The 93,652-nt window shown below is 62.5% G+C and carries 97 protein-coding genes and 3 pseudogenes; 46 read left to right on the top strand and 54 right to left on the bottom strand.

Annotated elements, in window-relative coordinates; genetic code table 11:
• Positions 1 to 63 precede the first annotated feature (63 nt).
• Both AC50YA_RS16715 and AC50YA_RS16710 read right to left on the bottom strand, forming a co-directional pair.
• Positions 64 to 540: a recombinase family protein gene (locus AC50YA_RS16715; RefSeq protein WP_494983353.1), complete on the bottom strand. Its 477-nt coding sequence runs from the start codon at positions 538 to 540 to the stop codon at positions 64 to 66.
• 446 nt (positions 541 to 986) lie between these two features.
• On the bottom strand, positions 987 to 1,382 hold the full coding sequence (locus AC50YA_RS16710; protein WP_494983352.1) for a hypothetical protein: 396 nt from the start codon (positions 1,380 to 1,382) through the stop codon (positions 987 to 989).
• 186 nt (positions 1,383 to 1,568) lie between these two features.
• On the opposite strand from AC50YA_RS16710, the gene AC50YA_RS16705 reads away from it, so the two are divergent.
• From AC50YA_RS16705 to AC50YA_RS16690, 4 genes are all read left to right on the top strand, one after another.
• Positions 1,569 to 1,751, top strand: a complete 183-nt coding sequence (locus AC50YA_RS16705; RefSeq protein ID WP_494983351.1) for a hypothetical protein — start codon at positions 1,569 to 1,571, stop codon at positions 1,749 to 1,751.
• 150 nt (positions 1,752 to 1,901) lie between these two features.
• Positions 1,902 to 2,267 carry an ArsR/SmtB family transcription factor gene (locus tag AC50YA_RS16700; protein ID WP_494983350.1) on the top strand — a complete coding sequence of 122 codons (366 nt, stop codon included), beginning with the start codon at positions 1,902 to 1,904 and terminating at the stop codon, positions 2,265 to 2,267.
• Entirely contained in the window at positions 2,264 to 3,334 is a 1,071-nt protein-coding gene (locus tag AC50YA_RS16695) for a cation diffusion facilitator family transporter (protein ID WP_494983349.1), read from the top strand. Before AC50YA_RS16700 ends, AC50YA_RS16695 begins: the two co-directional genes overlap by 4 nt.
• A gap of 565 nt (positions 3,335 to 3,899) precedes the next feature.
• Positions 3,900 to 4,418 (top strand): BBE domain-containing protein, encoded by a 519-nt coding sequence (locus AC50YA_RS16690; RefSeq protein WP_494983348.1) that lies wholly within the window; start codon positions 3,900 to 3,902, stop codon positions 4,416 to 4,418.
• Between the two features lie 117 nt (positions 4,419 to 4,535).
• Here AC50YA_RS16690 and AC50YA_RS16685 read toward each other — a convergent pair whose 3' ends face one another.
• Complete coding sequence (locus AC50YA_RS16685; protein WP_494983347.1) at positions 4,536 to 5,468, bottom strand: helix-turn-helix transcriptional regulator; 933 nt, start codon at positions 5,466 to 5,468, stop codon at positions 4,536 to 4,538.
• Between the two features lie 140 nt (positions 5,469 to 5,608).
• On the opposite strand from AC50YA_RS16685, the gene AC50YA_RS16680 reads away from it, so the two are divergent.
• From AC50YA_RS16680 to AC50YA_RS16665, 4 genes are all read left to right on the top strand, one after another.
• Positions 5,609 to 7,135, top strand: a complete 1,527-nt coding sequence (locus AC50YA_RS16680; protein ID WP_494983346.1) for an MFS transporter — start codon at positions 5,609 to 5,611, stop codon at positions 7,133 to 7,135.
• A gap of 727 nt (positions 7,136 to 7,862) precedes the next feature.
• Positions 7,863 to 8,213 (top strand): ArsR/SmtB family transcription factor, encoded by a 351-nt coding sequence (locus tag AC50YA_RS16675; RefSeq protein ID WP_494983345.1) that lies wholly within the window; start codon positions 7,863 to 7,865, stop codon positions 8,211 to 8,213.
• Positions 8,214 to 8,870 (top strand): cation diffusion facilitator family transporter, encoded by a 657-nt coding sequence (locus tag AC50YA_RS16670; RefSeq protein ID WP_494983344.1) that lies wholly within the window; start codon positions 8,214 to 8,216, stop codon positions 8,868 to 8,870.
• Positions 8,871 to 9,155: 285 nt separating this feature from the next.
• Complete coding sequence (locus AC50YA_RS16665; RefSeq protein ID WP_494983343.1) at positions 9,156 to 9,980, top strand: TSUP family transporter; 825 nt, start codon at positions 9,156 to 9,158, stop codon at positions 9,978 to 9,980.
• Positions 9,981 to 10,147: 167 nt separating this feature from the next.
• On the opposite strand, the gene AC50YA_RS16660 is transcribed toward AC50YA_RS16665, so the two are convergent.
• The 4 genes and pseudogenes from AC50YA_RS16660 to AC50YA_RS16645 form a co-directional block, all read right to left on the bottom strand.
• Positions 10,148 to 11,413 (bottom strand): MFS transporter, encoded by a 1,266-nt coding sequence (locus tag AC50YA_RS16660; RefSeq protein WP_494983342.1) that lies wholly within the window; start codon positions 11,411 to 11,413, stop codon positions 10,148 to 10,150.
• A gap of 35 nt (positions 11,414 to 11,448) precedes the next feature.
• Positions 11,449 to 11,886 (bottom strand): YkvA family protein, encoded by a 438-nt coding sequence (locus AC50YA_RS16655; RefSeq protein ID WP_494983341.1) that lies wholly within the window; start codon positions 11,884 to 11,886, stop codon positions 11,449 to 11,451.
• A 4-nt stretch (positions 11,887 to 11,890) separates the two neighbouring features.
• Positions 11,891 to 12,454 carry a Chromate resistance protein ChrB gene (locus tag AC50YA_RS16650; RefSeq protein WP_494983340.1) on the bottom strand — a complete coding sequence of 188 codons (564 nt, stop codon included), beginning with the start codon at positions 12,452 to 12,454 and terminating at the stop codon, positions 11,891 to 11,893.
• A gap of 77 nt (positions 12,455 to 12,531) precedes the next feature.
• Positions 12,532 to 12,633: pseudogene (locus AC50YA_RS16645) on the bottom strand (IS21-like element helper ATPase IstB); the annotation flags it as partial.
• A gap of 79 nt (positions 12,634 to 12,712) precedes the next feature.
• Between AC50YA_RS16645 and AC50YA_RS16640 the strand changes: the two are divergent.
• Together AC50YA_RS16640 and AC50YA_RS16635 are read left to right on the top strand one after the other, a co-directional pair.
• Complete coding sequence (locus AC50YA_RS16640; protein ID WP_494983339.1) at positions 12,713 to 12,892, top strand: peptidase dimerization domain-containing protein; 180 nt, start codon at positions 12,713 to 12,715, stop codon at positions 12,890 to 12,892.
• Positions 12,893 to 12,999: 107 nt separating this feature from the next.
• Complete coding sequence (locus AC50YA_RS16635) at positions 13,000 to 13,311, top strand: hypothetical protein (RefSeq protein ID WP_494983338.1); 312 nt, start codon at positions 13,000 to 13,002, stop codon at positions 13,309 to 13,311.
• A 509-nt stretch (positions 13,312 to 13,820) separates the two neighbouring features.
• Here the strand turns inward: AC50YA_RS16635 and AC50YA_RS16630 are convergent.
• From AC50YA_RS16630 to AC50YA_RS16610, 5 genes are all read right to left on the bottom strand, one after another.
• Positions 13,821 to 15,275, bottom strand: coding sequence for a dihydrolipoamide acetyltransferase family protein (locus tag AC50YA_RS16630; protein WP_494983337.1), 1,455 nt, complete (start codon positions 15,273 to 15,275; stop codon positions 13,821 to 13,823).
• Between the two features lie 2 nt (positions 15,276 to 15,277).
• Positions 15,278 to 16,390, bottom strand: a complete 1,113-nt coding sequence (locus AC50YA_RS16625) for an alpha-ketoacid dehydrogenase subunit beta (protein ID WP_494983336.1) — start codon at positions 16,388 to 16,390, stop codon at positions 15,278 to 15,280.
• Positions 16,387 to 17,604 (bottom strand): thiamine pyrophosphate-dependent dehydrogenase E1 component subunit alpha, encoded by a 1,218-nt coding sequence (locus AC50YA_RS16620; RefSeq protein WP_494983335.1) that lies wholly within the window; start codon positions 17,602 to 17,604, stop codon positions 16,387 to 16,389. Before AC50YA_RS16620 ends, AC50YA_RS16625 begins: the two co-directional genes overlap by 4 nt.
• A 238-nt stretch (positions 17,605 to 17,842) precedes the next feature.
• The gene (locus tag AC50YA_RS16615) at positions 17,843 to 18,367 is read right to left on the bottom strand and encodes a hypothetical protein (protein ID WP_494983334.1); all 525 of its coding nucleotides are present in this window, start codon (positions 18,365 to 18,367) and stop codon (positions 17,843 to 17,845) included.
• Positions 18,360 to 18,671, bottom strand: coding sequence for a helix-turn-helix domain-containing protein (locus AC50YA_RS16610; protein WP_494983333.1), 312 nt, complete (start codon positions 18,669 to 18,671; stop codon positions 18,360 to 18,362). The genes AC50YA_RS16615 and AC50YA_RS16610 overlap by 8 nt, the downstream gene beginning before the upstream one ends.
• 160 nt (positions 18,672 to 18,831) lie before the next feature.
• On the opposite strand from AC50YA_RS16610, the gene AC50YA_RS16605 reads away from it, so the two are divergent.
• The 3 genes from AC50YA_RS16605 to AC50YA_RS16595 all read left to right on the top strand — a co-directional run bounded on the left by AC50YA_RS16605 (position 18,832) and on the right by AC50YA_RS16595 (position 20,605).
• The gene (locus AC50YA_RS16605) at positions 18,832 to 19,416 is read left to right on the top strand and encodes a helix-turn-helix domain-containing protein (protein WP_494983332.1); all 585 of its coding nucleotides are present in this window, start codon (positions 18,832 to 18,834) and stop codon (positions 19,414 to 19,416) included.
• The gene (locus AC50YA_RS16600) at positions 19,416 to 20,045 is read left to right on the top strand and encodes an RES family NAD+ phosphorylase (protein ID WP_494983331.1); all 630 of its coding nucleotides are present in this window, start codon (positions 19,416 to 19,418) and stop codon (positions 20,043 to 20,045) included. The genes AC50YA_RS16605 and AC50YA_RS16600 overlap by 1 nt, the downstream gene beginning before the upstream one ends.
• A 95-nt stretch (positions 20,046 to 20,140) precedes the next feature.
• Positions 20,141 to 20,605, top strand: coding sequence for an Lrp/AsnC family transcriptional regulator (locus AC50YA_RS16595; RefSeq protein ID WP_494983330.1), 465 nt, complete (start codon positions 20,141 to 20,143; stop codon positions 20,603 to 20,605).
• A 42-nt stretch (positions 20,606 to 20,647) separates the two neighbouring features.
• Here AC50YA_RS16595 and AC50YA_RS16590 read toward each other — a convergent pair whose 3' ends face one another.
• The 3 genes from AC50YA_RS16590 to AC50YA_RS16580 all read right to left on the bottom strand — a co-directional run bounded on the left by AC50YA_RS16590 (position 20,648) and on the right by AC50YA_RS16580 (position 23,450).
• A complete protein-coding gene (locus AC50YA_RS16590) occupies positions 20,648 to 21,445 on the bottom strand; it encodes an SGNH/GDSL hydrolase family protein (RefSeq protein ID WP_494983329.1) in 798 nt (265 codons plus the stop codon).
• Between the two features lie 317 nt (positions 21,446 to 21,762).
• Positions 21,763 to 22,935, bottom strand: a complete 1,173-nt coding sequence (locus tag AC50YA_RS16585; RefSeq protein ID WP_494983328.1) for an acyltransferase family protein — start codon at positions 22,933 to 22,935, stop codon at positions 21,763 to 21,765.
• A 134-nt stretch (positions 22,936 to 23,069) separates the two neighbouring features.
• Entirely contained in the window at positions 23,070 to 23,450 is a 381-nt protein-coding gene (locus tag AC50YA_RS16580) for a hypothetical protein (RefSeq protein WP_494983327.1), read from the bottom strand.
• A gap of 709 nt (positions 23,451 to 24,159) precedes the next feature.
• On the opposite strand from AC50YA_RS16580, the gene AC50YA_RS16575 reads away from it, so the two are divergent.
• Positions 24,160 to 25,332, top strand: a complete 1,173-nt coding sequence (locus tag AC50YA_RS16575) for a hypothetical protein (protein WP_494983326.1) — start codon at positions 24,160 to 24,162, stop codon at positions 25,330 to 25,332.
• Positions 25,333 to 25,399: 67 nt separating this feature from the next.
• Here the strand turns inward: AC50YA_RS16575 and AC50YA_RS16570 are convergent, their stop codons facing one another.
• Complete coding sequence (locus tag AC50YA_RS16570; RefSeq protein WP_494983325.1) at positions 25,400 to 26,788, bottom strand: O-antigen ligase family protein; 1,389 nt, start codon at positions 26,786 to 26,788, stop codon at positions 25,400 to 25,402.
• A 162-nt stretch (positions 26,789 to 26,950) separates the two neighbouring features.
• Between AC50YA_RS16570 and AC50YA_RS16565 the strand changes: the two genes are divergently transcribed.
• From AC50YA_RS16565 to AC50YA_RS16545, 5 genes are all read left to right on the top strand, one after another.
• Positions 26,951 to 27,136, top strand: a complete 186-nt coding sequence (locus tag AC50YA_RS16565; protein WP_494983324.1) for a hypothetical protein — start codon at positions 26,951 to 26,953, stop codon at positions 27,134 to 27,136.
• 472 nt (positions 27,137 to 27,608) lie between these two features.
• Positions 27,609 to 28,400, top strand: a complete 792-nt coding sequence (locus tag AC50YA_RS16560; RefSeq protein WP_494983323.1) for a WecB/TagA/CpsF family glycosyltransferase — start codon at positions 27,609 to 27,611, stop codon at positions 28,398 to 28,400.
• Positions 28,391 to 29,488, top strand: coding sequence for a hypothetical protein (locus tag AC50YA_RS16555; protein WP_494983322.1), 1,098 nt, complete (start codon positions 28,391 to 28,393; stop codon positions 29,486 to 29,488). Before AC50YA_RS16560 ends, AC50YA_RS16555 begins: the two co-directional genes overlap by 10 nt.
• A complete protein-coding gene (locus AC50YA_RS16550; RefSeq protein ID WP_494983321.1) occupies positions 29,478 to 30,893 on the top strand; it encodes a lipopolysaccharide biosynthesis protein in 1,416 nt (471 codons plus the stop codon). The genes AC50YA_RS16555 and AC50YA_RS16550 overlap by 11 nt, the downstream gene beginning before the upstream one ends.
• Before the next feature lie 475 nt (positions 30,894 to 31,368).
• Positions 31,369 to 31,716, top strand: a complete 348-nt coding sequence (locus AC50YA_RS16545; protein ID WP_494983359.1) for a hypothetical protein — start codon at positions 31,369 to 31,371, stop codon at positions 31,714 to 31,716.
• 80 nt (positions 31,717 to 31,796) lie between these two features.
• Here AC50YA_RS16545 and AC50YA_RS16540 read toward each other — a convergent pair whose 3' ends face one another.
• Positions 31,797 to 32,552 (bottom strand): acylneuraminate cytidylyltransferase family protein, encoded by a 756-nt coding sequence (locus tag AC50YA_RS16540; protein WP_494983320.1) that lies wholly within the window; start codon positions 32,550 to 32,552, stop codon positions 31,797 to 31,799.
• Positions 32,553 to 33,052: 500 nt separating this feature from the next.
• On the opposite strand from AC50YA_RS16540, the gene AC50YA_RS16535 reads away from it, so the two are divergent.
• The 12 genes and pseudogenes from AC50YA_RS16535 to AC50YA_RS16480 all read left to right on the top strand — a co-directional run bounded on the left by AC50YA_RS16535 (position 33,053) and on the right by AC50YA_RS16480 (position 45,895).
• Positions 33,053 to 33,754 carry an acetyltransferase gene (locus tag AC50YA_RS16535; RefSeq protein ID WP_494983319.1) on the top strand — a complete coding sequence of 234 codons (702 nt, stop codon included), beginning with the start codon at positions 33,053 to 33,055 and terminating at the stop codon, positions 33,752 to 33,754.
• The gene (locus AC50YA_RS16530) at positions 33,751 to 34,803 is read left to right on the top strand and encodes an N-acetylneuraminate synthase family protein (protein ID WP_494983318.1); all 1,053 of its coding nucleotides are present in this window, start codon (positions 33,751 to 33,753) and stop codon (positions 34,801 to 34,803) included. The genes AC50YA_RS16535 and AC50YA_RS16530 overlap by 4 nt, the downstream gene beginning before the upstream one ends.
• Before the next feature lies 1 nt (position 34,804).
• Positions 34,805 to 35,977 carry a UDP-N-acetylglucosamine 2-epimerase gene (gene neuC / locus AC50YA_RS16525; protein WP_494983317.1) on the top strand — a complete coding sequence of 391 codons (1,173 nt, stop codon included), beginning with the start codon at positions 34,805 to 34,807 and terminating at the stop codon, positions 35,975 to 35,977.
• A complete protein-coding gene (locus tag AC50YA_RS16520) occupies positions 35,970 to 37,028 on the top strand; it encodes a sugar phosphate nucleotidyltransferase (protein ID WP_494983316.1) in 1,059 nt (352 codons plus the stop codon). The genes neuC and AC50YA_RS16520 overlap by 8 nt, the downstream gene beginning before the upstream one ends.
• Positions 37,025 to 38,041, top strand: a complete 1,017-nt coding sequence (locus tag AC50YA_RS16515) for an SDR family NAD(P)-dependent oxidoreductase (protein ID WP_494983315.1) — start codon at positions 37,025 to 37,027, stop codon at positions 38,039 to 38,041. Before AC50YA_RS16520 ends, AC50YA_RS16515 begins: the two co-directional genes overlap by 4 nt.
• A 24-nt stretch (positions 38,042 to 38,065) precedes the next feature.
• Positions 38,066 to 39,226: an aminotransferase class I/II-fold pyridoxal phosphate-dependent enzyme gene (locus tag AC50YA_RS16510; RefSeq protein ID WP_494983314.1), complete on the top strand. Its 1,161-nt coding sequence runs from the start codon at positions 38,066 to 38,068 to the stop codon at positions 39,224 to 39,226.
• Positions 39,227 to 39,412: 186 nt separating this feature from the next.
• Positions 39,413 to 39,664, top strand: a pseudogene (locus tag AC50YA_RS16505) (Wzz/FepE/Etk N-terminal domain-containing protein); the annotation flags it as partial.
• 441 nt (positions 39,665 to 40,105) lie between these two features.
• Positions 40,106 to 40,939 carry a CpsD/CapB family tyrosine-protein kinase gene (locus AC50YA_RS16500; protein WP_494983358.1) on the top strand — a complete coding sequence of 278 codons (834 nt, stop codon included), beginning with the start codon at positions 40,106 to 40,108 and terminating at the stop codon, positions 40,937 to 40,939.
• A gap of 110 nt (positions 40,940 to 41,049) precedes the next feature.
• Positions 41,050 to 42,495, top strand: a complete 1,446-nt coding sequence (locus AC50YA_RS16495) for a sugar transferase (RefSeq protein WP_494983313.1) — start codon at positions 41,050 to 41,052, stop codon at positions 42,493 to 42,495.
• A gap of 123 nt (positions 42,496 to 42,618) precedes the next feature.
• Positions 42,619 to 44,400 carry a DUF4012 domain-containing protein gene (locus tag AC50YA_RS16490; RefSeq protein WP_494983312.1) on the top strand — a complete coding sequence of 594 codons (1,782 nt, stop codon included), beginning with the start codon at positions 42,619 to 42,621 and terminating at the stop codon, positions 44,398 to 44,400.
• Positions 44,401 to 44,575: 175 nt separating this feature from the next.
• Positions 44,576 to 45,172 carry an LPXTG cell wall anchor domain-containing protein gene (locus AC50YA_RS16485; RefSeq protein WP_494983311.1) on the top strand — a complete coding sequence of 199 codons (597 nt, stop codon included), beginning with the start codon at positions 44,576 to 44,578 and terminating at the stop codon, positions 45,170 to 45,172.
• Positions 45,173 to 45,490: 318 nt separating this feature from the next.
• Positions 45,491 to 45,895 carry a VanZ family protein gene (locus AC50YA_RS16480; protein ID WP_494983357.1) on the top strand — a complete coding sequence of 135 codons (405 nt, stop codon included), beginning with the start codon at positions 45,491 to 45,493 and terminating at the stop codon, positions 45,893 to 45,895.
• A gap of 22 nt (positions 45,896 to 45,917) precedes the next feature.
• Here the strand turns inward: AC50YA_RS16480 and galU are convergent, their stop codons facing one another.
• The 8 genes from galU to AC50YA_RS16440 form a co-directional block, all read right to left on the bottom strand.
• Complete coding sequence (gene galU / locus AC50YA_RS16475) at positions 45,918 to 46,808, bottom strand: UTP--glucose-1-phosphate uridylyltransferase GalU (protein WP_494983310.1); 891 nt, start codon at positions 46,806 to 46,808, stop codon at positions 45,918 to 45,920.
• A gap of 60 nt (positions 46,809 to 46,868) precedes the next feature.
• Positions 46,869 to 47,657, bottom strand: coding sequence for an enoyl-CoA hydratase/isomerase family protein (locus AC50YA_RS16470; RefSeq protein ID WP_494983309.1), 789 nt, complete (start codon positions 47,655 to 47,657; stop codon positions 46,869 to 46,871).
• A gap of 7 nt (positions 47,658 to 47,664) precedes the next feature.
• Positions 47,665 to 48,906, bottom strand: coding sequence for a 1,2-phenylacetyl-CoA epoxidase subunit PaaE (gene paaE, locus AC50YA_RS16465; RefSeq protein WP_494983308.1), 1,242 nt, complete (start codon positions 48,904 to 48,906; stop codon positions 47,665 to 47,667).
• 9 nt (positions 48,907 to 48,915) lie between these two features.
• Positions 48,916 to 49,440 carry a 1,2-phenylacetyl-CoA epoxidase subunit PaaD gene (gene paaD, locus AC50YA_RS16460; RefSeq protein ID WP_494983307.1) on the bottom strand — a complete coding sequence of 175 codons (525 nt, stop codon included), beginning with the start codon at positions 49,438 to 49,440 and terminating at the stop codon, positions 48,916 to 48,918.
• Positions 49,437 to 50,288 (bottom strand): 1,2-phenylacetyl-CoA epoxidase subunit PaaC, encoded by an 852-nt coding sequence (paaC, locus tag AC50YA_RS16455; protein WP_494983306.1) that lies wholly within the window; start codon positions 50,286 to 50,288, stop codon positions 49,437 to 49,439. The genes paaD and paaC overlap by 4 nt, the downstream gene beginning before the upstream one ends.
• Positions 50,285 to 50,650: a 1,2-phenylacetyl-CoA epoxidase subunit PaaB gene (paaB, locus tag AC50YA_RS16450; RefSeq protein ID WP_494983305.1), complete on the bottom strand. Its 366-nt coding sequence runs from the start codon at positions 50,648 to 50,650 to the stop codon at positions 50,285 to 50,287. The genes paaC and paaB overlap by 4 nt, the downstream gene beginning before the upstream one ends.
• Positions 50,647 to 51,639 (bottom strand): 1,2-phenylacetyl-CoA epoxidase subunit PaaA, encoded by a 993-nt coding sequence (gene paaA, locus AC50YA_RS16445; protein WP_494983304.1) that lies wholly within the window; start codon positions 51,637 to 51,639, stop codon positions 50,647 to 50,649. The genes paaB and paaA overlap by 4 nt, the downstream gene beginning before the upstream one ends.
• A gap of 373 nt (positions 51,640 to 52,012) precedes the next feature.
• Complete coding sequence (locus AC50YA_RS16440) at positions 52,013 to 52,195, bottom strand: hypothetical protein (protein ID WP_494983303.1); 183 nt, start codon at positions 52,193 to 52,195, stop codon at positions 52,013 to 52,015.
• 302 nt (positions 52,196 to 52,497) lie between these two features.
• Between AC50YA_RS16440 and AC50YA_RS16435 the strand changes: the two genes are divergently transcribed.
• From AC50YA_RS16435 to AC50YA_RS16425, 3 genes are all read left to right on the top strand, one after another.
• Positions 52,498 to 53,106, top strand: a complete 609-nt coding sequence (locus tag AC50YA_RS16435; protein ID WP_494983302.1) for a hypothetical protein — start codon at positions 52,498 to 52,500, stop codon at positions 53,104 to 53,106.
• A gap of 41 nt (positions 53,107 to 53,147) precedes the next feature.
• Positions 53,148 to 55,610, top strand: a complete 2,463-nt coding sequence (locus AC50YA_RS16430) for a signal peptidase I (RefSeq protein ID WP_494983301.1) — start codon at positions 53,148 to 53,150, stop codon at positions 55,608 to 55,610.
• A 73-nt stretch (positions 55,611 to 55,683) separates the two neighbouring features.
• Complete coding sequence (locus tag AC50YA_RS16425; RefSeq protein ID WP_494983300.1) at positions 55,684 to 55,869, top strand: transcriptional regulator; 186 nt, start codon at positions 55,684 to 55,686, stop codon at positions 55,867 to 55,869.
• A 79-nt stretch (positions 55,870 to 55,948) separates the two neighbouring features.
• Here AC50YA_RS16425 and AC50YA_RS16420 read toward each other — a convergent pair whose 3' ends face one another.
• Positions 55,949 to 56,341: an Hpt domain-containing protein gene (locus tag AC50YA_RS16420; RefSeq protein WP_494983299.1), complete on the bottom strand. Its 393-nt coding sequence runs from the start codon at positions 56,339 to 56,341 to the stop codon at positions 55,949 to 55,951.
• Between the two features lie 263 nt (positions 56,342 to 56,604).
• Between AC50YA_RS16420 and AC50YA_RS16415 the strand changes: the two genes are divergently transcribed.
• A complete protein-coding gene (locus AC50YA_RS16415; protein ID WP_494983298.1) occupies positions 56,605 to 57,843 on the top strand; it encodes a glycosyl hydrolase in 1,239 nt (412 codons plus the stop codon).
• Between the two features lie 72 nt (positions 57,844 to 57,915).
• Here AC50YA_RS16415 and AC50YA_RS16410 read toward each other — a convergent pair whose 3' ends face one another.
• From AC50YA_RS16410 to AC50YA_RS16375, 8 genes are all read right to left on the bottom strand, one after another.
• Positions 57,916 to 58,077: an LPXTG cell wall anchor domain-containing protein gene (locus tag AC50YA_RS16410; protein WP_494983297.1), complete on the bottom strand. Its 162-nt coding sequence runs from the start codon at positions 58,075 to 58,077 to the stop codon at positions 57,916 to 57,918.
• 11 nt (positions 58,078 to 58,088) lie between these two features.
• Entirely contained in the window at positions 58,089 to 59,231 is a 1,143-nt protein-coding gene (locus tag AC50YA_RS16405) for a glycosyltransferase family 2 protein (protein WP_494983296.1), read from the bottom strand.
• Positions 59,232 to 60,415: 1,184 nt separating this feature from the next.
• Entirely contained in the window at positions 60,416 to 60,643 is a 228-nt protein-coding gene (locus tag AC50YA_RS16400) for a hypothetical protein (RefSeq protein ID WP_494983295.1), read from the bottom strand.
• 299 nt (positions 60,644 to 60,942) lie between these two features.
• The gene (locus AC50YA_RS16395; RefSeq protein ID WP_494983294.1) at positions 60,943 to 63,489 is read right to left on the bottom strand and encodes an AMP-binding protein; all 2,547 of its coding nucleotides are present in this window, start codon (positions 63,487 to 63,489) and stop codon (positions 60,943 to 60,945) included.
• Between the two features lie 128 nt (positions 63,490 to 63,617).
• Positions 63,618 to 64,058, bottom strand: a complete 441-nt coding sequence (locus tag AC50YA_RS16390) for a HepT-like ribonuclease domain-containing protein (RefSeq protein WP_494983293.1) — start codon at positions 64,056 to 64,058, stop codon at positions 63,618 to 63,620.
• Positions 64,055 to 64,501: a helix-turn-helix domain-containing protein gene (locus AC50YA_RS16385; protein WP_494983292.1), complete on the bottom strand. Its 447-nt coding sequence runs from the start codon at positions 64,499 to 64,501 to the stop codon at positions 64,055 to 64,057. Before AC50YA_RS16385 ends, AC50YA_RS16390 begins: the two co-directional genes overlap by 4 nt.
• 246 nt (positions 64,502 to 64,747) lie before the next feature.
• Positions 64,748 to 65,938: a type II toxin-antitoxin system HipA family toxin gene (locus tag AC50YA_RS16380; RefSeq protein WP_494983291.1), complete on the bottom strand. Its 1,191-nt coding sequence runs from the start codon at positions 65,936 to 65,938 to the stop codon at positions 64,748 to 64,750.
• Entirely contained in the window at positions 65,931 to 66,134 is a 204-nt protein-coding gene (locus tag AC50YA_RS16375) for a helix-turn-helix transcriptional regulator (RefSeq protein ID WP_252598615.1), read from the bottom strand. Before AC50YA_RS16375 ends, AC50YA_RS16380 begins: the two co-directional genes overlap by 8 nt.
• A 218-nt stretch (positions 66,135 to 66,352) precedes the next feature.
• On the opposite strand from AC50YA_RS16375, the gene AC50YA_RS16370 reads away from it, so the two are divergent.
• Positions 66,353 to 66,778: a helix-turn-helix transcriptional regulator gene (locus AC50YA_RS16370; RefSeq protein WP_494983290.1), complete on the top strand. Its 426-nt coding sequence runs from the start codon at positions 66,353 to 66,355 to the stop codon at positions 66,776 to 66,778.
• Positions 66,779 to 66,875: 97 nt separating this feature from the next.
• On the opposite strand, the gene AC50YA_RS16365 is transcribed toward AC50YA_RS16370, so the two are convergent.
• The 3 genes from AC50YA_RS16365 to AC50YA_RS16355 are packed head-to-tail and all read right to left on the bottom strand — an operon-like array spanning position 66,876 to position 68,081.
• The gene (locus AC50YA_RS16365; RefSeq protein ID WP_494983289.1) at positions 66,876 to 67,058 is read right to left on the bottom strand and encodes a hypothetical protein; all 183 of its coding nucleotides are present in this window, start codon (positions 67,056 to 67,058) and stop codon (positions 66,876 to 66,878) included.
• 5 nt (positions 67,059 to 67,063) lie between these two features.
• A complete protein-coding gene (locus AC50YA_RS16360) occupies positions 67,064 to 67,453 on the bottom strand; it encodes a PIN domain-containing protein (RefSeq protein ID WP_494983288.1) in 390 nt (129 codons plus the stop codon).
• A 13-nt stretch (positions 67,454 to 67,466) separates the two neighbouring features.
• Positions 67,467 to 68,081 carry a helix-turn-helix domain-containing protein gene (locus AC50YA_RS16355; RefSeq protein WP_494983287.1) on the bottom strand — a complete coding sequence of 205 codons (615 nt, stop codon included), beginning with the start codon at positions 68,079 to 68,081 and terminating at the stop codon, positions 67,467 to 67,469.
• 399 nt (positions 68,082 to 68,480) lie between these two features.
• On the opposite strand from AC50YA_RS16355, the gene AC50YA_RS16350 reads away from it, so the two are divergent.
• From AC50YA_RS16350 to AC50YA_RS16335, 4 genes are all read left to right on the top strand, one after another.
• Positions 68,481 to 68,882 (top strand): VOC family protein, encoded by a 402-nt coding sequence (locus AC50YA_RS16350; protein ID WP_494983286.1) that lies wholly within the window; start codon positions 68,481 to 68,483, stop codon positions 68,880 to 68,882.
• 127 nt (positions 68,883 to 69,009) lie between these two features.
• Positions 69,010 to 69,741: a helix-turn-helix domain-containing protein gene (locus AC50YA_RS16345; RefSeq protein WP_494983285.1), complete on the top strand. Its 732-nt coding sequence runs from the start codon at positions 69,010 to 69,012 to the stop codon at positions 69,739 to 69,741.
• Complete coding sequence (locus AC50YA_RS16340) at positions 69,734 to 70,585, top strand: Fic family protein (RefSeq protein WP_494983284.1); 852 nt, start codon at positions 69,734 to 69,736, stop codon at positions 70,583 to 70,585. Before AC50YA_RS16345 ends, AC50YA_RS16340 begins: the two co-directional genes overlap by 8 nt.
• Before the next feature lie 242 nt (positions 70,586 to 70,827).
• Complete coding sequence (locus AC50YA_RS16335; protein ID WP_494983283.1) at positions 70,828 to 71,184, top strand: type IV toxin-antitoxin system AbiEi family antitoxin domain-containing protein; 357 nt, start codon at positions 70,828 to 70,830, stop codon at positions 71,182 to 71,184.
• A gap of 169 nt (positions 71,185 to 71,353) precedes the next feature.
• Here the strand turns inward: AC50YA_RS16335 and AC50YA_RS16330 are convergent, their stop codons facing one another.
• The 5 genes from AC50YA_RS16330 to AC50YA_RS16310 form a co-directional block, all read right to left on the bottom strand.
• The gene (locus tag AC50YA_RS16330) at positions 71,354 to 72,763 is read right to left on the bottom strand and encodes an MBL fold metallo-hydrolase (RefSeq protein WP_494983282.1); all 1,410 of its coding nucleotides are present in this window, start codon (positions 72,761 to 72,763) and stop codon (positions 71,354 to 71,356) included.
• Between the two features lie 112 nt (positions 72,764 to 72,875).
• Positions 72,876 to 72,998: a hypothetical protein gene (locus AC50YA_RS16325; protein ID WP_494983281.1), complete on the bottom strand. Its 123-nt coding sequence runs from the start codon at positions 72,996 to 72,998 to the stop codon at positions 72,876 to 72,878.
• 33 nt (positions 72,999 to 73,031) lie between these two features.
• On the bottom strand, positions 73,032 to 73,373 hold the full coding sequence (locus tag AC50YA_RS16320; protein ID WP_494983356.1) for a rhodanese-like domain-containing protein: 342 nt from the start codon (positions 73,371 to 73,373) through the stop codon (positions 73,032 to 73,034).
• A gap of 42 nt (positions 73,374 to 73,415) precedes the next feature.
• Positions 73,416 to 74,174 (bottom strand): sulfite exporter TauE/SafE family protein, encoded by a 759-nt coding sequence (locus AC50YA_RS16315; protein ID WP_494983280.1) that lies wholly within the window; start codon positions 74,172 to 74,174, stop codon positions 73,416 to 73,418.
• A complete protein-coding gene (locus tag AC50YA_RS16310; RefSeq protein ID WP_494983279.1) occupies positions 74,171 to 74,788 on the bottom strand; it encodes a rhodanese-like domain-containing protein in 618 nt (205 codons plus the stop codon). The genes AC50YA_RS16315 and AC50YA_RS16310 overlap by 4 nt, the downstream gene beginning before the upstream one ends.
• Positions 74,789 to 74,912: 124 nt before the next feature.
• On the opposite strand from AC50YA_RS16310, the gene AC50YA_RS16305 reads away from it, so the two are divergent.
• Together AC50YA_RS16305 and AC50YA_RS16300 are read left to right on the top strand one after the other, a co-directional pair.
• The gene (locus tag AC50YA_RS16305; protein ID WP_463918619.1) at positions 74,913 to 75,170 is read left to right on the top strand and encodes a metal-sensitive transcriptional regulator; all 258 of its coding nucleotides are present in this window, start codon (positions 74,913 to 74,915) and stop codon (positions 75,168 to 75,170) included.
• Positions 75,167 to 75,481: pseudogene (locus AC50YA_RS16300) on the top strand (DUF302 domain-containing protein); the annotation flags it as partial. The gene AC50YA_RS16305 and the pseudogene AC50YA_RS16300, both read left to right, overlap by 4 nt.
• Positions 75,482 to 75,958: 477 nt before the next feature.
• Here the strand turns inward: AC50YA_RS16300 and ppsA are convergent.
• Both ppsA and AC50YA_RS16290 read right to left on the bottom strand, forming a co-directional pair.
• Positions 75,959 to 78,352 carry a phosphoenolpyruvate synthase gene (ppsA, locus tag AC50YA_RS16295; protein WP_494983278.1) on the bottom strand — a complete coding sequence of 798 codons (2,394 nt, stop codon included), beginning with the start codon at positions 78,350 to 78,352 and terminating at the stop codon, positions 75,959 to 75,961.
• 152 nt (positions 78,353 to 78,504) lie between these two features.
• Positions 78,505 to 79,323 (bottom strand): pyruvate, water dikinase regulatory protein, encoded by an 819-nt coding sequence (locus tag AC50YA_RS16290; RefSeq protein ID WP_494983277.1) that lies wholly within the window; start codon positions 79,321 to 79,323, stop codon positions 78,505 to 78,507.
• Positions 79,324 to 79,434: 111 nt separating this feature from the next.
• Here AC50YA_RS16290 and AC50YA_RS16285 point away from each other — a divergent pair, with 111 nt between their 5' ends.
• Positions 79,435 to 79,635: a hypothetical protein gene (locus tag AC50YA_RS16285; RefSeq protein ID WP_494983276.1), complete on the top strand. Its 201-nt coding sequence runs from the start codon at positions 79,435 to 79,437 to the stop codon at positions 79,633 to 79,635.
• 1 nt (position 79,636) lies between these two features.
• A complete protein-coding gene (locus tag AC50YA_RS16280) occupies positions 79,637 to 80,404 on the top strand; it encodes an alpha/beta fold hydrolase (protein WP_494983275.1) in 768 nt (255 codons plus the stop codon).
• Between the two features lie 41 nt (positions 80,405 to 80,445).
• On the opposite strand, the gene AC50YA_RS16275 is transcribed toward AC50YA_RS16280, so the two are convergent.
• Positions 80,446 to 81,591 (bottom strand): DUF8462 domain-containing protein, encoded by a 1,146-nt coding sequence (locus tag AC50YA_RS16275; RefSeq protein WP_494983355.1) that lies wholly within the window; start codon positions 81,589 to 81,591, stop codon positions 80,446 to 80,448.
• A gap of 169 nt (positions 81,592 to 81,760) precedes the next feature.
• On the opposite strand from AC50YA_RS16275, the gene AC50YA_RS16270 reads away from it, so the two are divergent.
• Positions 81,761 to 82,495: a GAF and ANTAR domain-containing protein gene (locus tag AC50YA_RS16270; RefSeq protein ID WP_494983274.1), complete on the top strand. Its 735-nt coding sequence runs from the start codon at positions 81,761 to 81,763 to the stop codon at positions 82,493 to 82,495.
• 100 nt (positions 82,496 to 82,595) lie between these two features.
• Entirely contained in the window at positions 82,596 to 83,333 is a 738-nt protein-coding gene (locus tag AC50YA_RS16265; RefSeq protein ID WP_494983273.1) for an ANTAR domain-containing protein, read from the top strand.
• Between the two features lie 164 nt (positions 83,334 to 83,497).
• Here AC50YA_RS16265 and purU read toward each other — a convergent pair whose 3' ends face one another.
• The 9 genes from purU to AC50YA_RS16220 form a co-directional block, all read right to left on the bottom strand.
• On the bottom strand, positions 83,498 to 84,352 hold the full coding sequence (gene purU, locus AC50YA_RS16260; RefSeq protein WP_494983272.1) for a formyltetrahydrofolate deformylase: 855 nt from the start codon (positions 84,350 to 84,352) through the stop codon (positions 83,498 to 83,500).
• Positions 84,353 to 85,834, bottom strand: coding sequence for a D-serine/D-alanine/glycine transporter (gene cycA, locus AC50YA_RS16255; protein ID WP_494983271.1), 1,482 nt, complete (start codon positions 85,832 to 85,834; stop codon positions 84,353 to 84,355). It abuts the gene before it with no gap.
• Positions 85,824 to 86,651, bottom strand: a complete 828-nt coding sequence (locus AC50YA_RS16250) for a methylenetetrahydrofolate reductase (protein WP_494983270.1) — start codon at positions 86,649 to 86,651, stop codon at positions 85,824 to 85,826. Before AC50YA_RS16250 ends, cycA begins: the two co-directional genes overlap by 11 nt.
• A 27-nt stretch (positions 86,652 to 86,678) precedes the next feature.
• A complete protein-coding gene (lipA, locus tag AC50YA_RS16245; protein ID WP_494983269.1) occupies positions 86,679 to 87,689 on the bottom strand; it encodes a lipoyl synthase in 1,011 nt (336 codons plus the stop codon).
• Between the two features lie 13 nt (positions 87,690 to 87,702).
• Positions 87,703 to 89,100: an L-serine ammonia-lyase gene (locus AC50YA_RS16240; protein ID WP_494983268.1), complete on the bottom strand. Its 1,398-nt coding sequence runs from the start codon at positions 89,098 to 89,100 to the stop codon at positions 87,703 to 87,705.
• A gap of 236 nt (positions 89,101 to 89,336) precedes the next feature.
• Entirely contained in the window at positions 89,337 to 90,653 is a 1,317-nt protein-coding gene (gene glyA, locus AC50YA_RS16235; protein WP_494983354.1) for a serine hydroxymethyltransferase, read from the bottom strand.
• 5 nt (positions 90,654 to 90,658) lie between these two features.
• Positions 90,659 to 91,042 (bottom strand): glycine cleavage system protein GcvH, encoded by a 384-nt coding sequence (gene gcvH, locus AC50YA_RS16230; RefSeq protein WP_494983267.1) that lies wholly within the window; start codon positions 91,040 to 91,042, stop codon positions 90,659 to 90,661.
• 267 nt (positions 91,043 to 91,309) lie between these two features.
• Complete coding sequence (gene gcvT / locus AC50YA_RS16225; protein ID WP_494983266.1) at positions 91,310 to 92,422, bottom strand: glycine cleavage system aminomethyltransferase GcvT; 1,113 nt, start codon at positions 92,420 to 92,422, stop codon at positions 91,310 to 91,312.
• A 22-nt stretch (positions 92,423 to 92,444) separates the two neighbouring features.
• Positions 92,445 to 93,652 (bottom strand): glycine dehydrogenase (locus tag AC50YA_RS16220; protein WP_494983265.1); only part of this gene is annotated, 1,208 nt, incomplete at its 5' end.

Below are 93,652 nucleotides of genomic sequence, written 5' to 3'. Positions count from 1 at the left end.
GGCCGGCGAAATTTTCGAGTCGGATAAGTCGACTACTTCTTAGCCTGCTTCGTACGCCGCGGTTTACTCTCTTCGTTGGCGATGGGGTTCACCGTGGGAACGGGTTTTTTCGCGAAGACCTACGCCCCACTTGGCCTCAGTCTCCTTGGCTGCGCGTTCGATCGCGTAGGTTCGTTCCATTTGGCCGAAGAGCGCGAGCATCACGACTGCCAGCTGCGACATGGGATCCTCCGGATTGGCCGAATCAACCCGAATCGGGTCGGCCAGGTTCCGGACTCCGACGCCGCGGCCTGCCAGGTCGTGAATGAGGTTCAGGGTGTCCCGGACGGTGCGGCCCAACCGATCCAAGGTGTGCACCACGATCACATCCCCCTCGCGGGCCTGGTCCAGGGCTTCATGAAGTCCGGGCCGGTTTGTAGTGGACCCGGACTTCTTGTCCACGTAGATGTGCCGGGCAGGGATGCCCTCGCCGCGCGGTGCGTCGATCTGCCGGTCGAGGTCCTGTTTCGCGGTCGAGACGCGGGCGTACCCAATTTCCATGGGGCCACTGTACCGATACTTATCCTGCACGCTCCGCACGGGACGTCCAAAAGAAGATAGTTGTGGAACGAAATCCCGTGGCGAGTCGCCACTCTTCGAAGGACCAGCCCCGGCCGTTCCACTTCCTAGGAAATGAACCGCCCTTTGAACGTTGTAGGAATTCAACAACGGCCCGGCCCAACAGCCCGTGACTGTCACTTCAGACTGGCGGTTTTTCAATGTTCAATCGGCGGTTCTATCTGATGCCGATGGCGAGGTTCAGCAGGCACTCCGCGGATTCCCGAATCGTGTCATGGTGAGGTGCCGAGGCCATTTGTGGGTGCGGCCAATGCGAAGGCGCGGGGCCCCTCCGTATAGTCCCCGGACGGCGAGGAGATCGGCATCGGACGTTTCCCGCCAGTGTGGCCGGACCTCCAGAGCCTCCTACCTGCCGCTGTCGGGAAGAATCAGGCCGGGACTTGGTGGACGATGTCGGGAGCAGACAGCCCCTCCAGCCATGCCACAGCCGCCGGACGCGACGTGAAAAACTCCTGGAGATTGTGCTGGCCGCGCCGCATCCAAGCGGCAACGACCCGGTCAAGATTCGTTGTCCCCACTATGGCGACGGAGGAAACGAAGCGGGTGTCCCGGTAGTCGTTGCAGGCTTCGACAGTCAGGTTGACGCCGATGATTTCGATCAGCAATGGCAGCTTCCGGCCAGCACTAAGAAGCTCCACGGCAAGCACAGATTCCGTGGCGTCTTCGGCCTGAAGAACGGAACCGGGCACCCAGATCAGATGAAGGGTCCCGCCGACATATAGGCTCAGCGTCCCTTTTCCACCTGCAAGCACGATCTCCGCCACGAATTCCCCTCTGCTACAGAGTAGCCGGGGAACGTGTGCCCCGGTAGGTGTCGGGCATGGCGGAGACCAAGAGCAGTGCAAGGCCGTGGGATCAACAGGCGATGAACAGCGGTATTGCTGATGCCGGCCCTCTCCTACGGCAACTGCTAGTGATCTTCCGCGACGACACGAGGTGAAGATTCGAGGATGACCGAAGCGGGCCTTCTGGAAGCCCAATGGGAGAACCCGGACATTGCCGAAAGCCAAGGCCGGCCTCGCCGCAGGCTGTACGGCATTACCAACAACGGCAGAAGCGCGTTGGCGATGGCTTCCCGGACTGCCTCAGTGGAGATCGTGGCTCTTCATGCTTTCAAGCCGGTGTGCGCATGACAGGGCAGGGAGACCACTCATCCTGCTGGAGCGCCAGGGCTGTCATGCGGTTGGGTAGTCATCTATACCAGCTCAGTCCGGACTGAAGCCACAGTCCGCGCGTTGTGCGACGAGGATAAGCCTTGAAGGTGCATATGCGATAATATTCGCATGGATGCAGATAAAGCCTGTGGGCGGAATGGTGACAGCGGATATGTCGAGCTGGCGGTGGAGATTTTTGCGATGCTCGCGGACGCGACGCGGGTGCGATTGATTTTGGCGCTGCGCGACGGCGAAATGTCGGTCAATGACCTCGCAGAGGCGGTGGGAAAGCCGCAGTCTGCGGTGTCGCAGCATCTAGCGAAGATGCGGTTGGCCCGAATGGTTTCCACGCGGCAGGAGGGCACCAGGGTATTTTACCGGCTCGAGAACGAACATGCCCGTCAGTTGGTCACCGATGCAATCTTCCAGGCGGAGCATTCTCTGGGCGGCACGCCGCGCCACCACCACTCGACAGCGGAGACCAGAAACCCATGAAACAGGCCGACAGCCACACCCATGACCACGACACCGCCGGGCATGACCACAGCGCCGACGAGGATAATCACCGGGCCGGGCACGGGCATGACCACGACCACGACCACGACCATGGACATGATCATGAGCACAACCATGAGCACCCCGGAGGGCTGACGGGCTTCCTCTACGGTCTATTCGTTCCTCACAGCCATGATGCCGCCGACTCGGTGGATGAGGCGATGGAGTCGTCGGTCAAGGGAATCAGGGCGCTAAAGATCTCCCTCGTCGTCTTGGCGGTCACCTCTTTGCTGCAGCTGGTCGTTTTCCTGTTCAGCGGCTCGGTGGCCCTGCTGGCGGACACGATCCATAACTTCTCCGATGCCCTGACTGCCGTTCCGTTGTGGGTGGCGTTCGTCCTGAGCCGCCGGGCGGCAACACGGACCTATACGTATGGTTTCGGCCGGGTCGAGGATCTGGCCGGACTGTTCATTGTCGCCATGGTGGCGCTTTCCGCGGTGGTGGCTGGTGTGGAATCGGTCATCCGCCTGTTCCAGCCACAGCCGCTGAATAACCTCGGTTGGGTTCTAGCGGCCGGCCTGATCGGTTTCGCCGGCAACGAGATCGTGGCGATCTACCGGATCCGGGTGGGCAAAGAGATCGGGTCCGCAGCACTGGTGGCGGACGGAGTTCACGCCAGGACCGACGGGTTCACGTCCCTGGCCGTCGTCGCGGGCGTCATCGGCGTCTGGCTTGGTTTCCCGCTGGCGGACCCTATTATCGGCATCCTGATCTCGGTCACCATTTTCGTCCTGCTGTGGGGGACTGCCCGGGACATCGGCCGCCGGCTCCTCGACGGCGTGGACCCGGACCTGCTGGAACGCACAGAAGCCGCCATCGCACCGGTAGCCCCTGCTGCCTCCACCGTCCGGTTGCGGTGGAGCGGCCACCGCCTCAACGTTGAAGTCACCGCCCCCATGGATCCTGCCCGGACCGTTGCAGAGCTCGCAGCCCTTAACAGGGCCGTTGAGGACGCCGTCCGCGCAAGCATCCGCAACGTCGGAACGGTCCTCACCATTGCCCGCTAACCCTCGACAACCCAAACCCGTGGATTACGCAGCCCTTGCAGAAGCTGGGACGGCGGGCCCACAACCTGGCTTGACCATGGCCGACATACCCGGACACGGCCATTTTTTCCTCACAGCCCCGGCCATGGAAATGGTGGCAGTGTTCGGAGGGACGTTGCATTGCTATCAGGGCGACGGCGGATGCCGGAAGCAGGGCCTATATTTCTCGCGGACCCCGCCGCGCAAACCGCTCTGGTGTGAGCTCAGCCACCGACCCACGAAACCCCCGGGAAACGACAACCGGGGAGCAGGAACATCACTGGCGATAAGTGTCAGCCATGATCTCGCACCGAAACTGGACCGCGCAGTCCTGGACTTTGGGACGTACACCAAGATGCAGCGCTTCGTGTGGCTGTCTCTGCCCGTGGCTAAAGGACCTCAATGCAGCTGCCTCCGCTCAACAGGAACCCCTGCCGGCAAACGCTCACCCTGCCTCGACGACGAAGGCGTTGGCCTGACGGATCTCTAACACCGGCCAGGTCCCTGGCAGCGCAAGGTCCCACACGAAGCCCAAAAACCAGAAGTCGTGCAGACGACTTCTGACACTTCGTGCAGGCGACTTCTGAAACTGACAGGCATCGTCATTTACTCCGCAGAGCACATCGAAACTGTTGCGAAGTTCTACCGCGACTACATGGACTCGGCTCCGGAGAACGATGGCGCCATCGGCGCGCACGCCGAATTCGGCGCAACGGTCACCAGCGTCAACACTTCCGTCCACGTCTACCCGATAGATGGCGCCGTCGCCCGCGTCGGGGCGGACGAGACTGCCTTCGCGAACCGGGGGATGAAGTTCTCGCCAGTCATCGCCGCACAATGGACGGATCCGGCCGACAACCAGGCCAACATCCGCTGGGTCAAGGACTACGCAGCGGCCTTGGCTCCGCACTCAGCGCCCGGCGGCTACATCAACTTCATGGACGGGGACGACCAATCCAGGATCTCGGAAAATTACGGCGGGAACTACGCGCGGCTAGCCTCGATCAAGGCCAAGTATGATCCGCAGAACCTTTTCCACGTGAACCAAAACATCAAGCCACAGTGACCGACGCAAAGGCACCGTGACCGGTCCCCAGCTTGGGCTCTCACGAAAATCAAGGTGGCCGGCGGATGGTGCGCGGGGGCGTAGGCGGGTACCTATCGGCCCACCCTTGGAACGGGGTCAGCCAGCTTGTGATGCGGGAATAGCTCTCCTAAAGCGGAACCCTGCCCCCATTGAGTGCCTCGGCGTCCGCCAGCGGCGCAGGGCAGGGGATGGTCGCTGCAGCCGGGCGAGGGCGGCGTCGGCTTCGCTGCTTGGTTCTGCCGTGTAGGTGAGGACGCGGTGGCCGGAGTCATCAGGCATGGTCAGGACCTCGAATCCGAGCTCCAGGGAACCGAGCTGGGGGTGGTTGAGTGTTTTGTGTCCTGACATGCAGTTTTCGACCGGGTGTTCTGCCCACATGGTAGCGAACTCGGGGCTTTTGAGGGTCAGTTCCCCGACGAGTGCGGCGAGTTCGGTGTCATCGGAGAACCGTCCGGAGAGCAGCCGCAGGGAAGCAACGGCGCGGCCGGCCTCGGAGCGCCAGTGCGGGTACAGGGCGCGAGTGTCCTCGTCCAGGAAGAGCATCCGGGTCATGTTCGGCCGCTGCGACGGTGTGTCCGGGGCGTCGAAATCCAGGTGGGAAGCGATCAGCCGGTGTCCGGCCTGGTTCCAGGCGAGGACTTCGGTACGTTTGCCCAGCACCACAGACGGAACACTGCCCATCGAATCAACCAAGCGCTTCGTCCCCGGCCGCACATGGTCGGGCCGGTTCCGGGAGGCTTTCGGGTTGCGGCGTTTGATGCCGGAGAGGTCGGAGAGGTGTTTCCTTTCGACCTCGGTCAGGGCAAGTGCCTGGGCGAGGGAGTCGATAACGGCGTCGGAGGCGTTGATGTGCTGGCCTTGTTCCAGTCTGGCGTAGTAGGTCACGCTCATACCGGCCAGCATGGCCACTTCCTCACGCCGCAGCCCCGGCACCCGGCGGGTCCCATAGTCCATCAAACCGACATCGGCAGGAGCCAGGGCAGCCCGTCGTTTGCGGAGGAAGTCGCCCATTGCGGCTGGTTGGTTCATACCTGTGAGTATTCACGAACATTCCCGAACGTGGGTAGCACTGCCAGTGCTACCCACAACACGGCGTGGCTGTTCCTGCCCGGCGTCGGCAGGGTGGAGAGCAAACCCGCCCACGCACTCAGTGATTGGATACCTCCGCGATGACAGCGCACCACACCGCACCCCTCCCCCAGCTCGCAGCACCACCAGCGGCGCCCACACCGCCAACTGAACAAGGTCCTGCCCGGATGACCGGGCGGCAGCGGCTGATCATGGTCCTGCTGCTGACCGCCAGCTTCACCCTCGCGGTGGACTTCTCCATCCTGAACGTCGCGCTGCCCCGGATCGGGGCCGACGTCGGATTCTCCCTGGAACACCTGCAATGGATCGCCACATCCTTCGCGCTGTGCGCCGCCGGATTCACGCTGTTCTTCGGCCGCGTCGCTGACCTGTTCGGCCGCAAACGCCTCTTCATCAGCGGAATGGCGCTGCTAGGGATCGGCTCGCTCGTCGGCGGCCTCGCCACCGACCCCGGCCTGCTGCTTGTCGCCCGCGTCGCCCAAGGTCTGGCCACCGCGGCCGTCACCCCGGCCGCCCTGTCGCTGCTCACGACGTCCTTCCCGGAAGGACCCCTGCGGGACAAGGCACTGGGCCTGAACGGGTCCCTCATGGCCGCCGGGTTCACCGCCGGCGCGATCCTCGGCGGGCTTTTGACCGACCTGCTGTCATGGCGATGGGCGTTCTTCATCAACATCCCCATCGCCATCTTCGTTCTCGTCCTCGCCCCGAAACTCCTGACCGAATCCGCCCGCAGAAATAGAACGAAGCTCGATGTGCCGGGTGCGGTCACCGTCACCCTCGCCCTGGTGCTGCTCGTCTTCGGCCTGACCACCGCTGGCGAAAAGGGCTGGAACGAACCGCTGGCCTGGGTACCACTGGCAGCCGGCGTGATCCTGTTCGTCGTGTTCTTCTTCATCGAGAAGAACACGGCTCACGCTCTCGTCCCTGTGACTATCCTGCGGCGGAACAACATCGCCTGGGGCAATATTGCCGGGATTCTGGCATTCGCGACCGAAACATCCCTGGTGTTCGTTTTGACCCTCTACCTCCAGCAGGTCCTCGGCTACACACCGCTCGGGGCCGGACTGGCCTTCGCCGTGCTCGGCATCGGGACCGTCGTCGGCGGGATCAGCGCCCCAAAACTCATCGGCAAACTTGGCAACAAGAACACCATCATCGCTGGCCTCACCGTCCAGTCCGCCGCCACCGGATCCCTGCTCTTCATCAACACCAGCCAGACCTCACTGATCATCGTGCTGATCGCCACGTTCATCGGCGGAGTCGCGAACCTCGCCGCAATCGTCGGGTTCATGGTCACCGCCACCACAGGGCTCCCGGACACCGAACAGGGCCTCGCCACCGGTCTGGCCACCATGAGCCAGCAAATCGGCATCACCATGGGCATCCCCGTCATGAGCACCATCATCGCCGCGTCCCTGCTCCAGCACGGCAGCGGCGGCGCCCCGGAACAGGTACTGCACGCGGTAATGCCGGCCATCGGAATCAATGCCGCCCTCTGCCTGGCTGCGGCACCACTGATAGCACTGTTCCTTCGCCGGCCCGCCTCCGTCGCAGCCCAACCCTCCCCCGCCAAAGCTCACGCGCCTTTCCAGCCGGGCGTCAGGTGATGCGGCTGGGGCACTAATCAGCTCGCTCGTTTGCTGCGCCGCCACCTCAGTGCACCAGCAATGCTGCAGTCGTAGCATGGACGAATTCATCTTGCGATGAGCTCCTTGACTGGCCCTTCGTGCAAGGCCAAGTAAACATCGTCTCGGATCTGATTTGCCTGGGCATCGGTCATCGTCCGTCCGAGAGGACGCAGGACCAGACGTATCAGCGCGTTGGCCTGTCCATCGCAAATGCGGAGCCGTTCCTGCGCTGCTGTGGGAAGCTCTCCATACGGAGTCAGGGCCAAGAGTTCAACTCTTTCCAGGTCTTCGGCTTGTTCGCCTAATGCTGTTCGTACCCCGTCTCCGAGCAACTCGGCATCCATATCCGCGGCAACGACAATGGAAAGGTCCCTGCGGACCTGTGAGCGTTGATCAATCAGAGCTTGAATCGGCCGGGATATGGGATGTCAGCTGCCTGGACAACTTGGTGGTCGAGAGTTTATTCGGGCGCCTGAAAGAGGAATTCATCCGTAGGCGCCACTTTCCAGACAGCGTCAGGGCTTTCCGCATGGAACTGGACGGGTATCAGGCCTTGCACAATCACCCGCCGGGTCAAGGACAGACTGGACGGGATGAGACCGGTCGAGGATCGGAACAAGCTCTCTTTGCAGCCCGACCCACTTCTCATGAGTTATGCCCGGCAGCCCCGCTACTATTGATCGTTGTTTAACGATATTATCGGCGTGTGACGATTCAAGAGTGCAAGCCCGACGTTTCCCCTGCTGTCGCATTGTTCCGTTCCCTGGCGGACCCTGCCCGGTTGGCGATTATCCAGCAGCTTGCCCAGGGCGAGCAGCGCGTCAGTGATCTGGTGGAACACCTCGCGCTGGCGCAGTCCACGGTTTCTGCCCATGTGGCGTGCCTGCGGGACTGCGGCTTGGTGGAGGGTCGTCCGGAAGGACGCCAGACCTTCTACGCGCTGAGCCGGCCGGAGCTGATCGATACCCTGGCCTCGGCAGAGAAACTGCTGGCCGCCACCGGATACAAGGTCGCGCTCTGCTCCAACTACGGCACTCCGGAAGCAGGAGGGAAGTAAGTGGACACGGCAGCAACCCTTACCGCCGAAGATACCGAACAGCTCACACGCAAAGGACTGTGCCTGGCCCAGTTCACAGTCGGCTACAACGTCGTTGAAGGCATCATCGCGGTCACTGCCGGCGCGCTGGCAGGCCTGGTATCCGTGGTCGGTTTCGGCATCGACTCGGGCATTGAATCCGTCGCCGCGGTCCTGGTGGGGATCCGGCTCGCGGCCCGCCTCCGTCACGGCCATGCTGACGAACGCAAGGAACGCCTGGCCCTGAGGCTGGTAGCCGTCAGCTTCTTCATCCTGGCCGCCTACGTCGTCTTCGAAGGCATCCGGTCTCTGGCGGGTGGGGAGGCCCCGGAAAGTTCACCCCTGGGCATCGGGATCTTGGTGGTGTCTCTGATCGTGATGCCGTTCCTTGCCGTAATGAAAAGGCGCGTCGGGACCAGGTTAAACGACAAGCTGATCCTTGCCGACGCGGCCGAAACGAAAATCTGCGTGCTCCTGAGCATCTCCACCCTGCTCGGTGTTGGAATCTTTATGCTCACCGGCGCCGCCTGGCTCGATCCCGTGGCCGGGTTCATCATCTCGACCTTCGCCATCCACGAAGGCAAAGAAGCCTGGGAGGGCGAACTCGTCGAAGACGACGATGACGATGACGATGACTGAACAAGGCTTCCCGCGGAGTTCACAGAGGGAGGAGGTGATCTCACATGGATGATTGCTGCCAGGACGGTAATTGCTCGCCGGAGGAATGCGGCAACGCGTGCTGCTGACGCCGCCCGGTTACGATAGCTGCGCTGAGGGCCCCGCTGAATTGGCGGGGCCCTCCTTTCGTACATCAAGCTGCTGGCAGGGTTGAGGCAGTTCTGCCAGGACAAAAGCTTCACGAATGTGTCAGCACCAAATCCGGGCGCCATGTCTAAAGGCATTTAAGCTGATAATTTTCTAGGCATGGGAAGCACTGCTTTGCCGCTGTTACCACCAAAGCCGGCACGACAACAGTCGTTGGCCCTGGTCTTCCTCGCCGGTGCCATCATCGGCGTCCTGGGCGGCATGATCGGCCTGGGCGGTGCCGAATTCCGGCTGCCCCTGCTCATTGGGGTCTTCGGCTTCGCCGCATTGCAGGCTGTGATCATGAACAAGGCTATGAGCCTGATCGTGGTCATCACGGCCCTGCCGGCCCGCCTCGTCGGCGTTCCCCTCGGCGAGCTCTCGCCCTACTGGTTCATCGTCCTGAACCTCCTGGCCGGAAGTCTTTTCGGTGCCTGGATCGGGGCGCACTGGGCCACCCGGCTCAAGACCAAAACGCTCTACCGCGTGATCGCGGTGTTGCTCGTGCTGATCGCGGCTCTGCTCTTCGCCACCCACTTCTTCGCGATAGACCCGCTCAACATTGCCCCGGCCCCCAGGACCGTGCTGGGCATCGCGGCCGGGATCATCATCGGCATCGTGGCGGCTCTGATGGGCGTCGCCGGCGGGGAGTTGCTCATCCCCACGATCGTCCTGCTCTATGGCACCGACATCAAGATCGCAGGAAGCCTGTCCCTGGCCGTTTCACTTCCCACGATGCTCGTAGCGTTCGCCCGCTTCAGCAGAGACAAAAGCTTCTCCGTCCTGGGGCAGAACAAGCCCTTCCTCGTTGCGATGACCCTGGGTTCGATCAGCGGGACAGTGGTCGGCGGTCTCCTGCTGGGAATTGTTCCCAGCCTGGTCCTCATTCCCCTCCTCGTCCTGCTCCTGCTGCTGTCCTCGATCAAAGTCTGGAACCACGGCTAGCAACATTTCCGCAGGCTGTCTCAAACGGGACTGAATCCCACCCGGACCACGAATGAGGATGCTCCGTCCTGCACCGGCCAGGACCCCCCTCTTCCAAGCCCTCGGGTAAATCCTTGATTTTGCTGCGACTCCAACTTGCGGGGTTCACTTCAGAACAAGGTCTTGGATTAGGCGCCGTATGCAGCCCGATGGGGCCTGACGGCGATGAATATGGCCAGGGCGGCGGCCTGGATGATGGTCAGGGTGACGGCGAGGGCGAAGACAGACTGCTCGTAGAGGACCCCGATGAGTACGCTTCCGGCCAGCCAGGCAATGCCGTAGCAGGCGGCGAAGATGCCGTAGGCGCTGCCTCGCCTTCCTGCCGGGGCCAGCTCGGCGACGGCGGCCCGCATGGTGCTTTCCTGAACGCCCATTGCGGCTCCCCAGAGCAGCACCCCCGTGACTGCCAGCGGCGTGCTGTTGCTGAAACCGAGCCACGGGACGGCCGCGGCGAGTACCGGAAGAGCAAGGAGTACCTTCAACCCGATCCGGTCATAGAGCCAGCCGGACGCCAGGGCCGCGACAGCATCCACTGCCATAGCCACTGCGTATAGGACGGGCACCAGCACGGGCGTTAGGAGCCCGGTGGCGACAAGGTGGAATGAAAGCAGGCCGAAGGTTGCGTAGCCGAACATCGTCAGGCTGCTGAATGCTGCGTACGTCCAGAATTGCCGTGGCATCGCGGACATCGTCGGGGGAGCCGCCGTTGCCGGGGCCAGCTCGGCTGATTCTGATGTTGTGGCGGGCTCGTCATGCGGCAGGGACACCTCATAGACGGAGGGGTCAGGGACTCGCTTCCGGAGCCAAAAGAGGAGGAGCATGGCTGCAAGCCCGGGAACAGCGAGCAAAAGGAACCCCGGGCCGTAGCTGCCGGAAAGTGACAGGGCCACGCCGATCAGAAGCGGGCCGAGGAAGGCGCCGACCTGGTCCAGTGCCTCGTGGAACGCAAACGCTTTTCCGCGGCCCAGCCCGGTGCCGGCCTCGGCGAGCATGGTGTCCTTGGCCGGACTCCGCACGGCCTTGCCCAGGCGCTCCGCCAGGACGAGCAAACACGCAACCCACAAGGCACTGGTCATCCCGAGAAGCGGCACCGACAGTGCGGTGAGGCCGTAGCCCGTAATCGCCAGTGCCCACCGCAGCCGGGGACGGTCCGCCAGGCGTCCGAAGACCAGGCGCAGAACGAGGGCGACCGCCTCACCCGCGCCCGTGATGACACTGATCAGGAGGGCGGAAGCGCCAAGTGCGCCCAGGAACGGTCCGGTGACGCTTCTGGCCCCTTCGTAAACCATGTCCATCAGGGCGCTGATAATGCCGAAGACAAGGATGAACCGGAATGCAGTCAGCGGTGGTCCCGCCATACTCCGGCTGGCGATTTTGTCGGTGGTGCTCTTCATGCTCGAAAGCCTTGTCTTCTCTGGTCGGGGGTCACTCATGACGGTGTTTTCTTGGCGTCCGATGAGCTGACTCCGGCGAGGCGTTCGATGATCAGCAGGCCGGCCGGGGTGCCGGGCCAGTGCCGGCGCAGGGGTTCAGGCCCCGCGGAGCGGATCACCGAACGCAGAACCACCGCGACGATGATCACGTCGTCGGCGTAGCCGATCACGGGAAGGAAGTCCGGGACGAGATCCAGCGGTGAGAGCAGGTAGCCCAGCAGTAGTATCAGCTTGACCCGCACTCCGGGCGAAACGGTTTTGTCGGTTGCGAGTCTCCGGATCAGCCGCAGCAGATCCGGCAGTAGACGCAAAGCATCCTTCATCCCGATCGTTTTCGGGTGGCGACGGGCATAAACCCACAGGCCCAGCAGCAGAACCAGGTACACGGCCACCACGCCGGCCAGGATTTCCAACAGCAGTTGCCACCAGTCCACCGTCCTACTCTCCGTTTCCTGGACGCAACTGACCGGTAGGGGCGTGCAGCGCGGAATAAACCCGCTCCGAGTAAGCGTCAAAGAGGGCCGCACACCGGCGCAGAAGCTCCGCAGCCGCATCGGTTTCGGGGAGTTCAAGAACGTCGCGGCTCTTCAGGTCTCGGAACCACCGGCGCAGCCGCTCCATGCTTTGCTCTTCCTCCTCCAGTTCGGCGAGGGTGAATTTCCCGTTCCGCGTCTCCTTGGCTAGTTCCTCCTCGAAGGCCATGCAGTCCCCGGTAAACTCCTGCCACTCGTCCAGGCGCTGGGCGCGGAAAGCAGAACGCAGCGGATCGGCTGCGGGGTCTTCAGCTTCAGGCGTGGGCAGCACCAGAACCTCCCCTAAACCACGGGCCGCCAGCTCCACGACCTTCTTAACAGCCGACGAAAAATACGGCGTTTCAGGCACTGTCCACACTCCAGAGGAGACCGGCGCAGCACCGAACCTGCGCAATTCCCGCCACACAGCAACCCTGGTCCGGGACGACCCGCCGGGCGGCAAACGCACAATCAAGAGCAACCAGTTCATGGGATAACCGTATCCGTAACGCCACTGAATGTAACACTTGTTACGGGCAAGCCTGCACTCAAGGCGAATGTTGTTGATTATGTGGTTCGTTGAAGCGTATGGGCCAGGCGGTAGGAATCAGTGCCAGTTTCGATGATGGCGCCGTTGAACGTGAGCCTGTCCACGATCGCGGCGCTCATTAGGTCCGGGATGTCGCTTAGGTGGGTACGTTCGGGCCGTCCTGGTGGGCTCCGATCAGACTGACATATTCACTCGATCGTGCTCAGGCTCCAGACTGTGGTCTCACGGGAGACGAAACCTGGGGACCTCGCGGTGGTCACCGTGGGGGCGCTAAACGCAGGAACGACGTCGAACATCATCCCGGACCGCGCCACCCTCCTGCTGAACATCCGCACGTACGACAACCAGGTCCGTGCCGGGGTGCTTGCCTCGATCTAACGCACGTCAGGGGCGAGTGTGTCACCGCCGACTCGCCGCAGGAACCTGAGTTCGAGTAGTACGACCAGTTCCCGCTCACCAGCAGCGACGCCGCCGTAACCGCCCAGGTGACCGCCGCCTTCACGGCCCACTTCGGGGCAGACGCCGTCCAGAAGGCCCAGCCGCAGACCGCCTCCGAGGACTTCAGCCGCATCCCGGACGCGTTCGGCATCCCCTACACGTTCTGGCTGATCGGCGGCGTGGACCCGGAAACGTACCGGGCCGCCGTCGCCAACGGGACGGGAGCCCAAGACATCCCGGCGAACGACTCCCCCTTCTTCGCGCCCGTCCTGAATCCGACGCTGGAAGTCGGCGTCCGGGCGCATGTGGTGGCCGCACTGTCCTACCTTGGCGGCTCCGTATACAGATCGACCGACTAAGTTCCCACGTGTTCGCGGTTCTGCGGTTCGACGGACTCTCCCTGCCCCGCCGAAGCGGAGCACTCGTCACAACGACCGACAAACTGGTGCGGGCAATTCATAAGTTCCAAGTCGTCCCCGGAAGTCACTCTGATTCGCATGGGATCCTGCGTTTTCTGTCCACGCCGCCATCGACGGGGCTTTAGTCGTTTCAATAATGGCGCCGGCGGCGACCTTTGTGGGCACCAACCCTAAATCCCGCCGACACAATAAGTAAACCGAATGTGCCGGTGCCGTGCACGAGTAGCCGGTACTCAGTTTTTTATCCACCACTACGGGCTAAGACATGGCGGGGGAGGTGGCTCAGCACGCTGGCGCCCAGGCCGGCCAACTGGAGGACTGTCGATCCAAGGTCCGTCCCCGCGAGGACTGACATTGGAATCAGCGACAGCGGCTAGGAGAAGCCTTCGAGCGCATATCTCGGTGACCAGCTCATTTCCATAGCCCAAGTAAGGTGTCGTGAGCCGTGGTCAGATATCGGCCAGGAGCGAGTTGGGCTTTTCGATGGCGTCCGCGACAAAGCGGAGGAATCCTGCTGCGGTGCCGCCGTCGCACACGCGGTGATCGAAGGTCAGCGTCAGTTCGGTGACCTTCCGGACGGCGAGTTCCCCCTCCACCACCCATGGCTTGTCGATGATGCGTCCCACCCCGAGGATGGCCACCTCGGGGTGGTTGATAATGGCTGCGGAACCGTCCACCCCGAAGACGCCGTAGTTGTTCAGCGTGAAGGTGCCGCTGCCCAGTTGCTCCGGCGTCGCCTTGCCCTCGCGTACGACGGCGGTGAGCCGGCGGATCTCCGCGTCCAGTTCGCGGGCACTGAGTTTGTCCGCGTTACGTATCGAGGGGACCATCAGTCCGCGGTCCGTCTGGGCCGCGAAGCCCAGGTTAATGCCGGCGAAGCCAACGATCTCCTGCGAGCCGTCGCCGGTGGTTTCGATGCGGGTGTTCAGGTCCGGGAATCTTTTTAACCCAGCAGTGACAAAACGCGCGATGAACGCAAGGAGCCCCGGCGTAGTGTGCGGATCAGACTTCTTAAGGCCTGCCCGGAGTTCCACCAGCGCCGTGGCATCCACGTCCACCCAGACCGTGGCCTCCGGGATCTCCGCACGGCTGCGGGACATGTTGGCGGCCACGGCTTTCCGGACACCCCTGACAGGTGTCCGCGAGGAAATGCCCAGCCCTGTGCGACTGTCGGTGGTTGAGCCTGGGGCCACGACCGCAGGGTTCCCTGACCGAGCTTGCGAGGTGAGGGGGCGGGTGGGGAGGATCACGGCCTCGACGTCCTTACGCATGATCAGGCCGCTGTTACCCGAGCCGCTAATTTCGCCGAGATCAACGCCGTGCTCCCTGGCCATGCGCCGGACGAGCGGTGAAATGACGGCTCCCAGCTTCCCGGGGACCCTCGTGCGGAGAAGCAGCAGGTCATCGGCCGCCTTCTGGGCATCAGGCTCAACCATCGGATCGTTGGTTGAGTTCGTCGAAACCGCTGTCCGGGGAGCCCTGGTTCGCCGGGCAGCGCCGCTGCCGCCAGGCGTCCCGTAACCGATCAGCACATTTCCGGACCCGGCCTTCTCTTCTTCGCGGTAAGTATCCGCTGCGCCGGTTTCGGCAGGATTGGTCTCGGCAGGCTCAACCACCGAGGCCTCGGTCTCGACAGGCCCGACCACCGGCACCGGCGCACCAATCGGCGCCACGGAAATCAGCGGCTTGCCCACGTCGAGGGTCTGGCCGGGCTCGCCGTGGAGCACCGTCACGGTGCCGGCATACGGCGACGGGACTTCCACCATGGACTTGGCCGTCTCCACCTCGGCGATGGGCTGGTCCACACGGATCACATCACCCACGGACACGAGCCAGTTGACCAGCTCGGCTTCGGTCAGGCCTTCGCCGAGGTCCGGGAGCAGGAATACTTTCGTTTCACTCATGGTCAGTTCTCCCACTGGAGGTCGTCAACGGCGTCGAGGATACGGTCCACGCCGGGCAGGTAGTAGTGCTCGAGCTTCGGTGCAGGGTATGGGACATCAAATCCCGTCACGCGGCGGATGGGAGCTGCGAGGTAGTGGAAGCAGCGTTCCTGGACCCGCGCCACGATCTCGGAGGACACGGACGCGAAGCCGTGCGCTTCGGCGATCACCACGGCCCGGCCGGTCTTCCGGACGGACGCGCACACGGTCTCATCGTCAAAGGGAACGATCGAGCGGACGTCGATGACTTCCAGCGAGCGCCCCTCCTCCGCAGCGGCAGCGGCCGCAGCCAACGCGGTGGGCACGGACGGTCCGTAGGCAATGAGCGTTGCGTCAGTCCCGGCACGGGCGACGGCGGCCCGGCCTTCCGAGGACCTGCCCGCCTCGACGTTAAGTGTGTGCTGCGCCCGGAGATCCTCAAGATCCACCAGGTCCTTTGACCAGTAGAGCTTCTTGGGCTCCATAAACATGACGGGGTCATCCGAATCGATGGCCTCCCGCAGCATGCGGTACGAGTCGGCCACGGTGGCGGGGGTGAACACCTTCAGGCCCGCAGTGTGGGCGTAGTACGACTCAGAGGAGTCGCAGTGGTGCTCCACTCCCCCGATGCCGCCGGCATAGGGAACCCGGATCACCATGGGCAGTTTCACGGTCCCCCGGGTGCGGTTGTGCATCTTGGCCACGTGGCTGACGATCTGCTGGAACGCCGGATACGCGAACGCATCGAACTGCATTTCCACCACCGGCCGCATCCCGTTCATGGCCATGCCCACGGCCATACCCACAATGCCGGACTCGGCCAGCGGGGTATCGAAACAGCGCTGCTCCCCGAACGTCTTGGTGAGTCCGTCCGTGATGCGGAAGACCCCGCCCAGAAGACCCACGTCCTCGCCGAAGACCAAGACGGACGGGTCGGCGTGCATCGCATCCGCCAAAGCCGTGTTGAGTGCCTTGGCCATGGTGACGGCCTGCGGTCCGGAAGACTCCGCGGTGGCCGCGGCGGAAGCAGCAGCCCGGGCAGTTGCTGCGCTGACGTTGCCGTTCGCCTCAGACGAGGTGGTGATGGTCGGACTCATTTCTGCGACTCCTCAGACGACGCTTCGCGGGCAAGTTCGTCGGCCAGCATGGCTGACTGTTCCTTCAGCTGTGGTGTTGGCACCGAGAACACGTGCCGGAAGAGTTCCTGGGGGTCCACCGGGACGTCCTCGCCCAGGCCGTCCCGCAACTGGGTGGCAACTGCTTCCGCCTTTTCCGCGATCCGCGCGGCGCCGTCGTCGTCCAGTAATCCGCGCCCGGTGAGGTACGTTTTCATCCGGCTGATCGGATCCTTGGCGAGCCACTCGGCAACCTCGCTGTCCTGGCGGTAGCGGGTGGCATCGTCGGCGTTGGTGTGTGCCTGCATCCGGTACGTGTGTGCCTCGACGAGGAGCGGCCCGGAACCTTCCCGTGCGAGCTTCACTGCCCGGTCCAGCACGGCGAGGAGGGCCACCACGTCGTTGCCGTCCACGCGTTCGCCGGCCATGCCGTAGCCCACTGCTTTGTGGGCGAGCGACGGCGCCACGGACTGGTGCGCCAGCGGAACCGAGATGGCGTACTTGTTGTTCTGGACGAAGAAGACAACGGGCAGGTGGAAGACAGCGGCGAAGTTCAAGGCCTCGTGGAAGTCACCTTCGCTGGTGGCGCCGTCCCCGCACATTGCCAGGACAACGGTGTCTTCCCCGCGGAGCTTTGCCGCGTGGGCCACACCCACTCCATGCAGCAGCTGGGTGGTGAGCGGCGTGCACTGGATGCCCACCTTGTGCCTGGCCGGATCGTAGCCGCTGTGCCAGTCGCCCCGGAAGATGGTCATGGTCTCCACGGGATCAACTCCCCGTGCCATGACCGCCACGGCGTCCCGGTACGTGGGGAACAGCCAGTCGCCCTCGGAGAGGCACAGTGCGGCCGCCACCTGGCAGGCTTCCTGGCCGTGGCTGGACGGGTACACCGCCATGCGGCCCTGCCGGACCAGGGCTGAGTTCTGGTCGTTGACGCGGCGTCCGACGACGAGCTGCTCGTAGGCCGCCATCAGTTCCTCATCGCCGGGCAACGGGTACTCGTGGCCGGGTTCGGTGCCCTGCTCGCTTTCTGCTTTGAGCCGTCCGTCCGGGTCCACCATCTGGATCTGGTGACGGGCGGGCAGCATGTAGTCCTCCACCGTGATGCCGAACTTCCGCACCGCTTCCGATACGGCATCTTCAGCCGGCAAACGCTGGGCCTGGTCCTGCGCAGAGTGGTCCGCGGAGATCGTCATTGGTCCGTCCTTCTGTAGCCACTAGTCACTCCCAGTATCGTCCTGATGGAACTTTCGTATCCAGTAGTTCGTCGGATCGTGGAAGGTTCCGCCTGATGGACCTAGTCTGGAAGACGAATTGGAATGTGAGCTGGATAACGAGCGGGAGCGGTAGACGAATTGGTGAGCCAGGTTCTTTAGAATCGCCCCAGGATGAAAAACACCCCCGACGTCGGGGCGACATTTTTCATCCGTCTTGCTAGTCGGAGCCCATACGGATTACGGCATCCGCGGGATCCAGTTCATCCACGCTGAACGTTCGCATTAGGGGCAGAATAATTGGGGTTACGTTGAGCTTGTTCGACATGGCGGTGACCGATTCGCGCACGTATGGATGCAGCGCCATGAGTCCAACCTGTTCTATGAATAAAGGTCGGATGGCTGCGGCAACGCTGATGGGGCCCGGGAAATCGAACATGATCCCAGCGTCGACGGTGAAGAGCGCGTCGTCGCTCACGATGTCAACGCGTTGCCTGACCTCGATCTGGGTTTGGTCTGCACTAATCCGGAAATAGACCTGGGCGTCGAAGCTGAGCCTGCCATTTTCTTCGTCTTCATCGTCGGCTTCGTGCCGTTCATCCGCGATGTAGTCGTCCAAGCCCGCGTCCCGCCGCACCGACCGGACCTCGTAGAAGACCAGGCCTGCGAGGCTCGCGTCACCACTGAGCGTTTGAAGGTCGTCGTAAGTGGTCACATCCTCCGGGCCAGTGATGTCCTCAGGCACCCTTAACAAGGCCTTCCTGCAATTGTTCCTTGGTCCAGGGCTCGAGTGTCGCTACAACATTTCGGCGGACGGCACCTCCGGTGTGCACCCTGAAGTCGGTCCACCCATCGGTCTGGTGGTAGCGACTGTTGCGGGTTTTAACCTGAACAATAAGCTCTGCATCCACGGAGCGGGCGTATCGCTGGAGCGTGAACAGCGTCGGATTGCCTCCGAGCCGTTCAAACTCGGAGACCGTCGACTGCGACGTTCCCATAATCTTGGCTAGCTGGCTCTGCTTTATTTTCAGGTGCTTCCGACGCTTCACCAGCTGAAGAATGGTTTCCGTCAGCGTGCGGGCGTCCTTCTTCGCGTGGACTACCTGAGGAGCAAGCGGCTAGAATTCCCTTTCCCACAATCATTAGCAATGGCATAGACTGTGGAGGTCGTTAGGAGACATCATCGCTGTCAAGGCCCGCCGCACCGGAATGAAAACCGACCACGGGGCCGGCACCCTCAAGGAATGGATCAACTCTGCCCGTCCCTCTTTTTCTGAAGAGGACCTGGTCTCAGCCCTGGAAGACATGACCCGCAGCACGACGGCAGCCGGCCTGTCCGCACGCGACCGGGACTTCTGGGACAAGAACTCGGGAATCGCAGCCGACGGTGCCGCCGTCGCTATAGCCTCCGCGGCGAACGCCGCCGCCCGGCTCGTTTTTGATGCTTCTGCCCTCACGGCCGCCGAGGTCGCCGAGCGCATGCAGATGTCCGCGTCCACCATCCGGCACTACAAGTCGGGACGGAAGCTCTACTCGTACCTGGTCAACGGCAAGCTAGCCTTCCCGCAATGGCAGTTCAACGATACGGGTGACAAATCGATCCCCTCTCTGGAGGACGTTCTGGGTGCGTTGCCCGACGACCTGCACCCGCAGGCGGTGGCCGGGTTCTTCCTGACGCCCCAACCCGACCTGGTCCTGAACGGTGAATTTGCCTCGGCCAAGTCATGGCTGGAGGCCGGCGGCAGCAAGAAGGTCGTCGTCGACCTTGCCGAGGGACTGGCGGTCGGCTACTGATGCCGGACCAGTACCCGCCGGACGCGGCTACCCTGCGGGCTCTGGGGTATGAAGCAAAGACGATACCGGCTGGCACCGTGCTGTGGCGGATCCACTTCACCGCCTCGGGCCATGTGGTGCCGTGGAACCGTCTGCGCACCTGGGGGCCCGTGCCGGGCTCACGCTGGGAACCTCACCCGCCGCCGCCAGATGATGCCGCGCCGCTGGGTGCCGCCTACCTCGGTGAGGATGTGCTGACGTGCGTGGCGGAGGTATTCCAGCTGACCCGTTTCGTCGACGTCGACCGCGACGACCCTTATGTCACTGCGTTTAGGACGACGCGTGACGTCGTACTGGCTGACCTTACGGGAGACTGGCTGCTGCCGGCCGGCGGTTCGGCGCAGATCGCCTTCGGAGAGAAAGAGCGAACCCGAGCCTGGGCGCGTGCCATCCATGAGACGTGGCCGGACCTTGATGGCGTGTACTCCCTCTCGGCCATAGCCCTGAGCCGCAAGGTGGTGACACTGTGGACCGAGGACGCCATCCCGGCCGCCCCAGAGTTCTCCTCGCCACTGAACGCTCCGGGCATCGTCTCCGATGTGATGGCAGCTGCTGCGAAGATCCGTTACACCAGTAATATCGTCCTCTGAACACTGGGATAGTCTTCTCCCGTTCCGCCGTGCGGACCTAGTCTGGTAGACGAATTGAAATGTGATCTGGACAACGAGCAGGAGCGGTGGACGAATTGGCACGATTTGAGGGAGATTCCGGGGAGGTGCCGCTGGACGACGTCGATCGCCGGATCATCGCCGAGCTCACCCGGGACGGGAGGATGTCCGTGACCCAGGTGGCCGAGAACGTCCACATCTCCCGCGCCCACGCGTACACCCGCATCGCCAGGCTCACCGGCGAGGGTGTGCTGACCAAGTTCACGGCCTTGGTGGACCCCATCAAGGCCGGACTGAAATCCTCCGCCTATGTGACGCTCAAAGTAAGCCAGCACTCGTGGCGTGAACTGCGCGAACAGCTCCGCGCGATCCCGGAGGTCCATCACATCGCCCTCGTGGGAGGCGATTTTGATGTGATCCTGCTGGTGCGCGCCATCGACAACACCGACCTGCGCCGGGTGATTTTCGACCAGCTGCAGGCCATGCCGGGCGTCCAGGACACGCAAACGTTTCTGGTGTTTGAGGATGTTGACACGCGCTAGGAGATGGCGTCCAAGAGGCATCGCCGCGTCCGCAGAAGCGGCTCACTGAAGCAGCGTGGCCCAGGACTCCAGGAACTTCTCAGCAAGATGGGCGTGGCCGGCGGTGTTCGGGTGCGCACCGTCAGAGTCGAATCCCGGGCTGTTGGCAGCCGTGAACCAGCCGGCCTCGTAGGCGTCGATGAACGGAGCACCGGCGGCTGCGGCCCCGGCGCGGACGGCGTTGTTCGCACCTTGCAGCTTCTCCGCGAGCGGCTGGGGCGCCGAGGGCCCAAGAACTATTACCTGGACGCCGGGCCACAACCTGCGGGCCGTCTCGATTGTCCGCGCCGTGGCGGTTTGAATTTCATCAGGGCTGGTGATCAGGGCGTCGTTCTGGCCGCCTTGCAGTATGAGGACGTTGGGGACGAAGCGCGGATCCTTAGCGATTTCCCGCAACCGGACTTCGTACTCACGGGCCTGGTTGTCCTGCGGACCACCGCCCCACGCGAAGCCGGTTCCGCCCACACCGTCGATGTTGGTGGGGTATCCCAGCGAGCCGGCAACAAGGTAAGCCCACCCCTGGCCGGGCCGGTCCGCGCCGTCACCGGCAGTGTACGAATCGCCCAGAATCAGGAGGACTGGCCGGGCGGGAAGCTGGATTTTCAGCTGGTGGGCCGTTGCAGTGGCTGTGGGTGCCGGGGTCGCCGTAGCAGTCGGCGTGGCCACCGGAGAGCTTGCCGTCACAGGGCTTACGGCTTCGCCTGGGCCGCGCGGATTCGTCAGGGCGATTCCTGCTACCCCGAAGGCAACGACGGCCAGCAGAAAAAGTGCACCGTACTTGATCCATTCCTGCTTGGTCATGTTAGGTCCCCCACCGTTTCTCGTCACCCGGCACATCATACCGGCGTCGTCGCGGAGAATCTCAGCACGTTCAGGTAAGAGGTGATCCGTCTCGGCGGTGGCCGGCGTGATGCACGCGTGCGGGCACGATGTGCACGTCAGTATGCTGCTGGGCGCCGCCAACCTGATGGCGGACGTCCGCGGAGAATGGTCCGTGGGAAGGGGGCCGGGAAATGGTAGGCGACGGCCTGGACACCAAAGTGCCCGATCCCGACGGTGGCGCTGGTCTCCTCGATCGTGCTCAGGCTGCAGACCGTCGTTTCGGCGCGAAGGAGCGCCTAGGTCCGTCCGGCCAGCTCCAATTCCCGGGCGGGCTCCGGAACGGGACGGACGACGGCGGGCTCCAACCTTCTGGATGCCCAGCGGCGGATGGGTGTTTCAACAAATCGGAATGACAGGTATGCCATCAGCACTGTCAGGGCTGCCGTCAGCGGTACGCGCACGGCCAGTGATGGAACAAGGGGAATCAGCAGGATAAAGACCGGCAAGTGCCAGAGGTAGATTCCATAGGACAGATCCCGGCCCGGGCGGGAAAGCCAGCGGTGGCCCAGGATCTTTGAGATGAGGCCATCCGGCAGAAGGACAAGCCATCCAATGACCAGCCCGGCCAGAATTGCCAAGGCAGTCGGGCCCACGGTCCAGAAAATATCAAACCAGGCCCCGGGTGCGGTCGGCTCTTTGAACGTGAACACGGCCAGCACGAGGGCGAGCCCCGCGAACGGACCGAACCGGCGCACTCCGGCCTGCAGCGAGACGTGGAGCCGGGAGCCCGGGCTGATGGACGACAACACCAGAGCCACGGCGCACCCCAGCAGCAACTCGTCTGCCCGAGTATCCGGCCCGTTGTACAGCCGGGCCAGCGATGCCCCGCCTGATACCAGGAGGAACCGTTCAACCAGGAACGCCGCCGCCAGGGCGGCCGTGATCCAGGCGACCGCGCGGACCTTCCAGAACCGCAGCATGAGCAAAAGGAGCACTGGCCAGACCAGGTAGAACTGCTCCTCAACCGCGAGGGTCCACGTTGGGCTCAGCGCGCCGCCGCCGGTCGAGGAACCGAAGGCTCCGTAGTTGGCCAGGTTCATCACGTAGGCAGCCGCCGGTATGGCATCGGCTTCCTGACCACCCCACCCCGAGGCCGGAAAGATCAGGCCGACCATAACGACGACAGCACAAAGAGCAAGCAGCGCAGGCCAGAGCCGGGCGAGCCGCTTTGCGTAGAAAACTCCAACGCGCAGCCGGCCCGTGGAGCGGTATTCCTTCATGATCAGGAGAGTGATGACAAAGCCACTGAGCATGAAAAAAACGTCCACGCCAATGGATCCACCGGGGGCGAACCCGGTTAATGTGTGGAAGAGAAAAACGCCGATCACCGCGACGGTGCGCAGGCCATCGAGTGCGTGCTGCCGCCCGGACATCAGCCCGGTTTCGGGCGCCGCCGGGCGTTCCATCATGGTCAGGTGTCGCGTACTTGGCCGAAAATTCACTCAGCAAGCGTAGTTATGAGTCCATAAGCCCAGCTGACTGCCGGCTGGGCGCCAGCTGGATGCGGCGGGATCACAGGCCAGCAACGCAGCCCCTCAGCGGCTCAGGGCAGGCACGCCTTTGCGGGTTCCGGTGAGGCCTGGCCGTTGCCCCTGTGGATCACCACCCCCACACAGGTTGCGGCGTCAGGGCTGGCAGCCACCACGGCCCGGGCTTCGCTGGAGCTGGTGCACTCACCGGCCTGCAGCACCGATACCCGCCGCCACATGTAGACATCTCCCTCCGCGGGCGCAGGGTTCTCCCACGGGAACGTCACGCTACCGCTTTCTTTCGTGCCGGCCAGATTGGCCGGCGCGCGAACCACACCGCCCGGCGCAACACCGTCCAGCGGCCCGTCCAGGCTGGGCTTGGCCTGCGTTGTATTAGAGGGAGCGCCCGCGCCGTTGACCACCACCGGCCCGGTCACCGACGCCGCGGCGAGCACTCCCCCGGCAACCGTCTTCAGGTCGGCCGGACGTGCGTATCTTCGACGGCGGCACGCCGGTCGGCTGCGGGGCCTGAGCTGGCGGCCCGAATCACGGTTGACTCGACCGGCTGGGGCAGGCAGCCCGGCCTCTGCCCCTGAAAGTGTGAGAGACAAATGCTCAAAGCGGTTGGTTGAGTATCTAAGTGAAAAATGCAAGTACGTGCCGTATACGAAACGAGTAGCTGACACTGTGGTTTATCGGGGTGCAAGGAAATAGCTTCTAGAGACGAATCATGCCAGTTTCGGAGGCTCTAGAAAATGTCGATTTTTGGGACAGGAATTCCGTGCACATTGCCCACTTGCACGGTGAAAGGATTCGCGCCCAGCCTTCAGCGGGAAGGGCATGGGGTTCCACATCATGCAACAGCGCGTCAGTTAGGCCTGCTAGATTGCGGCAAAAGCCATGACTAAGAAGATTGGTGAGGGGGAAAGATCCTCGCCCCGACCGGCTACTGGCGTAAAGCGCCGAGGTCTCCTTCGGCTTGGGACCCTTTTGACAGCCTTCACAGGTGCCTCTGCCATTTCAACGCTCAGAGACGGTCGCGCAAATGCGGCCCCAGGGGACAAGAATCAGACGAGTTACGTGCCTTCTTCGGAAAAGGGAGCCGCCTCAGGCGTTGCGACACTGGATCTTGACTCTAGGATACCGCCCGCCCAACTTCCTGACTTGTCTACCACGATTGGTCGCATCGCGCAGAACGTTATCAACGTCGCCAACCACGGAGCCGTTGGCGACTGGAACGGTTCTACTGGCACGGATAATCTACCCTCGTTTGATGCAGCAGTAGGTGAAGCGGTCTCGTCCGGACTACCAGCCAAGATCGTCATCGGGCCAGGCGATTTCTGGATGAATGGTCCGTGGGTCATCGACGGCGACAACGTCACCGTCGAGTGTGACGCCAAGACTGTCATTAGGACCACCACGGCAACCGGCAATGTGGGCGCTGCGGTGGCGTTCATCGGACATGGAGTCCTTTCCCCGAACAACGTGTCCACCCCGCAGCGCAACAGCTTCCGATGGACGGGCGGTAGGGTCATCGCCACTGGATCGGGAAGGGCCGACAACGCGCTAGGTGTAGTGAGGGTCAAGAACTGCCACGTCTCCGATGTGACCTTAGATGCCGACCGCAAGGGCCTTTCCGCCCAGTACGGCATTGACAACGTCGTCTGGGAGCGCGTCGTAGTATCCCGCGCAGGTCTCGACGGCATAACCGTGGAGACAGCGTGTCATCGGGTGGAGATCCGGAACTCTCATGTTGTCACCGCCGCTGGTATTGGCGTGAACGTAACCTCGGGCGACGTCGGCCTACGGAACAGCGACGTGGTAATCGAAGGCGTTGTTGTGGACGCCTCTGCGACAGGGTTCAGCCTAGGCCTCACTGACAGGATCACCCTCCGCCGCTGCGTCAGCACCGCTGCCGCAGTGCAGGACTTGAATCTTGCTGAACTGACTGGCCTGAGCGTGGACGCTACCAACCAGTTCACGACGGTAACCGTGGGAACGAATGTCAGCTACAAGAAACCCCGGAAGCAAGCGCTTACGTTGCTCCTGTCTTGGGTGGCGGCAGCCGGAACGTCGGACGCGCCAAGCGCTTACCGGACGGGTGACGGATTCATAGTGCTGGACGGTGCAATGTCAGGCGGGACCGCATCGGCAAACGCCAAAATTGCGACACTCCCCCTCGGTGTTCGTCCGGCGCACCGCGTGCGAATTCTTGCAAACAATGGCGGCGGAAAGCTCGCTGATATCTACATTGATCCCAGCGGGGAGATGTTTCTCGCAGCGGCGGCGAGCAGCACGATCCTGTCCCTTTCGGGGATCACCTTCCCAGCTGCGTGACACGTCTTGGCGGACCCTAGCTCATTGGATCAGCGTGGCCCAGGACTCCAGGACCAGTAAGAAACCGTTAGGCCTTCTGAGCTGCCAGGGCCGTACTGAGCACGGGGCCGGGGCGGTCTACCCAAGCCGACAGGTTCGGCTCCTTTGCTTCGAGGAGCTTGGAGCGGACAACCACGGCATCATTATTGGTGATCGGCTTGGCCACCTCGAACGCGACCCACGCCAGCAGGGCCACCGCCACATTCGAGGTTACAAGGTAGTTGTTCGCTAAGTTGGACACAAGAACAACCGTCAGCACGCCGAGCAGAGGGCTGTGGAGCTTCACGGCACGCACCGTTGTGACGAGCAAACCGAGGCCAATAATTGCCGCACCGACGTACCCAAGTTCCAACAGCAACTGAATGTAGCCGTTGTGAGCGTGGGCACTGAAGCCGAGGTACAGTGCCAACTCAGGGCTGCCTCCGATACCATAACCAAAAGCTGGCTGGTCGGCAGCGAGGTCAAGGGCAATCTGCCAAATCGCTGAGCGCCCGCTGAGGGTCGGCGACCGGCCAAGAAGACCCAGGACATATGTCTGAATCGCGTCGATGCCACCCGAAATCCAGAGCAGGCCCGCGACTACCAGTAAGAAGCAGATAATAGCTCGGAACTTCGGGATGCAGGCCCAGATGGTTGCGACCAGGCCAGCGCCCATGGCGAGCAGACCTGTGGCGGAGTCAGATATTACAGTCACCCAACCCATCAGGGCCGCTTGCAGGAGATACCGATTCGATGACCTCTTTGTCAGCCAGAAGGACACCGCGAGGACTGTACCAACGCCCGATGCGAATCCCAGCTCGCTGTTCCAGGCGAAAACACCGACAGCCATCTGCTCTACGACTCCATCTGGACGTCGCGCTGCAGCCCTGCCAATTGAGGGCGCCAACAGAATCAGAACGAGCGACACCACAGACGTCCAAAACATGACGTTGAGAACGAGCTTTGAGGCTTTCTCGAGGTTATGGGTGGCGGCCAACAGAGCCCCGATCAGGACGACGCAGACCCATCCCGAGTAGGTCATAAAAGAGCTGGTCACGTTCGGCACCCATGCTAGCGAGATCAGCGCGAAGAAGAACATGGCGAGCCACCAGAACTCACGGGCCAGAAGGGGAAGAATCTTTGTGAGTAGCCCCAAGGAGAGCACAATCGCTATCGCACTGGTGGCATACCGCAGATCCGAATAGTTCAGGACTGTAGGCGAGTCGGAAATGAACCGGATTCCAGTGCCCGCAGCAGCGGCGATGCCTATCGTTAGGCCGAGACCTACGAACCGTGCTGAGTTGGTCCGAACATAGAGGGCGACCAATACTCCAGCCACAATCACGAGGGCCAGGAGCGGCCACAGGACCGACAGGATCACGGCGCCAGCAACCACAATTAAACCGCCAACGTACCAGCCCGCCCCCTGAATATTCACACAGGTCAGGATACAGCCAAGGCGTGTCCGAAAGAGCGCTGAGCCATAGGGTCGTTACTTTTCCAGACAGCGGAATTGGAAAAGCGCTGGATTGCCGTGGGCAGGCGTCCGCACAGACGACTCGCCGGCCCGCACCGCGCTCCCGCGCCATGCGCCGGACGAGTGACCCTACAAACGGCCACCATCGGCCGGACCGAGATCAAGGACCTGCCCACGTCCACGCCTGACCCCGCTCCCCGTGAAGCGCAGCTACGGGTCCCAGCGAACGACCTTCGACTAGCTTCTGTATCGCCGGGCGTGGTGGATGCCCAGGCCTTCCTGGTCTTTGAGGACGTCGAGGCAGGGTGACGCACAAGCTGTCACCTTTGCGAATGTAACGCGCGAATTGCGGACTCCGTGGCTATTTCACGCCCCATTTCCAGCAGAAATCTCATTCCAGACACACAAGGGGCTATGAACAACTCCAATTACATCGAAACATCCATCGACGGTAACATGGCAGGCGAACAAGTATTCAGGAGTTGTCATAGGCGAAGTCACGCACGCCTGCCGGGGGGCCGAACTTTACATACAGGTGCCAGTCCGTAGTGTCCGGTTCGACGGACCATCAGGAGTTCCTGGGTCGTCCGATCACGCTGGGCGTCATTGATACCGTACGAGCCGCCGTAGTGACCGACCAAGAAAAGCCAACTTTGAGTGTCCCATCGGACGCACGCCAACGCTCACCAAGCCTTGTTCCTGTGTCCGGGCCCCAGCAGCTGCGCCAGAAATCACGTCGCCTGTCCGCGTACAAGAATTCCATTGAATAGAAAGGGTCCTAATGACCTCGCTCGATGCAGGGCGCCTAGATTACGTTGCCCTAACTGAACACATCCGGGTAGCCGATTCCGACCAATCGGGAATAGTCCGAGATGCAGCACTGGCGTACGTTGAAGCCCGCGATTCTGGGACTGCAAGAATCGCCACAGCGCTCCATGTGGGTGGCCTAAATGCGATCAAAACAGCCTTCTTCCCCGAGGCTCTGCAGCGTGCCCGTCTCGTGTATGCAGATGGAGTTGCCGTTGTCTTACTCGCCAAGCTCGCCGGCGCAGCGAACATTCGGCGCGCAGCAACCACTGACATCGGCATACCAGTAGTTGAGGCGATCGCCAAAATCGAAAATCGCCCAGCGCGTGTTGCCCTAGTCGGAGGTAAGGCTGACCTAGCAGAAATTGCCGGCGCAAACTTGGGGAACATGACGAACATTGAGCTAGTGTTCGCGACAGATGGCTACAAGGATCATGCGCAATGGCAAGCCGCAATTGCTGATCTAAGGAATAGTAACCCGGACATAATCCTGCTGGGCATCGGATCGCCTCAGGAATTGATATTTGCTGATCGCTATCTCGCAGACATGCCGCCCGCCCTGATAATGACCTGCGGTGGTTGGTTCGGATTTCTTGCAGGCGACGAACGCCGAGCACACGCCCTGCTTCGCGCGACGGGATTCGAGTGGTTAGGTCGCCTCGCCCAAGATCCACGCCGCTTGGCTGTTCGTTATGGTCTGGGAGCTTTTACCTTTGCCTGCATGGGCATCAAAATCGTCACGCGAAGAAAGGGGATATGGCGATGATATCCAGAGTAATTTTTGTGGTTGGCAATACAGTACAGCAGGAAAACGCCGTCCAGGTTGCAAAGCATATTTCCAGCATTCATGTGTCATTTCTGAATCTCTGGACGGGAAAACTTCACGACAAAGCCTTCAGTTTCGATGGTCACTCTCCTAGCGTCTCAATCCGGAGAGTCAACCAGATCCTCTCCCGGTCGCCCATCACGGCACAGGACATAACTGTCATTCCACAGGACGTGGGCCTCCTGCAACGACTACTGGTCTGCCGGGCAAAACGCGCCGGCAGCCTGACGGTCCTCATGCCTGACGGCGTGGCGGCCGCTGGTGCGAATACCAACGGTTCGAGGGCACGGCTTGCCCTTCGGACACTTGTCGACACGGCCATGAAGTCCATGGGCTTGGTTGAAGGCAGGGCTGGGAGCATGGGGAGTTCCAAACCCCACATCGTAGCAAGCTGGGGTGCTGGCTGGGACGCGGCCTTCGCGGCGGGTGACGCGACAGAGTTCCGCCATCTTGGCTGCCCACGCATGGACGCCTACGCATTGATTCCCCCGCCCACTGAACCAACAAACCTGCTTGTATGCAGTCAACCCCTCGGCATCCCATCCTGGTCAAGGCCTTACGCGCGAGAGTGGTACGCCTTCTTGGGCGACCTCCTCGAACAGCCGATTCCGAACTATCACATACGCGTCCGCCTCCATCCCGCTGAGCAAAACGATCCGGCAGTCCCGGAACGACTGCGAGCAGCCCACCTAAGGCAACCACTAGTGACGGACATCGAATGGGCTTCGCAAGTTGCTTCGCCGTTTTCAACCGTACTGGTGGAAGCCCTCGCCGCAGACCGCCCATTTCTTGCTCTCGGGCGCGATAAGGCCTTTGAGGCTCAGGCAAATCGGACACCGTTCTTTGCAGACAAGCGCATAACGGTCGCTCCCTGGACCGCAAAGGGCGTTCAGAGTGCGCTTCGTGATTTGAGTAATCCCGCGGGACTCAGGGATGACTATCTAAGTTTCATAGGGACCTCTTCCAAAATAACAGGTGAGCTATTCGAAACTTTGGCAGCCCAGCAATTTCAATTACATGGCAAATAATAAGCGTTCAAACTTTGCTTTAGCAACAATTTCATTTGTCGTCAGCCTAGCGGCTCAACGGGGCTTACCATTTTTGGCCCTTCCAATTGTCGCCAGGGCAACATCTCAATTCGAGTACGGCGCGGCAACTTTGGCAATTTCAATTGCATCCGTCCTCAGCGTCATCATGACTCTTGGAATAAACGCTGCAATGCCCCGTCTTTATGCGCAAGAGGGCTCTGCAGCAAAGTCAGCCTCTTGGGTCGCCTTGACCTTAGTCCAAGTTGCGTTTGCAGTGGTTCTAGTTGTCGCCGTGGGTGGCGCCGCTACAGTGATTGGCCCCGCCTTTCTCGGCGCTGACACCCAAAATTTTGTGCTGCCAGCACTAATGCTGGCTTTTGCTTCCTCCATCCAGATGACCTATCAGGGGATAGCGATCGCCCGCGGGTCCAGCTCTCGCCTTCTCATTGCGACGCTCTTGCAGCTGACTGTTGGCCTTACGCTGGCTCAAATCCTATCAACCGCATTCGGCGGCGCGGGCTACATCTATGCTCTGGCCTTTTCATCGATATTGGCAACAAGCCTCCTAGCTGCGTTCGCTCACCCCAAGCCAGATTGGCGAAAGATGGCAGTTCGGGCGGGACTGAAGTTATCGATGCCCTTCATCGGGCAGGGACTATCGACCTGGCTGTTGGCACTGTTCGACAGAATTGTGATTGGAGTGTTGCTAGGCGCGACTCAAGTTGGTGGCTACCAAGTGGCTTACATGGCCGGAAGCGTGCTCGGGATGGTTCTCGAAGGGTTCCAGGCCGCTTGGGGTCCCCGTTACCATAAATCTAAATATACGCACAAGAAGTTGCTTCTCGTCCGACTACTGAATCCAAGCATTTGGCTTGCAGCAGTTATGGCGCTACTTCTATGCAGTGTGGCGCCACTTCTTTTGCCTCTGATCGCACCCACTTATGACGTTAGCTACGCACTAGTAGCACTTGTGGCTCTGTCGTCTTTGCCACGTGGAATCTATTTCGTTTGCATCGCGGCGCTTCTAAACGAAGGACGATCTACAGCAGTAATGACTTCGACACTAACCAGCGCAGTTTTTACGGTTGTCGCTGCACTCGTGCTTATTCCTCAAGTCGGTGCAATCGGCGGCGGCGTCGTAACCTTGGCCGCATTCATAATACAGTCGCTAATTGTGCTACATCGTGCATTCGCATGGCCACTTCGTCGGACGGTTGCACTTGTGGTCGGACCAGTCGTCGGCCTAGGGATATTGCTTGCGCTATTTGGGCAAATTGCTCAACTCCACCCAGCCATGAATTTCGTTCTTCCGATCTTACTGGTCATACCAGCTGCCGTTGTAGGTTGGAAGTCCTTTAAATCATTCGGATCCGTCCTGGCCGGCTGGCAAAAGGACGACGACTAGGTGGAGCCTGTCACCGCTTTTCAGATTGTCCTGAGTTTATTTCCCGCTGCGGAGGCGATCAGGATGAGCTTTGGAAATCGACTCTTCAAGGTTCCCGGAGAAATAGGTTCGTGTTGTAGCTAGCAGAGGACTCGTAGTCCTGCTGGGATGAGTGTTATCTACGCATTCAATCTGAACAGCAACCACGAGCCTTGCTAAGCCTACTGTGGCGGCCCAAGATGCTGCCAGCATGATCTTCAAGCTGCCTAATTAGGCCGCAGGGTTCGGCGTCTAGTGGTGGCCGATCCAAAGCGCTCTGGACTCCGGGGCCCTGACGCTGCAGGACGTGAACCAGCTTGCACCAGGGATGCTGGCATTGATGAACACCGGCATTGCTTGCTAGCGGTTCCCTGACGGATGCGGCCCCTGCGAAAGCAAGCATGCAGTCCCTGGTCCAAGAAGCAGTCCACCTGAAACGAACCGACTCTGGCGATCAATCTGCCGGTGGTGTAGCGAAATCCAAGTCCTCATCGTCATAGGAGCCACCACCGCGAAGGTCGAGGCGAACAACACCGCGATCAAACACACCAAACAAACCGGCCGTGGGTTCACCAATCCCAAGACTACAAAACACGTATCCTGTTGCGCAATGCCGCCAAAACGTCGGCATGAACATTCACAGCAGCAGTTCATTTACCACGAACCGCGAAGAGCCCGGATATTGCTCGTGCGCGCCCGCGATACTCTGACCACGAACGCAGCCCACCGCCTGGCCGAGGTATCCGCCAGCGACGACCGACAGCCAGGCTGGAATCGAGTCGGTGTCGTATTGGGGAGTCAATAAACAACGTTTTCAATAACCAATGTTCCTACGTTATGAGAACCCTGGCACTCTCACAACAAATGATTCACTCGCCGGTCGTTCTACGGATTCGAATGCCCCGGGAGTGGAGCCAATCCGGCCTTCACCACTGCTTCAACTAATTGGAATTCCTCAACTTCATCAATGCTGAACGAATGCAATTCAGGAATTTCCACATAGCCGTGGCGGCCTTCATCGAACCAACTGCGCTCGACCCGCCGGATGAATTCGGCTCGCCAGATGTAGAAATTTCCATTGATGCGCATGTATTGCGACAGATCTTGGCGCCGAACCACACCGGCTCCTTGCTCAAAATACCGTGACAAGGCTGCTCCGTCGGGTTCGGGCTTGACGCCTACCCATATCGGATTGAAGAACGGTTCAGAGACGGCAATTACTCCGTCGAGGTCAGCCGCCTCGCATAAGGCATCAATTGCCTGTTGAACTGTCTCCGGCGTACGAGTAGGACTAGTCGGTTCAAGGAGCAGCACCATGTCGAATTTCACCGAGAAGATGCGCTCCGACTCCTCAAGAGCATGCCTCAAAACGGCGCTTGTCGGGGCAGTGTCCGAGGCTAGCTCCGAAGGGCGAATAAAGGGGACTTCCGCACCGGCTGTTCGGGCGATTTCTGCAATATTCAGATCGTCTGTTGATGCGATGCATCTTACGTCGGCCTTGAGGAGATGCGCCAAAGCAACTGAATATGAAAGGAGAGGTTTACCCAATAACGGCCGGATATTCTTGCCAGGAAGCCCTTTAGAACCGCCGCGAGCAGGAATGACGGCGAGTACACGCGGGCGAAAGGAGCTGTCAGTCATTTCGGCATTGACCTCAGTTTCGTATTTACCGGGTCCAGAGTTAGACACCTAGGCACGAACTAAGGGTACCTTCATTGCCTTGACACTCTAAACGGCGCCAACACCCGCCCAACCCACGATTCGACAGGCTTGTCCACACTGAGGTGTCAGCGTCGGGGCCGATATGAGTAGTCCCATCGTCCGACAGATGCAAAAAGACGAAACATTACGGGCGTGATACGTCAAATCAAGAGAACCCTATCAATACCCCGTCTTTGGCCGACCATTCAGACGGACACTCCATACGCATTGGCTCTAAGAACGAAAACGGGTCAATTGAGTGGCGGGTGACGAGTATGATGTAAACGTCATCTGACCGCACGATCTCGAGGCAACCCTACTTTCATGTATACCAAGACACCAGGCAGCATTCTGCTGAAAATGCATGGTCAGCCACGGTGCGGCTCCACGACGACTCCGGCTCTGAACCCCGAGCAGCTGCAACAGATTGACCCGCATACGTGACCAGCTGGCTAATTATTGGGGGGTCTGGCCACGCCAAGAGTGTTGCAGCCATAATTCGCAACCGCGGCGATCGCGTAGTAGGAATCTCGGATCGTATCCTAGCGGACGCTATGCAATCCGGAGCCGATTTCGATCGTCTCATGGAACCCTTCAAATCTGATAACGGCGATTCGCCGCGGATTTTTCGACACGACAGGGACGCTCTTGAGTGGGCTGTAGGAACCTCGACCTCCATTGCCGTGGCAATTGGTGACAACGCCATTCGCAAGCGAGTATCGGAACAAATCGCCAAGACCGAGCAGTGGGCTCGGCTTACCGCGCCGCTGATTGCGAAGTCGGCCACCGTAGATAGAACGGCAAGAATCGGATCGCTAACTCAGGTCTTCGAGCACGCTCACATTGGCCCCAGCGCCGATATTGGATCGGGAGTTATAGTCAACACTGCCGCGGTGGTCGAACACGACACTGTGGTCGGAAGTGGGAGCCATCTGGCTCCGGGTTCGGTCATATTGGGGGCGGTAAGCGTCGGCCAGGGTGTGTTCATTGGATCTGGGGCTCGGGTTCTACCGGGCCTGAGAATCGGCCAATTTTCCATCGTAGGTGCAGGTGCAGTAGTCACTAGTGACGCGTTAGCTGGCGAAACATACGCGGGGGTTCCCGCACGCATCTTGCAATCCAAGGAAGGCTCAACATTGTGACTCATGAATCCAAGACCACGGCAGTAAGCTTCGGCCCACACAGAATTGGGCACGGTGAGGATATCTTCATCATCGCCGAGGCCGGTGTAAATCACGACGGCGATGTTGACGTGGCACACGAACTCATCGAGATGGCTGCCGACACGGGCGCCAACGCGGTGAAGTTCCAGACGTTCAACCCTCATACCCTAGTCACTTCGGGGGCTGCCACAACGCCGTATCAACGAAAGGCTGGCTTTTCGGAGTCGCAGTCAGAAATGCTCGGTAAGCTCACGCTGCCGGAGGCATCTTGGTTTGAACTCCGAGATCACTGCAATGAACGTCAGATCACTTTCCTGTCGACTCCGTTTGATCTGGCCAGCGCACTCATCTTGGCTGAGATCGGGGTGCCTGGCTTCAAGATTGGATCGGGTGAACTAACGAACACACCGTTCCTAAGAGAGATCGCTCAGTTCGGAATTCCCGTGATCGTCTCGACTGGAATGGGATCACACGACGAAATCGCTGATGCGCTACACGCTACCGCCGCAGCCCCGGCCACTGTCCTGCTCCACTGTGTGTCGGCCTACCCAGCGCCCGTGGACGACGCCAATCTTCTCGCCATACCAGCAATGCGCAGAGACTTCGGCGTTGAAGTTGGATGGTCTGATCACACAACAGGATCAATGACTGCAATTGCCGCAACGGCTCTAGGCTCCACGCTGCTCGAGAAGCACATTACAACCGACAAGACAAGGAACGGCCCCGACCATGCCGCATCCCTGGAGAAATTCGAGTTCGCGCGTTACGTAGAGGATGTTCGAGACGCTCAGACGGCCTTGGGAGATGGGAAAAAGCGGCGGATGCCAAGCGAAGAGGCCAATGCCCCGCTTGTACGTCGTTCATTCCATGCAGCACGCGATATCCCCGCCGAGTCCAAGCTGACGGCTGACGATGTCGTAATTCTTCGCCCCGAGGGAGGGCTCGCTCCCTCGGCTCACGTCGTCGGACGTATGTCCAAACGCTTCGTGGCAGCCGGGCAGCAGCTACTCAGTGCGGATCTTGTCTGACATGAGGGTGTTGGCATTTATCGGAAGTCGTGCCGACCTGTTTCCTCTCGGCCCAGTACTCGAACGACTTGCAAATGGCTCATTGGTGGAACTCCACATCGTTTCGGCCGTAGGTTTCGAAGATGGTGACGCCGAAATCCAGCTTTGTGAAGCCGGCCTTCGGCCAGGCTCCTTCGTGCACCATTCAACAGGACTTCACCTTGGCCAAGCATCGCCTCAGAGCCAAACTAGACTTGGGCCAAAGCTCTCCGCTAAAATCGCCGACCTTATACAGACAGTAAAACCGGAGGCACTTGTTGTCCTCGGGGACCGCTGGGAGCTTCTTTACGTAGTCCCACCAGCAGTGCTCCACGGACTTCGTGTAATACACCTGCATGGTGGCGAGGTTACAGAAGGCGCCATGGACGAACGAGTCCGGCACGCGGTTACCAAATTGGCAGATCAACATTGCGTTAGCACAGAAGGAGCCGCTCGCCGCGTATCGCAACTTGGTGAACCGCCCCACCGTATCCACCAAACCGGCGCGCCGGGCCTAGACCGGTTGGCGAAACCTCTGCCCCTTTCCGCACAGGAATTTTCGTCCGCGTTCGATCGATCGTTGATCCGTCCGCTGCTTCTTGTCACTTACCACCCAGAAACTGCAGGCGAGGCCGGCGCGTTTGGGAGTGCAGCGCGTCTGGTCTACGAAGAGTCCGTGGCAGCCGCCGGGACGGCAATCCTGACATATCCGGGATACGACGCCGGTCGTGACGAAATTGTCCAAGCCCTCATGGAAATAGATACAGGTCCCGAGTCAGGAGTCATCGTCACCGAGAGCCTAGGCGCTCTCTATCCTCGTGTATTGGCCACAGTTGATGCTGTCGTTGGTAACTCTTCCTCTGGAATTATCGAAGCGGCTAGTTTTGCAGTACCGGTTGTAAACGTTGGCGATCGACAAAAGGGGCGTGAACACGGAGTGAACGTAATTCACTCCACTCATGATTCACTCCGCATTCGATCTAGTATTGAAATGGCCTTGAGCCCTGAATTTAAGAGAACCTGCTCCCGTATCGTTAATCCGTACGGAGATTCGCTGGCAGCGGAGCGAATAGAGGCAGTTATCGCTTCCAGCGGGGCGGCTTCACTAGCTAAATCCTTCATTGACATCAGCGTGGGAGAACCCAATCATGAATAACCTTGGATCTTTGGAAAACGTCTGCATCAGTCCGGACGCTACGGTAAGACAAGCGCTTCAGACAATAGACCGCGGAGCATCCGCCATAGCACTGGTCACCGACGAGTTTGGACAACTCCGGGGAGTTGTCACAGATGGAGATGTCCGCCGAGGTCTGCTCGGCGGAATCCAACTTGACGGCCGAATTCAGGAGCTAACGACTACAACGCCTCACGTAGTGACTCCCGAAGCGACGAGAGCATCGGTACTCGATCTGATGCGCAGCTTGCGCATCACTGAGATCCCTGTGGTGGATGATTCTGGCCGCTTGATTGGATTGCACACGCTTACTGACATAGTTGGGAGGCAGCCGTTGAACAACGTTGCCCTCATCATGGCCGGCGGCCGCGGCACACGGCTCGGCCAACTGACTAAGGACACACCTAAACCACTGATGACGGTGGCGGACCGCACGATCATCGAGTGGATCATCCTCGGACTTGTAGACTCCGGCCTGACCAACATCTATGTTTCCGTGGCTTACCTCGCCGACAAGATCATGGACCATCTTGGCGACGGGTCCTCTCTTGGCTGCACCATCAGGTACCTCCACGAAGACCCCGCAAAACCTCTCAATACCGCCGGGGCACTAGGTATTCTGAATCACAAGGTACCAGGGATCTCCGATCCTGTGATCGTCACGAACGCAGACCTGATGGTGCGCTACTCGGCCGCCGACTTGCTCGCCTTTCATGGGTCGAAAAACGCCAGTGTCACCGTCGCCGCGAGACCCTATACACACCAAGTGCCGTTCGGCGTTCTGGATGTCAGTGAGAGTGGGGTCATTTCCGGAGTCACAGAGAAGCCCAGCGTCGAGTTTGAAATTAGCACGGGCATCTATGCCGTATCACCTGACGCATTGGCGATGGTCCCGTACATGGAACCCTTCTCGATGCCGGACCTGGTTCAGGCCTGCATAGACCAATCCAAGACTGTGGCGGCATGGCCGATTGAATCCGACTGGATCGACGTCGGAACCCCCAAAGACCTAGCAACAGCGAAAGGCCAGTGATCTCCTTGATCCACCAGAACCTTCAGGGCAAGACCGTGGTTGTCACGGGTGCCGACGGCTTCATCGGCAGTCACCTTACACAGCGGCTGATCGCAGAAGGCGCCAACGTCCGCGCCCTCTGCGTCTACAATTCCAACGGCTCCTACGGCTGGCTCGATGACCTTAGTCCCACAGAACGGGATTCGGTGGACCTCCAGCTGGGCGACATCCGCGACTCCGAGTTCGTCTCGGATCTGGTTGCCGGCTCCGATGTTGTGCTGCACCTCGCGGCCCTTATCGCCATCCCGTATTCCTACCAGGCGCCGCGCTCCTACGTGGAGACAAACGTCATCGGTACCTTGAACGTCCTGGAAGCGGTCCGACGCCACGACGTTCCGCGCCTGGTCAACACCTCGACGTCCGAGGTCTACGGCACGCCAAAAACCGTTCCGATCACCGTGGAGAACGAACTGCGCGGCCAGTCGCCCTACAGCGCCACGAAAATCGCAGCAGACAAACTGTGCGAGGCGTGGGCCAGCTCGTTCCAGACGCCGGTCGTTGTTCTACGCCCGTTCAACACCTACGGGCCACGTCAGTCAGCTCGAGCGGTCATTCCCACCGTCCTGCAGCAGATGGTCGCGGGGGCGGAGGCGATCCATTTGGGCTCGCTGACACCTCGCCGCGACTTCACCTTCGTCACCGACACGGCCGACGGCTTCGTTAAGGCCGCGACCGCTGACATCGCGTTGGAGGGACAGGTCATCCAGCTCGGCACCGGGCACGACGTCAGCATCGGCGAGCTTGTCGAAATGTCGCGGAAAGTAACCGGATCAACGGCGGAAATCATCACCCAGGAAGAACGTGTCCGGCCCGAGTCGAGCGAAGTCATGCATCTGCTCTCCGATCCTTCCCAGGCCCTAACCGACATCGGCTGGGCTCCGCAGGTCAGCCTCGAAGAGGGTCTGAAGGCCTCGGCGGAATGGATCAGGAAACGCGGCGTCGATTTATCAGCCGCCGCCCTATACTCCCGCTAGCCAACTGTTTTGAGAGAGGCCACTGTGGCAAGCCGAATTCCCCTAGCCGTACCCAACATCGGAGCCCGTGAGGCCGAACTCGTCAACGAGGCCGTAGCCAGCGGGTATGTCTCCTCCGTGGGGCAGTTCGTTTCCGAGTTCGAACAAAAATTCGCTGACTACGTCGGCGCCAAGTATGCGGTGGCCTGTGCGTCCGGCACTGCGGCGCTGCACATCGCGATGCGCCTGGCGGATGTCCAACCTGGTGACCTCGTGGCCGTTTCCGATTTCACGTTCATGGCAAGCTCGAATGCGGCCTCCTATCAGTTCGCCGAACTTCTGCTAGTGGACTCACTTCCGGAATCTTGGTGCATGGACGTGGCGGCCCTCCGTACCGAGATTGAGCGGCGGGCCGCAACAGGGGAGAGGCTGCCCAAGGCCATCGAGATTGTCCACATCCTTGGGCAGCCCGCCGACGCCCTGGCGGCCAAGGAACTGGCCGATGAGTATGGAATATTCCTCATCGAGGACGCCGCGGAGGCACTCGGCGCCGTTTGGACAGACGGACCACTCGATGGGCGACATGTAGGCACTATTGGCCATATGGGCGCCTTCTCCTTTAATGGCAACAAGATCATGACGACCGGCGGCGGCGGCATGTTTACGACGAATGACACCAACCTTGCCGCCCAGGCAAAACACCTTTCCACCCAGGCAAGGCTTACCGACCGCGGATACCTCCACGATCAAATCGGGTTCAACTACCGACTCACGAATATCGCTGCCGCCCTTGGAGTTGCTCAGTTGGAGCGCCTTGACTCCTTCATCGCAAGGAAGCGTGACATCGCAGAACGCTACGCCGCTGCTTTTGCAGGCACAGAGATCCAGACACCGCCAAAACTCCACGGGCAAGAGTCTACGTACTGGTTGTACTCAGTGCTCGTACCAAAATCCCGAGGTACTCGCGCGCGGGACGAACTTCAGGACTTCCTCGCTGAGGCAGGCATTGAGTCTCGTTCCCTGTGGCGACCGCTGCATATGCAACCACCGTTAGTCGGAGAAGCAACGCTGGGCGGTGCTGTCGGCGAGGATCTCTTCTCTCGAGGACTGTCACTGCCGTGCTCTACGGATCTCGGCGAAGCCGAACAAGACCGCGTCATAGGCCGCGTTCTTGATTGGCTTCGGCTGGAATCGGTCGACGTCTAATGTCGACGTCCTGAGTCGACAGAGACCTGCGCAGGGACAGTTCTCACGACAAGAACAATGCGCTGTCATCAATCCGAGTTTTGAATGCGCTCCAAAGTCAACACGATAGGCTAACTCCAAGGGCCCGGACAGTACTAAAGCTCGTCCTCATGTCACCCCCAACTTCAACTTCAGGGAGATCCCGCTTTGGATTTACGCGCGTACAGTAAGACACTTCGCCAAAACTGGGTGCTGCTAGTGTCCCTGACTCTAGTTGGGCTTCTGGCAAGCGGTGTCGTGTCCGTTCTGATGAAGCCGACTTACACTGCCAACGCCGAGTTGTTCGTCGCGATCCAGAATTCAGGGAGCGTGCAGGAACTCCAGCAGGGCAACACATTCAGTCAAGCGCGCGTCCAATCCTATATTCGAACTGTTGAAACGCCCGTTGTGTTGCAGCCAGTTGTCGACTCGCTGGGCCTCGAAGTGTCATCTCAGCAACTGTCCGAAAGAGTCACAGCATCCGCAGATCTCAACACTGTATTGATCAGTATCACAGTGGTGGACGACTCGCCCGCGCGGGCCGCTGCGATAGCTCAAGGAGTCGCCACGAGTCTAATATCCGCTGTGGATCGACTTGAAAGTCCCAAGTCCGGGGGAACGTCTCCTGTCTCACTCTCCATAATTCGCCCGGCAGAAGTCCCAGTATCTGCGACTGGACCCAATGTTCGCCTGAACCTTATTCTCGGGACTCTCGTTGGTCTCGGCCTGGGCTTCGGATCAGTAATGCTTCGGACGACTCTCGACAACAGAATCCGGGGAGAGGCTGACATGCGAAAGGTGACGGACGCCCCACTCCTCGGCGCCATCTCTTTCGACGAATCAGCGTCCAGGTCCCCGCTCATGACCCAGACAACGCAGCAGAGTCCAAGGGCCGAGTCCTTCCGTCAGCTTCGGACAAACCTACAATTTTCTAATGTCAACGGCGGGTCGCGCGCCGTAGTAGTTACTTCATCTCTGCCCGGCGAAGGAAAAAGCACGACTGCCGCAAATCTTGCAGTCGCCATGGCCCAATCTGGGGCATCGGTTTGCCTGGTGGACGCAGACCTTCGGAGACCGATGATTGGCGAGTACCTCGGGCTTGAAGGCGAAGTCGGTCTAACGACCGTTCTCATTGGCTCCGCGGAGCTCGATGACGTCATTCAACCCTGGGGTGAAGATAATCTGTTCGTCGTCACTTCTGGACGCATTCCTCCCAATCCAAGCGAACTTTTAGGTTCCACCGCTATGCGTGAGCTTGTTCAAAGGCTTGAGCAGTCCTTTGATACGGTAATAATCGATGCGCCACCGCTATTACCGGTGACCGATGCAGCCGTGTTAAGCAGCTATGTTTCTGGTGTGGTGGTTGTAGTTGGTTGCAAGAGCGTGCGGCAGAACGAATTAGAAAAGGCACTAACCGCATTACGCTTGGTCGGCGCCCGGACTTTGGGCGTAGTACTGAATCTACTGCCCAGCAAGGGAACAGACGCTTACGCGTATGGCTATTACAGCTCGTCACCCGAAGGTGCTGACCGAGAGCATGATCAAATACGTCCGTCTTCATTGGAATTCCCGAAATCGTCTGAAGACATCAAAACTCCAACTTCACCACCAAGTTCAACGGAAGAACTTCTCGATGAGGTGGAGCTGGAGTCTCTGCCGCGGCGCTTAAGAAATGCGCGCACCAATCTCAACTGACCTGCGTCGGTGTTATTAGTGCCTCGTTCCGCTCTGAGCCGGGCACAGTTATTGTGAACTAATCCAAAAATACCAACGCATCGTCTTGATGCTCTGAATTGTTTCTTTAGATGGGGGGCCACTTGATTCGGGATGCTGACTGGCAGGTTCGAACTTCCCGATTAATTGGGGTGGTCGACGCATTTGTCGTTACCTGGGCGGTCATAGGAGCCTTCGTTGTCAGGTTCGGGTTCGAACCCAGGACGGCAAGTGGTGAGGAATCACCGTATCTTCTATTGTCCGTATTTTTGGCCGTTGTCTGGTGGTGCATGCTCGGCGCGTGGAACTCCAGACAGAGTCGCATCCTTGGGGCAGGCCCTGACGAATACAAGCGAGTTGTGGCTGCATCTCTGTGGCTCTTCGGACTTGTGGCCATTGTTTCGTATGTGCTCCGGGTTGATACTGCACGGGGCTACGTTGGCATTGCCCTTCCCGCGGGAGTCCTTGGCTTGGTTCTTGGACGGTGGCTCCTCAGGCAACATCTAAGCGTTCGCCGTGCAAGCGGCCGCAGTATGTCCAAGTTGATGCTGGTCGGCGGACCCAGCGCTGTTGCCCACCTCGCGTCTTCGTTGATACGTGAGAAGCATGCAGGCTACCTGCCCGTCGCCGCCTACGTTCCAGGGGTGCACCCTGGTCTCTCAACCGAGCCAGAATCAGGGCTTCCGGTACTAGGCCATGACCACAGCACAGCGTCGATTTTGGCCGCCATCGACCAGTGTGGAGCCGATGCGGTTGCAATCTCGGCTGGAGTTCAACTCCACCCTCAGACCATCCGGCACCTGGGGTGGGAACTCGCGGCTCGCAACGTGGGATTGATAATGGCCCCAGCACTGACAGACATTGCCGGGCCGCGAATTCACACGCAACAGGTAGCCGGTCTCCCGCTTATACATGTGACTACGCCGACGCTGGAGGGCGGCCAACGCGTCGCCAAGCGGCTTTTCGACGTTTGTACTGCGGGGTTTTTGATTGTTGCTACGCTCCCGATCATGATTGTGCTGGCCGTCTTGGTTAAGACCGGCAGTAAAGGTCCTGTCCTGTTTAGTCAGGAACGCGTCGGGATGGAAGGGCAGCACTTTCGAATGCTCAAATTCCGCTCAATGGTCGTCGATGCTGAAGATAGACTTGCTGAATTGGCCGATAGAAATCAGGGAAACGGTGTGCTCTTCAAGATCAAGGCCGATCCAAGGGTCACCATAGTAGGTAAATTCCTCAGAAAATATAGTCTCGACGAACTGCCGCAGCTTTTCAATATATTAGTGGGGTCAATGAGCCTAGTCGGACCGCGACCACCTCTGCCAAAAGAAGTCGCCGTGTATGAACACGACGTACGCCGGCGCCTTCTAGTGAAGCCCGGATTGACCGGACTTTGGCAGGTTAGCGGGCGGTCGAACCTTTCATGGCAGGATTCTGTGCGCCTGGACCTTTATTACGTAGAGAACTGGTCGTTGGCAGGCGATCTTGTCATCATGTTGCGCACTATTCGCGCCGTATTCCGGAGCACAGGCGCCTACTAATGGATGGCTCATCTCGTTATGAAAGGAACACCGGCACCTATGGCGCGTAACAACGAGGTTCGTCCCCACTTCGACCCTAAGTCGACTTCGTCCCAACGAAAGTGGAGCATTCGCAGGAGAATTGTGGTCAGCACCCTGTCGTTGGCAGGCATTTTGATTGCGGCCGGAGGCTGTGCCGCTTGGCTAGGACAGAAGGCCAACACCCTGAATGCCGAACTCACTGCGGCTAGCCAACTGCTACCAATGCTCAAAGATCAGATCATTCGAAGCGACGCGGCACCCGCGGTGGATACGCTCGAGTCACTCATAGCTCACACATCCAAGGCACGGGAAGCCAGCAACGATCCGCTGTGGATTGCCGCCGGCGAACTTCCATGGATAGGAGCAAACTTCTCTGCCACACGCACGGTTGCCACCACTGCGAATGACGTGGCAAATCTCGGCCTAAGACCGCTTGTCAACGTATCCGGCTCTCTTCAATGGGAAACTCTGCTTCCGAATAGCGCCGGCAGTAATTTGGACTCCCTGGAAGCCGCGTCCCCAAGCATTTCATCCGCAGCCCATGCAGTCCGCCTATCGGCTGACAGACTTAATCAGCTCGATGCAAGTGCATTGTTGCCTCAAGTTGCCGACCCGCTGACTCGAGCACAGACCAAATTAAACGAGATGTCTGGTGCCTTAGACGCAGCAGCCAACGCCTCGAACCTTGCGCCCGGAATGCTCGGCTCGCAAGCGCCGCGCAATTACCTCCTCATCATCCAAAACAATGCCGAGGCTCGAGCCTCTGGCGGCATTCCTGGGGCTCTTGCCGTTCTCAGCCTGGACAAGGGCAAACTGACCTTGGGCTCTCAGAGCAGCGCCGGAGCGGTAGGCGTAATGTCGCCCATCGTGCCGTCGGACCCCGAGCAACAACAGATCTATTCCGGGCGCATGGGAAAGTTCATGCAGGATGTGAACCTAACGCCGGACTTTCCAACGGCGGCCAGAACCGCGCAAGCCATGTGGGAGCGGAAGACCGGACAGCGTGTTGATGGCGTTATCTCCATTGACCCAGTGGCCTTGAGCTACATCCTGGATGCCACCGGCCCTGTCAGGATCACGGACCCTGAGCTCGTGGCACTCGCCAGCGCGGGCTTGCCGACTGAGCTGACCGGTAAGAACGTCGTCCAAACCGTACTCTCTGATGTCTATGCAGAAATCGAGCAGCCCCGCCTCCAAGATGCCTACTTCGCCGGCGTCGCTCAAGAGATCTTCGCAGCATTGTCCGACGGTAAGGGAGATGCGAAGGGCCTCATTGAAGGGCTTACACGCGGCACCGACGAGGGTCGTGTTCTTGTCTGGTCGGGACTGCCCACGGAACAGTCCGTCATAGCCAACTACGCCTTGAGTGGATCCATTACGGGACCCAGCATCGCCCCCGCCCAGTTTGGTGTTTACTTCAACGACGGCACTGGAGCGAAGATGGACTACCACGTCAAGCGGACCGTCCAGCTAATAAAGGAATGTCCCAAGGACGGCTACGAGCAAACTACCGTCCGCGTCACGAGCACCAACAACGCCCCGGCCGATGCAGCCACTTCATTACCGGCCTACGTAACGGGAGGCGGCAACTACGGCGTACCCGCAGGTTCCGTCCAAACAAACATTGTGGCTTACGGGCCCGTCCAAGCCAACGCAGAGACTGCCAAGTTGGACGGAAAGAAAACAGACTTCGCTCCATTCGTCCACAGCAACAGGCCGGTGGGCGTTCTGTCCATAAGGCTCGCTCCAGGCGAAAGCCGCACCGTGGAGTTCACATTCGGGAAAATCGTGCAACACACGGAACCTAACGTGGTTGTCACGCCCACCGTCCAAGCCGTCAAAGATGTGATCCTGCCCACAGAAATTCCCTCATGTGGGCAGTAGTTATAGACAGTGCGTTAACACTATGTAAACCGACTGGATTGAGATTGCTGGCTGCTCGATGCGAGTGGTAATGTCTCTGTGGGATATATATCCGGGATTTCTGCACAGGTCTCGTGCGGAGAGGAACCTCCTCAATTCGGGTACAACAAAACTTAACGTCTCCGGGGGGACAACAATGAAAAAAACACTCGCAGCACTCGCACTTGCAGGATCTCTCGCACTGGTCGGCACCGCGCCGGCCATCGCCGCCAACTACCCGCCCATCCCGCCGCAGGCCGCCGTGTCTGACGGCACCGTTGGTCCGGGCGAACAGTTCATTTTCCGCGGCCGTGGCCCCTTTGCTGGGGAATCCCTCACCATCACCGTGACTCCGGGCAACCCGCCCGCATCCCAGGGCAGGTCAGTTGCCGTAAAGATCCCCGTTTTCCAGGCCCAGACCTTCGGCGCTCAGGCGGACGCTCAGGGCAACTTCTCGATTCCGATTACAATCACCGAAGCCGGCACTTACTTCGTTACCGCTAAGGGCAACGTTTCGGGTAACACGGTTGGCCCCGTCACGGTTGTTGTGGACCCCAGCTTCGCCAGCAACGGCGCCCCGCTCTCCAACACGGGTGGCGGCGCTGCACTCGCGAACACCGGAGCTGGCCTTGCCAACACCGGTGCTGACTCGGGTCTCATCCTCTGGACTCTGGTGGGCGCAGGCGCACTGGCCGCCGGCGCAGCCTCCGTGGTTGTTGTACGCCGCCGCGCCAAGAACGAGGTTGCTGCCTAACCGCTGCGCCTTCCAAGCACCAAAGAGGGTGGGTGGTTCTCCGGGAAACCGGAGAACTACCCACCCTCTGCATTTAACGTTTCGACAGGCCCAACCACCGGCCTGTGGTATTTATTAGAGCTATGGGGAGACATTGGCGCAGAACACCGTGGCAGTTCGACTTCTCCGTCCCGCTCCCCCGCCCGCAGGCGCTCCCATACATGCTCCTAGGAGTGCTGGCCATAGCCGCGCTGGGAACGGCCGTTCTGGCCCTGCTGAGAACCGCCTGAGTGCCCCTTGAAACGCCCAGGCAACCCGAAGATCTGGCGCACTGTCCTAGTGGCCCTGCTCGTGCCGCTGGCACTGATCGCCTTCTGGCCCAGCCCTGTCGATCAACCCGTGAAGGGTCAGCTGGCTGACGTCCTGAAATTCCTCCACACCCACGGAATTCCCGGATGGTTCAATTACCAATTCGTCGAAGCATCCGGCAATGTAGCGCTCTTCGTTCCACTCGGCACGGTGGCCGCCCTGGCGTATCCGAAAAAACACCCCTGGCAGATCGGAATTTTCGGGTTGATAGTCTCGGGCTGCATCGAACTGGGCCAGCTGCTGTTTCTTCACAATCGGTTCGCGAGCCCGCTGGATCTTGTCACAAACACAGGAGGGGCTGTCATTGGCGCTCTCCTGGCCACTGCGGCCCTTAGACACCTACGGGCCCGCCGCTGGTCAGCGGCGGGCCCGTAGAGCGTTACGGAAGCATCAGGCGTTAGCCGACGAAGGCCTTCAGCCAAGTCTTCAAGTCCTCGCCGAACTCCACGCGCTCGGAAGCCAGTGTAATGACAGCCTTCAGGTAGCTCAGCTTGTCCCCGGTATCGTAGCGGCGGCCCTTGAAGACAACGCCGTACACGCCCGAGCCTTCACCCTCGCCGGCCGCCATAGTCTGGAGCGCGTCGGTCAGCTGGATCTCTCCGCCGCGACCTGGCTCCGTGTTCTCCAGGACGCCGAACACCGACGGGTGCAGCACGTACCGGCCGATGACGGCTAGGTTGGACGGCGCTTCGCCGACCGCCGGCTTCTCCACCAAGCTGTTGACGCGAACAAAGTCCTCGCCCTCGATGGCGGTGATGTCTGCGCAGCCATACGCGCTGATCTCCGATGGGTCCACCTCGATCAGCGCGATGACCGAACCCCCGGTCTTCAACTGCACGTCCATCATGGTGGCGAGCAGGGTCTCGGCCTCGTCGATGAGGTCGTCACCCAGCAGCACTGCGAAGGGCTCGTCGCCTACATGCTGCCTCGCGCAAAGGACAGCATGGCCCAACCCCTTGGCTTCGCCTTGGCGGACGTAGTGGATAGGACCAAGATCAGAGGCCTCGTTGACCAGGTCCAGGCGGCTCTGATCGCCCTTCAGCTCCAGCGCGCGCTCCAAGCCGGGTTCACGGTCGAAGTGGTCCTCAAGGGCGCGCTTGCTGCGCCCCGTGATCATCAAAATGTCGTCGAGGCCGGCTTTGACGGCTTCCTCCACGACGTACTGGATAGCCGGGCGGTCAACCACCGGTAGCATTTCCTTCGGCATCGCCTTGGTAGCGGGCAAGAAACGAGTCCCCAGGCCGGCAGCAGGAATGACGGCTTTTGTAATAGATTTCCCCATAGTCATAGGTGAACCTTACAAATCGTTGGCAAAAAAGTGCAATTGGTTTCGACGGTTTCGTCAGGTTCAACCACCGGCGCCGGTGAACCTGGGCTCGCGCTTCTCTTGGAAAGCCCGGAAACCTTCAGCGTAGTCCGCCGTCTTACAGAGGCGGGCCTGCTCGGCGTTCTCCTCGGCCATGGCGTCCCACAAGCCAAGCCGCTGGTCACGGATATGCGCTACCAGCTCTTTGCTCGCCGTGAACGCGCCCGTGGCCCCGGCGGCAACCTTCGACACAATTTCCCTGGTGTTGTCCAACAGTTCATCCGCCGACATGGCCCGGCTGAACATCCCCTGCGCCACAGCCTCCGTCCCGGACATGAGCTCGGCGGTGTAGATCAGGTCCAGCGTCCGGTGCATGCCCAGCCGCTCGGTGAAGTACCAGTGCCCGCCCGAATCCAGCGTCGCCCCCAGCTTGGCAAACGGCGAGCCGAACTTCGCATTCTCCGCCACGTACACCACATCCGTGGCCAGCAGCAGGCCCAGCCCCACGCCCAGGCACGCGCCTTGCGCCGCGGCAAACGTGGGCGCCGGGAACTCGCTCATCTTCGTCAGCAGCGGCTGCACCAACCCACCTAGGTATGCTTCGGCGTCGTCCGTCTCCGGCGTCACGCCGGAAATGTCCCGGCCCGCGCAGAAGGCGCGGCCCTCTCCCCTGAGCAGCAGCGCCCGCACTTCACCGCGCGAGGCGGCGGCAGCGGCGTCGTCGTACGCCTGTGTTAAATCAGCGAGCGCCCGCTCGTCGAGCGAGTTCAGCTTGTAGGGCGCGTCCAGGACCACTTCGGCGACGTTGTTGGCGATGGAGAGGGAGATCATGGGGTCCTTACACGTCGAAGTCGACTGTTACTTCTTTGCTTGTGGGGTGGCTCTGGCAGGTCAGGACGTACCCCTTGTCCAGTTCATCCTGCTCCAGCGCGTAGTTTTCGTCCATGGTCACGGTGCCGGTGACCAGTTTGGCGCGGCACGTGCCGCACACTCCCCCGGCGCACGCGAACGGCACATCCGCCCGGACCCGCAGCGCCGCGTTCAGGATCGACTCGCGGGCGTGTGTGGGGCTGGCCACCTCGCCCTGCAGGCCGTCCAGCTTGAACGTGATCCTGTATGTCTCCTTGGATTCGTCCACCACCACGGGACGGCCGGCGTGGCCCTCGGGGCGGTCCGGCTTGCCCGACGTGAACAGCTCGAACCGCACGTGCTCCGGCTTCACGCCGCGCTCGGCCAGGGTGTCCCGGCACAGCTGCACCAGCTCGAACGGCCCGCACAGGAACCACTCGTCCACATCGTCGGCGTGGATGGCGGTGCCCAGCAGCTGCTGGAGCTTTTCGGCGTCGATCCGTCCACTGAGCAGCGGCGCGATCCGCTGCTCGCGGGACAGCACGTGGTGGATGGCCAGCCGCTGCGGGTACTTGTCCTTCAGGTCCGCGAGCTCCTCCAGGAACATCACGTCCATGGCGGCCTTGTTGGCGTAGATCAGGTCAAAGCGCGTCTCCGGGTTGGCCGCCAGCAGCGTGCGGGCGATGGCGATCACCGGGGTGATGCCGCTCCCCGCCGCGATGGCCACAAAGGTGCCCGCCCCCTGGGAAGCCGCCTCCCCCGCCAGCTCCTCCGGATGGTTCATGGAGTTCATGACGTTCTGCTCCACGGCCTTGCCGTCCCGGCCGTGCTTGGACACAAACGCGCCCATGGGGCTCATGACGTCCAGGGTGTCCCCCGCCTTCAGCTCCGCGTTGGCCCACGTGGAGAACAGCCCGCCCAGGTCCTGCTTCACGGCCACCCGGATCTCGCTGCTGCCGTCCGGGAAGCTGCGCGGCTCGGCGCAGATGGAGTAGCTGCGGCGCACCTCATGCGGCTCGCCGTTCTCATCCTGCAGCGTGGTGCGCAGGGCCACGTACTGGCCGGGCAGGTAGTCGAACTGGCCGGCGAGCTCTAGGGGGACACCGAACGTGACCTCGATGGCATCCTCGGTCAGCCGGCGCACCTCCGACACGGTGAGGGTATGGAAGGACGGACGACGGCGGCCGCTGGCTAGCGCCGATTCAGCGGCGGTCTGGCGCACAACAGGCATGGGGCTTCCTTACAGGACTTTGAAGTAGTCGAACGGTTCCAGGCAGTCCTTGCAGACGTACAGCGCCTTGCAGGAGGTCGAGCCGAACCGGGTGAGTTCCTTGGTGTTCAGGCTGGAGCATTGGGGGCATTTCACGGCCATTTTGAGCCTGATGGGGCTGCTGTGGCCGCCGGCCGCTGCCATGCCCGACGGCGGCGCGATGCCATACTCCCGCAGCTTCGCCTTCCCCGCGTCCGTCATCCAGTCCGTGGTCCAGGCCGGGGCGAGCACCAGGTCCACCTCTGTGGCTTTGTAGCCCTCCTTGGCGAACGCTTTTTTCAGATCGTCACGGATGGCGTCCATGGCCGGGCAGCCCGAGTATGTGGGTGTGATGGTGACTGTTACTTCTTGGTCCCCGGTCACCTGCACGTCGCGGAGGATCCCGAGGTCCTCGATGGTGAGCACGGGGATTTCCGGGTCGCAGACCGTGGCGGCGATGTCCCACGCCTGCTGCTGTTGTGTCCGCTCCTGCGCAGCGGTGGCCACGGCGGTCACCAGCTTGCTCCGGGGTACTCGCGGGCCAGGACCTGCATCTCCGCGAGGAGGTAGCCCAGGTGCTCCGAGTGCCGGCCATGCCGACCGCCGCCGGGGGCAGCCGGCACGTCCGGCACCTCCAGCTCCGCTTCCGCAAGGATCTCCCCCGTCAGCCGGTCAAAGTCGGCGCGCAGGCTGGAAGGCTCGACGGCGGCGCCGGCTTCAGCCAGGCGGGTGGTCAGCTCGTCGTCCTCGAAGAGCTCGGCGACGTAGGGCCACATCTGCTTCAGGCCTTGGATCATCCGTGTCCGGGATTCGTCCGTACCGCCGGCCAGGCGCAGAACCCACTGGGCGCTGTGGTCCCGGTGGTAATCCACTTCCTTCACGGCCTTGGCGGCGATGGCGGCGAGTGTGGCGTCTGTTGATTGAGTGAGGCGGCGATAGAGCTCGAACTGGTAGTAGCTCACGATGAACTGCCGGGCGATGGTGGCCGCGAAGTCGCCGTTGGGCTGCTCAAAGATCGCGGCCGACCGGAACTCGTGCTCGCGCCGGAAGTACGCCAGCTCGTCCTCTGTCTTGTCCCAGGCGCCGCCTGCGTAGGTGAGGAAGCTCCGGGCATGGCCCAGCTGGTCCAGCGCGATGTTGCCCAGGGCGACGTCCTCTTCCAGCTCGGGGCCGCGGGAGATCCAGTGGCCCAGGCGCTGCGCGAGGATCAGGCCGTCGTCTCCGAGTCGCAGCGCGTACTCGGCCACATCGTCGGTGGGCTTGGCCAGGCCAGTGCGGACCTCCAGGGCGATGTCCTCCGGGCGAAGGGCGTTGCCGGGGGTAATACGGGTGGCTGACTCGTTGCCCATAGGTACAGCGTTCATAGGTGCTTCACCCCTTCACTCTTGGTGTAGTACGTGGCGTGCCGGTAGTCCTTGCCCTGCGGGGACTCGAAGAACGCGCCCTTGGAGTCGGGATCGCTGGCGGCGATGGCGTCGGCCGGGACCACCCAGATGGACACGCCTTCGTTCCGGCGGGTGTAGAGGTCGCGGGCATTGCGCAGGGCCATGGCGGCGTCAGGCGCGTGCAGGGAACCGGCGTGGACGTGGGACAGGCCGCGGCTGGACCGGACGAAGACCTCCCAAAGGCCCCAGGCATTGCGGTCGGAGGCGGGGATCGCCACTGGGGCCACGCCGACAGGGGTCCCCGGCCGAGCTTGCGAGGTTGGGGAGTCGGTGGGGATCATGCTGCGTATTCCTTTGTCTTCATTGACTGTTTTGCTGCATACGCCGCGGCTGCCTCGCGGACCCAGGCGCCGTCGTCGTGCGCTTCCCTCCGGCGCTCAACGCGCTGGGCGTTGCAGGGGCCGCGGCCGGCCAGGACTTCCTTGAACTCGTTCCAGTCCAGCGGGCCGTGCTCCCACTTCTTGGTGTCCTCGTTGAAGCGGACCTCGCTGTCCGGGAGGGTGAGGCCCAGCACGCGGACCTGCTCCACCATCATTCCCACGAAGCGGCTGCGGAGTTCGTCGTTGCTGAAGCGCTTGATGTTCCAGGCCATGGACTGGCGGGAGTTGGGCGAATCGTCGTCCGGCGGGCCGAACATCATCAGCGCCGGGGCGTACCAGCGGTTCACGGCGTCCTGGGCCATCTGCTTCTGCTCCGGGGTGCCGTGGGCGAGTTCCAGCAGGATCTCGAAGCCCTGGCGCTGGTGGAACGACTCCTCCTTGCAGACACGCACCATGGCGCGGCCGTAGGGGCCGTAGGAGGCGCGGCACAGCGGCACCTGGTTGCAGATGGCGGCGCCGTCCACCAGCCAGCCGATGGCACCCATGTCCGCCCAGGTCCGGGCCGGGTAGTTGAAGATGCTGGAGTAGCGGGCCTTGCCGGCGATGAGATCCGCCGTCATCTTGTCCCTGCTTTGTCCGAGCGTCTCCGCGGCGGAGTAGAGGTAGAGCCCGTGGCCGGCCTCGTCCTGGACCTTGGCCATAAGGATGGCCTTGCGTTTCAGGCTCGGGGCCCGGGAAATCCAGTTGGCTTCCGGCTGCATCCCGATGATCTCCGAGTGGGCGTGCTGGGAGATCTGGCGCAAGAGGGTCTTGCGGTAGGCGTCCGGCATCCAGTCTTTTGGTTCAATGCGGGAGTCGTCGGCGATCACGCGGTCAAAGTTGGCCTGGCCGTCCGCGTCTTGGCGGTCCTTGGCCTGGCTGTCCGCGTCGCGCTGGGCGTTAGCTTCCATGGTTGCTCCTATGCACCTGCCTGGATTGGTCCGATTTATTTACCGACCGTTCGTTCAGGATATGCGGAGGTGGCGGAGGGCGTCAAGATTTTCGGGATTTCGACAAGCCCAATCACCAGGAGGGACAAGCTCGACCATCGGACGCACAGGCTCAACCACCGGGGCCGGCGCGTGTTATCTACCCCCAACGAGGCACGTTGGAACGGTGCACTCCCAGTCAGAATTACTCCGAAATGCCCCTCTGTTATCGATCTCGCGTCAACGCGTTGGATCGCATTAGGGTCCTGCGGATAAAGGATCTCGTGTCCGACTCGTTCGGCAATCAGGGGTGACCGTCGTTCGGACCACCAATACAAAGATCGTCAAGGAGGCACTAAAACCTGAGTTCGACTTCGAATTCATTCTCAGGGCGGCCGGTGAGCTTTGCGGCTGCGTCCCTGATTACGTCTGGAATCTCTTCGACTCTTCGGGCATGGGCTTCCAGCGCCGGCAACTCGATCACGTGGAGGTCAAGCCAGCCATCGGCCGCTTTCTTGATCTGCGCGGTGAGTTTCACTCGGCTTCCCCCGTCTGCCTCCAGCATCAGGTTACTTCCCGCAGAAGTCGAGGGCACCATTGGTTCAACCCCTTCCGTGAGTTGCCCTCCGGCCAACGTCGCCCGGCCGTGACAACGTTGGCCCGAAATATGACAAGCAAGTGACTAAAAGGGCGGATCCTATTCGCCGTGTGGAAAAAATGCTAGTGAGGTCTTAGCCTGAGGGGAGTCGTTGCGCGACGCCCGCGAATTCAGGGAGGGGCCCTGAGCCGGTATCGGGCAACGGTCCCCCCTCAGGCGGTCTCAACTGAAAAGGTCTCATCATGAAAACTCCTTCTGCGCGGATCCGCACCATCGCCGCCCTCAGCGCCGGCCCCATCGCCGTCCTCATCGCCGGGGGGATGGTCTGGCAGGGTTCCCAGGCCGCGTTCACGGCCACCACACGGAACGCCGGGAACTCCTGGAGCACCGGCAGTGTCTTCCTCACCGACGATGACCTGGGCGCAGCGGCGTTTACCGTGGAAAACATCGTTCCGGGACAAACCGGCACCAAGTGCATCGTTGTCACCTCCAACGCGGACGTTCCCGGACAGGTGCGCCCCTATGGCGAAAGCCTCATCTCCGCCAACGGCCTCGAAAACCGGATCTACCTCAAGCTCGAACAGGGCACCGGCGGGTCCTTCAACGACTGCACCGGCTTCACGGCCGCAGGCACCGCAATCGCTGACCAGACCCTGTCCACTCTTTCAACGACCAACCGTGACTACGCCACCGGCGGGACCGCTTGGTCGACCGCCGGGACGGCCGGGGAGACCCGCAGCTATCGGGCAACCTGGCGTTTCGACACCACGGGCATGACACAGGTGCAGGTCAACGCCCTGCAGGGCGCACGGGTCGGCATCAACCTGGCCTGGGAACTCCAATCAAACTGATGCTGACGCCCTAGCCTGACCGACGTGACAACCACGCCCCAGTGACCCGGGAGAGACCGGGCGGATTCAAGGGTGCCCTCTTCTCGGCAGACGGCTGGGCGGTGTTCCTTGCCGCCACCGTGTCCCGGCTGTACCTGGGCGTCCTGCTGAGCCTTGCCGTGATCGCTGTCCTGCCCGCCTTGATGGGCTGGCAGGCCAGCGTGGTGCGCAGCGGCTCGATGGAGCCCCACATCCGCACCGGGGATGTCGTGGTAGCCGCCGCGTTCGGCAGGAGCGAACCTGCACCAGTGGGAGGCGTGGTCCGGTTCACTGCCGCCCAACCAGACGGCCCGGCAGTAAGCAGGTTGCACAGGATCGTCGGGGTCAACCCCGACGGGACCTTCATCACCGCCGGAGACGCCAACGCCGAAGTCGACAGCGCCCCGCTCAAACGCGAGCAGATCACCGGACAGGCCCGGCTCCTCGTCCCGGCAATCGGACTGCCCGGCCTCTGGCTCTCCACCGGCAACCTGACCGCCCTAGCCTTCTGGGCCATCGCGACGCTTCTGGCTGTCGCGGCCGCCGTTTACTCAGCGCGCCCGGAACTGACCAGCGAATCTGCCCCTAAGGTCGCGCCCGTAAAGGCAGCCGCGTCCGGATCTCCGTCGCGAATATTCGGTTTCATCCGTCGTTCCGCCTTGCGCCGACGGGTGAAAGCGGCAGCCACCGTCGCCCTGACCATAGTGCTCTGCCTGCTGGTTATTTTGGGCGCGGCAGGGTTCACATCCGCGGCGGCCTTCACGTCCACCACAGCCAACCGGGCGAACACCTTCCGCGCGGCAGTGGACTGGGCACCGCCCACCGTCAGCCTGGCCAACCCCGGAACACCGGTGAAGGACACCGTCACGCTGACCGCGACGGCCGCCGACGCCGAAACGGGCATCCACGACGTCGTGATCCAGTACTTACCTTCCGGCGGCTCTTCGTGGACGACTCTGTGCACCGCGACAACCGCACCCTATTCGTGCGCGTGGAACACCAAAACGGTGACTGACGGCTCCTACAGCCTCCGCGCTATCGCCACTGACAACGCCTCACACTCCACGACCTCGGCCACCGTGGACACCACGGTCGCCAACAGTCTCCTGGTGGTCCTGACAGACCCGGGCGAAATCCAGCGCGGCACCGTGAACCTCGCAACGACCCTGTACAACCCCGGCACGAGCATCTACACGGTCAGGGTCGAATACTCGGTCGCGGGCGCAAACAACTGGAAAACCCTCTGCGCCGCCCTCACCTCCCCCTACAACTGCTCCTGGAACACCACCCTGATCGCTTTCCCCAACGGCTACTACGACCTGCGCGCCGTAGCGGTCTCCGGCATCACTTCCACTACCTCGGCTCCGGTGACCGACATCCTGGTCGACAACACGGCACCCACGGTCAGCATGACAGACCCCGGCACCCCGCTAAGCGGCACCAGAACATTCGCCGCCACCGCCGCGGACGCCGATTCCGGGATCGCCCAGGTCACCCTCCAATACTCCACGTCCGGCACCGGGCCCTGGACGACATTCTGCACGATCACCGCCACCCCGTACTCCTGCCGTTTCGACACCACAACACTGGCCGGCGGCACATACAGCTTCAGAGCCATCGCCACCGACGCTGCCGGCTTCAGCACCACCTCCACCCCGGTCGCCAACCGGGTCATCGACAACACCATCTCCTCCGTCTCCCTCGAAGACCCGGGCGACTACCTGACCGGTGTCGTCCCCCTGACCGCCAACGCCAACTCAACCGCCGGCGTCAGTTCGGTGAAGATCCAGTCCGCCCCGGCAGGGACCACGACCTGGACCACCCGCTGCACCGTCATGACAGCCCCCTACACCTGCGCCTGGGACACGCGGGCCGTGGCCGACGGGCTCTATGACTTCCGGGCCGTCCTCACCGACGGGGCTGCAAGGGAAACCATCTCCGCCACCGTCGCCTCCCGCAGGGTCGACAACAGCCCTCTGCGCGGAACCGACATCCAGACCGCCAACGGATCAGCCACCGCAGGAAAGCTCGGAACCGGCGACACCATGACGTTCACCTACAGCCAGCAGGTCAACCCCGCCACCGTCTCCCCGGGCTGGAACGGGACCGCACTTACCGTCACACTCCGCCTGCGCGACGGGAACCTCTTGAGCCTGGGCAATAACGGGGACACGGCGGACATCCAGCGAACCGGGTCCAGCGTGAACCTGGGCACGGTGAACCTGAAGCAGAACTATGCCAAGAGCCGCAAGACGGCCGTCTTCAACGCCACCATGACCGCCACCACCGCCACCATCAACGGCGTGCCCAGCACCGTGATCACGGTAAGCCTCGGCACGGTATCCAGCGGTGCCACCAGTCTGCGTACCGTGACCACCGCGTCCACCATGGTCTGGAGCCCCACCGCAGCCGTCACCAATCTGACGGGCATCCCGTCCTCAATCGCGCCGGTCAACGAAGCCGGCCCCCTGGATCGGGAGTACTGACAGTGCCACGGACTGGCCCTGGCCGGGAGAACCCGCGTTCCGATGGCTGGAGACCTTACTGGGGAAGGGACCGATGGTGAAGCTCACGGCGCACATCAAACGAGCTGCCGACGGATGGATGGAGCTGGAAGTCGATCAACTTCCCGGGCTTAAGGCCCATGCGCGAAACGTTGAGGACATCCCGGACGCAATACGGACTGCTGCCGCTGCATTAACGGGCAGGCCCCTCAAGGAATTCGACGTTGAAGTCATGTATTAGGCACTGAAGCGCCACGTCAGGTCCTTGCTGTCCGTTGGCCTAGCCCTCGGTTCGCGCATTTGAGTGACCGAGACATCGTTCAGTCATCAGTCCAGCTTGAGAGCCCCTCAACAGTCCCCGGGTTGCCCGAATCGATGCTGCCCAGCATATTCTGGACCACCATAGCCACTGCCGGTGCTGCCCCGGTGCCCGCGGCTCGCAGCTCTGATTCCAGGTCCCCCGCCAGTGCCCCCAGACGGCAGGCGCCCACCATCAGGCTGGTAATCCTAAGGCTGAGAACGGCGTCCATGGCCGTCTCAAGGTCCATCCGCTCCACAGCACGGCGCAGGCGGTCGACCCTGGAAGGCAACAAAGCAATGTAGTCCCGGACAAAGCCCTGACACATGGCGGAGCCCGGCGGCAACTCTTCACGGAAGCGCACGAGGACGGAATGATCCACCAAGGGCTGCCACTGGCGCAATGATTCATCCATTGGGCTTCCAGTTTCTTCGTGCTGTTGCGGGTCCCTGATCCCCCCTGGGCCCGGATCCTCCAACTGGCTGTCTTCCGCCGCCGCGTCCTACCGGCGTCGCTCCACGGTACGCACGCCACCCGCCGCCCGGAATGCTTTTCAAAAAAGATGGGAAAATCCTGATCCAGCTCCGCATCGGGGCTTTAGGATGAGGGAAGTGCCGCCAGGCACGCTCTGACCGGCCGCTTTGACGGCCGCCTAGCCGATTGCGGGGACCGATCGCCGTGTTCAGAACATTGAAGACTCTCGCCACTGCCGTTTCTGCTGGTATTGGACTGGCGCTGGCGCTGACTGTCGTTCCCGCCACGGCAGCCCAGGCAGCGCCTGCAGCGGCGAGTATCACTCTCAGCCCGGCGACAGGTCCGGCCGGAACCTCGGTCACAGTCACAGGCGCAGGCTTTAAGGCCTCCACCACGGGAACAGTGATCGCGGGCTCCGCCACGTACCCGCTCACCACATCATCAACCGGCGCGTTCGCTACCTCGATAACCGTTCCGGCAGCACCCGCCGGACCGCTGACGATTACCGCCAAAACCGCCTCGATCAAGGCCTCGTCAGTGTTCACCGTGACCGCCCCGGCCCCGGTGCTTCCGCCGGTCAGCACGGCCGCTCTTCACTTTGGCGTGGCAACGGCAGGCGGGCCGCTGGCCAGCGCGGAACTGGATGAAGTCTCCCGGCTCGCCGGTGAGAGCCCGACCAGCGTCCTCTTTTACGAGGACTTCCTGCAGCCGCCGCCAATCACCGAGATGAACGCCGTACGGGCACGCGGAGCCGTGCCGCTGATCACGTGGGAGCCGTGGGCCTGGGGCGGTGGCCTGGAACAGCCCGCCTACTCCCTGGACAGGATCACCGCCGGTGATTTTGACGCCCACATTACGCAGTGGGGCCAGGCCCTGGCGTCCTGGGGGCAGCCGGTCCAGCTGCGATTCGCCCACGAGATGAACGGCAACTGGTATCCCTGGGCTGAAGGGGTGAACGGCAACCAGACCGGCGACTACGTTCAGGCCTGGCGGCATGTGCATGACCTCGTGGCCGCAACGGGTGCCAGCAACGTGTCCTGGGTCTGGAGCCCCAACGTCCCCTACTACGGCTCCACCGACCTCGCGGGCCTGTACCCGGGGGCAGGTTACGTCGACGTCGTGGCCCTGGACGGGTACAACTGGGGCACCTCCGCGTCCTGGAGCGCCTGGATCTCGCCGCAGGACCTCTTCGGCCCCGGAATAGCGCAACTGCGGGCACTGGCACCAGGGACCCCGATCCTGATCGCCGAGACGTCCTCCAGCGAAGCCGGCGGCGACAAGGCGGCCTGGAACACCGGCCTGGTCTCCTACCTCGCGGCCCAGCCCGATGTCATGGGCTTCGTCTGGTTCCACATGCAGAAGGAAACCGACTGGCGCATCAACAGCTCCGCCGCCTCCGCCTCCGCGTTCAAGAACGCGCTGCAAGCCCGCCGCAGTCCGTGACCTGAAAACCCGTGCCCTGCGGGCACACCTATGGCCGATTCCGGAGCCGCGCCGCACCGCAGGCGTGGGCATTTAAGGGCGCACCTTGCTTTCCCGCCGGAACAGGGCCAGCAACGCCACGCCGATGAGCATCACGCCCAACGCGGTCAGCACGGCGGCGCCCACGTCCAGGCCCGTATAGGCCAGCCCCGTGGCGGCCAGTGCCGCCCCGGACGCCGGGATGGTCGCGTTCATTCCATACATGTCTAGTTAATTTCCTCTGCAGTGTATTGCGCTTCCCAGCGGTCAACCCGCCGCCGGGTGATCTTGGTAGTCAGAACCGCGCACCAGGAGGCCAGGAACCACCCGGACCGCAGCCACATGAACAGTTCCTGTGGGAAGAACGTGGCCGCCAGCAGGAGGTCTTTCCAGTCGCGGTGCGGGATCCGCAGCGCCCGCTTGATGTCCAGGGCCACGAAAAGGATGGGAACCAGCCACCAGAACAGCACGACGTGGAACACGCCCAGCGACAGCGACAGGACGATGACGGCGATCCAGAGGAGCTTCAGGAAGACACCCAGCAGGCCCATGACCTGCTGCCCCCAGTCCCTCAGCGTCAGCCGGTTGATCCCCAGGTCCAGCAGGTCCTCCACAGTACCGACCTGCCACTTCATCCGCTGGCCCCACAACGCCTTCACCGTCTTCATCGAGTCCGTGTACGCCCGGACGTCCGGGGATACCTGGCAGCGGTACCCCAGTTCCCGGATCCGGTACGTCAACTCGAAATCCTCCACCTGCGAGGTGTAGACCCACGGCCCTTCCCGGTCATCCCTGGCCGCGATCTGCCGCAGAACACTGTTGTTGATCGCGCAGCCCGTTCCCGCCAGCACACTGGTGCGGCCCCGGCGCAACGCCACATCGGTCCAGGTCGCGAATTCAGCCTTCTGCAGCCGGCTCAGGAACCCGGGATCCTGCATCGTGAACTTCGACGACGAACCACCCAGCTCGCCGGCGTCAGCGGCGAACTCCCCCGCCCACGCCTCAACCGCGTTCGGGGGAAGAACAGTGTCAGCGTCCAGACAGATCACCACATCGGCGTCGTACGCGTGCTCCGCCCAGGCACGGTTCAGCGCCTCAGATTTGCGGTGCTCCAGCCGGGGCAGCTCCATCACTGTGACCGGAAACTTCCGGGCCACCCGGGCCGTTGAATCCGTGCAGCCGTTGGGGATAACAACGATCAGATCAGCGGGACGGGACTGGAGCATCAGACCGTCCAGCGTCGCCTCGATTGAGCCCGCCTCGTTGTACGCGGGCACGAGCACGACAACGCGCAGGCCAATCGCGGCGGCGGGACGTGCTACCTGTTCCGCCGCATCAGCTGAAGGCGCCAGCGACACATGTGCAGGCATCGGCCCTCCCCCACGAATGCGCAGGCCCCCAGCGGGCCCGTGCAGATCCATCCTCTGGGGCCAGCCTCAGATTTCGCCCTTGGAGGGCCTCAAGATTGACTCAATTCCTGTCCCGTGGATCGTAGGCGGAGGAAAGGCGCGAACACTGTGTCCGGCGAGACGCGGGCGAATATGTCGAAGTCTGGTGGGACGACCGACCCTATCGGCAGGGCCAGGTCGATGACGCGATGCCCGCTGCCTCCGGTCTCACGCCTACGTGGCGACCATGCTCTTTGCAGGAGCCTCCGTGTATCTCACGACGTTCGCGTTCACGCGCTGGCACATGTTTCACACCCTCGCCAAACCGCGACTGGTTTCCGCGGCAATCTGTCTGGGACTCATCGCAGTTGCGCCAAATCCTCCAGCCATCGCATCCGTTGCGACTCTTGCCGCCGTCTTGATCATTCTGAATGTCGTCGAACACCGCGTCGTCCCTCGAACCTTGTACCGAACCTCATGTGCAAGCGAGGCCTCTCCTTGGGGAAGCCAAAGCCCTTACAACCAAGCCGGCTGACGTCCCAGGATGGTCCATGTCCGTGAGGGGACCCATACGGCACGCGCCTGCGTTAGTCGTAGGTGGAATTGGCATGACGTCGCAGCCAAACTTTCCGGACGTGCCCAACGTGGCTCGTGCTGGCATTCATGGCTGACCGGCCCAAACGTTCTCGATGGGCAGATAACCCAGAGCTGACGACGCGCATATTCCCCAATGACGCGCAGACGGTTTGGCGACACCCGCATTTGGGTGTCCCCAGAGCGTTTGCGTAGCGCCAGGCCGTTTGCGCGTCCCCACGACCAGCGGGCGGCAGGTACTGTGTCCGCAAATGCGAGAATCCTTGCCGAGTTCTAACACTTAGGCAGATAAATGTAAGAACTTCTTCGAGATTCTTACAGACGGGTCGCTCTCATGCCGGGCGTCCTGCGCGGCCGATCACCGCTGGTGCCTGCCGCCGTCGGACGCTCCTCCCCACTTCCTCCGCCCGGGACACGCAAAGCCCGGCGTGTCCCGGGTTTTGCGGTGGTCTTTTGGAGAGAAACCGGGCACGAGCGTCAAGATTTCGACAAGCTCAATCACCGGAGGGACAAGCTCGACCACCGGAGTGGGGCGGGTGGCCGCGAGGCCATCATGGTCTCGCTCTAATGGTTCAAAGGTTGTCCATCGCTTCGCAGGGGCTGGCCCCGGGGTGGGTTCGGCGGACGTTTATTGCCAGCCGGCTGATCAGGACGCCGAGGTTCCGGGCCTCGTCTTCTTCAAGCCCGGCCAGGAGGTCTGCTTCGGCGGCGAGCTGGCCAGACGAGCCGGCGTGTCGACATCCTCCGTCACGCGGATTGAGAAGGGCGACATCGACCCGACCCTTGGCAAGGGTTCTCAAGAGGGTCCATAGCAAGAAGATGCAGCGGTTTATTGAAAGTTAATAAACCATCCATACACTTGCTACGGTGACGGGATCTGGATAGCCAGTCCCGCACCTGCAGGCGCAGGCTTTTGTTGAACGTAAGCGTCAGCCACCTTTGAGACAGAACAAGATGCCTCCGGGGCTCGCTGTGGCCGAGTGAGCGCGGAAGCCTGCTGCCTGGAATTGGACCCGCTCGTCCGCGACAAACAGTTTGACCTGGCTACAGTGAGCGCCCGGCACCTTAGCCCGATAGGGCTCCAGAGGGGCAGGCTCAATTACCGGACGGATTTCGACAAGTTCAATCTCCAGGTTTTGGCGCGGGCGATGACCGCTGGGGCCCGGCCGCACAGTGCCCAGTATGCCGAGCCTGCGGCCAGTGAGGCCACGACAGCGAGGGCGGGGCTGAGTTCAACCAGCAGCGGGTAAACCAGCCAATGCACCAGATAGATGTGCAGGGACGCGCTCGCCAGCAGAACCGCGAGGCGCCGGAGCCCGGCCGGGACGGGAACGCTGGGCAGCCACAGGAGCAGGAGTATCCCGACAAGGACAGTCAGTTCACGGAGGGGGTTGTCGAAGAACCCCGGGATGGTCAAGGCGGCCACGGCGCTCAGGGCACATCGCTGAAGGACGTGGCGGGCTCGGGCAACCGCCCATCCCAGCGCGAAGAGCCAGAGCGTGGGCGTTGTGTGCGGAATTCCCGGCTCAAAAAGCTCATAGCGGGTGAGCAGCCCGGCGGCGAGCAGCACCAGCGGAAAGAGGAACGGGAAGCGCTTTTCGGCCCGGTCAACCCACGGCACGGCGAGCAGTGCCGTCATGCTGACCAGCACGTAGACGAGCACCTCGATGAACCAGAAATGCCATTGCGTGGTCACCTCCTCGGGTCCGATAATCGCGTTGAGGAGGACGATATTCGCCAGGCTGTATTTGTCGGTGATCAGGTACGCGAAGCCGATGAAGGCCACGCTGGGGATGATGACCCTGGCCAGGCTGGCCACTTGCTTCCGCAGCCGCGGCATACGTTCCCCGGACAGCTGGAACCGGGCAAAGTTGAACCCCGCCACTGCCATGAGCGCGTGGGCGGCACCGGGCCAGTGCAGGAATCCGACGTGGGTACTGACGATCAGGAAAATGGAGACCGCCCGCAGCACGATGCTGGTTTCAAGCCGGGCGAACAGACGGCGCCGCTTCCGCGACCGCGGCTGCTTAAGGCCGGCCCCAAGCACTCCCACCGGGGTGATGTGCCAGTCCGGGGGCAAATGTCCCAGTGCCTGCTCAAGCCGCACGGACGCCGCCACATACGAAAGCGAGTCCCCGCCGAGCGAAACGAACGTGTCGGCGTCGGAAATGTCCGTCAGCTCCAGCGTGTCTTCAAAAATCCGAACCACACTGTCCCGCGGCTTAGCTCCGGATTTCGCGCTGGAAGGCGGGTCCTGAACTGTGGGACCGCCCTGTTTGGAGAGGGCCAGGACGGCAGGGTAGTCCAGCTTGCCGGACGCCAGACGCGGGAGCTCCGGCACCGCGTGGACTTCCAGGGCAGCGCGCGGCAGGCCTATGCCCTGGGCGAGGAGCTTGCCCAACAGCGCCGGGTCGTGTTCACCCTCGACGGCGACCACGAGCCCCTGGTCCGTGCCGGCACTTGCCGCCTGAACCCCAAGGTCGGCAAGGATCCGTTCCACTTGTCCAAGGTCGACGCGCTGGCCGACGATCTTGACGAACCGGCTGCGCCGTCCCACTACCTCGTACAGTCCGTCAGCGTTCGTGCGTGCCAGGTCTCCGGTGCGGAGTTCATCCACCGTCCTCCCGAGGCCGAGGTCCTCCGGCGTCCGGGCGTATCCCAGCATCACGTTGGGCCCGGAATAGACCAGTTCCCCATGCTCCAGTCCAGGGACCGGGTCTATCCGGAAGGCGCCGCCGGGGACAGGGATTCCGATGGAGCCTGGCGACGTACCTGCCAGCCGGGGAGGGAGGTATGCCATGCGTGCGGTGGCCTCCGTCTGGCCGTACATCACAAAGAGATCCCAGCCGCTCCGTGCGCCCAGTTCGGCGTAACGCCGGACCAGGTCCGGGGCAAGCCTGCCGCCAGCCTGCGTTACATACCTGAGCGTGGGCAGATTCATCCCGGCGAACCCCACCCGTTCGAGCAACTCGAAGGTGTAGGGAACGGCTGCGAACGACGTCGCCCCCTCGCTGCGGAACAGATCCCAGAAACAGGGGTCCACCACGGACAGATCCGTCAGGACCAGGCTGGCACCACGGAGCAGGTGGCTGTTGATCACTGACAGCCCGTAGCAGTAGGACATGGGCAGCGTGGTCATCGCGCGGTCATCTTCGGTGATGCCGAGGTATTCCGCGATGGACTCGGCGTTCGCCTGGAGGTTTTCGTAGGACAGCCGCACGAGCTTGGGTGAACCCGTGGAACCGGAGGTGCTCAACAGAAGCGCCAGGTCCGGGTGCAGAGTGTGTCCGGTGCCCGGCCTTCGCTCCTCCAGGACCGTCTGGCCGTTTGAGGAACGAAGGATAACGTCCGGATCATAGGCAGACACGAGGGATTCCAGGGCAGCCGGTTTATCGGCGGGCAGGAGGATCAGCGGATGGCCGGCGGCCATGGCCGCCAAATACCCCACGAGCGAGTCGACGTCGTTACCGGCCGTCAGGGCAACCAGACGACGTTCGGTACCGAGGCGCCGGCCCAGGTCCTGAACACGCTCAGCCAGCTCCCGATATGTCAGGACGCCATTGCTGGTGGCAACGGCAGTCCTGTCACCGTTGCTCGCGAGGCTGGCGGCAAACCACAGGCGCTGAAGGTCAAGGGTGGTGCTCATAGCGTGGGGTCCATAGGTGTCTTCGGAGGGATTAGGGGAGCCTAACTCCGAAACATTACACCGGGCCCTGGCGAATTAAGAAACCAAAATGTGCCGTATTTCTCCAGCCGCTGGTCTAATGCGGCCGCTTAGGACCAGCGTTCGACGTCGGCACGCATGTCAGCAAGCTGATTCCTGAGTTCCGGCAGGCTGCGCGCTGCCGTTTGCCACACGATGTCGTTACGAATGGCCGCGTAGTCGTGAGAGAGCACATTCCGGAGTCCGCGCATCTGGCGCCAGGGTATTGCAGGGTACTGCTCACGCACCGCCTCCGGGATCCGGTCGGCGGCAGTGTTCAGGTCAATGAAAATGGACTTCATTGCCTCGCGTGACCGCCAATTGTCAGGATCGTTGAAGGCAGGCTCACCTTCGTCCACGATCTGCTGTGCCCAGCCCAGCCGTTCCTCCATGTCGCCGATCAGCTGGAGGACCCTGCCCTTCGGGGCCGTAGCGAGGGAGAAGGTGAGATCCTTCTGCTCTCGGGGTAAGAACTGGCCGCCCGCGGGAATCTCTTCGGAGTGCCGACTCACAGGGGAACTGCTTCGCTTAAGATGCGCTCCATTATTGGACCCCCTGAACCCGACGGGACGATGTCCACTTCCACGCCGAGCAGGTCAATCATGTCCAGGCGGAAGCCGGACAGGTCGAAAAGTGTTGCGCCCGGTTCGAGGTCAACCAGAAGATCGATGTCGGATGCCGGCGTGTCCTCGCCCCGTGCCAAGGATCCAAAAACCCGGACGTTGTGTGCTTTGTATCTGTGGGCGATCTCCAGTGTCTCGCCGCGGTGTTCAGCGAGGATCTCTGATGGCCGGCGCCTCAATGCATTCATGATCCGGTCAAGGGTTTCGGGCCGGGGGATGCGCTTCCCGGATTCATATGCTGAGAGATTTGGCTGGCTGACGTGCGAGAGCTCCGCTAGCCGCTTCTGGCTCAGCCCGGCACGAACCCTCTTCTCGGCTATCTCGCTGGTCATACGTCAAGTATATCGGGGCGATATAAATCTGGGCTGGGATTTCGGCCCGGGACTCGACGTTGGGATATGCGGAGGCGGCGGAGGGCGTCGAAATTGTCCGGCGGCCACATCCGGACGTGGCAATACGGCAAGCCACTCCACCAGAGCCGGGGGACCGACGTCGTGCGTTCATTCGAATTGATCTGGATCCGGACACCCTGCAGATCGTGGTGACGGGTCGCGCAGAGGATCATGTGGGATCCCCGATCAGCCCCTTAGCTCGGCGCGGCGGAACCGGAGTTCCCGCAGCGCCCCGTTCAGAGGTGACCCGGTGAAGGGAAGGTCTTCCAGATCGATAGCCGTGGCTGCCGCCAGCGCGATCTTGTCGGCGGCGGTGGCCGCGCGTGGGGGCAACCCGATGCTGGCCGCAAACTCCTGCCAATGCCGGGTCTTGAGGTCCTTGACGCGGCCGGAGATGGTCAGGGCCATGGTGTCATCGCCGTAGAGCAGCGTGCAGGGGATGTCGTAGACCGGTGCCACTACCCAGCCGCCGTGCCGGCCCTCCAGGACCGACGCGTTCTTGGCATGAAGGTCACCGTTTCCGGTCAGCCACGCAAAGACGAACTGCAGGTAGAGATTCCTGACGGCAACAGCTTTGGCTTTGCACAGCCCAGCCAACGCCTTCACTACTTCCTCGGAGCTCACGCCATATTTTGACGCCGGGGGGAGATTCAGGACCTGTGCGGCATCCTCCAGGGCCAGGCGCAGCAGCCCGTGGTCCTGCGTGCGGTCGAACCGCTCCACGAGGAGTCCGGGCAGGCCATTCCGGTCCAAGACCACGCTGTGCCTGGCCACCGGGATTTTCAGCGCCTTGGCCCCGGCGAGGTGTGCTGCTTCATTTAAGACCAGATGAGGGTGCCGGGGCGGATCCAGTTTGAGCAGGTACCGGCGGTTAGCCAGCGCGACCGGCCTCGTCAGCATCGAAGCGCTGGCTTTGGCCTGGACTCCCGGTAGCCCGTGAGGGTCCACTGCATCGGCGAGGGCAGCAAAGTCCAGGTCCTCCGGGCGCGACGTGTCCGCCAGCGGCAGTGGCTCCCCAGGCGCTTCTCCGGCGGGTACGATCTGCACGTCACCGGGAACGTCGGCCCCGACGGCCAACAGAAGGCTGAGCTCATCGCCGAGGCTGGTCTTCACGGCGTCCTTCAGGACCGTGAGGCGGTGGCCTTCGGGCAAGAGGCCGGAGTAGAAGGACGGCAGCGCGCCACTGGGTGCTTCCACCGGCTCCGCGACAACAGGCAGGGTGGTCGCGACAGGGCGGCCGGCTGTGCTGAGATAGCCGGGCGTGTAGGAAAAGACGACGCTGCCGCGGCTGGTCCGGTTCAAATGTCCCGCCAGGACACCTGCCTTGTACACATCCGCGCTGCGGACGAATCTCAGTCGCCCCAAGTCCTCAGGCATCGGTAGCCTTGAGGTGCAGCCCCACAGCGTTGGCCGCGGCGGCTACCGTGACCAGGGATGGATTGCCGGTCCCGGTTTCGATGGCGTGAACGGTCCGGGAGGACGTACCGATCAGGTCGGCCAGCGTGCCCTGGGTGATACCAGCCTCTTTTCGGGCGCGCCGAATGCTGGCCCCGATGGCTGCGACGTCCTCCATTGCGGCTCCTTCTGAAATATATTGCTGATTCCTCTGGTTTCACCGCCCACTTTTCCCTATGGGCTACAAATCTGCAACATATTTCAGAAAATGCGTTGCGACCCTGATGATCACGGGCAAAAGCTCGAATCAGAAGGATATTTCCGATCATCCACTGCCGGGGCGACTGGCCGGGTCTCGACGGGATCGACCACCGGGGCGGCTACTAGAATTGCCTCATGACACCACAGGAGCTGGCCAACCTGGCCCACTTGCGCCGGGCCCGTGACCTGATCGACCGCGAGTACGCCCGGCCGCTGGACGTGCCCACCATGGCCGCCGGTGCCCTCATGTCAGCGGCGCACTTCTCCCGCCAGTTCAAGGCCGCATACGGTGAGACGCCGTACAACTACCTCATGACGCGGCGGATCGAACGTGCCATGGCGCTGCTGCGCGCCGGTGCCGGCGTGACCGATGCGTGCATGGAGGTGGGCTCCACGTCCTTGGGGTCCTTCAGCTCGCGGTTCACCGAGATCGTGGGCATGACGCCCAGCGCCTACCGGGCCCGCGAACACCACGCCGTGAAGGCGATGCCCACGTGCATCGCCCGGCAGCACACCCGGCCCGCCCGCAAACCGAGCAGGATTGAAGAAGCTTCTTCCTAGCCGCCGTCATAGTCTGACTCGCCATAGCCTGACTCGACTGATTTTTCGATCAGGTCGGGAGAACTAATGCTGAGCGACAAACACCCGCCAGTTCCGCCTACAGGAGTTTGCGGATCAAAGAAGTGGCCGCATCCAGTCCATAGATCTCATTCAGAGTGTTCAAGATCGCCTCCGCCGATTGCATGGCATGTTCACGCCCGGATCGGTTAGACATTGCTTGGACAGCTGCTAAACCCAAATCCGGCCGCATCGAAACTGTTTCATAGGCGAAATCCTTCACGCTGACTATTTGGATGCCATCGGGATCTTACTTGGCGGAAAGTCACGGAAATTCTCCGTGACGATACATCCGGCGCCGCCTACTACCGCGGCGGCCAGCACATGTTCGTCATTCGGGTCGGGCAGACCGTACGTCCCCTCGAGGCCTTCCCAATCCATGACGATAGAATCCGCAAAACTTCGTCGCATCTGTTCAGCCAGATGGCGGGCCTTGTCCTGAGCCAGGTGTTGGCTGTCACCACGCTTGACCCTCTTGAGCTCCTCGTTGACTTCGACTTCCGCGAGGATGGCCTCGCTAAAAACGAATCGATAAGAGCCTTCGAAAGCCAGGGACAAGAGGAAATCTCGTTGCGTGCTCGGCCAAAGCACGCAGCTGTCCAGGAGCGCAGTGAACATGACCCCTATCCTGTCATTCCTTGCGCTCCCGCCGACGGCGCGCAGCCTCCGCGCGGGCCTTTTTCATAGTGTCGAGAGCGATTCCCGGGTCTTCATCATCAGGTGCGCCCATGGACGCGAGAGCTTCGTATTGTGCAGCCTTCCGCGCGTCCTTAAAGGTCAGAAGGTCCTCGAGCTTGATGCGTCGGTGGGTTCCTGGCTTTTCGAATGGGATCTTACCTCCGTCGAGGAGCCTCACCACCGTGGGGCGAGTGACGCCCAAGAGCTCAGCAGCTTGCTGCGTCGTCAACGTGAGGGAACGCGGGGTAATTGTGACAGCCAGGCCTTGCCGCATGGCGTCCACAGCCTTCACTAACACCGCATAGATTTCATGCGGGATCTCAACCTGATCGCCGGCCTCGGCACCAGACAAAAAGAACTGCGGGTAAGGCTCGGAACCGGTTTTTTCGGCATGAGCCTCGATGAAGTTGTAGATTTTCCCCGTCTCGGGTGCTTCCGGCGCGAAGAAAGTTTCCTTGGTAGCAGCGCTCGTTCCCATGGTGGTTCTCGCTTCTGGGTTCGTTGTTTCTTTCGAATTATTCGTTTTGTTCGTTTTTTGATAATAGCTCCAGACACCTTTGGAGTCCACTCCCGGACTCGCGCGATGCCCACCTGCATCGCCCGGCAGCACACCCGGCCCGCGCGCAAACCGAGCAGGATTGAAGAGGCTTCTTCCTAGCCGCGGACAGCAGATAAGTGCCAGCCATCGTTGGCGGCAGGGCAGCCACCCGATGCCGGCGCCCGCGGCACCAGCCGCCGTCGGACGTTCCTCCCCACTTCCTCCGCCCAGGACACGCACGGCAAGGCGTGTCCGCGGACTTGTGTTGGATTTTTGGCGAGCAACTGGGCTGGAGCGTCAAGATTTCGACAAGCTCAATCACCGGGCAGAGATTGCTCAAACACCGGGGATCGAGGTGTACCCCGCCCGTGCGCCAACCGAGCAGGATTGAAGAAGCCTCGCCGCTGCCACTCCCCTAGCGTGGGAGACATGAACATTTCATTGAAGTACGCACACGTCACCGTCAACGATCTCGACGAGTCCCTCGCGTTCTACCGCGACGCCCTGGGCTTGGAGGTCCGGAACGATGTCGGCTCGGACGGACAGCGCTGGGTCACCCTCGGCAGCGCCGCACAGCCCGAACTTGAGATTGTCCTGTCCCCGCCGCACGCCGGCCGCTCGCAGGCCGACGGGGATGCCATCCAGGAGCTGCTCACCAAGGGCGTTATGCCCATGCTCGTCTTCAACACGGACGATCTTGACGCCACGTTCGAAACCCTCCGGGCGTCCGGCGCCGAGGTCCTCCAGGAACCCATCGTCCAGCCCTGGGGCCCACGCGACTGCGCTTTCCGCGACCCGTCCGGCAACATGATCCGCATCAACCAGGGCTGACATTCAGTCTGGTGATTGATCTTGTCGAAATCCCTGGGTCTCGACAGGTTCAATCACCGGCTGTTGCTCATACGCAGCGTCCGCGTAGATTTTGCATATAAGCAATTTGAATCATAGAATTGCTTATATGCAAAATGTGGTCCAGGTTGCGATCCGCGACTCCCGGTTCTCCCGCCGCGAGTTGGCCAGACGAGCCGGCGTGTCGGCCTCCACCGTCACACGGGTTGAGAAGGGGGACATCGACCCGACCCTCGGCATGGCGACACGAATCCTGGCCGCCGCCGGCCTGCAGCTTCCGTCCCGGACTGAGCCGCTCTGCGATGTACGCGCGCTTCATGCAGCCCGCACGATCCTTGAAGACGGCACCTCCCATCCGCCTGCGGATGAGGTGATGATCCAGACACTCATGCGCTGGGCCAGCCCTGACGGAACCCCTCGCCCCAGGTCACTCGCCAGAGAGGCAGGTGCGGCCGCTCCCCCGCCCCTGCGCCCAGGCGCCGTAGAGATCACCAGCGACTGGAACTTCCTGCGCATCTGCTCGGCCGTGGCCGCCACGAGAAAGGGTTGGGCCGCCAGCGGCGCACCAGCCGCGGCACGGATAGGGGCAGAAGGGACGCGAGGGCCCATCATCCTTTACGTCGAGAATCCCGCCAGGGTCGCGTCCATCATCACCCGCCCCGGTTCGGCCGCGGTGGAGGTTCTCCTGCTCCCCCTCGACGGCACCAGTGAAGGCGGCGCATGGAACGACGAAGGGATCGTCTGGGCAGACCCGATCCAAATCATCCTCGACTGCTACGGGATGCCGGCCACGTATGACCTTGCCGAGGAACTCACGAAAGACTGGGCGCACCATGACTGAGCAGGCACGATGGGGCGTCGGCTCCAACCAGTACAAGAAGCGGCCGCCACGTCCACGCGGCCCGCAACCGTCCCCTGGCATGCTCAAGTCGGCAGCGAAGGACCAGACGGACGAGCTTGGCTTTTCCTGGGACTCATCTGGCATACCCTGGGACGAAATGCCCGGCATGGAGGTGCCGCGCGCCCTCGCCCGCTTCGAGGCGCAGTTGGCTGGCCATGTGTGGGACGCTGCCGCCCTGGAAGGCAACCCCTACACCCTCCCGGAAGTCCAAACACTCCTGGAAGGTGTCACGGTCGGCGGACACCGGCTCGACGATGAGAAACAGGTCCTGGCCTTGGCCGAGTCCACCCGCCTGCTCCACGGCCTTGTTCGGGACGGGACCTTCGCACTTTCCAAGCCTTTATCAGACCGACTTCACGGAATAGTGGCACCCCATGAGGCCATAGAGGCAGGGCACTTCCGTGGCGAGGGTTCTGTGCGGGGCGGCGGAAGGCTCAACCTGGGTGAAGCCGGCACTTTCAAAGCCACCGGCTGCGAAGATGGCGGGGAGGAGCTGCGGGCCGAATACACCCGCGGACTGGCGTTCCTTTCCGGGGTGAAGAATCCGATGGAACGGGCTGTCGCCTACTTCTGCCTCGGGACCCGGCACCAGTTCTATTTCGACGGCAACAAGCGCACCTCACGGCTGATGATGAATGGTGTCCTGCTGAGCTCCGGGCACGACGCGATCTCCATTCCGTTTAGCCGCCGACTTGAGTTCAATCAGAGCCTGGTGACGCTCTACGCGGACGCGGACGCAACGCCGCTCATGGAGTTCATCCTCGACTGCCGGCCTGAAGGCTAGGCGCCGGCTCAATCACCGGGAGGGCGCCGTCGGCACCCGGGCCGCCTGCCGCCGTCGAACGTTCCTCCCCTGGCCTGTGACGCGCAAATTCGTTTTCGACGCGGGCATTCCTCTACGCAGTCCATATTCCGGGTGCGCCAGGGTAGGTGTGGGTCGGAAACGAACAAGCGCGTCGCCAGGACTTCTCCACATAGCGGCACCTACCCCTCCCGCCGAAGGCGCGCAGCTGGCATCTTCGCTATATGACCGACCTTCCACCGCTTCTCTTGGCCCGCGACCCCGTCCTTCACAGGCTGACCCCGAATGACCTTGCCAGGCGCGTAAAGGCCGGTTCCCTGGTCCGCGTCCGGCACGGCGTCTACACGGACGGGCAGGTCTGGAAGGGACTGAAGCCGTGGGAGCAATATCGCCTCCGCGTCCAGGCAGCTGCGGAAACGTTCGAGAAACCCACGGTCTTCGCCAGGCACTCCGCCGCCAGCGTGTGGGGAATTCCCACCATCGGCCTGAATATTCCCTGGCGCCACCGATATTCAGGTAGCGCCAAGGGATATGCGCAGCGCCACGCCGACGCGTTCAGACGGAGAACGCCGGGCGGGTAGTCGACCATTGCCAGCGCTGTTGCCTGGACGAACATGCCTCCGGGGCCGACGAGGTCCATTTTCATCATCACGGTGGCAGACCAGGTCAGGGCCCCGTGCCGCTGTGGCGGCGGCCGGGTCTTCCGTGCCGCCGCCTTGGCTTCATTTCGCGGTTTGTGCTGCTTTTTGTTTAGTTGGTGGACACGGCGTCGCGGGCCTGCTGCCAAGCGGTCCAGGCTGCGTAGCTGCCGTCGAGTTCGACGACGTCGTAGCCGGCGCGGCGTAGGGCGCTGGCCGCGACGGAGTTCCGGACGCCGCTCTGGCAGTAGGTCACGATGGTGCCTTCGGCCGGGAGCAAATCGAGGTGCCACATGAGGCGGCCGCCGCTGAGCTGGTGGGATCCGGGGATGTGCCCGGCGGTGTGCTCGGTGCGGTTGCGGACGTCCAGGACCATTGCCGCATCGAAGTCGGCGAGGTCTGCGGGCTGGATCAGCTTGGGGGTGAACGTGGGGAGTCCCTGGACGCTGGTGACGTAGCCGGCAACGTTGTCGATGCCGACGCGGACCAGGTGGTCCCACATGTCCTGTGCGGCTTCCTGGTCGGAGGCCAGCAGTACCAACGGGTCCTTGTCAGTTTCCGGATTGACCACCCAGGCGCCGTAGCTGGCCACGGACTTGCCGGCCGGGACGCTCAGTGAGCGGGTGACGGTGCACTCATGGACTTCGCTGTTCGAGCGGGTGTCGATGAAGGTGACGTTGTCCTGGGCGAGGTCCACGGCGACGCCGGCGGTGTCGAGTTCCTGGAGCCGGGAGCGTTCGCCCATGACGGCAGGGCCCTGCCGGTTTTCGCGCTTCATCCGGCCGAAGTAAGCGTGCGCGTCGGGCTGGCCGTCGAGGAGTTCGTTAATGAAGCCCCGCTCGTCCTTGGCGGCGAGGTAGGGGCCCCACCAGGAGTAGAGCCGCTCGTAGCCGACGGTGGAGGAGGGGATGGCGCCCAGGGCCTTGCCGCAGGCGCTGCCGGCGCCGTGGCCGGGGTGGACCTGGACGTGGTCCGGCAGGGTCAAGAACTTGTCCCGCAGGCTGGTGAAGAGCTGCTTGGCCCCGGCGAAGCGGGTGTCCACGCCGCCGGCAGCCTCGTCGAGCAGATCGGGGCGGCCCAGGTCACCGGAGAAGACGAAATCACCGGAGAGCAGGTATCCCGGGGTGTCAGCGAATGCGCCGTCGGTCACCAGGAACGACAGGTGCTCGGGGGTGTGGCCCGGGGTATGTACGGCTTGGATGCTGATGTTGCCAATGGTGATGGTGTCGCCATCGTAGAGGCGTTCGCCGTCGAATTCGTACTGCCAGTCCGGGCCGCCTTCGCCGGAGACATAGATCTTCGCGCCCGAGGCGGCCGCGAGTTCTCGGGTGCCGGAGAGGTAGTCGGCGTGGATGTGGGTTTCGGTGACTGCCACGATCTTCATGCCGTTCTTCTTGGCCAGATCCTGATAAACCGCGATGTCCCGGCGGCCGTCAACGACCAGTGCGGTTCCGTTGGCCTGGCAGCCGACCAGGTAGCTTGCCTGGGCGAGGTCTTCGTCGTAAATGCGCTCGATAAGCATTGGTGCTCTCCTTCATGGGAGGACGTTTTGGTCTTGTTCCTGCGTCAATTTCTAATACTCTGGGGGGTATCTAGAAAATGCTGGGTGTGCCAGCTGTTTTTCGTTGGGGGTGCTAGGGATGCGGCTGCGCGGAGTCGGCCCGGAGCTTGTCCATGACTTCGAGGTCCTCGCGGACATCGCGGATGCGGGCCGTGGAGCGGCGCTGCCCGGTTCCGTTGACGGTGATTTCAGCCATGGGTTTCTCCTTCGGATAGTGCGGCTGTTGTCCTTAGCGGACGGGTTCGCCGGCCTGGCGCCAGGCGCCCATGCCGCCGCGCAGGGAATATGCCTCATAGCCCTTTTCAGCAAGCAGGCTGGCGGCGGAAGCGGATCGGATCCCGGACTGGCACATGGCGATCACGGGCCGGGTCTTCTGGATTCCGGTCGTGCTGGTCTGGAGCCTGTCCAGCGGGACATGCCTGGCCTGCGGGGCCCGTCCGGAGCGCCATTCCTGGACGGTGCGAACGTCGATCAAGGCGGCGCCCGAGGCCAGGAGTTCCTTCGCCTCAGCGACGGATACCGTCTTGTACGGCTTGCTGAATGCCTTCTTCAGGGAGTTGATGAAGCCCATGATGTTCTCCGTTATGTTTTGTTTCGGCACGAGGGGTGGTTTTCAGGCGATAACCGTGCCCGCAGTGACCCAGGCTGCGACGGCAAAAATGAGCACGGCGAACGAGATGCGGATGTGCTTGTCCTTAAGGTGGCGGGCGAGGCGGGCGGCAAGAAGGGATCCGAGGATCGCCGGGATCGCGAAGGACAGGACGCTGGGCCAGTCGAGGGTAAATCCCGCGGCGTGGGCACCGAAGCCCGCCGCCGAATTGATCACAATGATGGCCAGAGATGAACCAACGGCCTGTTTCACGCGCAGGCCCAGGAACAGTGTGAGAGCCGGGGTGAGCAGGAAACCCCCGCCCACACCGAGCAACCCCGTGAGGAAGCCTACGAGGACCCCGACCCCCACTGCCTTGGGGGCGCAGGAGCGGAAGGCGCGGTTGGGCCCAGTGCTGCACGAACCCTCCGTTTCTGTGGTCCGCATGAGCATCCGGATCCCCGCGATCATCATGATGACAGCGAAGGCGAGCATCAGGATGTTTGGATCCAGGAGGCGGCCCACGGCAGTCCCGCCCCACGCGGCGGGGATTCCCGCGGCGCCGACAATTAGGACCACAGGCCAGTTGATGCCTTCGCGCAGCCGAGGGATCAGCGCTGCCAGGGAGGAGATGCCCACCACCAGAAGGGAGGTGGGGATGGCCTCCGCCGGGCTCATGCCCACGCCGTAGACCAGGGCCGGGACGGCGATGATCGAGCCGCCGCCACCGACTACACCGAGAACGATCCCGACGAAGAGCCCCAGTGACAGAGCCGCGATCATGCTGCCGGGGCCTCCTTGGCTTCGGCCACCGGGAGCTGCAGGATGGCGCTTTCGCGGGTGGGTTCCTTGGCTGCCCTGTTCCACGGCATCGCCGAGATGGCCTGGCCCATGGCACAGGTGTTGGTGGCCGCGGAGAAGGTCAGGCCTGCCCCGATGACGCCGGCAAGCGTCCGAATCTTAGGGGAAACGAACTTACCGCCTGCCAGGCCCAGAACCACCAGGGACCCGGCGGCGAGGCGGACCTGCCGCTCCAGGTCCCAACGGTCCTTGCCCTTGACCACGTCGCCACCACTCGCTGCGAAGCCGGGGACGCCACCGGTCAGGACGTAGGCCGTATCGATGCCGGAACCGGCGAGGCGCTGACGCGCCTGCTCGGCGCGGGCTCCGGACTGACAGACGAGGACAACCCGGCTGCCCAGGCGGGCGGCCAGTTCGTCGGTGTGTTCGGAAAGCAACGGCAGCGGGACGTTATAGGAGCCCCGGATGTGCATCGACTCGAACTCAGCGGCAGAACGCACGTCGATGACCACAAGGCCCTGATGCTCGGCGACCCAGCTGCGCAAGGTCTCCGGCGCCAGGGCGGTAATGGCGGTGGATGGGGAAAGGGAAGTCATGGGGGCCTCTCGAAAGGGGTCGTTGGTCGATACCCCACCCAGTATTACAGATACCCTAGGGGGTATGCAAGACACCCCAGGGGGTATAGAGTTGACGGCAAGACGCCCACGCTTTGGAGACTCCATGCAACTCGATTCGACTGAACTGACCCCGGTGGTCAACCGCCTCAAGCGCGCCCAGGGCCAGCTCGCTGCTGTCACCCGCATGCTGGAGGAGGGCAGGGACTGCAAGGAAATCGTCACGCAGCTGGCTGCCGTCTCGAAGGCCCTGGACAGGGCCGGCTTCGCCATCATCGCCAGCGGCCTTGAGCAATGCATCGTCCGTGAAGACACCACCATGGACAAAAAAGAACTGGAAAAGCTCTTCCTCTCCCTCGCCTAAAAGGCACTCGTGAGGCGCTCGGTGTACAAGGCTTTGGCATCTTGACGGAGATTGACGTCCGGTCCACTTTTGAGACCAAACTCGGCACCGAGGCCGCCGACGCCGTCGGCGACTATGTAATCCTTGGGGCCTGCAACCCAGCTTTGGCGGGCCGCGCCCTGGCGGCCGAGCCGGAACTGGGCGCGCTCCTTCCCTGCAATGTCATTGTCCGACGAGGCAAGGACGCGCTCGAAACCACTGTCGAAGCCATAGACCCACAAACCATGGTCCAGCTCAGCGACAGTCCGGTCGTCCGGGAGATCGCAGACGATCAGCGCGGCGGCGGAACCCTTCGAAACCCCCACGGTGTTTGCCTGAAATTCCGCTGCGCCGCTTTGCTGATCCGTCGGGCCCGGGTGGTTGGCGAATTCGATGGTGTGGAGAAGTACATCAAACCCGAGTACCTCAAAGGCCGGACCGCGTCGCAGTCAGTGGTGGAGGAAAAGAAGCGCGAGAACCGAATCCGGGCCACTGTGTTCAACGTGGTGAGGTGGGACTGGGCCGATCTGATGGAGCCCGGGAAGCTGGAACGCAAGCTGGCAGCGGCTGGCGTGCCCCGCCGTCGTACGCGTTCTGCGGTTTTCGACGCGCAAACTCGACCGTGACCCGCATATTCCCTGGCGCCACCGATATTCAGGTAGCGCCAAGGGATATGCGCAGCGCCAGGCCGCTTCCGTGTCGAGGAGTCCATCCTCGACCACCGGGAACGGACGACGTCGGCACCCAACCCGGGTGCCGACGTCGTGCGTTCAGTTCGCGGCTGGGACCACTGTGGCGCCGGAGAGCCGGAGCCAGGTGTCCACCACGGTGTCCGGGTTCAGGGAGACGGAATCGATGCCTTCCCCGACCAGCCACTCGGCGAAGTCCGCGTGGTCGCTGGGACCCTGGCCGCAGATGCCAACATACTTGCCGCGCTCCTTGCAGGCCTTGATGGCCATGCTCAGGAGCTTCTTGACGGCAGGATCGCGTTCATCGAAGCCGCCCGAGACAATCGCGGAGTCCCGGTCCAGGCCCAGGGCCAGCTGGGTCATGTCATTGGAGCCGATGGAGAAGCCGTCGAAGTAGTCCAGGAAGTCGTCCGCCAGCAGCGCGTTGGACGGAATCTCACACATCATGATCACCTCGAGGCCGTTCTCGCCACGGACCAGGCCGTTCTCCGCCAGCAGCTCGATGACGCCGCGGGCCTCGTCCAGGGTCCGCACGAACGGGATCATCAGCTTGACGTTGGTCAGCCCCATCTCGTTGCGGACGAAGGACAGGGCCTCGCACTCGAGGTCGAAGCAGTCCCGGAAGGACGGCTCCAGGTACCGGGAGGCGCCGCGGAAGCCGAGCATCGGGTTCTCTTCGTGCGGCTCGTAGGCCGGCCCGCCAATGAGGTTGGCGTACTCGTTGGACTTGAAGTCGGACATGCGCACAATCACCGGTTCCGGCGCGAAGGCCGCCGCGATGGTGGACACGCCTTCGGCCAGCCGCTTGATGTAGTAGTCGCGCGGGCTGTCATAGGCGGCAATCCGTTCCCGGATTTCCGCGGCCACGTCCGCCGGCTGGCTGTCCAGGTTCAGGAGTGCCTTGGGGTGGATGCCGATCTGGCGGTTGATGATGAATTCGAGCCGGGCCAGGCCCACGCCGTGGTTGGGCAGCTGCGCGAAGGTGAACGCCTGCTCCGGGGTACCCACGTTCATCATGACCTTGACCGGGGCCTCGGGCAGCTCGGTGATGGCGGTTTCCTCGACGCTGAAGTCCAGGAGCCCTTCGTAGATGGTGCCGGTCTCGCCGTCGGCGCAGGAGACGGTCACCTCGAGGCCGTCGGAGAGGGTGTCCGTGGCACTTCCGGTGCCGACGACGGCGGGAATCCCCAGTTCCCGGGCGATGATGGCCGCGTGGCAGGTGCGTCCGCCACGGTTGGTGACGATGGCGGAGGCACGCTTCATGATCGGTTCCCAGTCCGGGTCGGTCATGTCGGCGACCAGGACATCGCCGGTTTTGAAGGCGGCCATCTGGTCGATCGCGGTCAGGATGCGGACGCTGCCGGCACCGATGCGCTGGCCAATGGCACGGCCCTCGGCCAGTACCCGGCCGGTCGCGTTGAGGCGGAAACGGCTCAGGCTGCCGGCGGCCCGGCGGGACTGCACGGTCTCCGGGCGTGCCTGCAGGATGTACAGGCCGCCGTCGATCCCGTCCTTGCCCCACTCGATGTCCATGGGGCGGCCGTAGTGGTTCTCGATGGCGACGGCGTGCCGGGCGAGCTGCTCGACGTCGTCGTCGCTGAGGCTGAAACGGTTCCGCAGCGAGGCCTCCACCGGCACGAAGTCGATGGTGCGGCCAATCTCGCGGCTGTCCGTGTAGGTCATCTGGAGGGCCTTCTCGCCCAGTCCGCGCTTGAGGATGGCGGGGCGGCCGGCCTGCAGCGCGGGTTTGTAGACGTAAAACTCGTCGGGGTTCACGGCGCCCTGGACCACGGCCTCGCCCAGCCCGTAGGAGGACGTGACGAACACGGCGTCCTGGAACCCGGACTCGGTGTCCATGGTGAACATCACGCCGGAGGCCCCGACGTCGGAGCGCACCATCCGCTGGATGCCGGCGGAGAGTGCCACCTCGGCGTGTTCGAACTTGTGGTGCACGCGGTAGGCGATGGCCCGGTCGTTGTAGAGGGACGCGAACACATCCTTGATGGCGATCAGGATGTTCTCGATGCCGCGGACGTTCAGGAAGGTTTCCTGCTGGCCGGCGAAGGAGGCATCCGGGAGGTCTTCCGCCGTTGCGCTGGACCGGACGGCCCAGGAAAGGTCCTCGGAGCCCCCGTGCTTGTCCACCAGCTGCTGGTAGGAGTTCCGGATCTGTGCCTCGAAGTCCGGCAGGAAGGGCGTCTCGCGCATGAGGGTCCGGATTTCCTGGCCGGCGGCGGCGAGTGCCGTCACGTCATCGGTGTCCAGGCCAACCAGCCGGTCCACGATCTTCTGGTCCAGGCCCGAGTCAGCCAGGAAGCTGCGGTAGGCGTCCGCCGTTGTGGCGAAGCCGTCCGGGACCTGCACGCCGGCGGAGGTCAGGTTCTGCACCATCTCACCGAGGGAGGCGTTCTTGCCGCCTACCCGGTCAAGGTCCTTGAGTCCGAGTTCTGAGAACCACAGGATGTCTGAAGTCATAATTGCTGCTCCTTTGCAGAGGGTGGCATGCGGGGGCGCCGCCCCGCTCGCGGCTGTGGCCGGTTGGTGGGCGCGAATCCTGTCTACAGTGACAGGTCCAGGGCGCTCTTTCCAACATGATGTGCGCCACACCGGGATTGTGAAAATTTTCTCTAATGCTTGAGGTTCATGCGCTGCAGGATGGTGGCGGCCATTTCCTCCACGGACACGGTGGCCGAATTCAGGTACGGGATCCGGTGGGAGACGTATAACTGCTCGGCGCTGCGCAGCTCGAAGCCGCACTGCCGCAGCGACGCGTAGGGTGAGCCGCGGCGCCGTTCGGTGCGGATCTGGCTCAGCCGCAGGGGGTTGGAGGAAAGCCCGAAACACTTCTCAACAAAAGGCCGCAGCGGCTTGGGCAGCCCTTCCCGTTGAAAATCCTCGTCCACCAGCGGGAAGTTCGCGGCGAAGATGCCGTGTTGGAGGGCCAGGTACATGGTGGTGGGCGTTTTTCCGCAGCGGGACGGTGCCACCAGGATGACCTGCGCCTTTTCCAGCGCCCGCAGGCTCTGGCCGTCGTCGTGCTCCATGGCGTACTCCACGGCGGCCATCCGGGACTGGTACCGCTCCGCGTTGCCCAGGCCGTGGGCCCTGCCGGGTTCACCGCTGGCCGGGGAACCGAGGGCCTGCTCCAGCTGTCCCACATGCGTCCCGATGAGATCCACGATGATCCCCCGGCACTTTGAAATGGCCTGCCTGATGTCGCTGCTGACGGCTGTGGAGAAGACGATGGGCTGCGGACCGGTGGCGACCAGTTTGTCGATGGTGCCCACCACGGATCTGGCCTGTTCGACGGTGGTAATGAACGGGACCGTGATGCGGTCAAAGTTATTCGCGGGGAACTGCGTCAACAAGGTGTTGCCGAGCGTTTCCGCGGTGATGCCGGTGCTGTCCGAAAGGAAGTAGACAGGCCGAATCTCGTCATTGGTCATGAACGCATTCTCCACCGGGGAGCCGACACGGAAAAATCACGCGGCAGAAACACTCCGGCAACCTGGCCGGGGCATGCTGGGCGTACGGGGACAACCAGCAGGGGGCACAGCATGATCACTGACCAGGTACAGAGCTTAAGAATCCAACCCGGCGACCACATCGAGGCGTGGCACAACGGCAAGCTGTTCCACAAAGGCCGGGTGACTGACGTCGTCCGTTCCCTGGAACTGATCTGGATCATGGACGCGAGGACCGGCACGCGGAAGCTGCTGGACCCGGACGCTCTGGAGATCATCCGGGTGCGGGACTAACGTGGTGCCTGGTGGGCCGCCCGGCTGCGGCGGCCCACCAGGACAGACAAGAGCTGCGAGAGTTGGGCCGCACGTTCGCACCTTTGGAGGTCGGTCATGCCGCCACGCAGCTTCTCGCGCCGCACCCGTTCGGTCCCGGATCACGGAACTTCACGAGGTGCTCGCCAAACTCGCCATTACCGGCCCCTATGTTCTTCTAGGCCACTCGATCGCTGGCTTCACCACCCTGCACTACGCCAACAAATACCCCGCGGAAGTCTCTGCCGTCATCGGCATCGACCCCACAGTGCCTACCGCAACCACGGCCCCCACTGAAGGTCCGGCACCTGCCGAGCTGCCGCCGTCGGGAAATTTCTGGGAACGGATCCCTTCCACAATTGGCTTGGTCCGCTGGGCCGCGGCCCTGGGCCTCACAGACCCGGCCGGCGACGGCTATAGCGGGACCGAAATTGATCAAATGCGCATGCTGCAGAGCTGGAACTATGGCAACCAGGCGCTCACCGACGAAACGAACCGGCTTGGGGAGAACGCCATGAAACTTCAGGCCCTCCGCTACCCGGACCAGCTTCCGGTGCTTCAGTTCCTCGCTCAGGAAACCATCCAGCAACAGCCTGAATGGCAGGCCGCCCATGAACGCCAGCTGCTCAACGTCACCCTTCATGAGTTGGTGGTTCTTGACGGCCAGCACTACCTGCACTGGACCCAGTCCAAGGAGCTGGCGAAAAGGATTGATTCGTTCTGGGCAGGACGCCGTGACAGGCCAGCATAGGTTCTGCGCGGCCGGATAGCTCGTGGGGACCGCCGATCGGCCTATGTCCACATCGAACGGGACTTGCGCCGAATCAGGTACTCGTGAAACTTGGGCGCCGTGTATTCGTAGAGGCCCTTTTGCAGCCGGTAGACCACTCCCTGGTCCGCTAGCCTGCCCATCAGGACGTTGACGTTGCCTTGTTTGCGGGAAGTGACGTTGTGTATGTCGGCCGTCCGCAGCGGCGGATAGTCGCAGTCGCCGGTGAGCAGGAGGAGGTCCTGCTCGGCAGGGGTTAGGGAGTCGAGCCGGGGAGAGTAGAAATCGTGGTCCAAGCGTTTGAAGATCGACTCGCGGAGACCTTTCAGCAGGTCCGCGGTCAGGACGTTCGATGAAGTATCGACGGCATCGTCCCAGAGCTCGGCACCCCACAGCTGCACGAAGTACGGATAGCCTTCCACGTCGTCCATCACGGCGCTAAGGAGGTCTTCGCTGGCCTCTTTGCCGGTGCCATCCAGTGGACGAAGGAACGCTTCACGGGTCTGATCCCGCGTCAGGCGCCCTACCTCTTCTCCGCGGAACATCCGCTCGCTATAGGTTCGAGCCTTGAGCAGGTTCGCGATCAAGGTCGGCAGTCCGCACAGCACGAGTGCAACCGGCACCTGCTGTTCCTGGAGTGTGTTGACTGCGGCGATGAGCAGTGACAGCGGATGCTGCCCGTCGCGGTCCTTGTCGTCCACGAGTACCTGCGCCTCGTCGAGCATCAGGACAAGGCCGGCCCTTCCGGACCTCACCGCGATCCGAGCCGTTTCCAGAAGGTCGGCTGCAAGGTTGGATTCCTTCGAATTTGCCGAGCCCCCCAGAGACACAGCGACATCTTCAAATGTCATGGTCGCCAGCGATCGCGCACCACTGATGACGGCCTCCGTCTTCTGGCGAAAACTTTCGGTCCGTGAAACTTGGGCCTGAACGTCCAGGAGAAGATCGTGGAGCACTCCGACTATGGCGTCTTCGCGATTGTGTCGAGGCTCTAACTGCAACCTGCCGACGGCCCAGTTGAGCTCCCGCTTAGTCACTTCTTCGAAGTGCTTGAGCAACACGGTCTTCCCCACTCCGCGGAGCCCGGTAATGCGATAGTTGGCCGGAATCTCGGGGGCTCCCCTGAGTATCGCCCGCAGGATTCGTTCCTGACTTTCACGTCCCGCCAGAAAGAGAGGTGTGTTGGCCGCTCCAGGACGATATGGGTTTTTTATAGGAACTCCCCCGGCTATTCAGTACTTACAAAATATTGTTATTATTCATGATTCTAACAGATATCCTTTAGAAGCGAGTGACCGGGTAGCTTGTGGGCACTCTGCGTTCGGCCTAGATTTGGGCATGACCAATTCGCCCGAACACGAACTGCTCCTGGAGCTGCAGGACCTGATTATCGGCACGGGATCGGTGGCTGACTTCCTGGGCGGGTTCTCCATCATCGCCGCGTCCGCGCTGAGCCGATCCGCCGGCGCAACGGTGGAATGCGGAGTCACCCTCAAGCACGCCAGGAAAACCACAACGGTGGGCGGGAGCACTGAGCGCGCCATCCACCTGGACCGCATTGAACAGGCCGTGGGCGAAGGGCCCTGCATCGCAGCGTTGCAGGCGGGGACCCCTGTCCTGCTGGCCGACGTCCGCACTGACCCGCGCTGGCCGACCTATCAGGGACGCCTGATTGAGGAGGGCATCCACAGCGTCCTCGGCGTCCCCCTCGAAATCGGTGAAAACGCGGCCGCCGTCCTGAACTTCTTCGCGCCGGCCACCGGCGTGTTCACAGAGGACACCATCAGTGAGGCAGCCAGCTTCGCCGACGTCGCCGGCAGTGCCGTCCGCCTGGCTGTCAGGGTGGGAACCGCCGAGAGCGCAGCCGATGACCTGAGCGCTGCGATGATGAGCCGCACAGCCATCAACCTGGCCTGCGGGATCATCATGGCCCAGAACCGTTGCAGCCAGGCCGAGGCAATGTCCATCCTGATGAAGGTCTCCAGCCACCGGAACCAGAAACTCCGGGACGTGGCCGACGAGATCGTCCGGAAGGTCTCGGGCGAGGGATCCAGCACCTACTTCGACATGTAGGCGTAGCCCGCCCTCTAAGAAAAAGCGAGTACTCACTACTCGTGTGCCAGCCGGCAGGGCCTTTTACGATGAGGGCGTACCGACACATGAGGACTGGGGCATGATGATCGATCAACTGGTGGACTGGCGTGTCTCGGGGGTCCTGCTGGATATCCGCGGGCACTCGGAAGCGGCATCGGCGTGTGCCCTTGCCCGGATCGCGGCTCCCGCCGTGAGCGACATGGCCGGCTGCCCCGTGGAGAGCACAGTGACCATCGTGCGGCCGGACGGAACGCCCTTCACCGCGGCAACCACCGACCACGCCGGCGGCCTGTCCCGCTGGGACCAGCTCGCCGGACAGGGTCCCACCTCGCGGGCGCTGGACGGCCTGCTGACCATCATCCTCAACGACTGCCTGGAAACTCACTGGCAGGAATACCCGGCCAGCCTCAGGGCCGCCGGGTTCCGCTCAGCCGTCGCCTTGCCGTTGCAGCTGGAGCATGGCTACCGGGCCGCGCTGACGGTGTATTCGGCCGAAACGAACGTGTTCACCCCGGTTGTCGCCACCCAGGCACTGGCTTTCTCCGAGGTAGCGGCCAAGAGCTTGGCCCTGGCACTGCAGGTCAGGGCCGGTCTGGCCCATTCCGCGGATCTCCGCGCAGCCCTGGCCAGCCGAACCGCGATCAACACCGCCTGCGGCGTGATCATGGGCCAGAACCAGTGCTCCTACGAGTCAGCGTTCCAGATTCTTACGCTTGCATCGAGCCATCGGAACCTGACCATCCGCGACGTCGCCGAAGGGATGCTCCGCACCCTGCCAGGCGGCGTGCCGGCCACACACTTCCAGCAGCGCGCCTAAGCCGGCTCCCGCCGTCACGCATTAGCTTGCCCTCCGAACGGTTGCGCCCCGACGAACGGTTGCGCCGCACCCCACTCCCCCGAATGTAGGTAGCGCCAACTGTCGTTCTGAAGGCTCATAACGACAGTTAGCGCTACCGAGTTGGGTGGGGACGCGCGGGACCGTCAGCGCAGAACCACGGTCCGCCCGCCGTCGAGCATTACCCGGCCTTCACAGTGCCACCGGACCGCGTTGCTCAGCGCCTTGCACTCAGCGTCGCGGCCCACGCGGACGAGGTCATCCGCGGTGTAGGTGTGGTCCACGTCGATGACCTGTTGGGCGATGATCGGTCCCTCATCCAGCTCTGCGTTGACGTAGTGCGCCGTGGCGCCCACCGTCTTGACGCCGCGGTCGTAGGCCTGGTGGTACGGCTTGGCGCCCTTGAAGCTGGGGAGGAACGAGTGGTGGATGTTGATGGTTTTGCCCGTCAACTTCGCCGACAGCTCGTCGCTGAGGACCTGCATGTAGCGGGCCAGGACCACCAGTTCCACATCGAACTCATGCACGAGCTCCAGCAGGCGGGCTTCCTGCGCCGGCTTGGTTTCCTTGGTGACCGGGAGGTGGAAGAACGGGATGTCGTGCCACTTGACCAGTTCCTCGTGGTCCGTGTGGTTGGAGACCACGGCCACGATTTCCACCGGAAGATCACCCGTGCGGGCCCGGAACAGCAGGTCGTTGAGGCAGTGCCCGAACTTGGACACCATCACCAGGACCCGGCGCTTGCGGCCGTGCGGCTCCAGCTGCCAGTTCATGGCCCATTCAGCGGCCAGCGGCTCGAAATCCGCGCGCAGTTCCTCTGTGCTGAAGGCCGCCTTCCCGGCCGCGAAATGCACCCGCATAAAGAACTGCTGGGCCTGGCGGTCACCGAAGTGCTTGGCGTCGATGATGTCGCAGTCATGATCCAGCAGGTACCCGGTGATCGCGTGGACAATACCCGGGGACTCGGCGCAGTTGACGGTCAGAACGTGTTCGGATTCCACTTAGCTCTCCCGCTGTGCCTTCGCATCAGCCAAGGCCTTCTCATCGGCCACAACCTTCTCGCCGGCGAGGTCCTTCTGGAACTCCGCGTAGCGGGCCAGGTGGGCCGGGCGCTTGCGCAGGATCAACCAGGCGGCGCCGAGGATGACGAACCAGACCGGGGTGACCAGCAGCGCCACCAGCGTGTCCGGCTGCGTGGTCAGCGCCCACAGGACGAAGGCGAAGAACGCGAAGACCACCCAGACCATGGGGACGCCGCCGGGCATCTTGTACTTGGACGACTCGTGCAGGTGCGGGCGGCGTGACCGGAACTTCAGGTAGCTGGCCAGGATGATGGACCAGACAAACACGAAGCAGACGGCGGACACGGTGGTGACCATGTCGAAGGCCTTGCCGATGTCCGAGCCCGCGTACATCAGGATGACGCCGGAGAGCAGCAGGATGCAGGAGAGGAACAGGGCGTTCTGCGGGACCTTGCGGGCGGACAGGCGGCTGAACACGGTGGGGGCGTCGCCCTCCTGGGCCAGGCCGTAGACCATGCGGGAGGTGGAGTAGATGCCGGAGTTGGCCGAGGACATGGCCGAGCTGAGCACCACCAGGTTCACCACGGTGGCTGCGGCGCCGAGGCCGGCCAGGGAGAACATGGCGATGAACGGGCTGTGGCCGGCCTGGAACTGGGTCCAGGGGGTGACCGACATAAGGATGATGAGGGCGCCTACGTAGAAGAGCAGGACGCGGATGGGGATGGAGTTGATGGCCTTGGGCAGGTTCTTCTCCGGGTCCTTGGCCTCGGCGGCGGTGGTGCCTACGAGTTCAATGCCCACAAAGGCGAACACGGCGATCTGGAAGCCGGCAACAAAGCCCATGAATTCGTTCGGGAACATCCCGCCGTGGCTCCACAGGTTCGTGAACGTGGCCGGGCCGGCGTCGGACTCGAAACCGCTGAAGATCATAAACAGGCCCACGATGATGAGCGCGGCGATGGCGATGATCTTGATGAGCGCGAACCAGAACTCGGTCTCACCGAACGCCCGCACGGTGGCGAGGTTCAGGAGCAGCAGGATGCCGATGGTGACCAGGCCGGGGATCCACAGCGGCAGCGAGGGCCAGAGTTCCTTCGAGTAGCCGGCGATGGCGATCACGTCCGCAATGCCGGTGATCACCCAGCAGAACCAGTAGGTCCAGCCGGTGAAGAAGCCGGCCCACGGGCCCAGCAGGTCGGCCGCGAAGTCGCTGAAGGATTTGTAGTTCAGGTTGGACAGCAGCAGTTCGCCCATGGCCCGCATCACGAAGAACAGCATGAAGCCGATGATCATGTAGACGAAAATGACGGACGGGCCGGCGGCCGAGATGGTCTTGCCTGACCCCATGAACAGGCCCGTGCCGATGGCGCCGCCAATGGCGATCAGCTGGATGTGCCTGTTGCTGAGCTGCCGCTCAAGGTGGGGCGGCGTGCCCGGGGTGGTGACGGTTTTAGTACTCACGTGCTGCTCCTCGAATCAATGCTGGCTGGAGTGCCGTTGTGGAAGACGCGGCCGCTTCGTTGGGGACCGCATCAAGGTTGTTGAAGCTGTAAAGGTGGATCCCTGCGATGCCGGGCTGGCTTTCGAGCCCGGCTACCAGGGTGTTGGGTGAGTAGCGGTCACCGCTGAGCAGCTTGCGCGCCAGCGGGCCTTTGCGGCTGAGGAACTTCAGGGAACTTCCGACGCCGATCTGCGTGGCCAGTGCCACCAGTTTCGTCCGCGGGACGGACCCCGCCACGCCCGCCCAGACGGGCAGGTCCACGCCTTCACGGCGCAGGAGCGCCGCGAAGTCGAGAATTTTGGGGGCATCAAAGCACATCTGGGTGACAACGTGCGTGGCCAGGTGCTGCTTGGCCACGAGCGCGTCCACCAGGTCAAGGGCGGCCACCGACGGGTGGCCTTCCGGGTAGCCGGCCACGCCTGCGCGCATCCGGCCGCCGGTGTACTGGGCGATGTCTTCGAGCAGCGGGAGGGCTGACTCGTACGGGCCCGCGGGCTGCTTCCGGTCGCCGCCGATCACAAACACTTCGCCGATGCCGGCACTGTCGCACTCCCGCATGATCCGGGACAGTTCGGCCCGGTCATTGATGCTGCGCGCGGCCAGGTGCGGGATGACGGTGTAGCCGAGCATGCTCAGCTCCACCGAGGTGCGCATGGTCCGCTCGATGCCGTGGTGCGGCAGGCACGTCATGGTGAGGGTGGTGGTCAGCGGAACCAGTGCCCGGACCTGGTCAACAATCCCGGTTGAGGGGATGATTTCGATTCTTGTAGGGAACATCTTTGGTCCTTTCCGGATATCGGGCGGTCAGCTGGCGTGGGCGGCCAGCAGTGAGCTGGCTTCCTGGCGGGTGCTGCCGGATGACTCGATGTGGGCGAGCTGGGCGGGGATTTCCCAGCCCTTCTTGCGCATCGCGGTGGCCCAGAGCCGGCCGGCACGGTAAGAGGAGCGGACCAGCGGGCCGCTCATGACACCGAGGAAGCCGATCTCCTTGGCCTCGTCCTGGAGGTCCACGAATTCCTGCGGCTTGACCCAGCGGTCCACCGGCAGGTGCCGTTCGGAGGGGCGCAGGTACTGGGTGATGGTGATCAGGTCGCAGCCGGCCTCGTGCAGGTCCCGCAGGGCCTCGGAGATCTCCTCGCGGGTCTCGCCCATGCCCAGGATCAGGTTGGACTTGGTGACCATCCCGAGGTTCCGGCCCTGGGTGATGACATCCAGGGACCGGTCGTACCGGAACGCGGGACGGATCCGCTTGAAAATCCGGGGGACGGTCTCGACGTTGTGCGCGAAGACCTCCGGCTTGGAATCGCAGATCGCCTCGATGTGCTCGGGCTTGCCGGAGAAGTCAGGGATCAAAAGTTCGACGCCGGTGCCCGGGTTCAGCTCGTGGATCTTCCGGACCGTCTCGGCGTACAGCCAGACACCCTCATCGGCCAGGTCATCCCGGGCCACCCCGGTCACGGTGGCGTAGCGCAGCTGCATGGCCAGGACCGAGCGGGCCACCTTCGTGGGTTCGAACATGTCCACCGGTGAGGGCTTGCCCGTGTCGATCTGGCAGAAATCACAGCGGCGGGTGCATTCGGAGCCGCCGATCAGGAACGTGGCTTCCTTGTCTTCCCAGCACTCAAAAATGTTCGGGCAGCCGGCCTCCTCACACACCGTGTGCAGGCCTTCCTTCTTGACCAGGTTCTTGAGCTGGACATACTCCGGACCCATCTGGACCTTCGCCTTGATCCACTCCGGCTTCCGCTCCACGGGTACTGCAGAGTTGCGCTGCTCAACACGCAGCAGCTTCCGGCCTTCTGGTGCCAGTGTCATCTGTTCTCTTCCCTTAGCATTCCACTACGTTGACGGCGAGGCCGCCCATGGCTGTTTCCTTGTATTTGGAGCTCATGTCCCTGCCGGTCTCGCGCATGGTCACGATCACCTCATCCAGGGACACCCGGTGCGTACCGTCCCCCCAGAGCGCCATCTTCGCGGCGTTGATGGCCTTCGCCGCCGCGATCGCGTTGCGTTCGATGCACGGCACCTGGACCAGCCCGCCGATCGGATCGCACGTCAGGCCCAGGTTGTGTTCCATCGCGATCTCCGCGGCATTCTCCACCTGCTGCGGTGTGCCGCCCATAACCTCAGCGAGGGCGCCGGCAGCCATGGACGACGCCGATCCCACCTCGCCCTGGCAGCCCACCTCGGCACCCGAAATGGATGCCTGCTCCTTGTACAGCACCCCGATGGCGCCGGCCGTGAGCAGGAACTTGACCACGACGTCGTCGCGGTCTTCCTGCGTGGCCTTGTCCATGCCGGGTGCGAAATGCAGTGCGTAATACAGGACTGCCGGGATGATCCCCGCGGCGCCGTTGGTGGGTGCCGTAACAACCCGACCGCCGGACGCGTTCTCCTCATTCACTGCCAGGGCGATGAGGTTCACCCATTCCTGCCAGTACTTCGAGTCCCGGTCCTTGTCCTCCTTTTCGAGCCGCTCATGCCAGTCCGGAGCACGACGGCGGACCTTCAGCCCGCCGGGCAGCAGCCCCTCACGCTTGAGGCTGGTTGCCACACATTCCTCCATGACGGAGTAGATGTGCAGCAGGCCTTCGCGGATTTCCGCCTCCGACCGGGAGGCACGTTCGTTGACGAACATGATCTCGCCGATCGACAGGCCCTTGGACTGGCAGCGGCCCAGCAGCTCCGCCGCTGTGCGGAACGGCAGCGGCAGTTCCTTCTGGGACTCGTCGAGTTCCTTCAGGGCCGCATCCTCTTCGCCTTCGCGGACAATGAAGCCGCCGCCGACGGAGAAGAACGTGGCCTTGTGCAGGACCTCGCCGTCTTTGTCGCTGACCGTGAAGGTCATGCCGTTGGTGTGCCGGGGCAGGACAGTGAGCGGGCGCAGGACCATATCCTTGACGCCGTACGGCAGTGCTACGGAACCGGCGAGCTGGAGGGTGCCTGTGTCGGCGATGGTGGCGAGCCGTTCCTCCACCTCGGCCGGCAGGATCTTTTCGGGGTGGAAACCTTCCAGGCCCAGCAGGATGGCCGTCATGGTGCCGTGGCCGTGGCCCGTGGCCGCCAGCGACCCGTACAGGTCCACCCGCAGCCCGGCCACCTTGTCCAAGTGGCCGGAGCCCTTGAGCTCCTCGGCAAACACGGCAGCAGCCCGCATGGGACCAACTGTGTGCGAACTCGACGGCCCGATCCCGACGGAGAACAAATCAAAGACTCCAACGGCCATGTGCGTTTCCTAACTAAGTAGTGGTCGGGTTGGGTGGCGCCTGGCCGAATTCCTCCGCGTGCTGGCTCGTTCCTCGCCTCTGACGCACGCTTCCGGAATCCGCCCAGCCACCCGTGCACGTCACCAAAGGCGACGGGCCCCGCGAGGGCCGGTGGGGCTGGCATCCGGCAGCGTGCGTCAAAGCGACGAAGGAGCAGCACGCCGAGGATGCCAGCCTCACCGGCACCGGGAGTGCATCAGCTGAGTGTTGCGACTGACGGGTACAGCGGGTGGGCGGCGGCGAGTGCCTCTACCCGGTGACGCAGGCCCGAAAGGTCCGCGTCGGCGTCGGCAATCAATGCCTCGGCGATGATGTCCGCAACTTCACGGAAGGCTGCCTCGCCGAAACCACGGGTGGCCAGCGCGGGGGTGCCGATCCGGAGGCCGGAGGTGACCATCGGCGGGCGGGGATCGAACGGTACGGCGTTGCGGTTGACGGTGATGTCAATCGCGGCCAGGCGGTCCTCGGCCTGCTGGCCGTCGAGCTCGCAGTTGCGCAGGTCAACCAGGACCAGGTGCACGTCGGTGCCGCCGGAGATCACGTTGATGCCCTTGGCGGTGACGTCCGGCTGGACCAGGCGGTCGGCCAGGATGCTGGCGCCGGCCAGGACGCGCTCCTGGCGCTCCTTGAACTCAGGCGTCGCTGCGATCTTGAAGGCCACGGCCTTGCCGGCGATGACGTGCTCCAGCGGGCCGCCCTGCTGTCCCGGGAAGACCGCCGAGTTGATCTTCTTGGCGATCGCGGCGTCGTTGGAGAGGATGATGCCGCCGCGCGGACCGGCGAGGGTCTTGTGCGTGGTGGACGTGACCACGTGGGCGTGGGGCACCGGGCTCGGGTGCAGGCCAGCTGCAACCAGACCGGCGAAGTGCGCCATGTCCACCATCAGGAAGGCACCCACCAGATCGGCGATCCGGCGGAACTCGGCGAAGTCCAACTGGCGGGCGTAGGCCGACCAGCCGGCAACGATCAGCTGCGGCTTGTGCTCCAGCGCCAGGCGCTCCACCTCAGCCATGTCAATGGTGTGGGTGTCTTCGCGGACCTGGTACGGGACCACGTTGTAGAGCTTGCCGGAGAAGTTGATCTTCATGCCGTGGGTCAGGTGCCCGCCGTGGGCCAGGTTCAGGCCCATGATGGTATCGCCCGGCTTGATCAGCGCGTGCATGACCGAGGCGTTGGCCTGGGCGCCGGAGTGCGGCTGCACGTTGGCGAACTCGGCACCGAACAGGGCCTTGACGCGGTCGATGGCCAACTGCTCGATGACGTCCACGTGCTCGCAGCCACCGTAGTAGCGCTTGCCCGGGTACCCCTCGGCGTACTTGTTGGTCAGGACCGAACCCTGGGCCTGCATCACGGCAACAGCCGTGTGGTTCTCGGAGGCGATCATTTCCAGGCCATTGCGCTGGCGGCGCAGTTCGTCGTCGATCTTGACGGCGATCTCCGGGTCCAGCACCGACAGGTCAGTGTCCAGGCTCGCGGAAACTACCTGCTCAAAAACTGCGGTGCCTGCTGCCACGGCGCTCACAGCTCGCCACCGTTTACTTCGGCGTATTCCTGCGCGGACAGCAGCGGACCCTCTTCGGTCACGGTGACCTTGAACAGCCAGCCGGCACCGTAGGGATCGGAGTTGATCAGTGCGGGATCGCTCACGGCACCGTCATTGATTTCCGTGACCTCGCCCGTCACCGGGGAGTACAGGTCAGAGACGGACTTGGTGGACTCGATCTCGCCGCAGGTCTCCCCCGCAGTCACAGTGGAGCCAACCTCGGGCAGGTCCACGTAGACGATGTCGCCCAGCGCCTCAGCGGCAACAGCGGACACGCCAACAACGGACGGACCAGAGCCATCAAGCGCGATCCACTCGTGCTCGGCGGAGTACTTCAGTTCAGCGGCAACCTTAGCCATGTGTATGTTTCCTTAAGTTTGGAGTGCAAGAAGTGAGAGAGCGTTGGCCCAAAACGTGCATTAAGTGAGAGAGGGTTCGGGGTGGTGGTTGGCTCGAGGGGCCGGCGGGCCGGGGTTTTCGAAAGCGTGCGTCAGAGCGACGAAGTGGGCCCACACCGGCAGGGTTCCCTGGCCGAGCTTGCGAGGCTAGGGTGCCGATGGGGCGCAGCACGCGTGAAAACTCCGGCTTGCCGGTTCCGGACCCAACTCAGCCCCACCGACCGAAGACTACTTATGGCGCTTGTAGAACGGCAGGGCGACAACCTCGAAAGGTTCTGCCTTGCCGCGCAAATCGATGTCCAGGGCGGTGCCAATCTCGGCGTGCTCGACGTCGACATAGGCCATGGCGACCGGGTAGCCAAGGGTGGGGCTGGGCTGGCCGGAGGTGACTTCGCCAACCACTGCGCCGTCCTTGAGCACCGGGTAGTGCCCGCGGCCGGCGCGACGGCCGAGTCCCTTCAAGCCCACAAGCTTACGCTTCGAACCGGCTTCCTTGGCGGCTTCCAGGGCAGAGCGGCCCACGAAGTCGCCTTCCTTGCTCTTGAGCGCCACAACGCCACCCAGGCCGGCGTCGAACGGTGACCCTTCGAGGGACAGCTCGTTGCCGTAGAGCGGCATGCCGGCTTCGAGGCGGAGTGAATCGCGGGAGGCGAGGCCGCACGGAACGATGCCGAACTCAGCCCCCGCTTCGGCGACGGATGCCCACAGGGAGGCGGCGCCGTCGTTCGGTACAAAGAGCTCGAAACCGTCCTCGCCGGTGTAACCGGTGCGGGCGAGGATGACGTTGTGGCCGGCCACGGTGAGCTCGTTGAACGCGTAGTACTTCAGGTCGGTGACCAGCGCGTGCTGGGCCTCCGCGGTCAGCTTGAGCAGGATGGCTTCGGCTTTGGGGCCCTGGACCGCGATCAGCGAGGTGATCGCGGACGCGTCCTCCACCTTGACGTTGAACGCCACGGCGCGTTCGGCCAGGGCGACGGCGACGGTGGGGGCGTTGCCCGCGTTGGGGACCACGAGGTACTTCTCGTCGCCAAAACGGTAGACGATGAGGTCATCGATGATGCCGCCGTCGGCGTTGCAGATGAGCGAGTACTTGGCCTTGCCGTCCGCGATGGCGGAGAGCTTGCCCACCAGTGCGTAGTCCAGGAACTCGCCGGCTTCCAGGCCGGAGACCCAGATTTCGCCCATGTGGGAGAGGTCGAACAGGCCGGCAGCGTTGCGCACTGCGTGGTGCTCGGCCAGCTCGGAGCTGTACTTCAGGGGCATCTGCCAGCCACCGAAATCGGTGAAGGAAGCGCCGAGTTTCTTGTGCTCTTCGTAGAGAGCGGTGTAGTTCTCAGTCATTATGAAAGCCTTTCATACGAAACTAGTTCGCGAATTCTTCGATGGGCGGGCAGGAGCAGATCAGGTTGCGGTCCCCGGCTGCGCCGTCGATGCGGCCGACGGGCGGGAAATACTTGTCCTGCTTGAGGTGATGGACCGGGAAGGCGGCCTGCTCGCGCGGGTACTCGCGGGCCCAGTCGGAAGAGACGACGGCGGACGCGGTGTGGGGTGCGTGGCGCAGCGGGCTGTTCTCCACGGTGAAGTCACCGTTGGCCACCTGGTCGATTTCCTTCCGGATGGTGATCATCGCGTCGATAAACCGGTCGATCTCCACGAGGTCCTCGGACTCCGTGGGCTCCACCATCAGCGTGCCGGCAACCGGGAAGGCCAGGGTGGGGGCGTGGAAGCCGTAGTCGATGAGGCGCTTGGCCACATCCTCCGCGGTAACGCCGGTATTCGCCGTCAGATCACGCAGGTCCAGGATGCACTCATGCGCCACCAGACCGCCCTCACCCGTGTAGAGGACCGGGAAGTACTCGTTCAGCCGTGCCGCCACGTAGTTGGCTGCGAGCAGCGCGGACTTGGTGGCCTCGGTCAGGCCTTCGGCGCCCATGAGCTTCACGTAGGCCCAGGAGATGGGCAGGACGCCGGCGGAACCGAAGTTGGATGCGCTGATGGCCACGCCGTGGCCGGCTTCGTGGGCCGCCTTGTTGGCGTCACCGGGCATAAACGGTGCCAGGTGGGCCTTGGCCGCGACCGGGCCCACACCCGGACCGCCGCCGCCATGCGGGATGCAGAAGGTCTTGTGCAGGTTCAGGTGCGAGACGTCGCCGCCGAACTTGCCCGGCTGCGCCAGTCCCACAAGCGCATTCAGGTTGGCACCGTCCACGTACACCTGGCCGCCCGCAGCGTGCACGGCGTCGCAGATTTCGGTCACGTCGGCGTCGTAGACACCGTGGGTGGAGGGGTAGGTGATCATGATGGCCGAGAGGACGTCCTTGTGGGCCTCGATCTTGGCGTTCAGGTCCGCGTGGTCGATGCTGCCGTCCGCAGCGGTGGCCACAACGACAACCTTCATGCCGGCCAGGACAGCGGAGGCGGCGTTGGTGCCGTGGGCGGAGGCCGGGATCAGGCAGACCGTACGCTGGTCATCGCCGCGGGACAGGTGGTAACCGCGGATCGCCAGCAGGCCCGCGAGCTCACCCTGGGAACCGGCGTTCGGCTGCAGGGAGACCTGGTCGTAGCCGGTAA

It is taken from the genome of Pseudarthrobacter sp. RHLT3-21 (assembly GCF_059383495.1).
This window is presented reverse-complemented; position numbering and strand designations above follow the sequence as displayed.

What these genes read in the sequence shown, in the direction of transcription:
- AC50YA_RS16320 (WP_494983356.1), bottom strand. Translation starts at nt 73,373, where the DNA reads ATGGGCTTCATCAACTCCCTGAAGAAGGCATTCAGCAAGCCGTACAAG.
- AC50YA_RS16485 (WP_494983311.1), top strand. Translation starts at nt 44,576, where the DNA reads ATGAAAAAAACACTCGCAGCACTCGCACTTGCAGGATCTCTCGCACTG.
- AC50YA_RS16350 (WP_494983286.1), top strand. Translation starts at nt 68,481, where the DNA reads ATGAACATTTCATTGAAGTACGCACACGTCACCGTCAACGATCTCGAC.
- AC50YA_RS16520 (WP_494983316.1), top strand. Translation starts at nt 35,970, where the DNA reads ATGAATAACCTTGGATCTTTGGAAAACGTCTGCATCAGTCCGGACGCT.
- AC50YA_RS16370 (WP_494983290.1), top strand. Translation starts at nt 66,353, where the DNA reads ATGACACCACAGGAGCTGGCCAACCTGGCCCACTTGCGCCGGGCCCGT.
- AC50YA_RS16470 (WP_494983309.1), bottom strand. Translation starts at nt 47,657, where the DNA reads ATGATCTCCCTCTCCATCGCCAACAACGTCGCCGAAGTGGTCCTGGAC.
- AC50YA_RS16315 (WP_494983280.1), bottom strand. Translation starts at nt 74,174, where the DNA reads ATGATCGCGGCTCTGTCACTGGGGCTCTTCGTCGGGATCGTTCTCGGT.
- AC50YA_RS16630 (WP_494983337.1), bottom strand. Translation starts at nt 15,275, where the DNA reads ATGAGTGAAACGAAAGTATTCCTGCTCCCGGACCTCGGCGAAGGCCTG.
- AC50YA_RS16265 (WP_494983273.1), top strand. Translation starts at nt 82,596, where the DNA reads ATGATGATCGATCAACTGGTGGACTGGCGTGTCTCGGGGGTCCTGCTG.
- AC50YA_RS16695 (WP_494983349.1), top strand. Translation starts at nt 2,264, where the DNA reads ATGAAACAGGCCGACAGCCACACCCATGACCACGACACCGCCGGGCAT.
- AC50YA_RS16625 (WP_494983336.1), bottom strand. Translation starts at nt 16,390, where the DNA reads ATGAGTCCGACCATCACCACCTCGTCTGAGGCGAACGGCAACGTCAGC.
- AC50YA_RS16375 (WP_252598615.1), bottom strand. Translation starts at nt 66,134, where the DNA reads ATGGAGGACGTCGCAGCCATCGGGGCCAGCATTCGGCGCGCCCGAAAA.
- AC50YA_RS16685 (WP_494983347.1), bottom strand. Translation starts at nt 5,468, where the DNA reads ATGAACCAACCAGCCGCAATGGGCGACTTCCTCCGCAAACGACGGGCT.
- AC50YA_RS16290 (WP_494983277.1), bottom strand. Translation starts at nt 79,323, where the DNA reads ATGACCAATGACGAGATTCGGCCTGTCTACTTCCTTTCGGACAGCACC.
- gcvT (WP_494983266.1), bottom strand. Translation starts at nt 92,422, where the DNA reads ATGACTGAGAACTACACCGCTCTCTACGAAGAGCACAAGAAACTCGGC.
- AC50YA_RS16705 (WP_494983351.1), top strand. Translation starts at nt 1,569, where the DNA reads ATGACCGAAGCGGGCCTTCTGGAAGCCCAATGGGAGAACCCGGACATT.
- ppsA (WP_494983278.1), bottom strand. Translation starts at nt 78,352, where the DNA reads ATGACTTCAGACATCCTGTGGTTCTCAGAACTCGGACTCAAGGACCTT.
- gcvH (WP_494983267.1), bottom strand. Translation starts at nt 91,042, where the DNA reads ATGGCTAAGGTTGCCGCTGAACTGAAGTACTCCGCCGAGCACGAGTGG.
- AC50YA_RS16435 (WP_494983302.1), top strand. Translation starts at nt 52,498, where the DNA reads ATGAAAACTCCTTCTGCGCGGATCCGCACCATCGCCGCCCTCAGCGCC.
- AC50YA_RS16495 (WP_494983313.1), top strand. Translation starts at nt 41,050, where the DNA reads ATGGGGGGCCACTTGATTCGGGATGCTGACTGGCAGGTTCGAACTTCC.
- AC50YA_RS16305 (WP_463918619.1), top strand. Translation starts at nt 74,913, where the DNA reads ATGCAACTCGATTCGACTGAACTGACCCCGGTGGTCAACCGCCTCAAG.
- AC50YA_RS16310 (WP_494983279.1), bottom strand. Translation starts at nt 74,788, where the DNA reads ATGACTTCCCTTTCCCCATCCACCGCCATTACCGCCCTGGCGCCGGAG.
- AC50YA_RS16425 (WP_494983300.1), top strand. Translation starts at nt 55,684, where the DNA reads ATGGTGAAGCTCACGGCGCACATCAAACGAGCTGCCGACGGATGGATG.
- AC50YA_RS16340 (WP_494983284.1), top strand. Translation starts at nt 69,734, where the DNA reads ATGACTGAGCAGGCACGATGGGGCGTCGGCTCCAACCAGTACAAGAAG.
- paaB (WP_494983305.1), bottom strand. Translation starts at nt 50,650, where the DNA reads ATGATCCCCACCGACTCCCCAACCTCGCAAGCTCGGCCGGGGACCCCT.
- AC50YA_RS16330 (WP_494983282.1), bottom strand. Translation starts at nt 72,763, where the DNA reads ATGCTTATCGAGCGCATTTACGACGAAGACCTCGCCCAGGCAAGCTAC.
- AC50YA_RS16680 (WP_494983346.1), top strand. Translation starts at nt 5,609, where the DNA reads ATGACAGCGCACCACACCGCACCCCTCCCCCAGCTCGCAGCACCACCA.
- AC50YA_RS16385 (WP_494983292.1), bottom strand. Translation starts at nt 64,501, where the DNA reads ATGACCAGCGAGATAGCCGAGAAGAGGGTTCGTGCCGGGCTGAGCCAG.
- AC50YA_RS16660 (WP_494983342.1), bottom strand. Translation starts at nt 11,413, where the DNA reads ATGAAGAGCACCACCGACAAAATCGCCAGCCGGAGTATGGCGGGACCA.
- paaC (WP_494983306.1), bottom strand. Translation starts at nt 50,288, where the DNA reads ATGAACGCTGTACCTATGGGCAACGAGTCAGCCACCCGTATTACCCCC.
- AC50YA_RS16665 (WP_494983343.1), top strand. Translation starts at nt 9,156, where the DNA reads ATGGGAAGCACTGCTTTGCCGCTGTTACCACCAAAGCCGGCACGACAA.
- galU (WP_494983310.1), bottom strand. Translation starts at nt 46,808, where the DNA reads ATGACTATGGGGAAATCTATTACAAAAGCCGTCATTCCTGCTGCCGGC.
- neuC (WP_494983317.1), top strand. Translation starts at nt 34,805, where the DNA reads ATGAGGGTGTTGGCATTTATCGGAAGTCGTGCCGACCTGTTTCCTCTC.
- AC50YA_RS16395 (WP_494983294.1), bottom strand. Translation starts at nt 63,489, where the DNA reads ATGAGCACCACCCTTGACCTTCAGCGCCTGTGGTTTGCCGCCAGCCTC.
- AC50YA_RS16590 (WP_494983329.1), bottom strand. Translation starts at nt 21,445, where the DNA reads ATGACCAAGCAGGAATGGATCAAGTACGGTGCACTTTTTCTGCTGGCC.
- AC50YA_RS16605 (WP_494983332.1), top strand. Translation starts at nt 18,832, where the DNA reads ATGAAAACCGACCACGGGGCCGGCACCCTCAAGGAATGGATCAACTCT.
- AC50YA_RS16250 (WP_494983270.1), bottom strand. Translation starts at nt 86,651, where the DNA reads ATGTTCCCTACAAGAATCGAAATCATCCCCTCAACCGGGATTGTTGAC.
- AC50YA_RS16650 (WP_494983340.1), bottom strand. Translation starts at nt 12,454, where the DNA reads ATGAACTGGTTGCTCTTGATTGTGCGTTTGCCGCCCGGCGGGTCGTCC.
- AC50YA_RS16285 (WP_494983276.1), top strand. Translation starts at nt 79,435, where the DNA reads ATGATCACTGACCAGGTACAGAGCTTAAGAATCCAACCCGGCGACCAC.
- AC50YA_RS16420 (WP_494983299.1), bottom strand. Translation starts at nt 56,341, where the DNA reads ATGGATGAATCATTGCGCCAGTGGCAGCCCTTGGTGGATCATTCCGTC.
- paaA (WP_494983304.1), bottom strand. Translation starts at nt 51,639, where the DNA reads ATGGAAGCTAACGCCCAGCGCGACGCGGACAGCCAGGCCAAGGACCGC.
- AC50YA_RS16620 (WP_494983335.1), bottom strand. Translation starts at nt 17,604, where the DNA reads ATGACGATCTCCGCGGACCACTCTGCGCAGGACCAGGCCCAGCGTTTG.
- AC50YA_RS16540 (WP_494983320.1), bottom strand. Translation starts at nt 32,552, where the DNA reads ATGACTGACAGCTCCTTTCGCCCGCGTGTACTCGCCGTCATTCCTGCT.
- paaE (WP_494983308.1), bottom strand. Translation starts at nt 48,906, where the DNA reads ATGCCTGTTGTGCGCCAGACCGCCGCTGAATCGGCGCTAGCCAGCGGC.
- AC50YA_RS16270 (WP_494983274.1), top strand. Translation starts at nt 81,761, where the DNA reads ATGACCAATTCGCCCGAACACGAACTGCTCCTGGAGCTGCAGGACCTG.
- lipA (WP_494983269.1), bottom strand. Translation starts at nt 87,689, where the DNA reads ATGACACTGGCACCAGAAGGCCGGAAGCTGCTGCGTGTTGAGCAGCGC.
- AC50YA_RS16700 (WP_494983350.1), top strand. Translation starts at nt 1,902, where the DNA reads ATGGATGCAGATAAAGCCTGTGGGCGGAATGGTGACAGCGGATATGTC.
- AC50YA_RS16410 (WP_494983297.1), bottom strand. Translation starts at nt 58,077, where the DNA reads ATGAACGCGACCATCCCGGCGTCCGGGGCGGCACTGGCCGCCACGGGG.
- AC50YA_RS16240 (WP_494983268.1), bottom strand. Translation starts at nt 89,100, where the DNA reads ATGGCCGTTGGAGTCTTTGATTTGTTCTCCGTCGGGATCGGGCCGTCG.
- AC50YA_RS16345 (WP_494983285.1), top strand. Translation starts at nt 69,010, where the DNA reads ATGCAAAATGTGGTCCAGGTTGCGATCCGCGACTCCCGGTTCTCCCGC.
- AC50YA_RS16380 (WP_494983291.1), bottom strand. Translation starts at nt 65,938, where the DNA reads ATGCCTGAGGACTTGGGGCGACTGAGATTCGTCCGCAGCGCGGATGTG.
- AC50YA_RS16325 (WP_494983281.1), bottom strand. Translation starts at nt 72,998, where the DNA reads ATGGCTGAAATCACCGTCAACGGAACCGGGCAGCGCCGCTCCACGGCC.
- AC50YA_RS16585 (WP_494983328.1), bottom strand. Translation starts at nt 22,935, where the DNA reads ATGATGGAACGCCCGGCGGCGCCCGAAACCGGGCTGATGTCCGGGCGG.
- AC50YA_RS16405 (WP_494983296.1), bottom strand. Translation starts at nt 59,231, where the DNA reads ATGCCTGCACATGTGTCGCTGGCGCCTTCAGCTGATGCGGCGGAACAG.
- AC50YA_RS16550 (WP_494983321.1), top strand. Translation starts at nt 29,478, where the DNA reads ATGGCAAATAATAAGCGTTCAAACTTTGCTTTAGCAACAATTTCATTT.
- AC50YA_RS16335 (WP_494983283.1), top strand. Translation starts at nt 70,828, where the DNA reads ATGACCGACCTTCCACCGCTTCTCTTGGCCCGCGACCCCGTCCTTCAC.
- AC50YA_RS16715 (WP_494983353.1), bottom strand. Translation starts at nt 540, where the DNA reads ATGGAAATTGGGTACGCCCGCGTCTCGACCGCGAAACAGGACCTCGAC.
- AC50YA_RS16555 (WP_494983322.1), top strand. Translation starts at nt 28,391, where the DNA reads ATGGCGATGATATCCAGAGTAATTTTTGTGGTTGGCAATACAGTACAG.
- AC50YA_RS16500 (WP_494983358.1), top strand. Translation starts at nt 40,106, where the DNA reads ATGACCCAGACAACGCAGCAGAGTCCAAGGGCCGAGTCCTTCCGTCAG.
- AC50YA_RS16360 (WP_494983288.1), bottom strand. Translation starts at nt 67,453, where the DNA reads ATGTTCACTGCGCTCCTGGACAGCTGCGTGCTTTGGCCGAGCACGCAA.
- AC50YA_RS16600 (WP_494983331.1), top strand. Translation starts at nt 19,416, where the DNA reads ATGCCGGACCAGTACCCGCCGGACGCGGCTACCCTGCGGGCTCTGGGG.
- AC50YA_RS16560 (WP_494983323.1), top strand. Translation starts at nt 27,609, where the DNA reads ATGACCTCGCTCGATGCAGGGCGCCTAGATTACGTTGCCCTAACTGAA.